The 115,343-nt window shown below is 48.0% G+C and carries 115 protein-coding genes, 3 tRNA genes and 1 pseudogene (2 of these 119 running past the window's edge); 27 read left to right on the forward strand and 92 right to left on the reverse strand.

Annotation, left to right across the window (positions count from 1 at the left end; translation table 11 throughout):
* Both POF51_RS03180 and POF51_RS03185 read left to right on the forward strand, forming a co-directional pair.
* Positions 1–1,701: the 3' portion of a DEAD/DEAH box helicase gene (locus POF51_RS03180; protein ID WP_069845215.1), read on the forward strand. 1,158 nt of this gene lie to the left of the window's left edge; only the last 1,701 of its 2,859 coding nucleotides appear in the window; the start codon falls outside the window, past its left edge; its stop codon occupies positions 1,699–1,701.
* A gap of 7 nt (positions 1,702–1,708) precedes the next feature.
* Positions 1,709–1,846, forward strand: a complete 138-nt coding sequence (locus POF51_RS03185; protein WP_167403193.1) for a hypothetical protein — start codon at positions 1,709–1,711, stop codon at positions 1,844–1,846.
* Positions 1,847–1,873: 27 nt separating this feature from the next.
* Here POF51_RS03185 and POF51_RS03190 read toward each other — a convergent pair whose 3' ends face one another.
* From POF51_RS03190 to POF51_RS03205, 4 genes are all read right to left on the reverse strand, one after another.
* On the reverse strand, positions 1,874–4,156 hold the full coding sequence (locus POF51_RS03190) for an EAL domain-containing protein (protein WP_244521679.1): 2,283 nt from the start codon (positions 4,154–4,156) through the stop codon (positions 1,874–1,876).
* Positions 4,157–4,278: 122 nt separating this feature from the next.
* On the reverse strand, positions 4,279–5,061 hold the full coding sequence (locus tag POF51_RS03195) for a Fe-S oxidoreductase (protein ID WP_069845217.1): 783 nt from the start codon (positions 5,059–5,061) through the stop codon (positions 4,279–4,281).
* 24 nt (positions 5,062–5,085) lie between these two features.
* On the reverse strand, positions 5,086–6,831 hold the full coding sequence (locus POF51_RS03200; protein WP_069845218.1) for an ABC transporter ATP-binding protein: 1,746 nt from the start codon (positions 6,829–6,831) through the stop codon (positions 5,086–5,088).
* Positions 6,832–7,026: 195 nt separating this feature from the next.
* Positions 7,027–8,151 carry a P1 family peptidase gene (locus tag POF51_RS03205; protein WP_170831556.1) on the reverse strand — a complete coding sequence of 375 codons (1,125 nt, stop codon included), beginning with the start codon at positions 8,149–8,151 and terminating at the stop codon, positions 7,027–7,029.
* Between the two features lie 244 nt (positions 8,152–8,395).
* Here POF51_RS03205 and POF51_RS03210 point away from each other — a divergent pair, with 244 nt between their 5' ends.
* Together POF51_RS03210 and POF51_RS03215 are read left to right on the forward strand one after the other, a co-directional pair.
* Positions 8,396–9,625 (forward strand): MFS transporter, encoded by a 1,230-nt coding sequence (locus POF51_RS03210; protein ID WP_271753805.1) that lies wholly within the window; start codon positions 8,396–8,398, stop codon positions 9,623–9,625.
* Between the two features lie 252 nt (positions 9,626–9,877).
* Positions 9,878–10,033, forward strand: a complete 156-nt coding sequence (locus tag POF51_RS03215) for a hypothetical protein (protein WP_170831557.1) — start codon at positions 9,878–9,880, stop codon at positions 10,031–10,033.
* Between the two features lie 140 nt (positions 10,034–10,173).
* On the opposite strand, the gene POF51_RS03220 is transcribed toward POF51_RS03215, so the two are convergent.
* From POF51_RS03220 to POF51_RS03275, 12 genes are all read right to left on the reverse strand, one after another.
* On the reverse strand, positions 10,174–10,383 hold the full coding sequence (locus POF51_RS03220) for a hypothetical protein (protein WP_069845220.1): 210 nt from the start codon (positions 10,381–10,383) through the stop codon (positions 10,174–10,176).
* A gap of 22 nt (positions 10,384–10,405) precedes the next feature.
* Positions 10,406–11,617 (reverse strand): MFS transporter, encoded by a 1,212-nt coding sequence (locus tag POF51_RS03225; RefSeq protein WP_069845221.1) that lies wholly within the window; start codon positions 11,615–11,617, stop codon positions 10,406–10,408.
* Between the two features lie 215 nt (positions 11,618–11,832).
* Positions 11,833–12,459: a LysE family translocator gene (locus POF51_RS03230; RefSeq protein WP_069845222.1), complete on the reverse strand. Its 627-nt coding sequence runs from the start codon at positions 12,457–12,459 to the stop codon at positions 11,833–11,835.
* An 81-nt stretch (positions 12,460–12,540) separates the two neighbouring features.
* Positions 12,541–13,887: a HAMP domain-containing sensor histidine kinase gene (locus tag POF51_RS03235; protein WP_271753810.1), complete on the reverse strand. Its 1,347-nt coding sequence runs from the start codon at positions 13,885–13,887 to the stop codon at positions 12,541–12,543.
* A gap of 7 nt (positions 13,888–13,894) precedes the next feature.
* Positions 13,895–14,584, reverse strand: coding sequence for a response regulator transcription factor (locus tag POF51_RS03240; protein WP_007727348.1), 690 nt, complete (start codon positions 14,582–14,584; stop codon positions 13,895–13,897).
* 11 nt (positions 14,585–14,595) lie between these two features.
* The gene (locus POF51_RS03245) at positions 14,596–15,180 is read right to left on the reverse strand and encodes a TVP38/TMEM64 family protein (RefSeq protein ID WP_069845224.1); all 585 of its coding nucleotides are present in this window, start codon (positions 15,178–15,180) and stop codon (positions 14,596–14,598) included.
* Positions 15,181–15,306: 126 nt separating this feature from the next.
* On the reverse strand, positions 15,307–15,801 hold the full coding sequence (locus POF51_RS03250) for a GyrI-like domain-containing protein (RefSeq protein WP_069845225.1): 495 nt from the start codon (positions 15,799–15,801) through the stop codon (positions 15,307–15,309).
* An 82-nt stretch (positions 15,802–15,883) separates the two neighbouring features.
* The gene (locus POF51_RS03255; RefSeq protein WP_069845226.1) at positions 15,884–16,816 is read right to left on the reverse strand and encodes a helix-turn-helix transcriptional regulator; all 933 of its coding nucleotides are present in this window, start codon (positions 16,814–16,816) and stop codon (positions 15,884–15,886) included.
* 376 nt (positions 16,817–17,192) lie between these two features.
* Positions 17,193–17,402, reverse strand: coding sequence for a hypothetical protein (locus tag POF51_RS03260; protein ID WP_007727355.1), 210 nt, complete (start codon positions 17,400–17,402; stop codon positions 17,193–17,195).
* Between the two features lie 76 nt (positions 17,403–17,478).
* Positions 17,479–18,312, reverse strand: coding sequence for an ethanolamine ammonia-lyase subunit EutC (gene eutC, locus POF51_RS03265; RefSeq protein WP_069845227.1), 834 nt, complete (start codon positions 18,310–18,312; stop codon positions 17,479–17,481).
* A 20-nt stretch (positions 18,313–18,332) separates the two neighbouring features.
* Complete coding sequence (locus POF51_RS03270; RefSeq protein WP_271753819.1) at positions 18,333–19,694, reverse strand: ethanolamine ammonia-lyase subunit EutB; 1,362 nt, start codon at positions 19,692–19,694, stop codon at positions 18,333–18,335.
* A gap of 141 nt (positions 19,695–19,835) precedes the next feature.
* Complete coding sequence (locus POF51_RS03275) at positions 19,836–20,207, reverse strand: response regulator (RefSeq protein WP_069845228.1); 372 nt, start codon at positions 20,205–20,207, stop codon at positions 19,836–19,838.
* A 303-nt stretch (positions 20,208–20,510) separates the two neighbouring features.
* Here POF51_RS03275 and POF51_RS03280 point away from each other — a divergent pair, with 303 nt between their 5' ends.
* Together POF51_RS03280 and POF51_RS03285 are read left to right on the forward strand one after the other, a co-directional pair.
* Complete coding sequence (locus POF51_RS03280; RefSeq protein ID WP_271753821.1) at positions 20,511–21,578, forward strand: bifunctional transcriptional activator/DNA repair enzyme AdaA; 1,068 nt, start codon at positions 20,511–20,513, stop codon at positions 21,576–21,578.
* A gap of 39 nt (positions 21,579–21,617) precedes the next feature.
* Positions 21,618–23,090: an MFS transporter gene (locus POF51_RS03285; RefSeq protein WP_271753823.1), complete on the forward strand. Its 1,473-nt coding sequence runs from the start codon at positions 21,618–21,620 to the stop codon at positions 23,088–23,090.
* 100 nt (positions 23,091–23,190) lie between these two features.
* Here POF51_RS03285 and POF51_RS03290 read toward each other — a convergent pair whose 3' ends face one another.
* A complete protein-coding gene (locus POF51_RS03290) occupies positions 23,191–23,631 on the reverse strand; it encodes an Rrf2 family transcriptional regulator (RefSeq protein WP_012686286.1) in 441 nt (146 codons plus the stop codon).
* A gap of 155 nt (positions 23,632–23,786) precedes the next feature.
* Here POF51_RS03290 and POF51_RS03295 point away from each other — a divergent pair, with 155 nt between their 5' ends.
* Together POF51_RS03295 and POF51_RS03300 are read left to right on the forward strand one after the other, a co-directional pair.
* Positions 23,787–25,076: an acyl-CoA thioesterase/bile acid-CoA:amino acid N-acyltransferase family protein gene (locus POF51_RS03295; protein ID WP_271753836.1), complete on the forward strand. Its 1,290-nt coding sequence runs from the start codon at positions 23,787–23,789 to the stop codon at positions 25,074–25,076.
* A 73-nt stretch (positions 25,077–25,149) separates the two neighbouring features.
* Positions 25,150–25,488: a histidine triad nucleotide-binding protein gene (locus POF51_RS03300; RefSeq protein ID WP_007727375.1), complete on the forward strand. Its 339-nt coding sequence runs from the start codon at positions 25,150–25,152 to the stop codon at positions 25,486–25,488.
* Positions 25,489–25,498: 10 nt separating this feature from the next.
* Here POF51_RS03300 and POF51_RS03305 read toward each other — a convergent pair whose 3' ends face one another.
* Positions 25,499–26,476 carry a YpdA family putative bacillithiol disulfide reductase gene (locus POF51_RS03305; RefSeq protein WP_271753843.1) on the reverse strand — a complete coding sequence of 326 codons (978 nt, stop codon included), beginning with the start codon at positions 26,474–26,476 and terminating at the stop codon, positions 25,499–25,501.
* Positions 26,477–26,622: 146 nt separating this feature from the next.
* Between POF51_RS03305 and POF51_RS03310 the strand changes: the two genes are divergently transcribed.
* Positions 26,623–28,227: a glycosyl hydrolase family 18 protein gene (locus POF51_RS03310; RefSeq protein ID WP_244195690.1), complete on the forward strand. Its 1,605-nt coding sequence runs from the start codon at positions 26,623–26,625 to the stop codon at positions 28,225–28,227.
* 166 nt (positions 28,228–28,393) lie between these two features.
* On the opposite strand, the gene POF51_RS03315 is transcribed toward POF51_RS03310, so the two are convergent.
* Complete coding sequence (locus POF51_RS03315) at positions 28,394–29,425, reverse strand: Cfr family 23S rRNA (adenine(2503)-C(8))-methyltransferase (RefSeq protein ID WP_271753846.1); 1,032 nt, start codon at positions 29,423–29,425, stop codon at positions 28,394–28,396.
* A gap of 862 nt (positions 29,426–30,287) precedes the next feature.
* Here POF51_RS03315 and POF51_RS03320 point away from each other — a divergent pair.
* Positions 30,288–30,842, forward strand: a complete 555-nt coding sequence (locus POF51_RS03320) for a spore coat protein (RefSeq protein WP_069845235.1) — start codon at positions 30,288–30,290, stop codon at positions 30,840–30,842.
* Between the two features lie 105 nt (positions 30,843–30,947).
* On the opposite strand, the gene POF51_RS03325 is transcribed toward POF51_RS03320, so the two are convergent.
* The 4 genes from POF51_RS03325 to POF51_RS03340 all read right to left on the reverse strand — a co-directional run bounded on the left by POF51_RS03325 (position 30,948) and on the right by POF51_RS03340 (position 34,101).
* Positions 30,948–31,106, reverse strand: a complete 159-nt coding sequence (locus POF51_RS03325) for a hypothetical protein (protein ID WP_167403232.1) — start codon at positions 31,104–31,106, stop codon at positions 30,948–30,950.
* Between the two features lie 170 nt (positions 31,107–31,276).
* Positions 31,277–32,239 carry an L-threonine 3-dehydrogenase gene (locus POF51_RS03330; protein WP_069845236.1) on the reverse strand — a complete coding sequence of 321 codons (963 nt, stop codon included), beginning with the start codon at positions 32,237–32,239 and terminating at the stop codon, positions 31,277–31,279.
* Positions 32,236–33,444 carry a glycine C-acetyltransferase gene (locus POF51_RS03335; RefSeq protein ID WP_170831568.1) on the reverse strand — a complete coding sequence of 403 codons (1,209 nt, stop codon included), beginning with the start codon at positions 33,442–33,444 and terminating at the stop codon, positions 32,236–32,238. The genes POF51_RS03330 and POF51_RS03335 overlap by 4 nt, the downstream gene beginning before the upstream one ends.
* Positions 33,445–33,723: 279 nt before the next feature.
* The gene (locus POF51_RS03340) at positions 33,724–34,101 is read right to left on the reverse strand and encodes a (2Fe-2S) ferredoxin domain-containing protein (protein WP_026043057.1); all 378 of its coding nucleotides are present in this window, start codon (positions 34,099–34,101) and stop codon (positions 33,724–33,726) included.
* 146 nt (positions 34,102–34,247) lie between these two features.
* Here POF51_RS03340 and xerS point away from each other — a divergent pair, with 146 nt between their 5' ends.
* Positions 34,248–35,360, forward strand: a complete 1,113-nt coding sequence (xerS, locus tag POF51_RS03345) for a tyrosine recombinase XerS (protein WP_271753850.1) — start codon at positions 34,248–34,250, stop codon at positions 35,358–35,360.
* 79 nt (positions 35,361–35,439) lie between these two features.
* On the opposite strand, the gene POF51_RS03350 is transcribed toward xerS, so the two are convergent.
* The 21 genes from POF51_RS03350 to POF51_RS03450 form a co-directional block, all read right to left on the reverse strand.
* Complete coding sequence (locus POF51_RS03350) at positions 35,440–36,333, reverse strand: manganese catalase family protein (protein WP_012686273.1); 894 nt, start codon at positions 36,331–36,333, stop codon at positions 35,440–35,442.
* A 71-nt stretch (positions 36,334–36,404) separates the two neighbouring features.
* Positions 36,405–36,653, reverse strand: a complete 249-nt coding sequence (locus POF51_RS03355; RefSeq protein ID WP_069845239.1) for a YuzF family protein — start codon at positions 36,651–36,653, stop codon at positions 36,405–36,407.
* A 157-nt stretch (positions 36,654–36,810) separates the two neighbouring features.
* The gene (locus POF51_RS03360; RefSeq protein ID WP_271753855.1) at positions 36,811–37,626 is read right to left on the reverse strand and encodes a transglycosylase domain-containing protein; all 816 of its coding nucleotides are present in this window, start codon (positions 37,624–37,626) and stop codon (positions 36,811–36,813) included.
* Positions 37,627–37,731: 105 nt separating this feature from the next.
* Entirely contained in the window at positions 37,732–39,315 is a 1,584-nt protein-coding gene (locus POF51_RS03365) for an acyl-CoA synthetase (protein ID WP_271753857.1), read from the reverse strand.
* Between the two features lie 136 nt (positions 39,316–39,451).
* The gene (locus POF51_RS03370; RefSeq protein WP_170831569.1) at positions 39,452–40,360 is read right to left on the reverse strand and encodes a branched-chain amino acid ABC transporter permease; all 909 of its coding nucleotides are present in this window, start codon (positions 40,358–40,360) and stop codon (positions 39,452–39,454) included.
* A gap of 97 nt (positions 40,361–40,457) precedes the next feature.
* Complete coding sequence (locus tag POF51_RS03375; protein WP_069845244.1) at positions 40,458–41,318, reverse strand: branched-chain amino acid ABC transporter permease; 861 nt, start codon at positions 41,316–41,318, stop codon at positions 40,458–40,460.
* Between the two features lie 27 nt (positions 41,319–41,345).
* On the reverse strand, positions 41,346–42,047 hold the full coding sequence (locus tag POF51_RS03380; protein WP_069845245.1) for an ABC transporter ATP-binding protein: 702 nt from the start codon (positions 42,045–42,047) through the stop codon (positions 41,346–41,348).
* On the reverse strand, positions 42,031–42,801 hold the full coding sequence (locus POF51_RS03385) for an ABC transporter ATP-binding protein (protein ID WP_069845246.1): 771 nt from the start codon (positions 42,799–42,801) through the stop codon (positions 42,031–42,033). The genes POF51_RS03380 and POF51_RS03385 overlap by 17 nt, the downstream gene beginning before the upstream one ends.
* Positions 42,802–42,813: 12 nt before the next feature.
* On the reverse strand, positions 42,814–43,983 hold the full coding sequence (locus tag POF51_RS03390; RefSeq protein WP_442869502.1) for a substrate-binding domain-containing protein: 1,170 nt from the start codon (positions 43,981–43,983) through the stop codon (positions 42,814–42,816).
* A gap of 67 nt (positions 43,984–44,050) precedes the next feature.
* A complete protein-coding gene (locus POF51_RS03395; RefSeq protein WP_271753862.1) occupies positions 44,051–45,097 on the reverse strand; it encodes a 3-oxoacyl-ACP synthase in 1,047 nt (348 codons plus the stop codon).
* Positions 45,094–45,510 (reverse strand): MaoC family dehydratase, encoded by a 417-nt coding sequence (locus POF51_RS03400; RefSeq protein WP_017248225.1) that lies wholly within the window; start codon positions 45,508–45,510, stop codon positions 45,094–45,096. Before POF51_RS03400 ends, POF51_RS03395 begins: the two co-directional genes overlap by 4 nt.
* Before the next feature lie 10 nt (positions 45,511–45,520).
* Positions 45,521–47,047, reverse strand: a complete 1,527-nt coding sequence (locus tag POF51_RS03405) for an o-succinylbenzoate--CoA ligase (RefSeq protein ID WP_069845248.1) — start codon at positions 47,045–47,047, stop codon at positions 45,521–45,523.
* Positions 47,048–47,080: 33 nt separating this feature from the next.
* Positions 47,081–47,686, reverse strand: coding sequence for a TetR/AcrR family transcriptional regulator (locus POF51_RS03410; RefSeq protein ID WP_017248223.1), 606 nt, complete (start codon positions 47,684–47,686; stop codon positions 47,081–47,083).
* A 312-nt stretch (positions 47,687–47,998) separates the two neighbouring features.
* Positions 47,999–48,895, reverse strand: coding sequence for a C40 family peptidase (locus tag POF51_RS03415; protein WP_069845250.1), 897 nt, complete (start codon positions 48,893–48,895; stop codon positions 47,999–48,001).
* A 301-nt stretch (positions 48,896–49,196) separates the two neighbouring features.
* Positions 49,197–49,823 (reverse strand): fumarylacetoacetate hydrolase family protein, encoded by a 627-nt coding sequence (locus POF51_RS03420; protein WP_069845251.1) that lies wholly within the window; start codon positions 49,821–49,823, stop codon positions 49,197–49,199.
* Between the two features lie 57 nt (positions 49,824–49,880).
* Positions 49,881–50,426 (reverse strand): hypothetical protein, encoded by a 546-nt coding sequence (locus tag POF51_RS03425; RefSeq protein WP_026043053.1) that lies wholly within the window; start codon positions 50,424–50,426, stop codon positions 49,881–49,883.
* A gap of 134 nt (positions 50,427–50,560) precedes the next feature.
* Positions 50,561–51,190: a VanW family protein gene (locus POF51_RS03430; RefSeq protein WP_069845252.1), complete on the reverse strand. Its 630-nt coding sequence runs from the start codon at positions 51,188–51,190 to the stop codon at positions 50,561–50,563.
* A 159-nt stretch (positions 51,191–51,349) separates the two neighbouring features.
* On the reverse strand, positions 51,350–52,396 hold the full coding sequence (locus POF51_RS03435) for an NAD(P)/FAD-dependent oxidoreductase (protein WP_069845253.1): 1,047 nt from the start codon (positions 52,394–52,396) through the stop codon (positions 51,350–51,352).
* Between the two features lie 180 nt (positions 52,397–52,576).
* Positions 52,577–52,663, reverse strand: a tRNA-Leu gene (locus tag POF51_RS03440).
* Positions 52,664–52,670: 7 nt separating this feature from the next.
* Positions 52,671–52,746: transfer RNA gene (locus POF51_RS03445), tRNA-Thr, on the reverse strand.
* 43 nt (positions 52,747–52,789) lie between these two features.
* Positions 52,790–52,866 (reverse strand) — tRNA-Asp (locus POF51_RS03450).
* A 177-nt stretch (positions 52,867–53,043) separates the two neighbouring features.
* Between POF51_RS03450 and POF51_RS03455 the strand changes: the two genes are divergently transcribed.
* On the forward strand, positions 53,044–53,952 hold the full coding sequence (locus tag POF51_RS03455; protein WP_017248217.1) for a C40 family peptidase: 909 nt from the start codon (positions 53,044–53,046) through the stop codon (positions 53,950–53,952).
* 76 nt (positions 53,953–54,028) lie between these two features.
* Here POF51_RS03455 and POF51_RS03460 read toward each other — a convergent pair whose 3' ends face one another.
* From POF51_RS03460 to POF51_RS03545, 18 genes and pseudogenes are all read right to left on the reverse strand, one after another.
* On the reverse strand, positions 54,029–54,271 hold the full coding sequence (locus POF51_RS03460; RefSeq protein ID WP_017248216.1) for a hypothetical protein: 243 nt from the start codon (positions 54,269–54,271) through the stop codon (positions 54,029–54,031).
* 120 nt (positions 54,272–54,391) lie between these two features.
* Positions 54,392–56,179, reverse strand: coding sequence for a M3 family oligoendopeptidase (locus POF51_RS03465; RefSeq protein ID WP_069845254.1), 1,788 nt, complete (start codon positions 56,177–56,179; stop codon positions 54,392–54,394).
* Positions 56,180–56,322: 143 nt separating this feature from the next.
* Positions 56,323–57,540: a M20 family metallopeptidase gene (locus tag POF51_RS03470; protein ID WP_069845255.1), complete on the reverse strand. Its 1,218-nt coding sequence runs from the start codon at positions 57,538–57,540 to the stop codon at positions 56,323–56,325.
* Positions 57,541–57,577: 37 nt separating this feature from the next.
* Entirely contained in the window at positions 57,578–58,540 is a 963-nt protein-coding gene (locus POF51_RS03475) for a P1 family peptidase (RefSeq protein ID WP_069845256.1), read from the reverse strand.
* Positions 58,540–59,097: an ECF transporter S component gene (locus POF51_RS03480; protein ID WP_069845257.1), complete on the reverse strand. Its 558-nt coding sequence runs from the start codon at positions 59,095–59,097 to the stop codon at positions 58,540–58,542. Before POF51_RS03480 ends, POF51_RS03475 begins: the two co-directional genes overlap by 1 nt.
* Before the next feature lie 66 nt (positions 59,098–59,163).
* Positions 59,164–60,000, reverse strand: coding sequence for an energy-coupling factor transporter transmembrane component T family protein (locus POF51_RS03485; protein WP_069845258.1), 837 nt, complete (start codon positions 59,998–60,000; stop codon positions 59,164–59,166).
* Positions 60,001–60,013: 13 nt separating this feature from the next.
* On the reverse strand, positions 60,014–60,874 hold the full coding sequence (locus POF51_RS03490) for an energy-coupling factor transporter ATPase (RefSeq protein ID WP_017248211.1): 861 nt from the start codon (positions 60,872–60,874) through the stop codon (positions 60,014–60,016).
* Entirely contained in the window at positions 60,871–61,740 is an 870-nt protein-coding gene (locus tag POF51_RS03495; protein ID WP_017248210.1) for an energy-coupling factor transporter ATPase, read from the reverse strand. Before POF51_RS03495 ends, POF51_RS03490 begins: the two co-directional genes overlap by 4 nt.
* A 162-nt stretch (positions 61,741–61,902) precedes the next feature.
* Positions 61,903–63,201: a sigma-54 interaction domain-containing protein gene (locus tag POF51_RS03500; protein WP_069845259.1), complete on the reverse strand. Its 1,299-nt coding sequence runs from the start codon at positions 63,199–63,201 to the stop codon at positions 61,903–61,905.
* Positions 63,198–63,440, reverse strand: a complete 243-nt coding sequence (locus POF51_RS03505; RefSeq protein ID WP_069845260.1) for a hypothetical protein — start codon at positions 63,438–63,440, stop codon at positions 63,198–63,200. Before POF51_RS03505 ends, POF51_RS03500 begins: the two co-directional genes overlap by 4 nt.
* Before the next feature lie 24 nt (positions 63,441–63,464).
* A pseudogene (locus POF51_RS03510) lies at positions 63,465–63,801 on the reverse strand (DUF4406 domain-containing protein).
* A gap of 120 nt (positions 63,802–63,921) precedes the next feature.
* Positions 63,922–64,593 carry a GNAT family acetyltransferase gene (locus POF51_RS03515; protein WP_069845261.1) on the reverse strand — a complete coding sequence of 224 codons (672 nt, stop codon included), beginning with the start codon at positions 64,591–64,593 and terminating at the stop codon, positions 63,922–63,924.
* A 41-nt stretch (positions 64,594–64,634) separates the two neighbouring features.
* The gene (locus tag POF51_RS03520) at positions 64,635–65,306 is read right to left on the reverse strand and encodes a GNAT family N-acetyltransferase (RefSeq protein ID WP_069845262.1); all 672 of its coding nucleotides are present in this window, start codon (positions 65,304–65,306) and stop codon (positions 64,635–64,637) included.
* Positions 65,307–65,343: 37 nt separating this feature from the next.
* Positions 65,344–66,201: a carbon-nitrogen hydrolase family protein gene (locus tag POF51_RS03525; protein WP_017248204.1), complete on the reverse strand. Its 858-nt coding sequence runs from the start codon at positions 66,199–66,201 to the stop codon at positions 65,344–65,346.
* A gap of 128 nt (positions 66,202–66,329) precedes the next feature.
* Positions 66,330–67,589 (reverse strand): M20 family metallo-hydrolase, encoded by a 1,260-nt coding sequence (locus tag POF51_RS03530; protein ID WP_069845264.1) that lies wholly within the window; start codon positions 67,587–67,589, stop codon positions 66,330–66,332.
* Positions 67,586–69,208 (reverse strand): amidohydrolase, encoded by a 1,623-nt coding sequence (locus POF51_RS03535; RefSeq protein WP_069845265.1) that lies wholly within the window; start codon positions 69,206–69,208, stop codon positions 67,586–67,588. The genes POF51_RS03530 and POF51_RS03535 overlap by 4 nt, the downstream gene beginning before the upstream one ends.
* A gap of 27 nt (positions 69,209–69,235) precedes the next feature.
* A complete protein-coding gene (locus tag POF51_RS03540; protein ID WP_069845266.1) occupies positions 69,236–70,726 on the reverse strand; it encodes a sodium:solute symporter family protein in 1,491 nt (496 codons plus the stop codon).
* Entirely contained in the window at positions 70,723–70,920 is a 198-nt protein-coding gene (locus POF51_RS03545; protein WP_026043050.1) for a DUF3311 domain-containing protein, read from the reverse strand. The genes POF51_RS03540 and POF51_RS03545 overlap by 4 nt, the downstream gene beginning before the upstream one ends.
* A 153-nt stretch (positions 70,921–71,073) precedes the next feature.
* Here POF51_RS03545 and POF51_RS03550 point away from each other — a divergent pair, with 153 nt between their 5' ends.
* The 3 genes from POF51_RS03550 to POF51_RS03560 are packed head-to-tail and all read left to right on the forward strand — an operon-like array spanning position 71,074 to position 72,946.
* Positions 71,074–72,123, forward strand: a complete 1,050-nt coding sequence (locus POF51_RS03550) for a PucR family transcriptional regulator ligand-binding domain-containing protein (RefSeq protein ID WP_271753887.1) — start codon at positions 71,074–71,076, stop codon at positions 72,121–72,123.
* 15 nt (positions 72,124–72,138) lie between these two features.
* A complete protein-coding gene (locus POF51_RS03555) occupies positions 72,139–72,717 on the forward strand; it encodes a PucR family transcriptional regulator (RefSeq protein WP_271753889.1) in 579 nt (192 codons plus the stop codon).
* Positions 72,718–72,760: 43 nt separating this feature from the next.
* A complete protein-coding gene (locus tag POF51_RS03560; protein WP_069845267.1) occupies positions 72,761–72,946 on the forward strand; it encodes a hypothetical protein in 186 nt (61 codons plus the stop codon).
* A 66-nt stretch (positions 72,947–73,012) separates the two neighbouring features.
* Here the strand turns inward: POF51_RS03560 and POF51_RS03565 are convergent, their stop codons facing one another.
* The 6 genes from POF51_RS03565 to POF51_RS03590 form a co-directional block, all read right to left on the reverse strand.
* Positions 73,013–74,626 (reverse strand): ABC-F family ATP-binding cassette domain-containing protein, encoded by a 1,614-nt coding sequence (locus POF51_RS03565; RefSeq protein WP_069845498.1) that lies wholly within the window; start codon positions 74,624–74,626, stop codon positions 73,013–73,015.
* A gap of 350 nt (positions 74,627–74,976) precedes the next feature.
* Positions 74,977–76,098 (reverse strand): sulfate/molybdate ABC transporter ATP-binding protein, encoded by a 1,122-nt coding sequence (locus POF51_RS03570; RefSeq protein ID WP_017248196.1) that lies wholly within the window; start codon positions 76,096–76,098, stop codon positions 74,977–74,979.
* Entirely contained in the window at positions 76,095–76,961 is an 867-nt protein-coding gene (gene cysW, locus POF51_RS03575; protein ID WP_069845268.1) for a sulfate ABC transporter permease subunit CysW, read from the reverse strand. Before cysW ends, POF51_RS03570 begins: the two co-directional genes overlap by 4 nt.
* Positions 76,962–76,973: 12 nt before the next feature.
* Positions 76,974–77,810 (reverse strand): sulfate ABC transporter permease subunit CysT, encoded by an 837-nt coding sequence (gene cysT, locus POF51_RS03580; protein WP_069845269.1) that lies wholly within the window; start codon positions 77,808–77,810, stop codon positions 76,974–76,976.
* A gap of 30 nt (positions 77,811–77,840) precedes the next feature.
* Complete coding sequence (locus POF51_RS03585) at positions 77,841–78,902, reverse strand: sulfate ABC transporter substrate-binding protein (RefSeq protein WP_069845270.1); 1,062 nt, start codon at positions 78,900–78,902, stop codon at positions 77,841–77,843.
* Positions 78,903–79,129: 227 nt separating this feature from the next.
* Positions 79,130–80,356, reverse strand: a complete 1,227-nt coding sequence (locus POF51_RS03590; RefSeq protein ID WP_069845271.1) for an NAD(P)/FAD-dependent oxidoreductase — start codon at positions 80,354–80,356, stop codon at positions 79,130–79,132.
* A 149-nt stretch (positions 80,357–80,505) separates the two neighbouring features.
* On the opposite strand from POF51_RS03590, the gene POF51_RS03595 reads away from it, so the two are divergent.
* Entirely contained in the window at positions 80,506–80,808 is a 303-nt protein-coding gene (locus POF51_RS03595; protein WP_069845272.1) for a DUF3846 domain-containing protein, read from the forward strand.
* A gap of 91 nt (positions 80,809–80,899) precedes the next feature.
* Here POF51_RS03595 and POF51_RS03600 read toward each other — a convergent pair whose 3' ends face one another.
* Positions 80,900–81,436 (reverse strand): dUTP diphosphatase, encoded by a 537-nt coding sequence (locus POF51_RS03600; protein WP_069845273.1) that lies wholly within the window; start codon positions 81,434–81,436, stop codon positions 80,900–80,902.
* Positions 81,437–81,632: 196 nt separating this feature from the next.
* Between POF51_RS03600 and trhO the strand changes: the two genes are divergently transcribed.
* The 3 genes from trhO (at position 81,633) to POF51_RS03615 (ending at position 84,725) form a co-directional block, all read left to right on the forward strand.
* The gene (trhO, locus tag POF51_RS03605) at positions 81,633–82,577 is read left to right on the forward strand and encodes an oxygen-dependent tRNA uridine(34) hydroxylase TrhO (RefSeq protein WP_069845274.1); all 945 of its coding nucleotides are present in this window, start codon (positions 81,633–81,635) and stop codon (positions 82,575–82,577) included.
* A 162-nt stretch (positions 82,578–82,739) separates the two neighbouring features.
* A complete protein-coding gene (locus POF51_RS03610) occupies positions 82,740–84,191 on the forward strand; it encodes an amidase family protein (RefSeq protein WP_069845275.1) in 1,452 nt (483 codons plus the stop codon).
* Between the two features lie 12 nt (positions 84,192–84,203).
* Positions 84,204–84,725, forward strand: a complete 522-nt coding sequence (locus POF51_RS03615; protein WP_069845276.1) for a hypothetical protein — start codon at positions 84,204–84,206, stop codon at positions 84,723–84,725.
* 29 nt (positions 84,726–84,754) lie between these two features.
* Here the strand turns inward: POF51_RS03615 and POF51_RS03620 are convergent, their stop codons facing one another.
* Positions 84,755–85,204, reverse strand: a complete 450-nt coding sequence (locus tag POF51_RS03620; RefSeq protein WP_017248186.1) for a hypothetical protein — start codon at positions 85,202–85,204, stop codon at positions 84,755–84,757.
* Between the two features lie 239 nt (positions 85,205–85,443).
* On the opposite strand from POF51_RS03620, the gene POF51_RS03625 reads away from it, so the two are divergent.
* Positions 85,444–86,190: a class I SAM-dependent methyltransferase gene (locus POF51_RS03625; RefSeq protein ID WP_069845277.1), complete on the forward strand. Its 747-nt coding sequence runs from the start codon at positions 85,444–85,446 to the stop codon at positions 86,188–86,190.
* 122 nt (positions 86,191–86,312) lie between these two features.
* Here POF51_RS03625 and POF51_RS03630 read toward each other — a convergent pair whose 3' ends face one another.
* On the reverse strand, positions 86,313–87,677 hold the full coding sequence (locus tag POF51_RS03630) for a D-serine ammonia-lyase (protein ID WP_069845278.1): 1,365 nt from the start codon (positions 87,675–87,677) through the stop codon (positions 86,313–86,315).
* Positions 87,678–87,838: 161 nt separating this feature from the next.
* On the opposite strand from POF51_RS03630, the gene POF51_RS03635 reads away from it, so the two are divergent.
* The 3 genes from POF51_RS03635 (at position 87,839) to POF51_RS03645 (ending at position 89,686) form a co-directional block, all read left to right on the forward strand.
* Positions 87,839–88,330: an NUDIX hydrolase gene (locus POF51_RS03635; protein WP_069845279.1), complete on the forward strand. Its 492-nt coding sequence runs from the start codon at positions 87,839–87,841 to the stop codon at positions 88,328–88,330.
* Positions 88,331–88,348: 18 nt separating this feature from the next.
* Complete coding sequence (locus POF51_RS03640; RefSeq protein WP_069845280.1) at positions 88,349–88,801, forward strand: GNAT family N-acetyltransferase; 453 nt, start codon at positions 88,349–88,351, stop codon at positions 88,799–88,801.
* 84 nt (positions 88,802–88,885) lie between these two features.
* A complete protein-coding gene (locus POF51_RS03645; protein WP_069845281.1) occupies positions 88,886–89,686 on the forward strand; it encodes a VOC family protein in 801 nt (266 codons plus the stop codon).
* Positions 89,687–89,748: 62 nt separating this feature from the next.
* Here POF51_RS03645 and POF51_RS03650 read toward each other — a convergent pair whose 3' ends face one another.
* The 3 genes from POF51_RS03650 to POF51_RS03660 are packed head-to-tail and all read right to left on the reverse strand — an operon-like array spanning position 89,749 to position 92,216.
* A complete protein-coding gene (locus POF51_RS03650; protein WP_271753904.1) occupies positions 89,749–90,867 on the reverse strand; it encodes a YheC/YheD family endospore coat-associated protein in 1,119 nt (372 codons plus the stop codon).
* 59 nt (positions 90,868–90,926) lie between these two features.
* Entirely contained in the window at positions 90,927–91,835 is a 909-nt protein-coding gene (locus POF51_RS03655; RefSeq protein ID WP_069845283.1) for an RluA family pseudouridine synthase, read from the reverse strand.
* A gap of 33 nt (positions 91,836–91,868) precedes the next feature.
* Positions 91,869–92,216 (reverse strand): thioredoxin family protein, encoded by a 348-nt coding sequence (locus tag POF51_RS03660; protein ID WP_017248178.1) that lies wholly within the window; start codon positions 92,214–92,216, stop codon positions 91,869–91,871.
* A gap of 150 nt (positions 92,217–92,366) precedes the next feature.
* Between POF51_RS03660 and POF51_RS03665 the strand changes: the two genes are divergently transcribed.
* Positions 92,367–92,585 (forward strand): hypothetical protein, encoded by a 219-nt coding sequence (locus tag POF51_RS03665; RefSeq protein ID WP_017248177.1) that lies wholly within the window; start codon positions 92,367–92,369, stop codon positions 92,583–92,585.
* 31 nt (positions 92,586–92,616) lie between these two features.
* Positions 92,617–93,306 carry a class F sortase gene (locus tag POF51_RS03670; protein ID WP_069845284.1) on the forward strand — a complete coding sequence of 230 codons (690 nt, stop codon included), beginning with the start codon at positions 92,617–92,619 and terminating at the stop codon, positions 93,304–93,306.
* Between the two features lie 28 nt (positions 93,307–93,334).
* On the opposite strand, the gene POF51_RS03675 is transcribed toward POF51_RS03670, so the two are convergent.
* Positions 93,335–94,222 (reverse strand): LysR family transcriptional regulator, encoded by an 888-nt coding sequence (locus POF51_RS03675; protein WP_069845285.1) that lies wholly within the window; start codon positions 94,220–94,222, stop codon positions 93,335–93,337.
* Positions 94,223–94,337: 115 nt separating this feature from the next.
* Between POF51_RS03675 and leuC the strand changes: the two genes are divergently transcribed.
* Both leuC and leuD read left to right on the forward strand, forming a co-directional pair.
* Positions 94,338–95,768, forward strand: coding sequence for a 3-isopropylmalate dehydratase large subunit (leuC, locus tag POF51_RS03680; protein ID WP_069845286.1), 1,431 nt, complete (start codon positions 94,338–94,340; stop codon positions 95,766–95,768).
* Positions 95,765–96,349: a 3-isopropylmalate dehydratase small subunit gene (gene leuD, locus POF51_RS03685; protein ID WP_017248173.1), complete on the forward strand. Its 585-nt coding sequence runs from the start codon at positions 95,765–95,767 to the stop codon at positions 96,347–96,349. Before leuC ends, leuD begins: the two co-directional genes overlap by 4 nt.
* Positions 96,350–96,426: 77 nt before the next feature.
* Here leuD and POF51_RS03690 read toward each other — a convergent pair whose 3' ends face one another.
* From POF51_RS03690 to POF51_RS03770, 17 genes are all read right to left on the reverse strand, one after another.
* Complete coding sequence (locus tag POF51_RS03690) at positions 96,427–96,933, reverse strand: GNAT family N-acetyltransferase (protein WP_069845287.1); 507 nt, start codon at positions 96,931–96,933, stop codon at positions 96,427–96,429.
* Between the two features lie 119 nt (positions 96,934–97,052).
* Complete coding sequence (locus POF51_RS03695) at positions 97,053–98,711, reverse strand: AMP-binding protein (protein ID WP_271753919.1); 1,659 nt, start codon at positions 98,709–98,711, stop codon at positions 97,053–97,055.
* A gap of 80 nt (positions 98,712–98,791) precedes the next feature.
* Complete coding sequence (locus POF51_RS03700; protein WP_069845289.1) at positions 98,792–99,589, reverse strand: phosphotransferase; 798 nt, start codon at positions 99,587–99,589, stop codon at positions 98,792–98,794.
* Between the two features lie 64 nt (positions 99,590–99,653).
* Positions 99,654–100,130: a hypothetical protein gene (locus POF51_RS03705; protein WP_017248169.1), complete on the reverse strand. Its 477-nt coding sequence runs from the start codon at positions 100,128–100,130 to the stop codon at positions 99,654–99,656.
* A 92-nt stretch (positions 100,131–100,222) separates the two neighbouring features.
* Entirely contained in the window at positions 100,223–100,714 is a 492-nt protein-coding gene (locus tag POF51_RS03710) for a YajQ family cyclic di-GMP-binding protein (protein WP_069845290.1), read from the reverse strand.
* 20 nt (positions 100,715–100,734) lie between these two features.
* Complete coding sequence (locus tag POF51_RS03715; RefSeq protein ID WP_069845291.1) at positions 100,735–101,523, reverse strand: SDR family oxidoreductase; 789 nt, start codon at positions 101,521–101,523, stop codon at positions 100,735–100,737.
* A 124-nt stretch (positions 101,524–101,647) separates the two neighbouring features.
* A complete protein-coding gene (locus tag POF51_RS03720; RefSeq protein ID WP_069845292.1) occupies positions 101,648–104,743 on the reverse strand; it encodes an efflux RND transporter permease subunit in 3,096 nt (1,031 codons plus the stop codon).
* A gap of 4 nt (positions 104,744–104,747) precedes the next feature.
* Entirely contained in the window at positions 104,748–105,971 is a 1,224-nt protein-coding gene (locus POF51_RS03725; RefSeq protein WP_069845293.1) for an efflux RND transporter periplasmic adaptor subunit, read from the reverse strand.
* Positions 105,972–106,218: 247 nt separating this feature from the next.
* Positions 106,219–108,078: an oligoendopeptidase F gene (pepF, locus tag POF51_RS03730; RefSeq protein WP_069845294.1), complete on the reverse strand. Its 1,860-nt coding sequence runs from the start codon at positions 108,076–108,078 to the stop codon at positions 106,219–106,221.
* Positions 108,079–108,175: 97 nt separating this feature from the next.
* Positions 108,176–109,462 carry a UDP-glucose dehydrogenase family protein gene (locus tag POF51_RS03735; protein ID WP_106835959.1) on the reverse strand — a complete coding sequence of 429 codons (1,287 nt, stop codon included), beginning with the start codon at positions 109,460–109,462 and terminating at the stop codon, positions 108,176–108,178.
* Positions 109,463–109,474: 12 nt separating this feature from the next.
* A complete protein-coding gene (locus POF51_RS03740) occupies positions 109,475–110,548 on the reverse strand; it encodes a glycosyltransferase (protein ID WP_069845296.1) in 1,074 nt (357 codons plus the stop codon).
* Positions 110,549–110,574: 26 nt separating this feature from the next.
* Positions 110,575–111,525, reverse strand: coding sequence for an NAD-dependent epimerase/dehydratase family protein (locus POF51_RS03745; RefSeq protein WP_069845297.1), 951 nt, complete (start codon positions 111,523–111,525; stop codon positions 110,575–110,577).
* Positions 111,522–112,325 (reverse strand): glycosyltransferase family 2 protein, encoded by an 804-nt coding sequence (locus tag POF51_RS03750; RefSeq protein WP_069845298.1) that lies wholly within the window; start codon positions 112,323–112,325, stop codon positions 111,522–111,524. The genes POF51_RS03745 and POF51_RS03750 overlap by 4 nt, the downstream gene beginning before the upstream one ends.
* A complete protein-coding gene (locus tag POF51_RS03755; RefSeq protein ID WP_069845299.1) occupies positions 112,322–113,368 on the reverse strand; it encodes a glucose-1-phosphate thymidylyltransferase in 1,047 nt (348 codons plus the stop codon). Before POF51_RS03755 ends, POF51_RS03750 begins: the two co-directional genes overlap by 4 nt.
* A gap of 122 nt (positions 113,369–113,490) precedes the next feature.
* Complete coding sequence (locus tag POF51_RS03760) at positions 113,491–114,663, reverse strand: glycosyltransferase family 4 protein (protein ID WP_069845300.1); 1,173 nt, start codon at positions 114,661–114,663, stop codon at positions 113,491–113,493.
* On the reverse strand, positions 114,644–115,066 hold the full coding sequence (locus tag POF51_RS03765) for a hypothetical protein (protein WP_069845301.1): 423 nt from the start codon (positions 115,064–115,066) through the stop codon (positions 114,644–114,646). Before POF51_RS03765 ends, POF51_RS03760 begins: the two co-directional genes overlap by 20 nt.
* Before the next feature lie 105 nt (positions 115,067–115,171).
* Positions 115,172–115,343 carry the 3' portion of a DnaD domain-containing protein gene (locus tag POF51_RS03770; protein WP_069845302.1) on the reverse strand. The gene runs 512 nt beyond the window's last position, so 172 of the gene's 684 nt are visible here — the last part of the coding sequence; its start codon lies beyond the right edge, outside the window; it ends in the stop codon at positions 115,172–115,174.

The raw sequence follows: 115,343 nt of genomic DNA on the forward strand, positions 1-115,343 counted from the left end.
TTCTTGCAGCTACAGGAAGCACTCAAGAAAAACCAAGCGAAAAACGGCATGACCCTGCGTGATGTCATGAGAATGCACCTCGCCCCTACTGTGGAGGTTGAGGAGCTACCCGATGATGAGTTCGATTTCGACACTTCTCTAACGGTTGAAGTTCAGCTAAACCAGCATTTGCGAGAGCTGTTGAATCAATTGCAAGAAACAAAGCGCGTCCCGATCATGGAGCAGCCATCTACTTTTCACGGGACGTTGCGAAATTACCAGCTGGAGGGCAGTTCGTGGTTGTTCTTTTTACGCCGTTTTGGATTGGGAGCTTGTCTGGCCGATGACATGGGATTGGGAAAAACGGTTCAATTTATTACGTATTTGCTTCATGTCAAACAACATGGCCCAGCCAGTACTCCTTCTCTCTTAATCTGCCCGACCTCGGTCATAGGCAACTGGCAAAAAGAGCTGAAGCGCTTCGCCCCCTCTCTTCAAGTAATGATTCACTATGGCAATGATCGCCAAAAGAAGGAGGCGTTTTTGCCAGCGATCAAAGGAGCGGATCTGGTGATTACCTCCTATGCTCTGTCCCATTTGGATGAGCAGGAGCTAGGAATGGTTACATGGGATACGATATGTCTCGACGAGGCGCAAAATATTAAAAACGCTTATACAAAGCAAGCGTCCGCTGTGCGCGATTTGAAAGCATGGCACCGGATTGCTCTCACAGGCACACCAATCGAAAATCGTCTGAGTGAGCTCTGGTCCATTTTTGATTTCTTGAATCCCGGCTACTTGGGAAGTCTCGGGGAATTTACTCAGCGCTTTGTTCACCCCATCGAACGCGACCAAGACCAGCAGCTCATCAATCAAGTGCAACGACTCATTCAGCCTTTCCTGCTCCGTCGTGTGAAAACCGATCCGAACATTCAGCTCGATTTGCCGGACAAGAATGAGAGCAAGGAATATGTACCGCTGACTACCGAGCAAGGCGCACTTTATGAGACAGCGATTCAAGATATGTTTGATCGAATGGAAAAAGCCTCTCCTATGGAGCGGCGCGGTCTGATCCTGACGACACTGACACGTCTCAAACAATTGTGTGACCATCCCGCTCTCATTTTGAAGGAAATCTCAACAACAGATGAAGCCAGTCGCTCACACAAATTGGAAAGGCTGCTGGAATTGGTGGAGGATATTCGCCAAAAGAAAGAGCGTTGCCTGATTTTTACCCAATACATCGAAATGGGCAATTTGCTCCAACGGGTACTGACACGAGAAGGCTATGGACCTGTCTACTTCCTTAATGGGGCCACGAAGAAAGAAAAACGCGATGAGATGATCACTCGATTTCAAGACGCGACACTCCCAGACCATGAACGCGGAGCCATCTTCATTCTTTCCTTGCGTGCGGGCGGAACCGGCTTGAACTTGACGGAAGCCAACCACGTCATTCACGTAGATCGCTGGTGGAATCCTGCCGTAGAAAATCAGGCCACTGACCGTGCTCATCGAATAGGACAGCAGCGCAATGTTCACGTCTACAAATTCATCTCGCTCGGGACGATTGAGGAACGCATTGATGAAATGATGGAGAGAAAGCTATCGTTGAGCCAGCAAATTGTCGGGACGGGCGAAAGCTGGATCACGGAGCTGTCAACGGAGGAGCTGCGGGACTTGTTCACCCTGCGCCATGATTGGCTAGACACGAAAGGATAGGTGGAGAATGGAGCGAGTGCAACAAAACGACAGCAATTCCACTACGCGCCGCCCTACAGAAGAGCCCAAGCTACCCGAGGCATGGCTGCGTTTTTTGGAAGCTGTTCAAGAACAATTTTCCGATAACCAATCAAAGAAAGAATAAGTGCGAAAAACCCAAGGCCTGATCACGTTAAGGATTGAGCCTTGGGTTTGATTTTCTTAGTGGAAAGGAAACCTCCACTGTCGTCCCTTTATTCGGGGTACTCGAAAAATGGATATACCCGTCGTGTGCTTGCATGATTTTATAACAAATCATAAGTCCTAGCCCGGTCCCTTTTTCCTTAGTGCTATAAAAAGGCTCCCCTAATCGTTTTAGCCGTTCTTCCGCCATACCGCAGCCTTGATCAATGATTCTAATCATCACTTGCTCGCTTTCTTTATGCCTAGCCACGATGTGAATCGTCCCGCCATCTTGCATCGACTCAACGGAGTTTGACAGAAGATTCATGAAAAGCTGCTGAATTTGATTCTGATCGCACCAAATCGAGGCCCCTTCCACTTCCTTGACATCCAGCACCAGATGATGTCGCTCTAGCTTTATTTGCACCAATCGTGTAACCTGCCGCAGCAAATTCGCTAGATTTTTAGGTTCGTACGGTTCTGTGCACTCTCTTGATAAAAAGACGTATTCTCGTAGCACACTCTCTAATTGGTGAAATTCAGCCTGCATAATATCAAAATATTCCCGCTTCCATTGATCTCGACGGAGCAATTGTACGAAGCCTTTGATGGAAGTGACCGGGTTTCGTATTTCGTGTGCAACCCCGGCAGCCATTTGCCCAATGACGGATAGCTTGTCTATCTTTTGTAAAAACTCTTCTGTTTGCACGTGCTTCGTGTGATTTCGAATGATAAATATGACTTGGTTCGTCTCATGTTCTTTCTGAATCACCGGGGTGCCTTTTGCCTCCAGCGTGATCTTTTTGCCATTTCTGTCCGGGCAAGTAAATGTAATGAGGCGAGGCTTCTTCTCCACCGTGATCTGACGAATCGTTTGCATAGCAAGCCTGCCCGTTTCCAGTGGCAGTACAGCTAGCAGGTGTCGATTCACTACTTCATCAGGAGCGATCTCCAGAACGGATTGAACGGATGGTGAAATATACGTAATGATCCCCTGACTATTGATGATCACGATAATGTCAGACAAGTTTTCTGCAATCAATCGATATGGCGATTCGCTCACACGTTCTGCTTCTTGTGCTTTTTTCAACTCAGTAATGTCGACACACGAAGCAATTACTTCCTTCACACGACCATCGAAAAAGATCGGACGAAAAGCAGCCAGATAGCGAATCCCGTTGACACTGCCTTCGTAAAACACGTTTTGCTCGCCGCTCCACGCTCGCTCATACGATTCCATTTTGCGTGGAATCTCTTCAACCGGGATCATATTCAGCAAATCTTGTCCAATCACTTGTTCCGGTGTCATTCCCATGCGAAAAAGCATCTCTCCTTCGCACAGCGTATGAATGAACGCATCTCCCTGTTTCCGAAAAGCAAATGTCATTCCTTGTTGCTTGCGAAGAACGTCTCCTCGCTCACGCTGATCCACTTCGTATGTATCAAAAGCTCGGTGTTGTCCACCATTGAGTAGTAGAAATGCACTATTCCTAAACCTTTCCTCACGCTTCAACACACGAGCCAAGTCTTCGGCAGGCATAGGCTCACTAAACCAAAATCCTTGAGCAGAATCACAACCAAGCTGCCAAAGAAAATCCAGTTGCTCTTGCGTCTCTACACCTTCTGCCGTTACTTGCAAGCCCAGACTTCGTGCCATCGCCATGACGGTTTTGATAACAGTCGCCTGCGTGACATCGCTCATGCATTCCTTTACACAGGATTGATCGATTTTTAGCTTGTTCATGGGAAACCGGGATAGATGTTGAATGCTACTATAGCCCTTCCCAAAATCATCCAAGCTGATTCTTACCCCGATCCTTTTTAATTCTGCTAAAATCTCGATGGTACGCTCCCCATCCCTGGTAGAGTCCTCGGTAAATTCCAGCTCCAAATAGTGAGGCTGCAAGTTTGTTTCGTCTAAGATCGTTTGAATGGTGCTACCTAACTGCTCCGATTCCAAGGCATAGGATGACAGATTCACGCATGTCACAAGAGGTGGTAGTCCAGCGTCCTGCCAAGCTTTGTTCTGCTTGCAAGCCGTTCTGATCACCCATTCCTCTACCAAAAGAATCAACCCGCTCTTTTCTGCTAACAAAAATACCCAATCTGGGGGCAGTAGCCCTCTTTGATGATGGTTCCATCTTACCAGAGCTTCTGCTCCGATGATTTTGCCTGTTCTTAGATCGTAGAGTGGTTGATAATACAGGCTAAGCTGTTGATTGACAACCGCTTGATGAAAATCTCGAACGTAGCGATCCAGTTCCTTTTGGTTCATTGTCTGTATACGAACCACGCCTTCCTGGAAATCATTCTGATTTTTCCAACTTTACCCCTGACTCTACTTTATAGGAAGAGGCTAGCACATGTCCATACGTCTACGGTGTATAGAAAAAACCCTCCACAAAGGAGGGTCAGCTACGCGCGAATTCTCATCAGAGCACGCTCTTCTTCTTTTATCCGCGGACAGGTATAGCAATACTTTTGCTCCCCCGTCTTATAGTACAAACAGCATTGATTCTTGATGCGCACTTTCGCTTGGGAATCACGCATATCTTCAATCCAGCGCACACGCACGCGAAATGGATTTTTTTGCAATCCAAAGCTCTCGCCTTCCAGCTGATTACAGAGGACATCGTAATCAGCCTTCACTTGTTGCTTGATGCTATCTTGTTCTACCAACGCCACAAAAGCATCCGTATGGTAATTGAACTTGGTCGGGAACTGTCCCCAGAGCATCGCTTCGGGGTTTCCCGTTACCTTTGCAAGAGTCGTGAGCAAAGGGTGCAGGAAGTCGTGGAAATACGCACGATAGCATTCCTTCAGCCAGATTGCGCGCTCTGCTTCGCTGGAAGGCGCTTCTACGATCTCATACGCCGGGATCACAAAGGCGAATTGCGGATAATCATCCTCGTAAAACAATTCAATCGTCATATTATCCAGCGTCATGGTAAGTGCACGATTCCAGACAGAGATCATATACTGAAGACCGAGAGAAGGGCTCGCGAGCCAACTGCTGATGTAAGTACCAGCAGCAGTCAGCTCATGTGCCTTGATTAGCGGAGCATAGATTTGTACGAGCTCATTCATATGTGTCGGGTCTACCAAATCTCTTGCCTTCATCGAAAATAAGGCATTGGGTCTCGGTTTAGAAGTAAGATCAAACCGTTGTGCTATAAAATCGTCATCCCACTCTTGCATCACGATCTCCCTCTCTATTCATTATCAAGAAAAGACGCTGTTTGACTGATCGAGGTACGTGCCGAACTGTGCTTGATACAGTCTGCTATAGAGGCCTTCACGAGCCAAGAGCTGATCATGACTTCCTTGCTCGGTAATACCTTGTTCCGTTACAACGATGATTCGATCTGCATTTTTAATGGTAGCCAATCTGTGGGCGATCACTAAAGTCGTACGGCCTTTGGACAATTCCTGCAAGGACTGCTGGATCGCCGCCTCCGTTTCGGTATCAAGTGCAGAAGTAGCTTCATCCAAAATCAGGATCGGCGGGTTTTTCAAGAACATGCGCGCAATCGCCAGCCTTTGTTTTTGACCACCGGACAATTTAACTCCCCGTTCACCAATAATCGTCTCCAGACCAGCAGGCTGAGAACGGATAAACTCTTCTAGTTTAGCCAGACGCGCTGCCTCCCAGATCTCTTCCTCTGAGGCGTTTAGTTTTCCATACATGATATTTTCGCGAATCGTCCCTGAAAAGAGGAACACATCTTGCTGAACGATCCCGATTTGGCTGCGCAATGATGCTAACGTGATTTGGCGAATATCCATTCCATCAATGGTGATGCTGCCCCCACCGATCTCATAAAATCTCGGCAAGAGACTGCACAATGTGGTTTTTCCTGCTCCAGAAGGGCCTACAAACGCAATTGTCTCGCCCGCCCGGATGTTCAAATCAATGTTTTGCAAAACAGATGACTCTTGGTCGTAGCTAAATGAAACATTCTTGTAGGAGATATCGCCCTTCAATGATTCTACCTGGATCGCATCTGGAGCATCCGCAATATCCGGTGCTGTGTCCATGATTTCGATGTAGCGCTTAAAGCCTGCAATCCCTTTTGGATAACTCTCGATAATCGCATTAATTTTCTCCAACGGACGGAAAAACACATTTGTTAACAGCAAGAAAGCGACAAATTCACCGTAGGTCAATTCACCTTGAATAACAAACCAGCTGCCGCAAATCAGGACAAACAAATTGACTAACCGCATCAGCACGTAACTGACAGAAATATTTTGGGCCATGATTTTGTAGGACAACAGCTTGGTGATGCGGAAACGCTGATTGTTCTCTGCGAATCTTTTGTTTTCAAATTGCTCGTTGGCAAAAGCTTGTACGACACGCATTCCGCCTACGTTGTCCTCCACACGTGCGTTGAAATCCGCCATGTCACCGTACAGACGATGGAACGCTCCCGTCATTTTACGGTTGAAGTAAACAACGAAGAATATCAAGAGCGGAATCACCAAAAACGTAAGTATCGCCATTTCTTCATTAATATTAAACATCAATAGAAATGCACCGATCAGCGTCATCACGGCGATAAACAAATCTTCCGGACCGTGGTGAGCGACCTCCCCGATCTCCATCAAGTCATTCGTTAGGCGAGATAGCAGATGCCCCGTCTTGGTATTATCGAAAAAGCGGAAAGAGAGCTTTTGAATATGGTCGTACAGCTTCTTCCGCATATCCGTCTCGATATTAATTCCAAGCATATGTCCCCAATACGTGACGACATAGTTCATCCCGGCGTTAAGACCATACAAAGCCAAAAGTCCAATGCACGCCCACACGATCATGTTCCAATCCTTGCTTGGAAGTAATTGATCGACAACCATGTTCACTGCAAGCGGAAATCCCAACTCCAACAAGGCAACGAATACTGCACACGTGAAGTCGAGGATGAATAATCCACGATAAGGCCGATAGTAAGAAAAAAATCTGCGAAGCATTGAAGCAGCAACTCCTCTCTCTCAAGAACAACATCAATCATGTATTTGATTTTGAAAATCATTTTCATTATATATGGATTTGCTTTTTATATCGATGCTTTATTGGAATTTTTTTCTTCGCGGAGCACATTCGCATAAAAAACGGTTCGAAACCCTTTATCCATCAAGGAATAAGAGGCTCGAACCGGAAATCACTCAGCGTAAATCTTGATAAGCAGGTACCCCACCCGCTCCTTTGGCAGAAAGGATCGCATTGACGACGGCTTCCGCCAGCACTTCTACACTTAGCGTCCCGACGAGATTGACCGAAGCATCCACGCCCCCTGTGGCGATGGCAAAAATCGTATCTCCATCACTCATCGTGTGAACCGGATGAATCGTTTTTGCGAGTCCATTATGCGCCATTTGCGCGACTTTATTCGCTTGTACTTTATTCAAATTCGCGTTGCTCGCGACCACTGCGATGGTAGTGTTCGTCCCTGCCGGAACCGGGGGTGTTGCAGCATCGATCATCCAGGACAAGCTATCGCGGATATTGCCATCCTCCCCCCTCGCTCCTGCCAAAATTTCTCCTGTGGAGGGTAACCTCACTTCTCCGACGGCGTTCACCGCTACGATTGCACCTACCACGAGACCATTTGGCAAACGGCGAGAAGCTGTTCCAAGCCCACCCTTCATCGCTCGCTTCATCCCAGCCATTTTTCCAACTGTCGCACCCGTCCCTGCCCCAACATTTCCTTGCTGGACTGGCTGTTTGCTGGCAAGACGAGCAGCCTCGTAGCCCATTTGTTGATCCGGACGGATTTTGGCACTGCCGATCGATAAATCAAAAATAACCGCAGCTGGAACGATGGGAACGACGCCCACCCCAACATTGTAGCCTTGCCCCTGTTCTTCCATATACCGCATGACACCGCTTGCCGCATCCAAGCCATAGGCACTGCCCCCTGTTAAAACGACAGCATTGACCTCCTGGACAGAATTGATCGGATTCAACAAATCCGTTTCTCGTGTCCCAGGTGCAGAACCTCGTACATCAACCCCACACGATGAGCCTTTTTCCAGCACGATCACTGTACAGCCCGTCAAGGCTTCCTCATTTTGGACTTGTCCGACTTTGACGCCAGGAACATCGACAATCGTACCACCCGCAAGCTTTGGCTTCTTTCCTTCGCTCGCTTCCTGTCCCGTGGCAGAGCCTGCTGCCAAAAACGAACCCGGTACAGCTGCAGCGAGACCAAGCATCGCTGTTCTTTGCAGGAACTTTCGCCTGGATACAGCAGGGGCTACTTGTCCCTCATCCTTCCAATCTTTGGCCATGTTCACAACCACCTTTCCTTACGTAATTGGACAGCTCTTCTTAGTTGTTAGAAAATTCAGTCTGTTTCTTTATGATAGCGCTATCGGCCGGAATGCTCAATCCTGCAAAAACGTCAAGATTTCCTCTTATTTCATTTTTGCAATAGTCCGATCATATTTCCGAATTGGTAAGCCTGAAAATGCAGTGCTAGAATGATCAGTAACAATATTCCTGCTTTTTAACTGCAAAGGTTGTGACAGAAAGATGGAATTTTCATGGAAACGTAATTTGATTGTGTTATGGATTGGGGTATTTTTCTGTAGCACCGCCTACTCCATCTCCATCCCTTTCCTGCCCATCTTCCTCCATACTTCACTGGGGGTCAATGAGCATCTGGAAGCCTGGTCCGGCATTTCGTTTGGCATTACGTTTTTAGCAAGTGCACTCATCTCGCCATTTTGGGGCTCTCTTGCGGACAAATATGGACGAAAGCCTATGTTGATTCGCTCTGGATTTAGCCTCGCTTTGTTGTACTTCTTGACCTACTTGATTACGGACCCCTATTTGTTTCTTGTGTTACGGATCTTCCAGGGCTTGCTTGCCGGCTACGTACCTGCCGCCATTGCGTTGGTAGCGACGAATACACCAGAAAAAAACGTCGGGTACGCACTGGGGATTATGGCGACTTCGGGTGCAACAGGAGGAATCATCGGTCCGTTGGTTGGCGGTGTCGTCAGTCATGTGTGGGGAAACGCGGAAGCTTTCATTTTTTCAGGATTTGTCGTGCTCGTAGCAGCGCTGATCGCTACTTTCTTCGTGAAGGAAACGAACTTGAACCGCTCCGGCAGCCGCTCGAGTGTACGCGAAGATTTGCGCGCTGCGATGGCAAACCGCCCGTTGATGTCCATACTAGGTATGAGCTTGATGGTCACGATTTCCGTTATGCTTCTTGAACCTTTATTAACGGTGTATATCATGCAATTGGGCGCTTCGCAGCAAGACGCATCCCTCAGCTCCGGCATCATTTTTGCGGCAGTAGGAATCGCGACAGTCATTGCTGCTCCACAGTGGGGAAAGCTCGGGACAAAGGTCGGCTATTCCAAAATCTTGTTTATCGGCTTAATGGGTGGAGCCATCGGAAATTTACTGCAATTTTTCTTCACCAATCTGTACGGATTTGGCATTTTGCGATTCGCGTACGGACTGTTTTTTGCCGCTGTTTATCCATCGATCAACGCCATGATTGTAAAAGTTACGGAACCAGAATTTCGTGGCAGAGCGTTTAGCCTGAACCAATCCTCGACGCAGCTTGCGACGATGATGGGGCCAATCATTGGCGGATTTCTCGGGGGACTCATCCCGATTCGCTTCGTCTTTATCATCAATGGCATTGCGCTGTTGATTACTGCCATCCTTATTCGATCCAAACGATCACAATTGGCCGGACAGCCGTTGAAGCAGCAGACAACGGAGCGTCAGCTAGCGACGAAGTAACGAGTGTACCACGATCACAAGCAAAAACTCCCTCTCAAGCGTACAGGTGAGCACCTGGCGATGACAGAAGGGAGTTTTTTCACGTGATCCCGCCTTTTCTTCCACGATTGTATTCGTTACAATAGTAGGTATTCAGATGATGAACAGAAGATTCTGACAACCACAAAGTCAAATTACATACGCCATGGAACTACCCGCCTATTCCGATTTGACGAGACCACTCATTTTGTCTGAGGAAAGGGGCATACGTATATGTCGGGGAAAACGGTGATTTTGCTTATTCTGATCATAATTGGGCTGATCTGTGTCAATCTTTTTGTCTCCAACGGTATTATCCGCCTGCTTGCCATCGTAGGAATTTTAGGGATTACCTTTGTTCTGCAGGGGGCTGTGATTCGAAAGAGATGAAGCTGGCGCTTACCAGCGAAGGTGACCTACACCGTCACGCTGGCTTTTTTATGAAAACAGCAACGGGCTCGGTTGAAAAATCAAATCCTAGCCCGTCGCTTCCCCCAACACCAGGACTTTATCTCCCGCTTGCACCTTCCCTACCTCCACCAATGCCTCTGCCAAACCGTTAGTCTGACCAGCGGAAGTAAAGCCGCTTCAGCATACGACAAACCACTTGGCATCGGGGCTACGATATTCGCCGGAACGACAATTTCATCTGCGTATGTCCCTTCACTTTCCAGTTCTGGGCGAAAGAAGACATCATCCCCGATTTGAAAATCCTGCACATTCTTACCGAAAGCCGTCACCGTATCCGCCCTCTTTGAACGATTAACGACGAGTTTTTTCCAGCTTGCTGCTGATCAACGTGAGTAATGCTGCACCTAACACCATCACTCCTCCGACCCATGGCGTATGAATCAGGCCAATGGTATCGACGATGATTCCTCCCACGAAGGCTCCAATCGCAATGCCGAGATTGAAAGCAGCAATGTTAATGGCAGAAGCTACATCAACAGCACTAGGCACGTATTTTTCAGCCAACTGCACAACATATACCTGTAAGCCCGGTACGTTCATAAAAGCCAGGAGGCCCATCAACATTATCGTGAGCGTTCCCACCCATTTAAGAGGAGCGGTAAATGTTAAGATGATCAGAATGATCGCCTGAATGATGAACATCCAGCGCAGCGCTTTTATCGGATTCTTGTCAGCTGCTTTTCCCCCGACCGTATTTCCAATCGCTACCGCAATCCCATACACGAGAAGTATCAGACTGACGGCACTCGCCTGATAACCTGTGATTTCTTCCAGAATCGGACCTAAGAACGTAAAGGTTACAAAGGTACCGCCGTAGCCAAGTGCCGTAATCGCAAAGACAAGCAACAGTGGCAAGTTTGTGATTATTTTCACTTGGTCTTTAATAGAAGCAGGCTTGGCTTTCTTCAAATTGCTTGGTACCAGAATCGCTGTCGAGATAAGGGCAATCACGCCAAGAATGGCAACTCCCCAAAAAGTCGCTCTCCATCCAAACATTTGTCCAATAAACGTTCCCAAAGGTACGCCTGTAACGGTTGCAACAGTCAGACCCGTAAACATCGTTGCAATCGCGCTGGCACGCTTGTTTTCTGGCACCAGATCGGCTGCAATCGTCGAACCGATAGAGAAAAATACCCCATGAGAAAACGCAGTAAAGAAACGGGCAATAATTAATATCGCAAAGCTACTCGACAAGGCTGCCGCACTGTTTCCGACAGCAAAGACAATCATCAAAAGCATGAGCAGCGCTTTGCGTGGAATTCGACTTGTGAGTGCTGTAATAATCGGCGCTCCAATAGCTACGCCTAATGCATATCCAGAAATAAGAAGTCCAGCTAAGGTGATGGTTACTTTCAAATCCTGTGCGACTGTAGACAACAAACCGACGATAACAAATTCAGTAGTCCCGATACCAAATGCGCTGATTGCGAGAGCAAGTAAAGCAAGAGTGGAGTTTTTCGCATCAGCTGTTTGCTGCTTTACGTTGGATGTAATCGTGCTCATCTGAGTTGTATCCTCCCTTAATTTTTCTTGCCATTCACAAAGCAGGGCCCTTACTTATCATGATTGGCGAATATGTTGGATCTGAATGCTATTATGTCTCATGCCTCACTTGATAGGAAGTACGTACTTTCAAGTATCATAGGCACTAAAAAGTACCTTACACCAGTAATCAAGCAATAAAAAAAGCCGGGAAGACTGACTCCCCGACTCATACCTTATCTCTCTTGCAGCGCAACTTTTAATCCTAATACGATGTAAACAGAACCTACGATCTTGCCACTCCAGCGACCCAGCCAGGAAATTCGTTTCACCAGATGCCCCAACGGTCTGATACTGATCGCAATCAACGCAGTGTAAAAGAACCCCAAGATGGCGAAAATCAGTCCCAGGACAAGGAATTGAAGAATGGCTGCTCCACGCTCCGGATGTACGAATTGCGGCAGAAACGCCAGAAAGAACAACGCCGTCTTCGGATTCAGAACTTCTGCGAGGATGGCTTGCCCATACGATTGAAGCGGCGGCAACGGTGTTACTTTTGGCAGCTCTGGGTCAACTGGTCTTTCAAGCATGGCCCGAACTCCTAAATAGACCAAGTAAGCCGCTCCCGCAAATTTTACGAGATTGAATGCCCATGCAGATGTCATCAAAATCGCGGATAAACCAACCGCAGCAAAAATCGTATGAATGAAGTCGCCGGTGGCAATGCCCAGCCCTGCCATAATCCCTGCTTTACGTCCTCCCTGCACGGTACGCGTCGCAGTTAACAGGACAGCGGGTCCCGGAATTAAAAAGAGGCCGATCACAACAGCCAAAAATGCTCCCATGGTAGTCCAATCAAACATGTGCTCTCCCTCTTTGTATCGAATATTCAAATTCTCTTCCTAATCATAAACGATGTGCAGCGAGAACGATACGGTTTAGGCTTACTTTTCGCCTTCTTGAGCTCGTGGTGGAAACAAAATCGTGATGGTCGTTCCCTCACCCACTCTGCTATCCAACGAGATGATGCCCTTGTGTGCCTCCACGATCCCTTTCACAATCGTCAACCCCAATCCTGCTCCACCGCGTTCCCTTGCTCGCGAGCGATCTCCCCGATAAAAACGCTCAAAAACGTACGGGAGGTCCTTTTGATCGATGCCTGTGCCGCTGTCCTTCACTTGCAACCGGACCATCGTACTCGATTTGTCTACTGTGACTACGACTTCTCCACCCGCTGGCGTATGCTTGCAGGCATTCGTCAACAAATTGGCCACAATTTGCGCCAGTCTCTGCCTGTCCCCTTTGATCCAAACAGCGTGATCTCCTTTGAAGTGAAAATTCATTTGTGCACGGGCAAACGCAGCACTCATTGACTCAGTAACTTCTTTGACAACCTCACGTAGTTCTACCTCTTCACTGCGCATTTGCAAGGAACCCGACTCCACCTGAATCACCTGATCTAAATCGCGGACGAGACGGCTCAAACGTAGTACCTCTGACCTTGTGCTTTCGAGATTTTTGGGAGTTGCTTCCCATATGCCGTCGATCATCCCCTCTACTTGCGCCAGCAAGGTGTTCAGTGGTGTTCGCAATTCATGGGCAATATCGGAGGTCAGTCGCTTGCGCAGCTCCTCCTGATGCTCAAGACTTTGGACCAGGTTGTTAAAAGCAGCGACCAATGACGTAACTTCATCCTTGCCACGAGGCTCCGGGACGCGTATAGACAGATTGCCTCGCGCGACTCGTTGCGCTGCCGTACTCACTTGGACGACGGGACGCACCATGGTCCGAGCGAGAGGTATGCTGATGATAATGACCAGGATGAGCAGCACAGCCATCGTCCACAACGTCGTGTTTTTATGCGCCCATTGGAAATGACTTTCCAAGGTCATATACGCACTCCGATCATCGTGGCTAATTACCAGTTGCCCGATCATGACTCCCTTACTGACAAGGGGAATCTTGTCTACACTGTAATTGCTCGTATGGACTCGCGGCTTACCCCATTCGTTTTGCACTTGTTGCTGTTGATCGAGGAGAGTGATATGCAATCCCAAGACCTCAGAAACCGCTTCAAGCTTATGATAGGCTTCCGCTCCCCAGCCTTGACTGTCCTGATACGCCTGGAGTGCGACACGCGATATTTCTTGGTTATGCTGATTTCTCACTTCATTGGCATACATGGAAAAATGAACATCCATTTCCTTTACGGACAACAACGAGGAGAAAAGAACAGCGCATGCGCCGACTGTCATGATCACAAAGGCGAGCTTTACCCAAATATGCTTCATCGTGGCCTCACTTCTTCATGGGATCGTCAAAGCGATATCCCAATCCATACACCGTCTTGATATATTCAGGTTGCTTCGGGTCTACCTCTATCTTTTGGCGAAGATTTTTGATATGCGTATCAATGGTTCGGTCGTATCCTTCGAAATCAAAACCCATGACCTCACGCACGAGCTCCTCCCTGCCCCACGTTCTCCCTGGATAACGGACAAGCGTTGTGAGTAAGCGGTATTCATTTGGCGTAACCTCCAAAGCGACTCCATTTTTCGTGACTCTCTTCTCATTCATCGATATGGTCAAGTCTCCCACCTCGATGAAATCGGAGAGTGTTGAATAATCGCCCGCACGACGCATGACGGCTCGAACACGCGCTACGAGTTCTCTCGGGCTAAAGGGCTTGATTAAATAGTCATCAGCGCCAATCGTAAGCCCGCGAATTCGATCCGCCTCTCCACTTTTCGCCGTTAACATCAAGATCGGGACACGAGACTCTTTGCGAATTTGGACGCAGACCTCTTCCCCGCTCAGATCAGGTAGCATCAGGTCCAAAATGATACAGGTCAATGAAATTGTCGTGGCCATTTCTACTGCTTCCTTGCCTGTTTGAGCGGTCAGAACATGATAGCCTTCCTTTTGCAGATAGGAGGACAATATTTCTAAGATTTGCGGCTCATCATCGACTAGCAAAATGGTAGACATATGAATCCCCCCTACTCCTCTTGTATTTGATCCTTTCCTTTTTTCCAGAAAAGCAAAAAGACGAGAGCACCTGCCAGCAAGGCAAAGAGCAAGCGAAACTTGTTTTCACTAAAAGTAATCAGATCATGACCGACGAATGTTTCAAAAACCATCGACGGCACTTTTCCGATTAAGGTCGCTACTAAAAATTGCACGAAGGTGATATTCGTCAAAGCCGCACCTAAATTGATCACACCGGAAGGCATCATCGGATTCAACCGGAGCAAAACGATGGCAAGACATTTGCGAAAACTCGTCGTTCCATTGATGGCATGTACCCATTTGAACGATTTCAGCTTTTCGCGCCGATCTGCTTTTTTGATCGTGTAGCGGTAAAGAAATAAGGCAATGCAAGCACCAACCACCTCTCCCGTTAAGGAAATCAAGAACCCTCCGTACAAGCCAAACACGACCGCATTCGCACCCGATAAAAAAATGGACGGCAATACACCTGCCACACTAATCACGATGTTCAATACGATACTACCGATAATCCCCAGCATCCCTAAAGAGCGAATCCACTCTGCCAGGGCTTCTACATTCGTTATCCAATCCATCCGTCTGTATGACTCCCCTCTACCACACTCTCTCTAGAGTAATCGAAACTTGTGAAGAAATCATGGAAAAAAGCAAAACAGTCGTAGCCTGATCGACTACGACTGTTTGTATGATTTGCTGCACCATTATTCTTCTGAGATCGCGATGTACAAATCTACTTGCGCGTTGTTGGGATCAGCGCAGCGCACTCCGTCATATCGTTCGAAATCTCCGGTAAATGTCCGCTTGTTCCCCGGTTGATGGGACCACTCCCACACCTTCGCCCACGCTTCCATTACAACCTCTACCATCGGGCCTACGCGCGTCGTAAATACGGCATAGGTAGAAGCCGGTAGAGTCTTGACCGTGAGCTCAGCAGGAAGCTCACCGTTCTTTTCTACAGCGGTTCCTACTAACAAGGCGTACTCGCCTGTCTCGTCACTGTCGTAATCGGAATACACACCCAGAACAACACCCGGCTCTTTTTGATGGGGAGTTTTGAAGGGATGCTCTTCTTGATAATAGCGTTGCCATAGATCCCCAATTTTCGCATTCGGTCCGCATTCCGCCTCATTGGTTGTTCGAATTTGCAAGCCTGCTACACGCATTTCATCCAGTTTGACAATCGTTGGGTTCATCATTAACCACGCTCCTGTAAGAGATTGCTTACATGACTTAGTATAATGACCTTACCTTGACAACTATCTGTCAACGTTTCAACACTCATTCGTAAAGTTTTGTCATTCTTTTTACTGTATCCCTCATTCGTTCCCTCACATGCACAGGCTCATGTACAAACAAGGCATCGCCAAAGCTAAGCAGCATGCCGTTTAACCACTCATCGTCTGTCATCATCGTTCGTACTAGCATCGAGCCATCCTGCATGGTCTCTATCGCTTCTGGCGCAAACATATCCCGTACCCTTACATGTACCCTCGAAGAAAATTGGAGGACAAGTGAAATTCGCTCTGACGTATCCCATTCTTCGAGCCATTCCAGCTTATCTGCTTGTTGATACGGGCGTGGCGAAAACTCCTCTGTAAGCACAGACATGTCTGCAATCCGTGACAAGCGAAACAGACGATCCTCCTGGCGCTGTAAACAATAGCCATACACGTACCACACATACCCTTTGATAATCAGTTTTACAGGCTCAATGGTGCGCTCTGTCGCATCGCCTTGCATTTTCGTATAGGTGATCCGCACACGAAGTCTCTTCTCGATGGCTTCCCTCAGCCTGTTTACTTTTTCTGCGATTGCCGGTGTACTGCCCCACGGATTGAAGTCGTAAACAACGGGATGTGCACTTCCTTGCAGAGAGGATGGTGCGGTGATGAGCAACGCTTTTATTTTTTCCAAAAGCTGTCCGATTTGCTTATCGTCTGTGGAGGAATGAACGCCTTTTAGCGCAGCGATAACCGCAACCAGCTCGTCCAAGGATAAGTATTGCCGATCGATCGTAAAATTCTCCATGATCTCGTAACCGCCGCTTGCCCCAGGGTACGCTACGATCGGAATTCCGGCTGCGTTAATGGTTTCCAAATCCCGATAGACCGTACGCAAGGATACTTCAAAGTGATCGGATAGTTCACGAGCGCTCACACGGCGCTTATTCAACAGCATGATAACAATAGCGAGTAGCCGTTCTACCTTCATGGTTTGCCCCCATTTGGTTTGGGTCAACATTGTGGAGGAGAAGAAAAAGCACAGTTCTCTTCGACTCTGACACGCCAGCAGGGGGATTGACTGTCCGTCTCCACTTCAAAAAGGGGACCGTCGAGCCAAAGCCACCCTACGGGCGGAAGATTCTCGAGGAAGAAGTGTTCGACAAGCATGGTCCCCTTTTTGAAGTTCCGACTGGGTAGGCGTTGTCAAGGTCTACGAGCCCTGTGCTTTTTCTTTTCACCAGCTTTGTTGGTTTATCGATGCATTTTAAAACGTAGAAGATCTTTATGTATCTATGATCATACAAAAAAGGAATCTGCAGCCTAAACTTGCTGCACATTCCCTTTTTGCCTTGCTTCATTCGAAACTATACGCCCATACGTCTGCGTTGATTGTTTGGTTTTTTGGTGAGCTGGCTTTTCATGCTCTGATTTTGCGCCTTTTGATTCAACGGATTATTAGCTTGTGCTTGCGCTTGTTTTTTCTCCGCCATTTTGCGCTTCATCGCCTCTTGCAGGCTGATCTTCCCAGGCTTTTGCTCAGTGGTTTCTTTTTCGTTTTGGTTTGGCTCCGTCATGCGTAGCAACTCCTCATAGAAATTGGTTATCTTCTATGTATTCTAGTGCAAGACAGGAGGAAGCGCCAGTGGGAATCTACCCGTTATTCGCCCGAAGCTGTGATAATTTCACACCGCTCGCCTGGTACTTCAAAATTTCCTCCAAAAGCTCTGCAAGGTACGCACCCGCCTCAATCGGTAGCGTGCCACCCTTATGAATATTAGAAATAACCGTACGATCTGATTCTACCGTATTGGCATCCGGTTTGTAAATCATGTAAGCACTGAGACTTTCTGCCGTTGCAAGTCCCGGTCTTTCCCCGATCAAGGAGATGACGACCTTGCAATTTACGATGGACGCGACCTGATCTTGAATCCAGACGCGACCTTTGTTAATGAATACTGGCTTTCCTACACTGATGTTTCTCAAGGAAAGACCTTGGATTAACGCAGGCAGCAAGTCTGGAATCGTCGCCTCACACGCCGAGGTGCTGAGTCCGTCCGAGATGACGATTTGAACATCTTTTCCTTTATCCCCATTCTGCTCCAGCCAACGAGCGGATTCATCCGATAACATCCGGCCCGAGTCGAGGTTCATTAAATACTCCTCCATGCTCGTCGCTCTTGAATGGAGAACAGGAAGCTGCAAGCTCTCGATCAGTTCCGGACTGATTGTTTTCATGACCGCATCGCGAGCCGCTGCCTGATCTATGCGAAATTGCAGATAGCTACCCGTCTTCATTCGGGTACCCGCTCTACCGATTCCGATACGAGCCGGCGTTCGCTTCATCGCTTGCTCCAATGCTTCTGGATTGTTGGGGTTCTTTACCCCGCATTGCTTTTGCTCAGGAAAATCAATTACGCCCTGCCCTATTTTGGACAGCTCATCGATTACGCGCTGAACCAAGTCGTCCATATTGATCTGTTTCATCTGGCTTACCTCCCCGCTCGTTAGTCAAAAATGGTTAAATCGCCTGCACGCTCTGTCAAACGACCATTTTCCATAATGCCCATTTTTTCCAACCATTTCTCGAATTCCCGGAGAGGTCGCAGTCCCAAGAGCTCGCGGTAGCTGGCGTCATCGTGGTAGCTCGTGTCTTGGTAACTGAGCATGACGTCGTCCCCACCTGGTACGCCCATATAAAAATTCGCCCCTGCCAAGGTCGTCAGCATCCCTGCAATCTCCTGGTCATTCTGATCCGCATACATGTGATTCGTATAAGTCGGAGCGATTCCCATCGGCAAACCATGCAGCTTGCCCATAAACAAGTCCTCCAGATCAGCACGAATCATCTGTCTGCCATCATAAAGTGTTTCTGGTCCGATAAAGCCAGAGACGTTATTGACCATAAACGGCTTCCAGTGACGGCAAAAACCGTACGTACGGGCTTCTAGCGTCTGCATATCGACGCCTTCATGGGAGTCCAGCGACACTTCGGAGCCTTGCCCTGTCTCAAAATACATGACGTTTGGTCCCGACGCTGTGCCTTTTCGAAGCATCAAATCCATTGCCTCATCCAAAATCTCCTTGTTCACGCCAAACGCATCATTCGCTCTTTGTGAACCTGCCAGACTTTGGAACATCAGAGAAATGGGCGCTCCGCCGCGAAGAGCCTGCATCTGTGTCGTGATGTGAGCCAGAACGCAGTTTTGCGTAGGAATTTCCCACTTTTGCATGAAATCATGTGTCATTTTCAAGAGCTTGGTAACGCTTTCAACGGAATCATTATTGGGGTTAATTCCAATAACAGCGTCGCCAGATCCGTATGACAAGCCTTCCTTCATCGAAGCCAAAATGCCATCGGGATCATCGATTGGGTGATTCGGCTGGCAACGGAACGCCAGTCTTCCCGGCTCGCCAATCAGTGTGTTGCAGTACGCTTGATGCTTCATTTTTTGGGAAGCCATGACTAAGTCAATGCTGGACATCAGCTTGGCGGTAGCGGAAATCATCTCGCTTGTGAGTCCACGGCTAATTCTTGTGAGCTCAGGCATTCCTGTGGAAAACGACAAGATGTACTCCCGTAGCTCCCCTACTGTCCAATTTTTAATCTCATTGTAAATGGAGAGATTGATATCATTATAAATGATCCGTGTCACTTCGTCTTTTTCGTACGGAATGACTGGATTTTCATATATATCACGAAGTTGCATTTCACTTAATACGACTTTGGCCGCCATCCGCTCCAGTGCGGAATTGGCTGCTAGTTTACTCATGTGATCGCCAGACTTTTCTTCACTCGCTTTAGCCAATACATCACGAACCGAAGTAAACTGGTAATGCTGTTTACGTACAACGCAAGCCAATTTCATCTCTAGCTTCACTCACTTTCTTTTCAACTTTCCGTAAACTCTATCTCATGGAACGTAAAAAAGCGCTTCGAAACATAAGACGAAATGCTCGCCTTGGTCCAAGCGCCGTTGCTCTTCCTACGATTCACTTTTTTGCGTTCATTATTTGCCCGTAAGCACGAACTCCACTGCCGGTAGCAGTTCTTCCTCCATGACGGGTTTGACCAGATAGGCACATATCCCTTTCGCTTTGGCTTGCATGACCATGTCCTTTTGACTGTAAGCAGTCAAGAGAAGGATAGCCGCGTCCGAATGCTCTCGGATAATCCCAGTCGCTGTCAAACCGTCCATAATTGGCATTTTGACATCCATAATAATGAGATGCGGATTCCACTTTTGCGTCAATCGAACGGCCTCTTTGCCGTTTTTTCCTTCAGCTACGACGTTATATCCCTGCTCTTGCAACATCTCGACCAGGTCCATACGCGTTATGGGGTCGTCGTCTATGATGATGACTCGATAATGCTGACGCAATACTCCACCTCCCGATCACCATTGAACGGACGTGCCAACTGCTCATCATTTCCATACGTAACCGACGCCGTTGTCGGTTTATCGCATATTTCTGAATACGTTTATTATATCTATATTTTCAGGCTAATTCCAGCTTAAATCCTGTCCATGAGCGTCAGAGATGGTATTTCTACGAACTATCCGTTTCTCCTAAAACTTCCCGCCGAGTCTTGTCTTCGCCTAAAAAAATCAATGTACGATTTTCGGCTGCAGTCATTTTTCGTGAGCGATAAAATGAAAACATAATAATCGAGGGGGAAAAGAATGATAACGGCCGAGATGAAGTCCGAGTATTATCAGGCGTTACTGGATAAAAACTCAGAATATGAAGGTGTCTTTTTTGTTGGAGTCAAGACAACTGGCGTATTCTGTCGCCCGACATGTCCAGCTAGAAAACCTAAGTTTATTAATTGTGAGTTTTTTGATCATGCGAAACAAGCACTTCTAGCCTCATTCCGGCCCTGCCAGCGCTGCCGTCCACTTTCACATCCCAATCATGTTTCAGAGCTTGTGCGTCTGCTAGTTAGCGCTGTAGAAGAAAACCCCGAGCAGCGCTGGACGGAAAAAGATTTTCAAAGATTATCCGTGGACGCTGCAACAGCGCGACGCCAATTCAAAAAACGTTTTGGCATGACGTTCGTCGAATATGCAAGGGCGCGACGTATGGGGATTGCACTGAAAGAAATCAGAGAAGGAAAAACAATCATTGATGCCCAACTATCCACCGGATACGAGTCCAGCAGTGGTTTTCGAGACGCATTTTCACGAATTATGGGGGCAGCACCTACTCTTCTTGGAGATCATCATGTCTTAAAGGCATCGTGGCTGGATACGCGACTGGGTCCCATGATAGCTATCGCGGATGAAGCAGCGCTATATCTACTTGAATTCGTAGATCGCCGCGGCTTGGAACGAGAAGTTGAACGTCTTAGACAAAGAACGAAGTCAGCGATTATCCCTGGTTTTACAGCGCCTATTCGTTCAATTGAACGTGAGTTAATGGAGTATTTTGACGGAAAGTTAACAGAATTTGCAACGCCTTTGTTTATGTTCGGATCGCCTTTTCAAAAAAGGGTCTGGGAGCATTTACAAACGATCCCCCCCGGTCAAACTTCATCCTATTCCGAGGTTGCAGCAGCTATTGGGAAACCAAGCGCCTTTCGTGCTGTCGCTCAAGCAAATGGTGCGAATCAGTTAGCGATCGTCATCCCCTGTCACCGTGTCATCAACTCCAATGGTGATTTGGGTGGGTACGGAGGAGGACTTTCACGTAAACGCTGGCTGCTTCATCATGAAAAAGAAACGCCCGCCCCATTTGACTCGGATTCGTGAAAAATCCGGCAAATGGATCCTGGATGAATAAGCAAAGGAGTGTACAAATTGAGACCCATACAGTCGAATAAATGGGCTGTTTTATCTGTGGTCACGCTTGTTTCGTTCATTACTAACTTAGACGCAACGATTGTGGTTATCGGTCTTCCTGCTATCATGGAAGATTTGCGTATTCCGATCAACATTGGTATGTGGACGATTACCGCGTTCTACATCATGAGCACATTATTTTTGCTTCCAGCTGGGCGTTGGTCGGATATGCTCGGAACCAAGCACATTTTTTTATGGGGGCTCACCTTGTTCACGATTTCCACTGCGCTTTGCGGACTTGCAAACTCAAGCGCAACACTGATCGGTGCACGACTCCTTCAGGGAACTGGTGCGGCAATGGCAATGGCATCAGCAACACCAATCCTCATACGGACATTCCCACCCAATCAGCTCGGAATCGCTCTCGGGATTAACAACATATCATGGGTGACTGGATCACTCATCGGTCCGGTGATCGGAGGCGCGCTTATCGATGATTTCGGATGGCGATCCATCTTTTTTGTAGCTGTCCCCACTGGAGTCATTGGTTTGATCTCTGGCCTCCTGGTTCTCAAAAACACGCCCCCAATCGAAAAGGGCAAGACTGACTGGCCGGGGATTTTGACCTTTGGACCAGGTTTAGTCGCTCTGCTTGTCGCACTGTCTGAGGGGCAGTCTTGGGGTTGGACATCGGTACCCACACTTAGCCTCTTTGCAACCGCTCTACTTTTATGGATAGCATTCGTACTCATCGAACTACGTGTTCGAAATCCACTTTTTCCTCTAAGCCTTTTCACCTATCGAAACTATTCGATTGGTCTTGGAATCACGATGAGTTATTGCATTGGTTACTTCGCCGTCACCATTCTCCTGATGCTATATCTGCAAGGGGCACATCGCTTAAGCCCTTTGGAAGCGGGATTGTTATTGATCCCATTATCGATTCCCCAACTCTTCACGGCCCCCTTTGGCGGTAAATTTGCCGACCGTTTTGGCCCCGTGCGTATGATTCTGTTAGGATCATTCCTAATAGGCTTAGCCCTTCTGCTACTTGGACAACTTGGTTCTCAGTTATCGAACATGGCTGTGATTATTCCGCTTCTTATCATATCCGCCGCCACTGGTCTGTCCTGGCCTTCGCTCGCAAAAGCAGTCCTATCTGCTGCTCCGCAAGAGCGCGCTGGCTCCGCTTCAGGTATGTTCTGGACCGTCTATGAAATGTGTCGGGCAATAAGTCAAGCTCTTTCATTGGTAGTTGTACAGCTAAGCGTCAAGTCTTCATCCGTCTTGCCGCTATTTTCCGAAACGGGAACGGGAGAAATCGCTCAATCAAAGAGTGCCTTGATCTATGCAACGAACAACGGTTTCCGATTCTTCGCCATATTCTTCGCTATCGCAATCGTGTTAGGATTTTTTCTCATGAAGCCGCAATCGAAGAAAGATAGCTGGAAGGAGAAGAATATAGTCCGTCAGTCTGGATAAGTTGTGCAAGCTTCCCCACCCGTCAGGTGGCGGGAATCGACACGTTGCTGGCACTCCTTCCTCGCAAAAATGCCCTCGCATACGCAAGGGCATTTTTTTCTTACTGCGCTTTTTCTGTTATTTTTTGACGTAGGTTATCTACGAGCTCGGACATTTTCACTCCGCCCAAAATCTCCTCCATGGCATGCTGCGCACGGGTCAAAATCAACTCTAGCACAAACTGTATATTCGCTCCCACTGGACAATCAGGATTCGGTTGCTCATGGATGTGAAAAAGTTGCCCTTCTTCCACGACATCAACTGCACGGTAAATCTCTAGAAGCGTGATTTGATCCAGTTCCTTGGCGAGAGAAGCGCCGCCAGCTCCGGCACGTACGTTCACGAGCCCAGCCTTCTTCAACAGCCCCAGCACACGTCGGATCACGACCGGATTCGTATTCACACTACCCGCGATCCATTCGGAAGTACAATGCGAATTAGAATCAATGGAAAGCAGTGATAAGATGTGGACCGCAATGGAGAAACGGCTGCTGATTTTCATACGTTGTCACCCTTTCGTTGTAATGATTATAGTTACACCCCATACAAGAAGTCAAGTTAACCATACCGTCACATTTCGTCTCATCGAACTTTTATTCATTCTACTATAATAACTTTGTCAAGTGTTCCCTTAATCTGGAAGGAGTGTTGACTAAAATGATGCTTCCACAAATTGAAGTTACGCCTGCTACAGCCTTAATAGATGTTCCCGTCCACATTACACTTAGCGGGTTTGTCCCGAATCAATTAATCACCCTTCATGCCACTCTGAAAAATGGGTTGCCTGGAGGAGATTTGACTGCATCATCACATGCCATCTTTCAAGCGGACGAAAATGGCTCAGTCGATTTAGTTTCTCAAGCCCCCTTGTTTGGTACTTATGAGGGAATTGATCCGATGGGGCTGTTCTGGTCTATGAATATCCAGACCATGCGTTTCTATCATGTTTACTCTCTGGACGATTTTCAGTTCACCCCACGCTCCACCGAGATAGAATTAACGGCAGAGGTATGCGATAAACCCGTAGCGAAAGCAGTCGTGAAACGTATTTTTGTCTCCCGCGACGTATCGATACAGAAAGTGACAGACCATGGGCTAGTCGGTCTGTATTTTTCAAAACCCCACACAGAGCAAAAACCCGCCATTGTCGTACTAGGTGGTAGCGAAGGCGGAATTGGCTCATGCTCCCAATTTGCTGCTTTGTTCGCCTCTCACGGCTATCCAGCGCTAGCACTCGCTTACTTCCAATGCAATGATCTTCCAGACGATATTCGCCAGATCCCGATCGAATATGTTCAACACGCCATTCATTGGCTACAACAGCAGCCCTCCGTACATCCTGATAAAATTACGTTATTCGGACGTTCCAAAGGAGCAGAATTGGCATTAGTCACAGCATCGATTGATCAAGACGTACATGCTGTTATTGCTTCGAGTCCCAGCTCTACTGTCAATATCGGGACGGATAAGGCATTCGCTGGATCAGACACGTTCTCCCCACAATCCTCTTGGTCGTTTCAAGGTGAGCCACTTCCTTTCGTGCCATGGACAGAGGATCAAACAAAAGTCTCGCAGGAGCGGCTCGACGCACGTCTACGTATCGATCATATCCATGCCGAAGCCTGGGCTGCCTGTGATTGGTTAGAAGATGCCGAAATCCCGGTGGAAAAAATTAATGGCCCGATCCTCTTCCTCTCCTCGGATGACGATCACTGGTGGCCAGCAGCAGAGCAATGCGAGCATATGGTGCAACGGCTGAAGGATCATCAGTTTGCTCATTCAGTGGTGCATTTGCGTTATGCGGATACAGGACACGGAATCCGCTTTCCTTACATACCAACTACCCGCATACAGCTCAATGGTGGTACGCCCAAAAACAACGCCTACGCATCCGAGCACTCTTGGCGTGAGGTTCTTCAGTTTTTAGAGCGGACTTTTCCAGGGTAAAAAACAGGGAAAGCCTACTCGCATGACGAAGTAGGCTTTACGATCTATCATTTTAGAAAGGATGTATTGCCCTATGGACTGCCTATTTTGCAAGATTGTAAACGGAGACATTCCGTCTAAAAAAGTGTATGAGGACGAGCATGTACTGGCTTTTCACGACATTAATCCTGTTGCCCCTGTACATGTCCTGATGATTCCGAAAAAGCATATTCAATCCGTTCTGGCTATCGAGCCTGAGGACAAGGAGCTGATCGGTCACCTTCATCTGTCGCTGCAAAAAGTAGCAGAGACAATGGGCGTGAACGAGGATGGCTTCCGTATCGTCACCAACATTGGCAAACACGGACAACAAACCGTCTTCCATCTGCACTACCACCTCATCGGAGGCAGACAATTGGAGTGGCAGTTCTAATCACTATCAGCTACTGCTCCCTTTGAGAGGCAATGTGGCGGGCGATACCTTCACCGTGAAACCTTCCATTTTCGATAAAAATGGCGTTTGCGTGTTGGCCCGCCGCAATGACTCCCGCTATATAGAGACCTGGGATGTTCGTCGCCATCGTCTCTGGATGATGCGCCGGAATTCCCGTTTCCTCGTCAATCATAACCCCTAACGAATGAAGGAAGGTACGATCCGGACGGTATCCAATCAATGAAAACACATGGTCATTGGCAAGGGTAATGACTTCCTCCCCTGTTTTCACCCTGATAGAACGCTCCTCAATGCTCTCGACTGTTGCACCGAACAGCATGTGGATGCGTCCTTTTTTGATCAGACTCTCAAAAACAGGCCTTGTCCATGCCTTGACCTTGCCGGAGAGCTCCGTTCGGCGGCAAATCACCGTTACTTCTGCTCCTGCCCGCTCCAGCTCCATCGCCGCATCTACGGCAGAGTTGTTACCCCCTACTACCGCTACTTTCAGCCCTGTATACGGATGTGCTTCCTTGTAGAAGGACGAAACCTTCAGCAGCTCCTCGCCTGGTACATCCAGCCTATTTGGATTGTCAAAGTAACCTGTGGCGATTACCAGGTTTTTCGCTTCGTACGTATGTGTGTTGGCGAATCGGTCCGTTGTCGTGACATGAAAGCCAGCTGGCGTCTTCTTCGCTTCCGTCACCGTCTCATATACGTTCACACGCAATTTTTCTCGCGCGGCTACCAGTCGATAGTAATTGAGCGCCTCCTGTCTGGTCGGCTTGTCGTTCGCCGTTGCAAAAGGGACGCCCCCAATCTCCAGTAAATCAGGTGTGCTATGAAAAATCATATAGGTCGGGTAGCGATAAATCGAATGGACAAGCGACCCTTTTTCAATAATGATAGGATCAAGTCCAGCTCGCTTGCAGGCAATTGCCGCTGCCAGTCCACAAGGCCCACCGCCTACAATCAGTACGTCTTCCATTTCTCTCCGCCTCGCTTCATTCTCTCTATTCTTATTCCTTCATCATATCATATCGCATTCCCAACAAAAGAGTTCGGGCACCCCGGCAAGGTTTCTACCAAAATCTGACCAATGAAAGAATGGTTCTCTCTCCTTATACTGGATGTATGATGAAAAAACAAAACCTACATATCTGGTTAGTCTCCTTAGCTTTTTTGGTGTACGGTCTCTCTTTTGCCATAGGAGTCCCTGCATCCACAGCATCGACGAATAATTTAAAAGATATCGCAAACAGCTATGCGAAAGAGCAAATCCGTTCGCTACATGCGGCAGGTGTCATCGCTGGGGATGAAAACGGGTATTTTCACCCAACTCGCCCGGTGACGCGTGCTGAGTTTGTCGCGATGCTCACACGAACGCTCGGTATTAAACCGGTGGTCAGCAACGTCGCAGCCTATTCGGATGTCCCGAAAAACTCTTGGGCATACGGGTATGTACAAGCTGCTTCTGGGCTTAACATCGCGAATGGCATTAGTCCTACTGCTTTTGCTCCGAAGCGGACGATCTCTCGCGAAGAGGCCGCTGCGTTTCTTGTACGTGCACTGGAACAGAGCATTTCGTCTTCTTACCAGTTGCCCGTGAAGGATGCCAATGCGATTTCGAGCTGGGCACGCGCCTCCGTCAGCCACGCCATGCAGAAAAAATGGCTGGTAGGCTACAATGGCTACTTCCGCCCGACTCAAGCACTTTCGAGAGAAGAAACGGCTGTTATTTTATATCGAATTCAGGAGAATCTGAAGAAGCAAAACGTTACAGCAAAACCGCTTGTCTCTCTCGGATGGCAATATGAATCCACGACAGAGGAGTTCATTGCACAAGTCAAGAAAAGCGGAGTCAACACGCTGTCACCGCGTTGGTACTTCCTGCAAAAAGATGGAACGATCAGTGACATCACGGATGCTTCACTCGTCCAGTGGACTCATGCGAATGGCAAGCAAGTGTGGCCGCTATTCGGGAATAAATTCGATCCCGAAGCTACCCACAACATGCTGTCCAATCCCACTAAACGAAAAGCAGCCGTGCAAAAGCTTTCTTCATTCATTGATAAGTACCAGCTAGATGGGATTAACATCGATTTTGAAGGGTTCTCCCCTGCGGATCGCAACAACTTCACCTTGTTTATCCAGGAGCTCGCGACTGCTCTTCACGCAAAAGGTGCTGTCCTATCTGTAGATATTCCGCCAGATGGTGATTCAGACTGGAGCGATCCTTTTGATTTTGCTAAATTAGCAAAGTATGCGGATTATTTGGTAGTAATGGCCTATGAAGAGCATTGGGTAGGCGGGTCAAAAGCAGGCTCCGTGGCATCCTTGCCTTGGTTTACGAAAGTCATTACCGACCTGCTTGACGAGGTTCCGACCCAAAAGCTGATCGTCGGAATGCCTCTTTACACACGCGACTGGTACCAATCGAATGGGTCATTGAAATCGACAGATATCAGCATCCCCGAGTCTTACCAGTTGCTCTCTCAATACAGAGCAAAAACTGTGTGGGACGATAAAGTTGGACAATACCGTTCGACGTATCAAAAGCAAGGCGTCACGCACACGATTTGGCTGGAAGAAAGCCGTTCGATTGGGCTGAAAGCTCAAGCTAGTCTGCAATGGCAAATTGGTGGATTGGCGTACTGGTACATTGGTTCTGAATCAACTGATATGTGGACAGCCATTGCCAATTCGATAACTCTTAAACATGCACGTGAAAAACTGTAAGAATCATGAAAAGAAGCGCCCTCTTCCGGCTACAGCCGTGGCAGAGGCGCTTCTTTTTGTTTAAGCTAGGCAATTCTCACTAAGTCCCGGAAGAGCCCGCGCCTCCAGGATGTTTGGGAGCCTCGACGGCTTCGTCCGGCTTAATAAATTTAGTTTCCGACATCGATTATTTAAAGCGGTATAACTGACCGCATGCTGCGTTAATGTCCGATCCGAATTGAGTTCGGACCGTGATGCTGATACCCTTTGACTTCAAGATCCGAACAAACGCTTTCATCCGATTAGGATCAGATTGCCGATAGCTGTCAGGCGTAACATCGGTCGAATTGAATGGAATCAGGTTAACGTGGTAGAGATGTTCCCCAGGTCCCCTTCCCCTTAACAACTCAGCAACTGCTTCCGCATGCGCCGTCGAGTCGTTGACTCCTCGAAGAAGAATATACGCAATATACACCTTTCTCCCGGTATGCTGGATATGACGATCCAATGCCTTCAGCACGTCATGGACTGGGAATCGGTCGTTGATCGGCATCAGCTCGCTTCTCTGATCGTCAAACGGCGAATGCAGCGAGAAGGTTAGATTGACCTGCGGAAACTCCCGTGTCAGCTTGTCGATCCCCGGCAACAGGCCGATGGTGGAAATCGTAATTCGTCGATGTCCTAAACCAAAGAGATGCGGGTCGGTCAAAATCGTCATTGCATCAAAAATATGCGGGTTGGCAAGCGCCTCCCCCATACCCATGAATGAGACGCTGTCCAAGGCGTGGCCGTTCAAGCGAAAGTGTAGCAATTGGTCGGTAATTTCGTCGGCAGTCAGATTTCGTTTCAGGCCGATGGTACCGGTGGCGCAAAACCTACACCCGAATCCGCAGCCGCACTGCGTGGAAATACAATACGATTTCCACCCCCGCTCATATGTAAGTCGTACGGCCTCCACGCGTTCATCGCCCGCAATGGTAAACAGCACCTTGCTGACCTGGTTCGACGTGAGTTCCTTTACCGGAACGATGCTGCAGACGTTCGGACCAAGTATCCGGGTCAACTCGTCGCGCAAAAATTTGGGCAGTATGGTCATCCGTCCGTATTCGCCGATGTTTTGCTTGAAAATCGCGTCCATAATCTGAGCATACCGATACTCGGGCTGCTTGAAGTCGGACAATATTCGCCGAATCGTTTCATATTTCGAGGATAGTCTCATGTCTTCTCCTTACCGCCGGAGAAAACGTAAAAAAGCAACCGTCAGTTGGCACTTTGACACGTCATTAACCAACTATACAGAAAAAGCGCATACGTTTGCAGGCGGATCGCTACGTGCACCTGTCGATAGATTGGTAAACCTCCGGCAACCGATTTGTTTTTTTGTGAACCGCTTCACCTAACAGGAACCGGTTCACACAATCATCTACAACCTCAATCTCCATCGCTTTCATCCTCCTAGAAATGATTTTCTTTCAGTTCCACAAATGCAAATGAACCCGCTCGCAGAGGCTGTCAGATTCGTTACCTTGATCAATGACATGTCGGTAACCGCCTTTATCAAAATAAAAAAGAGCTACAAGAAAGTTACCTTTCTTGTAGCTCAAAAAAATACGGCAAATCCAGCCCCGTTCAGGGAATGAAAAGGGTATATTTTTTGAGTGAAAAGAATAAGGTAACTTTCTTGCCAATGAAGAACAAAACAAACTCTGCTTCATTCTTCAAAAAGTGGCAAAAAATATTACATTATCCTCTTCAACTCCAATCGTTAATTGTCAGAACGATCTTAACATACCCCGCTTATACATTGCAACATTCTAAAATGAGAACCAAAAACCCGAATTAAAAAGAAAAACCGAGGAAGCAATCCAAGGTCTCACTTTTACGAAAAATTTCTGCTCAGCAACTGCCGTGGAATGGTATCTTTTTTTGATGCCAATACATTGCTTTCCGTGCACGCAGGCTCCAATTCCTATTCAGCTGAATACGTCAGTTAGATTCTTTTTCCTGAATATCCATTACTTCAGAACAAACAATAACAGAGGTTGACAGTCCAAAACCAAACGATAGATCAGGAGGCCATTATGCAACGTTTTGCTGCCCATGAATTTTTGGAAACACAAGAAGCACTCCGCTCCAAACACGCCGCGATTGAAATGCACGGATTACTTGCCGAGATGGCGCAAGACCCTCAATTAACGAGTATTATTAACCGACATCAGCAAATGATCATGACCGCATACCAGCAAGGGATTAGCCTACTGCAGGGAAAAGGATTCAACATAGCGCCAGCCCCTATTCAATTGCGTGTAGCCCAACCGACTGCTGTTGGTCTAAATAACCCACAGATGGCTGCGCCCAACCCGCACCCAACCCGCTTGTCTGATATGACGATTGGTACTTTGATGTTAAACTGGCATAAAGCGGGTTCCGCTATCGGTATGCTGTGGGCGGCAGAGTGTGTGGACCCAGGTATCCGACAATATCATGTAAATGGCGCGAATGCATGCCAGCAAATGGCGTATGAAACTTGGCAATACTTGAATGCAAGAGGCTACTACCAAGCTCCGCAGCTTGCCGATCATACGATGAATACGATGATTAACGCCTACCAGCCTCAACAACAAATGCTCCTGTAAGCCACAAAAACCGTCCTTGTTTGGACGGTTTTCAATTTGTCGAAGCATAGAACCGGGAACGAGAAAAACCTCCCGGATTCTGGAAGGTTTTTTTGTTACCATGTGTCAGCGACCACGAACGGTCTCTGTATTATTTGACCATCCCCAGCTTTCTATTGGTCGCTCCTCATTGTCACTGCCTTTAGTCTCTTGAAAATTTGGGATGACTTGTCCTTCTTCGTCTTGCTTCGAATGGTTGTCCTGCAAGGTTTTTGGTAAATCCATGGTTCTCTCCCTCCATTCCTCTTTCCTTCAAGCATGTTTTGTTACTGTGCCCGTACAACGGGAAAGACATTCAAAAGTCTTTCACACTGCATGTGATTGGAAACAAAAAACTGCCACCTCTCTCGTATCACGTACAAGAAGAAATGGCAGTTTTCTTTTTCACTCTTCGCTTATCCGACCTGCTGGAGCAACTTTCCCCGCAGTTTTGCGAGCATGTCCTCAGTCATTTTGTCCAAGTCGTACTCCGCTTTGAAGCCCCACTCTTGCAAGGCAGCCGTAGCATCAATGGAGTTCGGCCAACTGTCCGCGATCGCCTGACGCACAGGGTCGACTTCATAAGAGAGTGTAAACTCAGGAATGTGTTTACGGATCGCTGCTGCTACATCCTCTGGCTCAATGCTCATCGCAGTCACGTTGAACGCATTGCGGTGAATGAGCTTGGAGGCATCTGCTTCCATCAGGGTAACAATCGCATTCAGCGCATCAGGCATGTACATCATATCCATGTATGTGCCTTTACCGATGTAGGACGTATACGCTCCGTGTTGGATCGCCTTGTAGTAAATGTCTACTGCGTAGTCGGTCGTACCACCACCCGGAGGCGCTACATACGAGATCAGACCTGGGAAGCGTACGCCGCGCGTATCTACCCCGAATTTTTGATAATAGTAATCGCAGAGCAACTCACCGGATACTTTGTTTACGCCATACATGGTGGTAGGGCGTTGAATCGTGTCCTGTGGTGTGTTGTCCTTCGGTGTAGTCGGACCAAATGCACCAATCGAGCTTGGCGTAAAGAATTGGCAGTTCAACTCACGTGCTGCTTCCAGCGCGTTTACCAGCCCACCCATGTTCAGGTTCCATGCCAAGAGAGGCTTTGCTTCAGCTGTTGCAGACAACAGGGCAGCCAAATGCATGATCGTATCCACGCCATGTTTCTTCGCCAGCTCAAACATCCGGTTCCCGTCAGTGACATCAAGAACTTCGAATGGACCCGATTGCACAACAGGATCGTCTTCGTTTTTCCGGATATCTGTGGCGATGACTTGATCCGCTCCGTAAATATCGCGTAATTTCATGATGAGCTCGGAACCAATTTGTCCTAACGCCCCGGTTACCAGAATTTTTTTCATTTCAGGATCCCCATTTCTTTCCCAACTTTTTCGTAGATGCTAAGGGCACGATCCAACATTTCTTTGCTATGTGCCGCTGTTGGCATATTCCGTACACGGCCGGTTCCTTTTGCTACAGTCGGGAACACGATCGCTTTCGCGTATACGCCCTCTTCATACAGTCGCTTGCTGAACTCCTGGGTTTGCTGTTCGTCTCCGATAATGCATGGAGTGATAGGCGTTTCGCTCTCCCCGATATTGAAGCCGAGTTCTTTCAAGCCTTTTTTGAGGTAATGTCCGTTATCCCACAGCTTGTCGTGCAGCTCGGTGCTGTTCATCAAAATATCGATAGCCGCAATGGAAGCAGCCACATCCGCTGGAGTCAGCGCGGTCGAGAACAGGAACGGTCTGCTGCGTACTTTGAGCCAGTCGATCAGCTCTTGGCGTCCCGCTACATAACCGCCGACTACCCCAATTGCTTTGGAAAGCGTACCGATTTGGAAGTCGATTTTATCAGACAGGCCAAAATGCTTAACCGTTCCTGCCCCTTTACCGAGAACACCAGAGCCGTGGGCATCGTCTACATACGTAATCAAGTCATATTGTTCGGCAACCTCTACGATTTCCGGCAGCTTGGCAACATCGCCATCCATCGAAAATACGCCGTCAGTAATGACCATCAGTTTTTTATATTTGCCGGATTCTTTCGCTTCCTTCGCTTTCGCACGCAAGTCATCAATATCGGAGTGGTTCACACGGATAATTTGTGCACGAGACAGGCGGCATCCATCAATAATGGAAGCGTGGTTCAACTCGTCAGAAAGAATCGCATCGTCTTTGTCCATGACAGCAGAGATCGCAGCCATGTTGCAGTTAAAACCAGATTGGTAAGCAATCGCGGCTTCCGTGTGCTTGAAGGCAGCGAGCTTTTCTTCTAGCTTCACGTGCAAGTCCAAGGTACCATTAATGGTACGTACAGCCCCTGCCCCTACACCGTATTTGCTTGCTGCTGCAATCGCAGCGTCCACTAGGCGTTGATCAGTAGCCAAGCCCAGATAGTTATTGGAAGAGAGGTTGATCAGTTCTTTTCCTGCAATCGTAATGACAGGACCGTTCGCGCTTTGCAAAGGGTCAATGACGTTGTACAGTCCCTTGCTCTTCAAATCTGTCAGATTTTCATGTAAAAAATGTTCAAGTGTTTTGCTCGCCAACGAGAATCCCTCCATTATTTCAGCCATCGATTAGTAAGTTCCACAAAAACAATTGTTCACGCTGTATGGACATATCATTTTGATAAAATTCGCATAAAATCAACTCAATATACAGACAGTTTACCACCATTTACTTAAAACGTCCACATCACAAAGACATATTGTTAACGCTTTCAATCATTTTCCTTTCGATATTGTCATCTCTCCTACTTTCTCCTTTTGTCGTAATTCGTAGACTCCTGAAAATGAAAAAACCACTCTCTAGCTTCATGTGAGCAGATCGTGGCCTTTTCCTCATTTTTTTGCCTTTTGTGATTTTAAGATACCAGGCTTGGTGTCTATCGTACGCACAAAACCGTTCGTTTCGAAGCGATGCGTCATCAAAGCCTCTACTGGTCTGCCATTTTGAAAATGCTCTTCCACCAACAGCTGTGCATCTTCTGGCGTCACGTTTTCATACCAGATTCCTTCGGGGTACACGATCATCACGCATGCGTCCTCACAGCGTCCGTTGCAACGCGTGCGGGTTGTATGTACATAGTCATCCAAACCTGCGTTGGTAATCGCCTCGCGTATCGCTACCGTAACCTCTTCGCCACCCTTGCGCATACAGCTTCCGCCATTACAGATCAACACATGATGCTTTGTCTGAGATAAATCCCATGTTGCCACTACGAATCCTCTCCGTTCTTGTCCAACATCCATCCATACTCCCCATCATGACGGTTTCTTGTTCAATTTGCAATTCCCAGAACGTTTGGTTTTTGATAGAATATATGTTCGTATACGATTTACAAAATGATTTTGGTGGTGAAAGCATGTCCGTTACCAAACAGCGCGATGCCTTGCAGCTTTTGCAAACAGTGGGCTCCTACCCATGGTATGTCGAAAAGTTTATTGAGCATAAAAAATCAAAAAAAAATTCACCCTCCACCTTGCTTGGATACCTTCGCGATTTCTCTTTTTTCTTTCGCTGGATGATGACAGAAGGTTTGAGTACCGCGACGGATATGAAGGCCATTCCGTTAAGCGATTTGAATGACCTGAAGAAGGAAACGGTAGAAAGCTACATATTGTACTTGCAGGAGTCGCATTTATATGAGCGATCCGCTTTGCTCTCAAACCCTACCAAAAGCGCAAAGAAAGAATACAGTGACCGCACCATCAGCAGAAAAATATCGAGTCTGAAATCGCTTTTTCATTACTTGTCTGCCCTCGCTGAGGATGAGAATGGGGAATCGTATTTGACGCGGAATGTACTCGCCAAAATCGAGCTGGAGATCACGGAGCTGACTCCCCTCGCACGCGCCCACGCCATTCGGGCAAAAATCCTGATTGACGACGAAATCTATCAGTTCGTCGATTTTGTCTACAACGGGTATCTGGCCCATTGTGATACGGAAAAAAAGAAGCAGTATCACATGCAAAACCGCGACCGGGATACTGCCTTGATCGCGATGATTCTCTCCGGTGGCTTCCGTGTGTCAGAGATCGTCAGTCTCGATCTATCCGACATTATTATGGAAAAAAACCAGTTGAAATTGATCCGCAAAGGAAAGAAAGAGGACGCTCCTTTTTTCAGTGACTGGGGCAAGGAGTACTTAGCGAAATACTTGCAGCTGCGTGACAAATACAATCCCGAACCGCAAGAGGACGCTGTTTTTCTCGCTGTTTCCCCTTCCAATCCGAATGGGCATCGCATTGAAGTGCGGTCTGTTCAAAAGCTGGTCAAAAAGTACGCCAAAGCCTTCGGCATCCCCGATTTGTCTGTCCATAAGCTTCGTCACAGCTTTGCTACACAGTTTCTCCGCTTGAACCCTGACCCCCATCAGCTACAAGCACAACTGGGGCACTCCAAAATCGAAACGACCATGCAGTATGCCCATGTACTAGAAGATGCTCTGGGTAAGGCTGTGAACCGGACGACGTAAGACTGCCTCAACAAGAACAAGTGACCAATCTGCATACCACTGCGGACTGGTCACTTTTTTCATGCTTTTTCCATTCCATCTACATCCCCGCTGACCGTTGCAAGCGTTCCGCGATTTTCATAAAGTCTTCCCGCGATACACCTGGCGCAAATTCTTCTGGCAGTTCATCTAAGTCCGGAACAGGGCCGCCATCCGGGACGCCTTGAATGACCTCTGCTGTTCCACCATCAGGCAACGGGCCGCGCCAAATCATGGCGATATCCTGATAGTCCTGATAGCTGAACGTAAACAACTTGCGATTCAATCCCATCGCGATATACGGGTGAGTGGCATCGAATTGTGTGTTATCCAGATTGGGAACAGGCAGCATTTTCGTCATATCCACACCCGTAGCGATCTCCAAGGCTTTGGCGTACGCTACGATATGGACGCCCCCTCTGACGAGCAAGTAACCGATCATGGCCCGAGCTGTGGGATGATCCGTCATTTCGTACACCCTCATCTTGTGAGTACGCGCTCCGCACTCCAGAAAAAAGTTGTGCAAAAGATCAAGCACCAGATTCCCGCTCGAGAATACGTAATCACCTGTCCATGATTTTCCCATGGAGTCTCCTGGCATCGCGGTTTGCGCGGTCGCAATAAAATGGTACGTATTACGCTTATTTAATCCGTTATTTAGTGGAGTCGTATCAGGGTCCCCCGGACGCGTAATCCCTTTCATGCACAAATTGATTGCGTTGGAGACCAGCTCCACATGCCCGACTTCTTCCGCTGTAATGCTGGCGACTAAATCATAAAAAGGCTTTAGTTTGCTCTTTCCACGAAAGTTGAAGGATTGGAACAAATAATTGTTTAGCGTTGACATCTCACCAAAACGACCGCCCAATAGCTCCTGGACGGCCGCAGCGGCGTTGGCATCTCCATAAGCCGGCTCTGGCAGCTCAATTGCCAACCTGTTGATACGAGTAAACAACCTGCTTCCCTCCCCCCGTTTTGCACCTACCTGTACTGTTTTATGTGGGCGAAGGGTTGTTTCATACCAGTTTAAAACGGCATGACCCAGACGATCTGTTGTATGCGTACAAAAAACGTAGAACCTCCCGTCTGTAGTACCACATGGTCAGGTAGCACATCGACAACGTTTCCACGGACATTTCCCTGGGTTGTTTGAATGGCAACTTCACGCCGTATGACACTTTGCAACGTCTGATACAAATAAGGGTCAATGAAGGAATTCATAGCGGGGGTACTTGACGCTGGTTGTGCTTGTGTCTGAAAAGGATACGAACTCATGACGTTTTTGGACTCCTTCCTGTAGTTCCTCCCTGTATTTTATGCCCAAGGGTTGGGATGGGTGAGTGCACAGGATATTGCTTACCATTCTGCATGCCTGATCGATTCCAAAACAAATATCCCCTGCCATCTAGACAGGGGATTCCATTACATTCGTTTATTTCGCTGCACGTTTGGCAGTAGGAACAACGTAAATCTGCTCGTTCTTTGCCAACTTACTTTCACTTTGATCAATCACGTCCAATTCGTTCATCCGGTTCAATACAACCGCTTGCCTTTGTTTGGCTCGGTCCCAGTTCTTTACCGGAGAGTAACGCTCTGGTCCTTTTGGTAAAGAAGCCAGCATGGCCGCTTCTCCCAGCGTTACCGCTCGATTCCCTGTTTCTGTTGCTTTTTTTCCGAAGTAAAAGGGAACAGCCTCGCCAATCCCGTACTTTCCGTGCCCGAAGTAAATGACGTTGAGGTAGATTTCGAGCAGTTCTTTTTTGCTGTATCGCTGTTCCAATTGCAAAGCGATCGCGATTTCCTTCACTTTTCTGGTCATCGTTTTGTCGTTCGTCAGAAACAGGTTTCGCGCCAACTGCATGGTAATCGTACTTCCCCCCTGCACGTAGGCACCTTCCTTGATATCGACCCAGATCGCTCGGCTCAATCCAACAGGATCTACTCCTGGATGCTGCATAAACCGATGATCCTCGATCGCAACGAACGCCTTCCACACATGGTCAGGCATTTCGTCCAGCTTTACATAGCTGTTGGATTGCTGTACAGCAGCCAGCTTATTTTCATCTATCCATATATTCCCTGTCCACGCAAGCACGATCGGCGCCAAGATAGCTGCCATCACGATCACGAGAAAACTGATACGCAGTCGTTTTTTCCAACGAACACCGAGTTTCTTGATGCTCTTGGGCATGCTCGCGGCTTCATACAAGTCGGTGTTTCTTCCTAATGGGATTGGAAGGTGGTTCATGCTGCTTTCCCCCTTACCTTGCTTCTACTCACATTGTAGGGGATGCGCGCATTTCGTCCCATCGAATCCACTTACAGCAATCTTACAATTTCGTAAGACAAACCATTACGAATGCTGATTTTGCTGTGCCTCGTGCTGCCGCAGCTCGATCCGTCTGATTTTACCGGAGGTTGTTTTCGGCAGTTCCTGTACAAATTCGATTTTACGCGGGTATTTATACGGAGCGGTTAATTGCTTGACATGGTTTTGCAATTCCACGATCAACTCTTCGGATGGCTCATTCCCTTTTTTCAGGATGACAAAGGCTTTTACCACATGACCACGCTCTGGATCTGGACTGGCAACCGCCGCACACTCCGCTACTGCCGCATGCTTCACCAAGGCATCTTCGACCTCAAAGGGACCAATCGTATATCCGCCTGAGATAATAATGTCGTCCGAACGTCCTTCGAACCAGATGTAGCCATCTTCATCCATGCGACCTTGGTCGCCCGTCACGTACCAGTCACCGCGAAACGCTCTGGCAGTTCGCTGTGGATCATCCAGATAGCCTTTGAACAGCGCTACCATATGGCGATCAATGGCAATATCGCCCACTTTGCCTACTGGCAGCTCCGCTCCTTCTTCGTCAATTATGGCGCTCCTCACCACAGGAGATGGCTTGCCCATCGAACCTGGCCTCGGCTCCATGCCGACAAAGGTACCCACCAGCAAAGTATTCTCTGTCTGTCCGTAACCATCTCGCACGGTCAACTGGAATACGCGGCGGAATGTGTCGATCACTTCCCGATTGAGCGGTTCACCGGCCGAACATGCAGAGCGCAAGGCGGACAGCTTGTATTGTTCCAAATCCGTTACTTTTGCCATGATTCTGTACTCGGTTGGCGTCGCACACAAGACAGAAATTGGATATTTTTGCAGAATTGTCAAATAATTCTCAGCAGAAAACTTTCCTTTATAGACAAACGCGGTCGCTCCCAGCCCTAACGTAGAGACAAACGGACTCCAGATCCACTTGGCCCAACCAGGCCCCGCCGTTGCCCAAACCACGTCACCTTCGCGAACGTCCAGCCACTGTGTCGCGGCCACAGCCAAATGCGCAAACGGCCAACCGTGAACGTGCATAACCCCTTTTGGTCCCCCAGTCGTGCCTGACGTATAAGACAGGAAGGCCAGCTCATCCGACTTCGTGTTTACGACCTCAAATTCTGTGTCCTGCCCCTGGAGTAGCCCCTCAAGCGAAATCCAACCTTCTTTCTCTTCGCCCGTCGTGATGTAGTGTTGCAGGGTGGAACAGTTGCCTCTCGTCAGATCAACCTCACTCATTGCTCCCGCGAAGCTGATCACAGCTTTGACTTTTGCATGATTGATCCGGTACTCGATATCTTTGGAACGCAGCATCTCTGACCCTGGTAAAATCACTGCCCCCAGCTTCAGCAGTGCCAAATAGAGGCCATAGGCTAAGGTTCCTCGGGAAACTAGGACGAGTACCCGATCCCCATGCTCGATTCCAATGGACCCTAGACCATTCGCAATTTTATTTGAATATTGGCGCAAATCTTCGTACGTAAGGATATGTTCCTGATCTTGTTCATCCAGCTCCCAAACAGCTCGTCTCTCCGGATGTTTTCTCGCCCATTCGTCCACCTGGGCAGCGAAGTTATAGTTCACTGGAATGTTCAGTTCCATAGCACATCTCCACCTTTTCTTAGATTGATGAATAATAATTCGACATAACTATAATTCTCCCCTTTTTCTTTCGACAAAAATGGGACAAAAAAAGGCCAACCTTTTGTATGGGTTGACCTCCTTTCTTTCATTCCTATCACTCTACTTGCTCCGTGATTGTTGCTGCCTGAACGGAACGCTGTTTTCTTTTTTCCCTCCACTCTTGAAAGCTGCCGACAATTCCGCTCGGGAAGCAGAGCACGACCAAAATATAGAGCAAGCCTAGGAAGATGACCCATCTTTCGAAAATCGGATGAAGCTTCGCCAACTCTGTCAGCCCGTGATGCGCTAACTCCACGATCCCTGATCCCAGAATGGAGCCAAAAAGCGTTCCCAGCCCACCGATCATGCTCATCAAGAGCGCATCCAGCGTCGTTTCAATCGAAAATACTTGGGTGTTCACAAAACGCAGCATGACCGCGTACAAGCCTCCACTAATCGCAGCAACCACTCCTGCGACGATGCTGACGATTACCTTATAATGAAGAATTTGATAGCCTAACGCTTCCGCACGTTGTTCATTTTGACCGATGGCTTTCAATACCTTGCCGAGTGGAGAGTGCGTAAACGCCCGCAAGATGACGAACAGCATGACCATTAGGATCAGGCATACATAGTAAAAGGACAAACGGTCACGAAACAGCTCAGGCACCGGAAAGGTGAAGCCATCCCCTCCCATCGTCAGTGAGCGCCATTTTTCTGCCAATACGAATAGCAGCTGGGAAATCGCCAAGGTCAGCATCGCATAAAAATGACTTTTCAATCGCAACGACAGCATCCCGATCACGTAGCTGAGAATACCGGAGAGCACGATAGCAACGAGTACGCCAAGCAAGAAATAACTGATCGTCGCACCAAAGTTTTTCAAGAATAAAGACACAGAGTACGCACCTATTCCGAAAAACATACAGTGTCCGAATGAGACGATCCCCGTATAGCCGAGCAATAAATCAAAGCTCATCGCAAAAATCGCAAAGATAAAGATTTGGGTAAACATGATGTACATGCTTCGCGAGTCTGAAAGAAACGGCAAAACCGCCAAAGCTAAAAACGCAAAAAGAATAAATCGATGGTTCAACAATCCGGATGTAGTCAACGCATGATCACCCCTTCGCTCCAAACAGGCCGGATGGTTTGATAAGCAGCACTGCCAGCATCAGCAGCATGTTCACTGCCAGTGAAAGCTCTGGAACGAAGTAAGCCATAAACGAGCCAAGCACTCCTACTAAAAGCGCCGCAATCATAGAGCCTTGAACGCTTCCCATCCCACCGACAATGACGACGATGAATGCCAGAATCGCATACTGCATACCCATTTCCGCAAAAATAACCCCTGAATACGGTGCCAGCAGACTTCCTCCGAGTGCGGCCATGCCTGCCCCCAGCAAAAAGACGAAAGTAAACACTTGTTTAATATTGATGCCGAGTGCCTGCACCATTTCCTTATCGATCACACCCGCTCGGACGATCAAGCCTAGTCTGGTTTTGGTTAATAACAGGTGCAACCCGACGTACACAACGATTCCCACTGCGATGACAAACAAGCGATATGTGATCAGTATGATGTCGCCAAGCTCGATGCTCCCTTGCAAATAATCTGGTAATACTGCCCGAATAGGATTGGGGCTCCAAAACACTTTGAGCAATTCACTTATCACGAGCATCCCGCCCAATGTCACGAGCAGTTGCTGAATGTGATCACCGTACACAGGACGGATCAGCACGCGCTCTAACACGAAACCGAGCAGCATCCCGATGACGACAGCACCTACAATGGCCAGAAGAAAGCTATCCGTCAATCCGAAAAGCCATACACCAGCAAAAGCTCCCCAGGCAAACAATCCACCGTGGGCAAAGTTCAACACACTCATTAAGCCAAAGATCAACGTAAGCCCGGAAGCGAGCAAGAAAATGAGTATGCCTGTCGCCAGTCCATTTACCAGCAAATTAATCGCGACATCCATTTCATCCTCCCCATCCCTGTAATACGCTCAGGCAATGCCCAAATATTTTTGTCGCGTATCTGCATCATCCTTCAACTCCTGCATCGCGCCACCGCGGACAATTTTCCCTTCATCCATCAAGTAGTACTGCTCGCCGATCATGCTCGCCATCATAAAGTTTTGCTCGACTAAAAGCACAGTCGTTTTCTGCTTCATCGATTCGATGTGAAACATGAGCTTTTCAACCATGATGGGTGCCAGTCCCTTGCTCGGCTCGTCAATTAACAAGAGTCCGTTGCTGTTCACATAAGCTCGTGCAATCGCCAGCATTTGCTTTTGACCTCCGCTTAAGTGCCCGCTTTTCTTTTTCCAGTAATGACCCAGGTCAGGGAATAGATCCAGCATCCACGCGAGCTTTTCTTTTTGTTCGTCGTCATTTTTTTGCATGGCGAGCCGGAACGTCTCTTCTACCGTAAAATCATGAAAAATCCCTTGATTCTCGGGCACATAGCCAATCCCCTTACGCGCGATGGAATAGGTCGGCAGATGCCCGATTTCTTCTCCTAAATAGCGAATTTGGCCATGACGGATCGGGGCAAGCCCCATGATGGAACGAAGCGTCGTTGTTTTGCCCGCGCCGTTTCGTCCAAACAGGACAGTAATACTGCCTGCTTGCACGGATAGCGAGACTCCCTGCAAGATGTGAAACTGGTCGAGGTACGTTTCAATGTGATCAAGTTGCAGCATCATGCTTATACAACCCTCCCAAGTAGGCAGACTGCACCTGCTCATTTCGCATCATGTCAGTCGGTGTCCCCTCAGCCAATAGCTCTCCATGAAATAGTACGACCATGTGATCGGAGAGTGATTTGACCATGTCCATCTTGTGTTCGATTAGGATGATCGTGCACGAATTGCTTTCCTTAATCGATTCGATCACCTTCAATACAGCTGGGACTTCCTCCAGTGAAATCCCCGCAGTCGGTTCGTCTAGTAAGAGAACATCCGGACGCAGTCCAAGTAGCATGGCCAGCTCCAGCTTTCGTTTCTCCCCATGCGCCAGTAGGCTTGCCAGCACATCCGCCTTTTTCTCCAGCAATACCAGATGCAGCAATCGCTCAACTTCCTCAGCCTGTCGCATCTGATCTGCCTGGGAAATCCACAAACGAAACCGAACTCCCTGTGCGGCTTGCACGGCCAATCGAATATTTTCCCGCACCGTTAGCTTGGGAAATAGGTTTGTCAATTGAAACGACCGTCCAATACCCAATCTCGTTCGTGCTGCTGGGGGCAAGTGCGTAATATCTTGCCCCTTGTACTTGATCGTTCCTTGCGATGGAGTAAGCTGCCCACTTAACAAGTTAAACAATGTCGTCTTTCCGGCTCCATTCGGTCCGATGATCGAAGTAAATCGCTGCTTCGGGATATTTAGCGATACCTTGTTTATGACTGTTTGCTCCCCGAATGCTACGCTTACGTCAACCGTTTCCAACAAGTAACTCATCACACACCTCCTCTACTTCTGGTTCCTGACAGGTGGTGCTGTCTCTTCCATCGTCATCTCCCTAACGAGTACAGGGACCGGATGATCGACTCCATCTTTTTTCTCTAGCTTGATCGCGTACAACGTTTGCAGTGCCTGATGGTCCTCGACCCGGAACTGCATCTGGCCCTTCGGCGTATCAAAGGTCATGCCTTCCATCGCAGTAATCAACTTCTCCGAGTCTGTATCGGCGTTCGTCTTTTTCAGCGCTTCCACAACTGATACGGCTGCCGTCATCCCGCCTGCCGTAAATAAGTCAGGAATCTCGCCGTTAAAACGCTTCTTGTGCTCATCGATGAGCCAATCGTTCATTTTCGTTTTCGGGAGCGAATGGTAATACACCGAGAAGCCTTCCATTCCGATCATGGCCTCCATCGTTTTCAAGGCAGCGATATCAGGTGCTCCCGTAGACACCTTGATGCCTTTTTGCTGAACCTGCATATCTTGAAGCTGTTTCCACGGGGAGTTCGAGCCTGCCCACGTGATGAACACATATTCGGGTTTGGCGCTAATGATTTTTTGGATGTTGGCTGTAAAATCAGTCGTGTTCGTGTCCACGTATTGTTCTTCGATAATAACAGCCCCTAATTTTTCAGCTGCAGTCTTAAAGGCTTCAATCCCTTCTCGACCGTAGGCGTTGTCTTGGGCCATCGTCGCGATCTTCGTTCCTTTGGAAGCAATCGCCGCAGCGCCAGCAACTGCGTCCTGCGAAGAATTTCGACCTGTGCGGAAAATGTATCTGTTCCAGTTTTTCCCGGTGATACTATCTGCTACAGCCGGTTCTACGACCATGATTTTTTTGTACTCTTCTGCCAGCGGAAGGACAGCTAGCGTATCGCCTGAACTCGAGGAGCCTACGAGAAAATCTACCTTGTCGGTTTCCAGGAGCTTCGTCGCTTTTTGGACGGCGACATTCGGCTTCGTCTCTGTATCCTCAACGACAAACTCGATCTTTTTGCCAGCGATCTCTCGCTTGCCCTCTGTTGCATAATCGAGTCCGAGCTCAAAACCTCTTACCGTCTGCTTGCCGTAGCTCTCCAATGGCCCCGTAAGCGAAGCGAGTACGCCTACCTTGATCGTATGACCACCACCAGATGAAGCGCTTTCATTTTGGCTGCAACCAACAACAAGCACGACAGACATCGCTAGTGGGAGCAACATTTTCCAACCTCTTTTTTTCACGCCGGTTCCTCCTCGAAAGTCATAATGTTCATTGCGATTCGGCTAACCATTCCAGCACGGTTGCAGCCCACGTATATCCAGTTCCAGCACTGACAGCTACGACAATATCCCCAGGGGCAAGACGTCCCTCTTGTTGTGCGACATGTAGTCCAATACACGGATCGAGTGCAGACAAATGCCCGTAATGATCGAGATAGACGGCCTGCTCCTCGCTAAGTTGCAAACGTTCCAACAGCTCTAAGAACATCGAACGCTTTGTGTGCAAAGGAAGCAGCAGCTTCAAATCCTGCAAGGAACGATTGCTTTTTGCCAAGGCCTGCTCTACCACATGGGCAAAGTTCGGTATCGAGATGGGATCCAGTCGTTCTTTCATATCGCTCGGATTCGGCACATCGATGTAGTGGAGTCTGTTTTCCACCGTTTCATGACTAGGTTGTAGCCTCGAGCCTCCTGCGGGTACCCTAATATCATCGTGAAAAGAACCATCGGTAATGACACAGCTGTGGAGAATTCTACTCTTTGTAGCACCACGCTTTACGAGAGCCGCTGTCCCCCCATCTGCAAAATTAAACATGAAGCGTGAGCGAGGATTGTCGTAATCGACGATTTGTGATTCTTTACAGCCAGCAACCAGCAAAATGTTTTTAATGGTTGCATCTGCCGTCAACATATCTTTGGCAACCTTTAAGGCGATTGGAAAGCACGAGCTGACGTTCATCATCTCAAAACCGTATGCGTTTGTCGCTTTTAGTTCGTATGTAATCTTCGGTGCGCTGGACCATACATAGTAATCTTTGTGCGGACTGCCGAAGTAAATAATCACGTCAATCTCAGATGGATCGATCACCGAGCCGGTCAGTTGTTGGGCAGCGAGCACAGCGAGGTCTGATGCATGAAGCGTGTCATCTGCGACATGCTTTTGGTATAGACCGAATTTTTCGATAATAACTCGCGTGGGGATTCCGGTCTTTTCAGCCAATCGCTCAGCTGTTTCTACTCCCTCAGGAAAAAATACGGACGTCGCTTCCACTCCGATAGTCTGCTCATGGATCGTATTCGCTTCAAGATGATTCATACTTTCGCTCCTTCCTTCGGTACGAGCATCGTCGCTGTTCCAGTCAGAACTACTTTTCCATGCTGATTCGTGCATTCCGTAAGCAATCGGATCATGCCTCTCTCTTCCTGATACTCTAGCACAGTGGCGGTCGCGGTGATTGTGTCTCCGATCAATACCGGAGCCGTAAACTGAATGGTCTGGTCCTTGTAAATGGAACCGATGCCAGGCAGCTGCATCCCGAGCAATCTGGACAACATGCTCGCCGTCAACAGTCCATGTGAGATACGCTGACCGAATCGCGTGTCTTTTGCGTACTGTTGGTCGATGTGCACCGGATTGTAATCCCCACTCATTCCCGCAAATAGAACGATATCTGTTTCCGTAATCGTTCTGCTAAAAGATGCTTGCTCCCCTATTGCAAATCTCGCCATACGAATCACCTCATTGCGTAATGGAATCGCTCTTCAATCTGGTCAATGCTTGTTTGACGATTTTCCCTGTTGCATTGCGTGGCAGTTCGTTCAGAAACACGAATGACTTCGGGATTTTATACTTCGCCAGTCTTTGCTCACAGTGCGCTTTAATGTATGCTTCCGTGATGACTGCACCTGATTTGGGCACGATAAACGCCTTTGCGACCTCTCCCCATTTTTCATCGGGTACACCGACGACTGCGGCTTCCTGAACGTCATCCAGCTCACCGATGACCTGTTCCAGCTCCAGTGGATAAATGTTCTCCCCGCCTGAGATAATCATGTCTTTGCGCCTTCCTACGATATAGGCGAACCCTTCTTCATCAAAACGTGCCAAATCCCCTGTGTACAGCCACTCATCCCGGATGGTCTTGGCTGTTTCTACTGGTTTGTTCCAGTATTCCTTCATCACATTCGGACCTTTGACGAGCAGTTCTCCGATTTCGCCATGACCCACGTCTTTTCCGTCATCCGAGATCAGACGGACTTCACAAAACATGACGGGCTTACCGATTGAGCCGGCTTTTCTTTTTGCATCTTCCTTCGCAATCATAAACACAGTAGGAGATGTTTCTGTTAGGCCGTATCCTTGTCCAAAAGGGAGGCCTCGCTCCTGAAAATGCTGGATGAGTTCCATGGGGCATGGAGCGCCGCCGTTGTAAAACCAACGGACAGAATCGAATGATGTGGTAGCAAATAAGGGACTTTGACGAATGGCTTCATGGATGGCGGGCACACCCATCACGATGGTGACTTGGTGTGATTCGATTAGTTGAATCGCTTTATCAGGGTCGAACTTCCCGGCGACTATGACGCGTCCGCCAGCAAGCCATGTAGGGAAGGCAAACAGTCCGATTCCCCCGATATGAAAGAGTGGCAATAAGACAATCGAGCAGTCTTCTGAGGTGAGATCAAGCGCGGCTACATTGTGTACAGAGTTCCAAAACATATTTTCTTGGGTGAGTACTGCTCCCTTAGGCTTTCCTGTCGTTCCTGATGTATAGCAAATGATGTATGGGTCATCTCCACTGCCATCATCTGCCTCGGTCCTACTGTGCTGGGATGACTCACTCGGGCCATCCTGGCTCCAAGGGAGTTCTCCCGGTTCCAGCCATATCATGTGCGCAACACTGGCCTTCCCCTTGATCAGCTCAATGGTGGCAGCGAACTCCGGCTGGGCACATAACACGCGGATACCACTATCCTCAAACTGATAGTCTAATTCTGCAGGGGTCAAGCGAATATTAAAGGGGACGGCAATCGCACCGAGTTTGGCGATGGCAAACAGAAGAAGCACATACTCCAAACTGTTTTGGGACAAAATGCCGATCCTGTCCCCCTTTTTGACCTGTAGCTCATGTCGTAAATAGTTGGCAAGACATTGCATCTGCTCATTCATTTGCTGATACGTAAGTGATTGATCGTTGGCAATCACTGCGATCCGCGTCGGAGTGATTCGAGCTCGCTTTTCAATCCAATAAGCAATTCCGTGCATGAACTCTACTCCTTTGCCTATAAAATGAATCGGTTACGGCTTGGCAGCAATCCCTTTCATAATCATCGACATGGCTGTTTCTAGCACCTCTTCCGGTACGTCTTCATTTTCCCAGTAAACCCAACGCATCCCGATGAATTGTCCGATCGACATGAGACAATAAGCCAGCGTCTCATGATCCATCTCTCGAAACGCACCTTCGTTCATGGCGTTCTTCAGACTTCGTACGTACCCCGCTGCCAGTTTGGCGTAATACCAGCGATATAGCTCCTGATCGACGAGCGCAGCCTGTTGAATAATGCTGTACATGTTGCGATGATGTTTGATCCAACGAAAAAAGGCCAGAAATCCTAGGCGCAAATTCTCTTCTTGTGTGGTTGCTCCCATGATTGCTTCTTTGATCGTCGAACGAAGCTCTCTGCTCAACTGCCTGATCAATTCATCATAAATGGCTTTCTTCGACTCGAAATAATTGTAAAACGTTCCTTGGGATACCTGTGCATGCTGTGTGATCAAGACGATAGATGCATCATAATAACCCAGCTCGCCAAACACATGCTCCGCGGCATCCAGTATTTTTTTGCGGGTTTCCTGTCCCTTTTTGGTCAAAACAGGGGTAGGCAGACTATTTTCTGACACCTGAATCACCTCTCAGTTTTTATTATATGTATAATTCAGAATATTACAATATGTATTTTTCGCACTCATTCTAGGGAGACTCGTTTTCACAATAAGAAAAGGGACCATAGTGGCCTTTCCCTTTCACTCGACGCGTCGCGAGTTCAGCCAAGGCGGCTGGCCCTTCTTCTAAGGGAATAACTTTCTCTACTCAGTTGGCAATAATTGACGCGAAACAAAAAAAGTGAAGCAGCGTCTTATTATACAAAAGCACATAAAAAAAGCTCCCGTACGAAAGCACGAGAGCGGAGTAAACACTTTGAAGTTGTATGATTAGATAACACGCTTGATTTTCACTGTGCGCTTCTCCCAGTTCGTTCCATCGTACTTGGAGTAAGTCACACCAGGACTACCGTAAGTGTGCAGGATTTTTCCATTCCCTGCGTAAATAGCCACGTGTGTAATCCGATCAGAAGTACTGTTTACCGATGCCTTCATGAAGATCAGATCACCTTTTTGCAGGTTGCTTTTGGAAACAGATTTCCCAACAGTCGATTGCTGACGGGAATCGCGTGGCAGAGTAATACCCGCTTCCTTGAATACACGTTGGGTAAAGGAAGAGCAGTCGAACGTACTGGTTGTGCTACTGCTTGAACCGTATTTGTACTTCGTGCCCAAATACTTTTCGCCATTTTTAATGACCTGATCGGCAGTTTTGCTTACAGGCTGTTCTGGCTTGCTCGGCGTATTCTCTGAGGAATCAATAACACGACGAGCCCCTACAAATTTGTTACTGTACGCCGAGTATTTTTTTACAACTACCTCGTCTTCCCCTTTCGAAGAATAGACGAATTGATCACTGCCTATGTATATTCCCATAAAAGTCGGGCTTCCGCTTCCGCTAGAGGCGAAGAACACCAAATCTCCTGGCGCCACGCTTTTTTCGGATACTTTACTCCCAGTCTTGTACAGGCTAGAGATTGTGCTCCCAATGGATATCCCTACTTGTTTGTACGCATACGTAGCCAGCTCTGCAGATCCGAATTGCTTCGGTCCCTTTGCTTTGTACTCGTAATCCTTCCCGATCAAAGAAGTAGCAATATTTGCAACCTCTGACTGTTTTGAATCTTGTGTCTTAGCGGCCACTACTCCAACTTGACCACCCATTAACAGGGACGTACTCAGCATGACTGCTACTGTTGACTTCATTACCCAATCTCGTTTCGTCACTTTCTTTTCCTCCTTGTCATGTTGTGGCACCCGTCTTGGGTACATGGACAGAATAGCGCAGGAGGAAACAGGAGGATAAGACCGTAAAATTTTCCAATGATGGAATTGGTAGCATGGGACTAGTCAGAAAACAGGGTGCAAAGTAGGCGGTTGCTACCTCTTAGTTCCATGGAACCATAAAAGTTACAAAACGGTATCAAAGGTGATTTTCGTCGCAAAAAACGGCTATTTTGCTGGCCCGAACCCCAAACAAAAACCATCTTCTGCTTGTTTCTGTCAGAAGATGGTTCTCAATTCATACCTATTTCATTTTCGCCGTAAACTGCCCCCAAGTCTCTTCTCCCCACTTGAGAGTGAGGACATCCCCATCTGTAACAGGTCCTACCCCCGCTGGCGTACCTGTGTAAATGATATCCCCTTGATCCAGTCCTAGATGTTCGGATATATAGGCAATCATGGTTTCCAAATCAAAAATCACATCACGAAGATTACCGCGTTGCACTTGCTCTCCATTTTTCAGCAAGGAGAAATCCGTTTGGTGCAGCTCATGAATACCAGGGAAAGGATGAAAAGACGTCAAAATGGCTGAATTTTTAAACCCTTTTGCCAACAACCATGGATGCCCTGCTTTCTTCAGCTCGCTCTGAACATCCCGCAAAGTAAAGTCGATGCCGAGTGCTATTTTGTCAATCATCTCGTCAAGTGTAACTCCAGCCTCATATGGTCTCGCGATGTGAATCACAAGCTCCGCCTCATAATGAAGCTCTCCACGAGATGCCGGAAGCTCAATGGCCTCGCCATTTGCCATTACAAGCGCATGTGTTGGCTTATCAAAGATCATTGGCTTGGTTGGTACATCGTTCCCCAACTCCGCAGCATGCAATCGATAGTTGCGACCGATACAGTAAATATTTTTGACTGACTCCATTTTGTCCTCTCCTTTGGTGCTATCTCTTTTTTCACTATATCATGGCTGCACGGCGTATTACAGCTTGTCTTGTTCGTCCTCTTCCATGTAGTTTCGATAGCCAGGCCAAAGACGGGCATTCCCTCGTGCTTCTACTTCAATCACGGTATCACAAATGGATTCCAACGCACTTTCCAGATCCATCTCGTGCTCAGAGCACCAGGAAAATTCGTAATGGAAAATCACTTGCTGCTCTGTCACTTCGGAGAGGACAAAGGCAAACTGCTGTTGTTGTTCCACGACATGCTTTCTGGCTTCAACCGTCGCTTCTACCGAGAACAAACCATCCCATTCCGCAACCATATATGTAGAAGTAACATCAATCCACAGAGAGGGAGTATCATTCGTCCGCCGAAAAATAACAGAGTCCTCCCGATAAAATCCGTAGCCAGAGGGCAGCGCACCTGAGAGCTTAAATGGGATTCCTACCGGCAAATCCTGTGGCTTCAATGCATGGACAAGTCTCCCAGGCAAAAGATAGCAACCATCCTGCTGGCGATCTAACCGTTCTCCCATGACGAGAACCTCTTGATTGTGTGAATCACCTGTCATCTGAACGAACATCACGGCACCTCCCTCTAAAAACAGTATGGTCAGGAATGCATGACTCAAAACTAAATTACCATCCATTTTTTTCCTGACAAAATACCGAAAAAAACAGGGTTCATCCATAGGATGCCCCCTTTATTCCTTCTAAACTACGCACGTATGATCGCAATCACAACATGTTCGTCATCGTATGATTTTGCTTTGATTTTCACAGGGAAATCATACAAGTTGGTAAATTTAAAATCCATATAGCCATACGCTACTGTGGCATCTTGACCCACTGGTACGTATCCCACTGATTTGCTGTGGTTATGCCGTTCCACCATGATCATCCCCGCTTCAGCAGCTACATTGTAAAGCGTGCTGGAAACCTGACAAATCCCGCCTCCATAGTCATCGACGAGCTGACCATTCTGAATAACGCCGGCCTTCTGCCAACCATCCTCTGGCAAATTCGAATTTCCCACTGTTTCATTGAAAGAAAACACCTGTTGCGGTTTGATTTTTTCATTATGAATCTTGGCCAATGCTTGCTTGATGTTATGTTTACGCGTATCTGTGCTGTCTTTCATCGATGAGTAATAAAAACCGAGAACCTCCTCTTCCTTGAGGTCCATCTTCTCCACATACTTTTCCTGTAACTTTTCCTGCAACTCGATAGCAGGAGATAACGGATCCACTTGTAACGCCATTGCACGCTCAGGCGCGTAGTTCATGCCCAGCGAGAACACAAGGGCCACTGTCGCCATACTGATCGGCCAATGCCGAACTTTCTTCATTTCTACTTCCTCTCCCACATTTGTTGATCGATTGACTGACGCGAAGCTCCCTATTTATATAGCCTGTCATTGTTATTACACCTTGTCTCTAACAATGTAACGTATGGGAAAAGCGGCAATCAACCTGCAAATGTTGGGCTTTTTGTCCTACATCATGTTCTATTCGTCATCCTCATCGATAACCCCGAGGGCTTTGTTCTTTTCTTTAAAGCGCTGGTTATGGGAAGAAACATACGCCATCTGATCTGCTACTGGGTCTATGTGTAATTTTGCACTGTTTACGGCCACAGCCGCATCGGTGAATGCTCCCGCGATCAGCGTAATCTTGCTGTCAAAGCTCGCAAAATCTCCCGCCGCAAAAATCCCTGGCAGATTCGTTGCCAGACGGGGACTGACAAACACGTTCCACTCATCCATGTCCAAGCCCCACTCTTTAATCCCAGTGAAATCGGCCTTCAATCCGTGATTGACGATGATGGCGTCGACATCGATTTGCTCCGTTTCGTCCGTCTCTAGATGACGTATCGTCACTTTATCGATCGTTTCTTTGTCTGAGCTTTGCAATTGCGTGACCGTATATGGGGTGCGAACGATTGCAGATGACTCTTTCATGCGCTTTACATTCCGCTCATGTCCACCAAATACATCACGGCGATGCACGACAGTTACGGACGCTGCGATTTGCACCAGTTCATTTGCCCAATCGACCGCGGAGTCGCCGCCACCTGAGATGAGGACGTGCTTCCCACGGAATGGCTCCAGTTCCTGCACCGTATAATGAAGATTTGTCACCTCGTAGCGCTCGGCCCCTTCGATCTCCAGTTTTGCCATTTTCAAAATACCTCGGCCCAGAGCCAGTATGATCGTGCGCGTCCAATGCCGTCTCCCCGATTTTGCAACGAGTATGTACGTGCCATCTTCTTGTGGCTCTAGTCCAATAATCGCCTCGCCTAGCACGATGGTGGGATCAAATGTCTTCGCTTGCTCCACCAGATTGGCAACCAGCTTTTCACATAGCTGTGGTGGTACACCGCCTACATCCCAGATCATTTTTTCTGGATAGATCAACATTCGTCCACCGAGCTCTTCTTTCGCTTCAATGAGTTTCGTCTTAAGATCTCGCATCCCGCTATAAAAGGCAGCGTACATCCCCGCAGGGCCACCGCCAATAATGGTTACATCAAACAGCTCCAACTGTTCTCCCACAACTACCCCTCCACTGTCTTTCTTGTTTGTTTATGAATCATCAAACGTGATGATGAAAATGAGATTCATTATCACAATGTGATTGTAATGGAAAATGGAGGAGGATTCAACATTCCAGAAAAAATAAAAAGGCTCGTAATTAGCTTCATCAGCCAATTTACGAACCTGTTGTTTACCATATGGTGCGGTCGAGAGGACTTGAACCTCCACGGTGTTGCCACCACTAGAACCTGAATCTAGCGCGTCTGCCAATTCCGCCACGACCGCATAAAAATGGTGCCGGCAATAGGACTTGAACCCACAACCCCCTGATTACAAGTCAGGTGCTCTACCAATTGAGCTATACCGGCACATTACGAGAAACTATGTAATTCGCACATTCTAAAAATAGAATGGCGGAGCTGACGGGACTCGAACCCGCGACCTCCGGTGTGACAGACCGGCGTGAACTCCAACTTCACCACAGCTCCATGTGATTTTTGTCTCCATCTTGCGGCGACTTCTGTAATATAGCACGATTCTATCTCCAGATGCAATAGTTTTTAAAAAAATAATGAAAGATTAATTTTTTCATAGATTTACCAACGAAAATCCGATAGAATTTTAGCTAGATATGCAGATTTTAGTAGATTGGTGGAGACGATGACATGAAAAAGACTTCGAGGCTACTCACCTTCCTCGCCCTCTTCACTCTGCTGCCTACTGCTGCCCATGCTTCCTCATCGGCATATGTGGTATCAGCAGGTGATACGCTGAGCAAGATCGCTCGTGAACATCAAGTAACGGTGGATCAACTCATTCAATGGAACCAACTGAATGACGATAGATTGTCAATTGGACAAACTCTATCTATTCATGGTGAAAACACTTCTGGCTCCATTGCGACGGACACTCCTTCCGATGTAGCTGTCAATCAGAATGATAACGCTACCACTGAGTCTAAAGAACTAACTGCTGGTGAAAAAGCCCGTGTCACTGGTGACGTGCTGAATGTGCGTAAAAAGCCTTCGACTGACGCAAAAGTGTTAGGCAAGCTAAGTTTCGGTTCCATTGTAGAAGTCGTAGAAACGGGTAATGAATGGACGAAAATCGAATTCGAAGATCGTGAAGCATACGTTGCTACAGAGTTCCTAAGTCCAAACCTCACTTCTACCGTTTCGCTGCCTGCCGAGGTAAATGCAGAAGATCTGGGTCGAATGAAGGAAATTTTTGAGCCATTGCTCAATACACCATACGTCTTAGGCGGAACTACTCCGAATGGCTTTGATTGTAGTGGCTTTACTTCATACGTTTTTGAACAGCTTGGGGTTACACTTCCGCGCACTTCTGAAGATCAATTCCGTGGCGGTCAAGAAGTATCACTGGATCAAGCACAGCCTGGTGACCTCTTGTTCTACGATTCGCTTGGAAAAGGACGCGTGTCCCACGTAGCGATCTATTTGGGTAATGGAGCAATCGTGCATGCGAATGGCGAAGATGTTCGCTATGGCAAAGTCGAATACATGCATAAGCTCTACCCGTTTTATGGAGTGAAGCGATACGCTAACTTCCAGTAAGCTTTCTACACATAAAAGCAAACAAACAGCCCTATCTGCCTTTGCAGCAGTTCGAGGGCTGTTTGTCTTTCTGTGCTTAATGTATTTCGGTATTATGGGCCTGCTGATGTTGTTGCTGCTGCCCTCCGATTTCGATTTTGCCCAATGCTTGTTTCATTTTGTCGAGCTGAAGTTGATAATCACGAACGACTACGGTAAGAACACTGACAGACTCCTTGAAATCCGGCTCGCTGCTTACTCTGTCGATGGCTCTATGTAAATGCAGCATCTTGTTCTCCGTTTCCCGCAATAGGTCGAGTAACTGCAATCCGTTTACCACGTAATCACCTCATCTGTTTTTTCTTACTTTCTCCTTCCGCTCTGTTCCCTATGCGCACAAAAACGCTTTGCAACATGAATAAAAAACGTCCGCTAATGACATAGCGGACGTTCTTCCTATTTAGCTTAGGCGTGCAGACGCGAGCTCTACGAATTTGTCGATATCTTTTGCAACCAAAGAGAGTGAATTCCGCCAGAAATCTACGGAGCGTACATCAACATCCATGATAGCTGCTACATCTGCAACGCTCATTTTGCCCGTAACAGATAAGAGCTTGTCGTACTGCTCAACAAAAGCTTCCCCGCGCTTGAGATACTCTGCGTACAAGCCTTTCGCGAACAGAAGCCCAAAAGCATACGGGAAGTTGTAGAAATTGTAATCCGCGCTATAATAGTGCGGTTTACATACCCACATGTACGGGTGTAGAGCTGCCGGATCCAAACCATCTCCGTAAGCGTCCTTTTGCGCTTGTAGCATCAGTTCGTTCAGAGTGGAAACAGACAAGGCACCTTCAGTTCTGCGCTCAAATACCGCAGTCTCGAACAAGTAACGACTATAAATATCGACGATCACCTGACTTGCTCCGCTGATATCATTTTCCAAAATCGCAAATGCTTCCTCGGAGGTCGCTTGTTCAAGTGCTGCATTGGCAATGATGGTCTCGCACAAAATGGACGCGGTTTCGGCGATTGGCATTGGGTATTCGCTATTCAAGAATGCTTCGTTTACGAGACATTCTCCGTGATAGCCATGACCCAATTCATGTGCCATTGTGCTCACATCGCTGTAGCTGCCTGTGTAGTTCGACATAATTCTGCTCTCCCCTACGATGTGCAGGTTGTAGCAGAATGCCCCTCCACGCTTGCCTTCACGAATCTCAGCATCAATCCACTGATTGTCATAAGCTCGTGCTGCATAGTTGGCGAGCTTTTCGCTAAAGCTACCAAAGTGCTTCACAATGAAGTCGCGCGATTCCTCATACGAGAACCGCATGTCTGCCTCGCCCACTGGCGCAAACAGATCATAAAACGGCAACTGAGCGCTCTCATGGCCGAGTAGCTTCGCCTTTGTACGGAAGTATTGATGGAAGGATGGCAGGCTCTCACGCATCGCCTGAAGCATCGCTTCGAGCGTCTCGCGGTCCATACGGGAGTCTTGCAACGTCTTATCCAGCGGCGATTCATAGCCTCTTAGCTTCGCTACGGTAATAACCTCGCCTTTAATTCCATTCAAGCTGGCAGCAGCAGCTCCATCGATTTTTTTGTAAGCGGCAAGTTCCGCCTCGTAGGCCGTTTTGCGAAGCTGCGGATCTTTTTCGTTCGCCATGTTCCGCACCACTGGCAATGGAAGCTGTTTGTGCTCCCCATCGACTGTAATGTCTACCAGTAAAGTGGAAGTCAGCATTTCATGGAGCTTTGTCCATGCATTTGACCCTGTATTTTTCATTTTTGCTAGGACGATTTCTTCTTTTTCGCTCAGCATGTATTTACTCTTATCTGACATTTCTGTCAACATAAAGCGATGTGTCTCTAACAGCTCCGATTGGTTAATCAACTCGTCCAGGTTGCTCAACGATCCTAGCCATTTTTGGAATTGTACGCCTGGTTCAACCAATTCCACAGCCTGATTCTGTACTTTTTCAATCGCAAGCAGTGCTACTTCATTCTTGGCATCCACGCTGGCAGTCAGCTCTCCGTGGGCGTACAAGCGGAAATGCGTTTGCAAGACGGAGGTCATCATCGTTATGTATGTCTCCATCTTCGCTACTGCATCTTCTGAAGATTGAAAGTTTTGCGCTGCCCAGCTTTTGATCTCTTCTGTTTCACGTACAAACTTCTCCCAATCTTGTTTCCATTCTGGTGCATCAAATGAGGAATACAAGACGTCCAAATTCCAGCGCATATTCATGGGCACGCGCCTCCTTTTCTCTTATGTAACAAGCCTATTGTAAAAAAATTTAGATGGATTCTGCAAGTTTTTGCTAAAAAAACTTCTTTTGCGAGAATAAAAAGACTCTGCCGCTAGCGTAAGCAGAGTTCTTTTGTAAGTGATCAAGCTCGTACTGGCTGCGTCAAAAACGTTAATGCAGACAAGGCAAAAAGCTGGGTGGATTCCACCAATTGGTCAATAGCTACGTACTCATCTGCATGATGAGGGATGTGGCGATCACCTGCGCCTGTCGTCAAAATCGGAATGCCGGCCTTGTGCAGGAAGGTTCCATCTGTCGCACCTGGGACGCCATTATATACGGGCTCTTTTCTTGTGATTTCCCGATAGGCGTTCGCAACGGAAGTCACAACTTCTTCATGCATGTTAGTCAACGTCCAAGGGCGCTCTTCGATTACTTCCAGAGTAGCCTTGAACTTGTCATCCTCTTTGCCTAGTTCCTCTAATATGACACTGATCTCTTTATACAGCTCTTGGTGGTCCTGCCCGGGAACCGTGCGAATATCAAGTGTTGTCATGCATTGATCGGGTACGACGTTGATTTGGGCGTCTCCTTTGACCGGTGCCTGCAAAATCGTCGGAGTGATACTCGGCCACCCCAACATTGGATGCTCTCCCAGACGAGCCATTTCCTTTCGTTCCAGCTCTTCTAACGCCACGATGGCGCGTGCCATCCTTGTGTTCGGATTGATGCCCGTCAGTGGCATAGCTCCATGCGCCATCTTGCCAAACGTACGAAGAATTGCTCGCATGGCTCCTTTTTGCGTGATGCAGAGCTGATTTTCTTCCGGTTCACAGATAATCGCCGCATCGACGTTGTTGGCCCAACCGCGACGAATGAAATCCTTGATCCCGATCATCATGCTCTCCTCATCGCAAGGGATGCATAGGAGGATTTTGCCTGTAAAAGACTGTTTGGATCGTTGGATAGCTTTGACGGCACATATCGCGGCAGCCAGATTTCCTTTTGTGTCACAGGAGCCACGCCCATAGATACGCCCACCAGATATTGTTCCACCAAAAGGGTCGTAGCTCCAAGCATCCCGATCCCCTTCTGTTACGACATCTGTATGGGCTTCGAATAAAAGCGTTTTGCCAGGCTTGCCCGAATCGTAAAAGGCGATGACATTCGGTCTGCCTGGAACAACCTCTTCATAGAAGACCTGCAAACCCATGTTACGAAGATAATCGGCGACAAATAGCGCTACCCGCTCTTCATTCGCTCCTGTCTGATCGGGACGAAATACACTTGGAATTCTAACTAGCTCCTGCGTTAGGCGTACAACTTCCTGCTCGTCAACAAAGGATATCACCTGATTCATCCGCCAATCCTCTCCTCTGCATCCAAATATGTTACACCTATCCCTGGAAGTAACTGCGATAAGATGGCAGTCCCCCTGCTTCCTCTGCGTGCTTAACCGCTTGGATGACGGCTTCTGCCAGCACATCTGCGGACAACGCGCCCACCAAGTCTACACTCGCCTCTACTTCGCCTGTTGCTACAGCAAAGATCGTATCGCCATCGTACATGGTGTGAATCGGACGGATCGTACGGGCAAGCCCGTCATGAGCCATTTGCGCTACTTTGTTTGCTTCTGCTTTGGACAAGTGAGCATTGCTGGCGACTACGGCAATCGTCGTGTTCGTACCTGGAGGGATCGGAGCAAAAGCTTGCTGGCGCAGTATCTCCATGCTATCCCGAATGGTTCCCTGTTCATCTCTCGGCCCGGCTATGATCGTCCCTGACCGCGGATCTGCGACATGACCGACCGCATTCACAGCGACGATTGCACCTATGACGAGTCCATTGGGTAGAATCACGGAAGCTGTGCCTAACCCGCTCTTCATCGCATTCCCAAATCCATTTAGCTTGCCTACTGTCGCACCTGTACCCGCACCGACGTTTCCTTGTGCTACTTTCTCACGGCTTGCTGCCTGTGCTGCCTCATAGCCCATTTGACGATCCGGACGAACCCGATAGTCGCCTACTGCCAGATCGAACAAAACTGCTGCTGGAACGATAGGAACGACGCCATAGCCAACATCCAGTCCGATGCCATGTTCCTCCAAATACTGCATGACACCTGTAGCAGCATCCAAACCGTATGCACTGCCACCCGAAAGGCAAATCGCATGGACGACACTCACCAGATTGACAGGGTCCAAGAGGTCCGTCTCGCGGGTGCCCGGGGCAGAACCCCGGACATCCACGCCGCAGACAGACGGCTTTTCCAGCATAATCACACTGCATCCCGTTAATGTTTCTTCGTTTTGTGCATGCCCGACGAGAACGCCGGGTACGTCAACAATCGTTCCGGTCATTATAAGTCTCCTGAAATTTTTGATTTTTGCCTACCTGCTGACCCTAATTTCTTCCAAGCCGCAACGACAGCCAGTGTAACAATGACCGAAACAATTGCTTCTGGCAAGCCGTTCGTGATTGCAACTGTGGTCGCTACGCCGAGGGTCATGTATCCTCGAATGACGGCCATGCCCAGTACCAGGATCGTGTTTGTCATCGCCCCAATAAAGCCAGCGGCACCAATCGCCAAGTACTGATTGACGTTTTTCAAACCAGCATAGGTCAAGTAAGCAGTCACACCGATGAACAAACGTGGCAGGATGGCTACAAGAGGGTCTTTAAAAAGCGGAACGGTGGCATTTAAGAAAGAAGAGACTCCAAATATAAGGCCAATGATCATACCAACGCCCCAGCCCTCCATTATGCCCCCGATCACAGCCGGGATGTGCATAATAGTGGCATTGCCCGCTGCTGTCGGAACCGGAATGTAGCCGAGACGTGTCACCCCGAGCAAAATCGCTATCGCGCCCAAAACGCCTGCAATGACAATCTTGCGAACGGTCAAGCCTTTTTCCATGCATACTCCTCCTTTTACGAGTTTTATGTGGAATGCCCTACTCGGGCGAATTCCCGCTAGTCTCCATTACCAAGGTATGGCGAGCATGACGGCTGAAATGACAATACTCACGATCAGCGCGACGTAATCTTTGCCTACAGCCTTGTATTGGGTGTATCTGGTCCGTGCAGCACCTGGTGTGTAGCATCTGGCTTCCATTGCCAAAATCAAATCTTCTGCTCTGGAGAGCGCCACATTAAACAGCGGGATGATGATGGGAAACATGTCTTTTGTTCGCTGGATGATCCGCCACCATTCTCCTGTACCGAAATCTGCACCACGGGATGCTTGTGCTTTCATCATTTTTTCCATTTCCATCGCGAAGGTAGGTACAAAGCGCACAGCAATCGTGATGATCAAAGCAAAGGCATGAACCGGAAACTTTACTTTTTCTAATGGCCCCAGCAATCGCTCCATTCCGTGTGTAAGTTCCGTCGTCGAAGTGCTGAGCGTGAGGACACTCGATAAGAAGATTACTTCTACGAAACGTATGGCAGACACGATGACGAGGCGTACACTCTCACTCGTAATCGTGATGAAGCCGTATTTCAAATAAACGGTTCCACCATTGACAACCTCCCCGTAAAATAGTAACTGCATGATCGCCAAAATAATGATAAAGGGGATAGCGGGCTTGATCCCGGATATACCGTAATGTAGGGGGATTTTCGAGATTTGAAACATCCAGATACAAATGGCTAAAGCAAACAGATTACCCACGTATGTATCGCAGATGGCAATCGCTAAGATGAGGATGACGAAAGCACCCAGCTTGAAACGAGGATCGAGACGATGAACGACCGAAGCAGTGGGTAAATATTGACCGATGGTAATATTGCGCGTCAATTCAAATTCTGCTGACATGTGGACCCCCTCCTTAGCGGTTCATCAGTTTCAAAATTTCCATCGCTGTCTCTTCGGGTAAAAAAGCGCTAGCATCGATGCTGTAGCCCTGCTCACGAAGTCTGTATAAAATATCTACCGATTCCGGTGTGCCGATATGATGCTGCCGCAGCAATTCCTGATTGCCAAAAATTTGTCGTGGTGTCCCTTCACAGACTGATTTGCCGTTTGCCATGACGTAGACACGATCAGCAAGCTTGGCGACCTCTTCCATATTGTGTGAGACGAAAATAACCGTTAGCTTTTCTTCCCGATTGAGACGGCGGATGCGCTCCAATAGCTCATGACGAGAGCGCGGGTCCAGCCCTGCTGTTGGCTCGTCAAGTACGAGAACCTTGGGTTGCAAGGAAAGGACGCCAGCCAATGCCACCTTGCGCTTCTGCCCACCACTTAAGGCAAAAGTCGGACGGTCTTTCATCTCCTGAAACGAGAGGCCAACTAAGTCCATCGCCCACTGTACACGTCGCCGCACTTCCTCTAAAGGGAGCCCCATCCGAAAAGGTCCGTAGGCTACGTCATCACCGACCAGTTTTTCGAAAAGTTGATCCTCCGGGTTTTGAAAAACGAGTCCTACTTGTCTACGCAACGTACGAATATCGATCTTGGGTGAAGATACGTCCATTCCATTGATGATGACCGTACCGGATTGCGGGCGAATCAGGCCGTTAAAATGCTGGATTAACGTCGATTTTCCCGATCCTGTATGACCGATAATGGCCAAGCATTCGCCTTCTGCCACCTGGATGCTTACCTGGTCGAGGGCCCGATGTTCGAGAGGCGTTCCGTGCATGTAGACATGAGATAGATTTTCTACGTTTACGATCGGTTGCGTCATGAACCACTCGCCTCCGCTTGTCTGACGTATAAACGATTAACCTCCGCGACAACTTCCTCATTGTGGATGAGATCAGGTGTAAATTCGTGATATTCGGAGTGAACGAGATGAGCAATTCGGCTCGCGTCTGGAACATCCAGATGAAGCTCGCGAAGTCTTTCCTGATGGGAAAATACTTCACGTGGAGTACCCTCCAATACGATCTTGCCGCCCTCCATTACGATGACGCGATCTGCTTCTGCTACCTCTGACATGTGATGGGTCACGGTGACGATCGTCATTCCTTCGCGATGCAGCTTGCGAACGACTGCTAGTATATCCTGTCTACCGTAGCTGTCCAGCATACTCGTCGCTTCGTCCATGACGAGGCATTGTGGCTTCATCGCCAATATCCCCGCAATGGCGATCCGTTGCTTTTGTCCACCAGACAAATGATGAGGCGGTCGATGGCGAAAGGCACTCATTCCTACTGCCTCTAGGGCAAAATCCACTCGTGTTTTCATCTCTTCTGCAGATGTCCCTATGTTCTCCAGTCCGAAGGCCACATCATCCTCTACAATCGTCGCGACAATCTGATTGTCCGGATGCTGAAAAACCATCCCGACACGGCTCCTCACTTCATGAATTCGCTGTTTTTCACGCGTGTTGATTCCGTTAACGATGACATCGCCATCGTTTGGAGTCAAAATTCCATTGAGATGCTTAGACAGCGTTGACTTACCGGACCCATTATGACCGATGATGGCGACATACTCTCCTGGAAACACTTCTAGGGAGACATTTTGCAGAACAGGAATTTGTTGATCTTGGTTAACCTGATAGGCAAACGAGACATTTTCTACACGAATAATCGGTTGTGGTGTCATGCTCTCCCCTCGCCTTTTCGTAAAAGTCGTAAGCGTTGTGTCCTCCATAAATAAGCAACTACCATGCCAAATGAATATGTTTTTAATTTTCTGTAAATTAAACAAGTAACGGAGCCACTCTGTTGCAAACATGCATCGCTGATGTTGCAATTGCATCAATTTCTACAATCTTTCGTAGCGCTTCATTTTTCTCCACAGCGTAGACCGATCCATTCCCAAAATTTTCGCCGCTTCTCCCTTGTTTCCCTTCGTCTCCGCCAAAACCTTTCGGATGACTTCTGCTTCTCTCTCTTCTTGATCTCGGTAAAATTGCCGCTGATACAGCTTCTTGGCAAAAAAAGCAGTGTCCTCCTTGCCAAGCGCGTCATTCTTACAGAGCAAGACCATTCTTTCCACCACGTTGCGCAGTTCTCGTACGTTACCTGGCCAGTCGTATTGTTTGAGAACGCGGAAAACGGCCTCTTCTACTTTCAGATGCCTTTTATTTTCCCGTTCCTTGATCTCTCCAATGATCGATGCCACCAATAGCGGAATATCTTCAATTCGCTCTCGTAAAGCAGGCAGCTCTAACGTCAGCACATTCAATCGGAAGTACAAGTCTGAGCGAAACTGCTTTTCCTCTACCAGTCGTTCCAAATCCCGATTCGTTGCCGCGATAATTCTCACATCGACAGGGACGATGCGCTCCCCGCTGATTCTGCGGACTTTTTTCTCCTGCAAGATACGCAAGAGCAACGCTTGGATCGGGATCGACATCTCTCCGATTTCATCGAGGAACAGCGTGCCTCCGTGTGCCAATTCAAACAGCCCAGGCTTTCCGCCTTTTCGCGCGCCAGTAAAAGCGCCCTCCTCGTATCCGAACAACTCGCTCTCCAATAAATTGCCGGGGAGCGCCGCACAGTTAACCGGGATGAAGGGCCCGGTTGCACGCTGGCTGCTCAAATGAATTCCTTGGGCAAACAACTCCTTGCCAGTTCCAGTCTCCCCCTGAATGAGAACTGTCGCATCTGTCCGTGCAAATGTTTCCGCCCATACCTTCGCTTCGCGGATCGCAGATGATTCTCCCACGATATCCTCCAGGCGGAATTTGGCTTCCAAGCCACTCTCCATGCTCTGCTTGCGAATGCGCATCTCCATTTTTTGAATGTCGGTGATCTCTTTAAAAGTGGACACCGCTCCCACGATTTCACCCTTTACGACAATCGGCAAACGGTTAATGATAATTTGCCGATTCAGGATCGTCGCGATATCCCCTCTCTCTTTTTTTCCCGTTGCTAAAATTCTCAACATATCTGAATTGGGAATATAACGGGTAATTTTTTGTCCCACGATATTGCCTGGCAGACCGAGTATTTCCATCGCGTTTTTATTGACCCCGATAATAATGGACTCCCGATCGACCGCGATGATGCCGTCATGGGAAGCGTCCAGAATCGCCTGCATGTGGATGTCATGGATCATTTGCTTGGCTCTCCTTCCTCGGCATTCTCAAGCATGACTGCTACTTCTGGTGCTGGCCTTCTTGCCCGACGCTTTTTTCGTTTCTTTTTCCGTAAAATGAAAATGGACAGGAGCATCAGCGCGAGGATGGCGAGCTCGATTGGTTGTGCCAGCTTGGCAGAAGTCCAGCCACTCATGCCCAGCAAGTGAAAGATGACGGCTATGTAAAGGAAGATCGATGCTAGATTTTGAGCATTCACCTGTTTCACCTCTGTATTTTCTCGTTAGTGAAAGAATGCGGCAATCACTTTATCGTTGATCCCACTCTTGGAGTAATAATGAACCGGCTTTCCTTGTTCTTTTGCATACGCAATTTCCTTGCTTGTACTGCTTCCAATATAGCCCTCTACATCGATGACAAAAATCTCGTCAGACAAATCGATTTTTCGAAAGTGAATGTCAGTGAGTAGATCTGCTTGCTCCTGTGATATCTCAAAGCCCTCGCTCTGTTCAAAAAAAGCTACGCTCATCACGATGTTTCCTTGGAGAGTCAAATACGTATTCGCCTGCTCAAATTCTTTTTTTGAATTTGGTAGACCCGCATAGCGTGATGATTTTCATTTTGAATCCCTCTTCCTATGGCTTGCATTTTTCGTAATAATCTGACTGGGCTACTACGAAAAACTCCCATGGAGCCGTGAACATAGCTCCACAGGAGAGTTGGTTCTTGTTGTCTTGCGATTAGATAGGAAGCAGTTCCACAGACTCTTTGCTCTCCAAGTCTTTCACCATGTCGAGCCATGCTTGTGGCTTTTGTGGAAGCACGGCGTAATAACGCTTCAAGAACGTGACGATCAGATCCGCTTCGAGGGTTGTTTGCTCTTCGTTTGTCGGCATGAAGCCCAGATCAAGTCCAGATACCGCTTCCCCGTCATTTTGCCAGGACGGATGTACATAGGTAAAGCTCGTACGTTTGTAGCCGAGATGAGAGAGCACTTCACGGCGTACAAATGGGTCCATTGGCTTGATCCCGCCAAAGTTGTGTTCTTCCACACGGTACGGGTCGTAGATTTCTGCAAACATCCCGTACAGCTCCTTGCCGTTTTCAGCAGCCAGAGCGAGTAGGTCCTTTTGACGCTCTCTGGCGAGGAATCGGCCCACTCCGAGACCTTCTTGACCAATGATCGTGAAGTCTGTCATGGCTACGTTCATGTCTGTGTAATAACGGTATTCGGTAGCGCCCACAACTTCTCCTTCGTGTACAGCTACAAATACACGAATACCCGGATCTTCCAGCGGTTCTTTCCACAGATCGTACTCCAATACTTCCTCAGGCGGGAAAACCTCTTGCATCAAACGGTGCATCTTCGCAAACAGCGGATTGTCAATATGTTGAATACGTACGAATTCCATCAGTCATATCCCCTCTCAATCCATTATGTCGGATAAACGCCCTACAGATGCTGCTGAAATGGATTTTTCCATTCCATGAGTGTCGCGTAGTTGCGAGATTCCTCATCTTCCAAATAATTCGCCACGACCTGAACAGGCGTGCGACCGCAGCGCATGAGAAATGTAATCACCGGGTCTCTTACTTCCCCTGTCAGAACAAGCTCCAAATACTGCTCAGGTGTCGATTGGTCTGCATAACGTCCATATCCTGGCATGCGACCTCCGCCGAGCAATCTGCGAAGTCCTTTTTGTACCACCAGCTCATACATCGCTTGCATCATCTGTTGACCCAATCCCAGCTTGCGGAAGCTCGGACGAATGCAAATATCTACGATGTACAGGGTGTCCCCTTGCGGATCGTGATTACGGATATAACCGCTATCCGTGACATCCTCCCACTTATGCTCGGGGTGAGCCGGATCAAACCTCACGAGCAACCCTGTCATCGAACCCGCCAAAACCCCGTCCACTTCTACACAAATGGCACCTTCTGGAAACAGCGTAATATGGTTTGTCAGCTGCTCCTGGTTCCACCATAACTCAGACGGGAACGGCGGGGGAAAGCTCTCCGCCTGGATTTGGATCAATTCGAAGAAGTCTGCATGATTGTAGTTGCGTATGACGGCTTTGCGTGGCTTGTTCCCTTCAAATACATACAGCTCTTTTCTGTACATATTCATCCTCCTGCTGTCCTGATCACGATGGAATGCTTTACTTCCAGTCTGTATACAAATCGGTGCGGCGGTCGCGCCACGTTGTGACGGAGCCTTTTTCCCGCACGTCGTATAGCAATTGGATATCCAGGTCAGCGGTTACCATCATGTCGTGGTTGATTTCCCCTTCAGCAAGAATGCCTCGCGGAGGGAACGGAACATCGTTTGGCGTCAAGATCGCCGCTTGTCCAAAGTTCGCTCGCATGAAATCAACTGTCGGTAGCGAGCCTACGGTTCCAGTCAGTACGACATACACCTGGTTTTCAATCGTCCGGGCATGACTGGTATAACGTACGCGGTGGAATGCGTGGCGATCATCCGTGCAAGATGGGCAGAAAATGACGTCTGCGCCCCGTGCTTTGGCGATGCGCACCCACTCAGGGAACTCGATGTCGTAGCAAATAATCATCGCGACTTTCCCTTTGTCGGTCTCAAAGATTTGCAACGAGTCGCCAGCCCCCATGTTCCAGCCTTTTACTTCCCATGGCGTGATATGGATTTTTTTCTGCTGGCCTACACGTCCATCCGGGTAAAACAGAAAAGCCGTATTGTAAAGCTTGCCGTTTTCTTCGATGATGTGCGTTCCACCAATCAGATACATCTCGTATTTGGCAGCGAGGGAACGAAACAGCTCGACATATCGGTCCGTAAATGATGGCAATGCCGTAATCGGCAGCGCATTGCCCTGCTCGTCTCCAATCGACATGAGTTGAGTCGTAAACAGCTCCGGGAAAAGGAGAAATTCTGTGTCGTACTCTTGTGCGTTTTTCACGTAGTGCTCAACTTGATTGGCGAAGTCTTCAAAGCTATGTATGGTATGCAGATGATACTGCACAGCGGAAACACGCATTTTCATGCCATTCTTCCTTCCTCAAACGTGATAAGAATCTCTAAGAATAAAATATATCAAAAACAGTCTGTAAAGTCTCGTCATTGGCTGTATGAAAAAAGTCGCCTATCCACTTAGACGGGCGACTCTCTCTCTTATTGGTTGGTGCTCATCCGCAAAACGGTTTTGTAGAGCAGCTCTGTTCCCAGTGCCACGTCTTCATAGGCTGCATATTCTTGCGGATTATGACTGATACCGTCCTTGCAGCGGACAAAAATCATCCCGTAATCACAAACGTAGGAGAGTGCCAAAGCGTCATGGAAAGGACCACTCATCAGCTCGCGCACAGAGGCACCGAGCTTACTGCTCTCCTCGTGCATGATTGCCTTAATCCAATCGGCACAGTAACGCGGGTCACTATTCGTATCTTCCGTAATGGTATATTGCAATCCACCTTCTACAGCGGCTAGCTCAATCGCCTCGCGCAACGCTTGTTCGCGCTCATCGCGGCGCTTCAAATCGATATCCCGTAAATCAATCGAAAAACGCACCCGCTCTGGAATGATGTTGCGCGAATCCGGGAAAACCTCCAAGTGACCGACTGTACCGACTGTTGGCGCTTGTGGATCGAGCTTTGCCAGCTCGTTCACAGCCAAAATTACTTTTGCTGCTCCGACAAGTGCATCCTTTCTCATCGGCATCGGTACAGAACCAGCGTGCCCGGCAAAGCCAGTCAGCTCGACCGTCCACCACAAAGGCCCTGATATCGCAGACACGATTCCAATCGCTTCTTTCGCATCATCGAGAATCGGCCCCTGCTCAATATGCAGCTCCAGATAAGCACCGATGCTGTCTTTTGGATAAATAGACGCTTCCAGACGATCAGGGTCGCATCCAAAATCAATCAGTGCTTGCCTGCGTGTGATCCCGTTTTTATCCGTCCGCTCCAAGTCCGTCGGGTCCAGCATGCCGAGAATGCCTTTGGAACCAAACAGTCCTTTTTGAAATCGGCATCCTTCTTCGTCACAAAACGCAACGACTTCAATAGGCTGTGCAGGCATGAGCCCTTGTTCATTCAACGTCTGGACAACCTCCAGCCCGCCCAATACCCCGATCACACCATCGTACTGACCGCCGTACGGCTGCGAATCGATATGTGAGCCAATCATCAAGATCGGAGCTTGATCATCCTTCCCCGTCATCCGACCAATCAAATTGCCGAAGTCATCGATCCGCGTCTGAAGACCGGCTTCTTCCATCCAGCTACGCACCAGCTCTACGCCTGCCCGATCTTCAGCAGACAAAGCGAGTCGACATACACCCGTTTCGCCTATTTTCCCGATTTGCGCCAATTGCTCGATTCGTTTTTGCAGTCGTTCTTCATTGATCGCTAGCTTTCTCGCTTTTACGTTCATGCTTGTAAAACCTCCTCATCTTGGCGTTGATAGACGAACTCCCCATCGATCATCGTTTTGTCTACGCGCAGCTCTTTGATACGATCTGCCCGCGTTGCCAAAATATCGCCGTCCAGCACCACGAGATCAGCCAGCTTCCCGACTTCAATACTCCCTTTGATCCCCTCCTCAAAACTGGCGTACGCTCCGTTCCAAGTAAACATGCGAATCGCCTCCATGATGCTGACCCTTTGATTTGTCCCCACATCCTGACCTGTTTTACTCACTCGATTAACGGCAGTATGAATCCCAATCAGCGGGTTGAAATCAGTCACGGGACTATCTGACGCTCCTGCCGCAACGATCCCCGCGTCGAACTGATCCCTCGCCGGAAACATATGTCGGACACGCTCTCCGATGTTGGTCACATATGAATCACCATAATCGTAGATAAAAGCAGGATTCGGGATGGGTACGACGCCTAGCCGAGCCATTCTTGCCAGCAGATCAGGCGCAGATACACCAGCATGTTCAATTCGATGTCGGTGGTTCTCGCGCGGATGCGCTTCTAGTGCTGTTTCAAAGCATGTCAGCAGCATGTCAATCGCTCGATCTCCCTGGGCATGAGCGGTAATTTGAAAACCTTTTGCATGTGCCTCTCCCAAAATGGTATTCAACTCGTCCTGTTCATAGTAGAGAATTCCATAATCATCTGGTCGGCTGGTGAACGGTTCACGCATGGCCATCGTGGGCGCAATGCTTGCCCCATCTGTAAAAACTTTCGCGGGTCCGATACGGAACCGAGCATTCCCCGTACCCGTTACCATCCCTGCATCGACCATCTTTCGGACAAAATCATCGGATTGATTCAGCGCACAAACCATTGCGTAGATGCGAACTTTCACGTCACCTTTCTGTACCGCTTTTTGCATCGCCCGATAGTTCTCTGGACCGTATCCTCCCGCATCGTGGATGCTCGTAATCCCCGCAGCAACAAAGTCTTTCGAAGCTAATCGCAAACCTTCGATATACTCTACTTCTGTAAAAGCCGCTTTTTCAAATAGGTTCATATGTGCCGTTTCGATGAGGAATCCCGTTAGCTCACCATCTGCATCACGATCAATACGTCCACCTTGGGGATCGGCTGTCTCTCTGTCGTAACCCGCTAAGGCAAGCGCTCTGCTGTTTACGACAGAGTGATGAGCGCACGTCCTCATGACAAAAACAGGATGCGTTGTCGTCACTTCATTCAGCTCGGCGATTGTCGGATAGCGTTGCTCGATCATCAGATTTTCATCGAAACCACATGCTCTCACCCATTCTCCTGCTGGTGTTTTTGCCGCTTGTTCTTTCAGTGCGGTGAGCAGACCATCAATCGACCTGATCCCTCTCGCTTTGCAATCGACTCCCAGTTTGTTCGTACCGTAAATCGTAATATGCAGATGGGCATCGATGAAGCCGGGCAATAGACTCCTCCCTTGCAAATCAATGACGTTTGTATGTGATTGAATCAACTGTTTCACATCTTCACTAGACCCGACAGCAAGAATGCGATTCCCTCTGACTGCCACTGCTTCTGCCACCCGATTCTCATGATCTACCGTGATCACCTGTCCATTGAGAAAAACCATATCTGCCATATAACTGCCCCCTTTAGGAAATGAGTATTAAAGAGTGGGTGTCCCTTCTGTGTTTGCCGCATGACGATTGAGTGCAAAAAGATTCTTCGTCAAAAACGTCACAGTAAACATCACGACGAGATTGACTAGCAATGCCACGACACCAATGTTCAAGTCTTTGACAACGGCTGGCCAATTCGGGAACATAGTCGCTATCGTCACTTGGAAAATCGTCACATACGCAACGGTTGACACCCCACATAAAATCCCGGCAAACGCACCGTATTTATTTACCCACGGCTTGGCAGGAAGACTAAAAAGCAATGCCGGGAATAACTGTGTGACCAAGCTGTAGCCCATTAATAACAGCGTTACGAGCGTATCTCCCCCACTCATTGCAAAATACAGCGAGATCAACGAGATGACAGGCACTAACCATTTGGCAATCCGGGCGATTTGTGCGTCAGATGTGTGCGGAGCCATGACTTTGTACACATTTTTCGCCAAGAGCGTTGCCCCTGTCATCAATAGCATGGAGCCTGGTACGAGCGCAGTTAACAAGCCTGCTGCTCCAATGATCCCGACTACCCACGGATCGAATGTTTGCAACGACAGACGGAGCAAGGACAAATCACCGTCCGCCCCTTTTAATCCGGGCACTTGCAGAATCGCCGTAAAGCCGACAAAGAACACAAACAACAGCATCAAGGTATAGAGCGGCAGCATGATCGTATTTTTGCGGAACACATTTGCATTTTTCGCTGAAAACACGGAACCGAACGTATGCGGCCACATGTAAAATCCGAACACCGTGACCAGCACCGTTGAAATATACCAGGAAATACTTAATCCCTCCTCAGGGAACGTCAAGAAACCAGGATTGGAAGCTTGTACGGCTTCAAACATCGGTTGGATACCCCCGTAATAATGAAACGGAAGGTAAAGCCCGAGGAAAACGACGACAAAGAAAATCATGATGTCCTTGATCGCAGCCGTCCAAGCCGAACCGTGAATTCCTGAGATCATGACGTAAATGGTCACAGCAATGACTCCGATCCATATCGCAGCAGCAGGTGAAATCGAGCCATAGGATGCTTCCGACACGATGATCCCCAAGCCTTTGAATTGGAGGACGAGATACGGAATAATCGCAATGACTCCGACCGCTGCGACCAAAATGCCGAGTATCGGACTATTGTATTTGCTTACAAAAAAATCAGATTGGGAGACGAGCTTGTGCTCTTTGGCATACCGCCAAATAGGCGGCAAGAGCCAGTAGGAAATGACATAGGCGAGGGAAATGTAAGAGAGAACGTAATAAGAAGGTGCCCCTTTGGAGTACGCCCAACCACTGCCTCCCAAAAAGGTGAATGTCGTATAAATCTCGCCTGCTACCAGCAAGAAAATAAAGATCGAACCGAATCCTCTACCGCCAACGGTCCATTGTTCCATATTCATGTCTTTCCCTCGTTGCGCTCGAATACCGGAGTAGAAGGACAGCAATAAAAAGGCAAAAATAATGATCAAGGCAATATTCATTGGCCGTCCTCCTTTGTAGCAGGGTCGATTTTGTTGAGGAATGCCATAATGACGGAAGTTAAGACAACCCAGAGAACGATCCAAAATAGGACAAACGGCATGCCTAATACGTAAGGCTCTACCCGATTCACAAACGGAATTCCTCCTAGCATCCCAATGAACGGCAGTACTCCTAGCCAATCCCTCGCTTTCATACGACTCCCCCCAGTTTGCTCGATTTGTCCCATTGCCTGTACACATCCTGGACATGTACATTAGTATTATCTAAAAATTCAATTATTTCCTTTGTTCACATGACTAGAAAATGGAACGGTGTTTTGTACAAGTAGCTAAAAGATGATGAAAGCATGGTGAGCGTAATGATTACTGTCCGTGAGCTCATACTAGTTGGTGGCTTTGATGAATCGTCAGTGCTTGCAGGCGCGGACTCTTTAGAGAATGAACTGCTGGGCGTCACCTCGTTTGATTCTCCCGATGGCCACAGGTGGCTGCGTGCTGGTGAATTCGTTCTGACGACAGGCTTTCCATTTCTCTCTCAGCAAAAAACATGTACGAAACGGCTGATAACACTCATCGATGAGCTAGTCACCATCGGCACCCCCGGGCTTGCCATCAAATTAGGTCGGTACATCGAGGACCTTCCTGAAGCCGTTCTCTCCCACGCTACGAAAAAGGCATTTCCTATCCTGTCCTTTCCGATGAATAAAGCTTGGTCGGATGTCATCGTGCCAGTCGTTCAATACATCAATGACAAACAGCGCATCGAGCTAGACAGAACCCATGCCATTTATGAACGGTTTCATCACTATTTAACGGGAGGAGCTCCGATTTCTACTTTGACAGATTTACTGTCCGATACCCTTGATGCTCCTGTATCCATCCATGTCCCCCAGCATAAATGGAAATGGGATTCCTCGCTTGGTTCGTTCCCAGGCGATGATTCATTGGACAAGCTATACGGTCAACGCGCCCCAATTCGACTAACGCAAGAGCCTCTTAGCAGACAAAAAGAAGGCATCCATGTCCGGTGGCTTCTCCACGACCAAATCGTGCAGGGAACCATCATCATTGGACAGCGGGAGCGTGATCTTTACGCGTGGGAAAAAGTCGCCATCGAGCAAACTGCTGCCCTCTTGTCACTTGAAATGCAGCGACAACGAGCCATCCAGGAAACATTCCAGCGTTTTCGCAATGATTTTTTGCAACAACTCGTCAGTGGCCAGATCGTCTCACATGAAATGCTCATGCGAAAGGCGGATGAAGTTGGCTGGGAGTTGTCCGATCACTATATCGCGATGATCGTAAGCTCCTCCCCTCATGACAAAACCGGCATGGAACTTTGGCAAGAAAACCATCATCTTTTGAACGCGTTGCACAGCTTTTTTTCCTCAAATTAGGCGATTCTGTATGGTTTGGATCAGGAAAATCGTGTCCTCTTGCTCGTGCCTATGCCTATTCATGCCCCCACTGAACCGCTCTCGCAATGGCTGCAGGAACAGTGCTTGAATACGGTCACCAAGCAATTGGATCAGCCCGTCTTTGCAGGAATTGGGCGATATCATCCTGAGCGAGAAGGCATCGTTTGTAGTTATCGGGAAGCGCTGATCAGCTTGCGAACTGCTCTCCATTCTACACCCCCAGCCAACGTCTCTTCTCTTCACGTCAAAAGCTACCACGACTTAGGACTTGAGCGAATCATGTATGCAGACGATCCAGCGACAGAAGCCCAAACGTTTGCAGAAGAATGTCTGGGCAAAATTCAAAGCTATGATCGAGAAAAGAACGGACAGCTCTTGCAAACCTTGCAAGTGTTTTTGCAAGCAGATGGGAATTACGCGGAAGCCGCGCGTCGTTTGTATGTCCATAAAAATACAATCAAATACCGGATCCAGCTCATCCGAGAGTGGACTGGATTGAATGCGGAAAACGGGCACGATCAAATGCTTCTGCGCATCGCCATAACTGCACATGTCATTGGGCATCGCCTTTAATCTTGGTATAATGAATGGGAAAGCCAGGTAGGAGGAACAACAGATGAATGAATGGTTGAATAAACCCGTGAAGACGATACAGAGACCAAAGAAACGAGGCACGGTAGAATACATAGATGACCAGTATATCGTGGTGTTCTTTACTTCCCCCCGAAAAGAGCGCGTCATTTTCTCGAGCAAGGAAGCCTTCCTTACTAAAATCGAGTTCGTGGAAAACCCCGTAACATGAGAAAAAGCCCCTGACTTCTGCACGATTTGTGCGAAGCCAAGGGCTTTTTATATGTGCGTAGGCAGCTTACGCGTAATGCTCATCACGCAGGCGTTTGATTTCATCGCTCTCCAGGTACTCGTCATATGTCATCATTTTATCAATGACACCCTTCGGCGTGAACTCAATGACCCGGTTCGCAATGGTTTGAACGAACTGGTGGTCATGAGATACGAACAGAAGTGTACCGTCGAACTCAATCAAGCCGTTATTCAATGCAGTAATGGATTCCAAATCCAAGTGGTTCGTCGGTTCGTCCATGATCAGTACGTTGGCACTCGCCAGCATCATCTTGGACAGCATGCAACGAACTTTTTCTCCCCCGGACAATACGTTTGACTTTTTCAGCGCTTCATCTCCAGAGAACAGCATGCGACCGAGGAATCCACGAATGAATGTCTCGTCTTGATCTTTGGAGTATTGGCGCAGCCAGTCAACCAGGCTCAAATCGGAGCTAAAGTACTCCGCATTGTCTTTTGGGAAGTACGCTTGGGAAGTCGTAACGCCCCATTCGAAAGAACCGCTATCAGGCTGAACTTCGCCCATCAAAATTTGGAAGAAGGTTGTTTTCGCCAGCTCATTTGGTCCGACAAAAGCAACTTTGTCCCCTTTGTTGATGGTGAGGTGAAGGTTTTCAAACAGTTTTTCGCCTTCAATCGTCTTGCTCAAGCCTTCGATGGCTACGAGGTTTTTACCCGCTTCACGCTCTGGCTTGAAGTTGATGAACGGATACTTACGGCTGGAAGGACGAATGTCTTCCAACGTAATTTTCTCCAACAGCTTTTTACGCGAAGTCGCCTGCTTGGACTTGGAAGCATTCGCAGAGAAACGCGCAATAAACTCTTGCAGTTCCTTCATTTTTTCTTCTTTCTTCTTATTCTGGTCACGAACCATTTTCAGTGCCAATTGGCTGGATTCGTACCAGAAGTCGTAGTTACCCACGTACATTTGGATTTTGCCAAAGTCAATATCCGCAATGTGCGTACACACCTTGTTCAGGAAGTGACGGTCATGGGATACAACGATGACGGTGTTTTCATAATCCGCCAGGAAGTTTTCCAACCAACGAATCGACTCGATGTCCAAGTGGTTCGTAGGCTCATCGAGGAGCAGGATGTGTGGATTGCCAAACAGGGCTTGCGCCAACAGAACACGAACCTTCTCCGTACTAGAGAGGTCTTTCATCTGCTTGTCGTGCAAGTCAGTCGGGATACCCAGACCGATCAGCAAGCTAGCTGCATCTGCTTCGGCCATCCAGCCGTTCAGCTCTTCGAATTCTCCCTCCAATTGGGACGCGCGATTGCCGTCTTCCTCAGAGAAATCTTCTTTCATGTAGAGAGCGGTCTTCTCTTCCATGATCTCGAACAGGCGCTTGTGGCCCATAATTACCGTTTTCAACACTTCGTACTCGTCGAATTCAAAGTGGTTCTGCTTTAATACAGCGATACGCTCGCCCGGTGTCACCGAAACGTGACCACTCGTCGGATCGATCTCTCCGGAGAGGATCTTCACGAAGGTAGACTTCCCTGCACCGTTCGCACCGATGAGGCCGTAACAGTTACCTGGGGTAAACTTAATGGATACATCTTCAAACAGTGCGCGCTTACCGTAGCGCAGCGTCACGTTCTGAGTGCTTATCATCGTCACAATACCTGCCTTTTTTGAATCGTTCAAACACTTATCTTACCAGAGATGACCTCATTTTGCAAAAGGTAAACGATTTCGCGCACAGCAAAAAACACTTGATTCATGAAAATCCTTTTCACAGGGAAAACTACCATGGCAATCCAAAGGGGAAGGAGGCAGAGAAATGTCCAAGCAAAACGGTGTAAAAAATGAGATGGGAAAGAAAGAAAACCCTTCGCAAACTCGTAGATCGAACACAATTAGCAAAGAACAGACACGCTCCAAGCAACGTGGCGAGTAGAGAGTGCCTCCAGCAAAAACCGGCCTGCGGCAAATGCAGACCGGTTTATTTGCAATCAATCGGATCAAACACTGGCCTGCAACGGAACGAGGGAAGGGCGATGTGTCTGTAGAGGCTGTGAATCCACATAGATCGATACATTGTGCAACGTCACATACACAATGCTCTCCTCCTCTACGTTCAACTCCATAAAACGCTGCCTGCTCATCTCTGCCTCAAAAACCTCATCCGTGTCCAAACGTTTCAGGTCCAGACGAACGATCGGACCCAAGAGCGAAATATGGTTAATTTCGGCCTGAACAGATCTGGCAGACTTCCCCTCTGGCGGTCGCAACGATATCTCTACATCATGTGGTCGCATGTATCCAACAGCGGGAGCCTCCACCGCTTTATCCTTCCAATCTGTCTCGAACTCTGCTTCGCCGAGCTTGATTTTGCCATTTTGGATTCGTCCGTGAAACAAATTGACCCGCCCCAGAAAGCTGTACACAAACGGATTCGCCGGATGGTGATAAATTTCTTCGGGCGATCCTACCTGCTCCACTCGCCCTTCATTCATCACAACTACCTGATCCGCCAATTCCATCGCCTCCTCCTGATCGTGCGTGACGAACAGAATCGTCAGCCCGAGCTTTCCGTGCAGATGACGGAGCCAGCGACGCAGCTCCTGTCTCACTTTCGTATCCAAAGCGCCAAACGGTTCATCCAGCAGCAAAAATTTTGGTTCCACTGCCAATGCCCTCGCCAATGCGACACGTTGGCGCTGACCACCGGATAGCTGTGAGGGATAGCGATGTGCGAGACCTTCTAGCTGAACGAGCTTTAACAGCGAATGAACCTTTTCACTGATTTCCTCCTTGCTCGGTCGTGTTTTGCGGGAGCGAACGGACAACCCAAACGCAATGTTGTCAAAAATGTTCATATGCCGAAACAAGGCGTAATGCTGAAAAACAAATCCAACCTGCCGCTCGCGCACGTCGCGGTTCGTATTATCCTCTCCGTGAAAGAGGATGCTTCCCTCCTGCGGTTGCTCCAGTCCAGCGATGAGACGCAAAAGCGTCGTCTTTCCCGATCCGGAAGGCCCGAGAAGTGCTACGAGTTCGCCTTCCGGGATATGCAGATTCACATTTTTCAGTGCCGTAAAGCTTTTATATGACTTCGTAATGTTCACTACCTCGATACTCATCCGGCTCTCTCTCCTGTCACGTCGTAGTGTTGTTCCTCATCCAGCTTTGCCTGCCGCTCGGTTTTCCACTCGATCAAGCTTTTCAGAATAAGCGTCACCAAGGCTAAGGCAGCAAGCAAGGTGGCTACCGCAAAGGCAGCAGCGAATTGATATTCGTTGTAGAGAATCTCCACATGCAACGGGAGCGTATTGGTCATGCCACGGATATGACCGGAAACGACGGATACTGCCCCGAATTCACCCATGGCGCGGGCATTACACAAAATGACCCCGTACAGGAGTCCCCATTTTACGTTTGGCAGCGTGACGCGTAAAAATGTTTTCCAGCCGCTTGCTCCGAGCGAGACTGCTGCTTCCTCCTCGTCTCTTCCCTGTGCTTCCATGACCGGAATCAGTTCACGAGCGACGAACGGGAAGGTAACAAAGGTCGTCGCCAGCACGATACCGGGAACTGCGAAAATAATTTTGAAATCCCATGCCGCAAGCAAGGGCGCCGCCACACCTTGACTCCCAAACAAGAGGACAAAGATAAGGCCCGCAATGACTGGAGACACAGCAAATGGCAAGTCAATCAACGTAAGCAACACATTTTTACCCGGGAACGAAAACTTGGCAATTGCCCATGCTGCAGCGATCCCGAACGTCACATTCAGCGGTACACTAATGACAGCGACAAGCAAGGTGAGCTTGACAGCGGATAACGTTTCCTCCTCTGTAATGGACGCCACGAACACCTCCGCCCCTTGCCGAAACGCTTCTGTAAAAACAGCTACTAGCGGTAGGATCAAAAACAAGCTGAGGAAGAGCAAGGCCACGATAATCAGTGTCCATCGGATATAGGCCGGCTCCGTCAAATGCCTCATACGTGATACCTCCTAACGGGCCGCATCGAATTTATTGATTTTCCATTGCAAGTAGTTGATGATCAACAGCATGACAAAGGAAATCACTAGCATGACCGTTGCAATTGCCGTAGCGCCTGCATAATCAAACTGTTCCAGCTTGGTCATAATCAAGAGGGGCACAATTTCTGTTTTCAACGGCATGTTCCCGGAGATGAAAACAACGGAGCCATACTCACCCAGTGCTCTAGCAAAGGCGAGCGCAAAACCCGTAATGATCGCCGGTAACAGATGCGGCAAAACCACCCGCCAAAATATGTTCCATCGAGTAGCTCCCAACGTAGCCGCCGCTTCCTCCATTTGCAAATCCCAATCCTGCAACACAGGCTGGACCGTTCTGACGACAAAAGGAAGACCGATGAATGTCAGTGCAACCCATATACCGATGGGAGTGTACGCTACCTTGATCCCCCACTCCGCCAGGTACTGTCCGATCCAGCCATTTTCAGCGTAAATAGAAGTCAGGGCAATCCCGCCTACCGCGGTAGGTAAAGCAAATGGTAGATCAACTATGCCGTCAATGATCCGCTTCCCCGCAAACTGATAGCGTACCAACACCCATGCTACCAAGACACCGAACACCGCATTGAGACAAGCCGCGAAAAGAGAAGTCATAATACTCACACGAATGGAGGCAAGGACCCTCGTATCCATAATCGTCCCTATGAATTGCTCCCAACTCATCGCCGAAGCCTTTAAAAACAAGACAGACAGAGGGATCAGCACCAGAAGACTCAGGTAGATGATTGTATAGCCCATGGTCATGCCAAAGCCTGGCAAAAACCCTCTGTTGCGGAATGATTTTCTCATGAAGGTAACTCCTCTGAGGAAAGTGTACGTCTATGGTTTATAAAGTTGATCGAAGACGCCTTGATCTGCAAAATGAGTCTTTTGTGCTTTCGTCCAACCACCAAATAACTCATCGATGGTAAACAATTGGATGTCAGGGAATGCCGGTGTATGTGCTTGGAGCACTTCCTGCGAACGAGGGCGGTAGTAATGCTTGGCTGCGAGCTCTTGGCCTTTTTTGGTATACAGGAACTGGAGGTATGCTTCTGCTACTTCTTTTGTCTTGTGCTTGTCAGCGTATTTGTCAACGATGGTTACAGGTGGTTCAGCCAAAATGCTCAAGGACGGATTCACAATCTCAAACTTGTCTTTCCCTAGTTCATTGACAGCGAGATACGCTTCGTTTTCCCACGCAATTAGCACATCTCCAATGCCACGCTCGACAAACGTAGTGGTCGAACCACGTGCCCCAGAATCGAGGACGGGTACATTTTTAAACAATTGTGCAACGAATTCTTGTGCCTTCGCTTCATCCCCGCCATTTGTCTTCAAGGCATAACCCCAGGCAGCCAAGTAATTCCATCTGGCTCCCCCAGACGTTTTCGGATTCGGTGTAATCACGGATATACCAGGCTTGATCAAATCATCCCAATCTTTGATTTGCTTCGGATTGCCTTTGCGCACGAGAAACACAATCGTGGAGGTGTAAGGCGAGCTGTTGTCCGAGAGCTTCTTTTGCCAATCGGCAGGAATCAGACCGCGTTCGGCAATCGCGTCAATATCATAAGCGAGGGCAAGGGTGACTACATCTGCTTCCAAACCATCGATGACGGAGCGGGATTGCTTGCCTGAACCGCCATGTGATTGCTTGATCGTCACGGTTTGACCAGTCTTTTGTTGCCACTCTGAGGCAAACTCCTTGTTGATATCTTGGTAAAACTCTCGCGTCGGATCGTAGGAAACATTGAGCAGCTCTACCGTAGAGTTGCTGCCCGCAGCTCCATTACCTGTTTCTGCTGGTGCAGCAGCCGAGCAGCCTGCCATAGCAGCTGCCATAGCAACAATTCCTACGCGTTGCAGGATCGTCTGGACCTTGCCTTTCGTGGTTTTCATACAGCTCACCTTCACTCCTCTTCTAATCTATAGTATTTTACTCGGAATACTCTGTTATTGAAAATTATACCTGCCTTTTTACTCCTGTCAACGATATTTCCATCTACCCTATGCTAGGCAGGTAGGCCACGTTCAAATGTTACTTGCCCATCCAACAAATTTGGGCCCGCCCATTCTGACATTTTCAAAAAAATAAGCCTTCCCGTTGAATGGGAAAGCTTTTTCTATCAGACTGTGACACTGGCATATTTTATCCGGTCAAAAGCAAAAAGATCGGCGTCCGAATGACTTCCTTTGGTAATCAGATCACTAATAATTTGCGCGCCGATAGTCGAATAGACGGTTCCGTTCCCACCGTAGCCTAGTGTGAACAAGCAATGCGGATAGCCTTCCTGCTCCCCAAAAAGCGGGAGTCCGTCATGGGTATCGACAAAAGTCGCTCCCCAATAATATTCGGCTCGCATTGGAATCTCTGGAAATAACTCTTGAATTTTTGCGAGCAAATGATCCCGCTTTTTCAGACTGGAAGCCTCCTTCTTTTGTAAGTCGTTCAACGGCTCATCCAGTCCTCCGACAATGATTCTCCCTTCCGAACAAGTACGGATATACAAATAGGGACGGGCTGTTTCCCAGATTAAACATGCATGCGGCCAACCCGTAAGCGCTTCGACTTGATTGGTCACGATGGAAAACGAGCTGGAAATCACAGCGTTGGCATTGCGCTTCATGGATTGTGCTTCGTAGCCAGTGGCAAACACGGCACGCCTGCACTTGATTGTGTGCCCATTATTGGTATAGACCAAAAGCCCTCCGTCTTGCACTTTTTGATGCACGACTTCCGTGTTTTCGTATACCCGCATCCCTTTTTTCACAGATTGGGCGATCACACCGTTGGCAAATTTGTACGGATTGAGCTCCGCATCTCCCTTGGAATAAATAGCCCCTGCCCTCGAAAAAGAGAATCGCTTCTCTATATCCGGTCGCTCCAAATAGGTGACTGGAAAGCCAAACTTCCTCAATAACTGGTACTCTGTCCGCAAGCTCTCCGCATCAGCTGGTTCACTGGCATAATACAAGCTGTCACGTCTTATGTAATCTGGAGATTGATCTAGCTGCCCAGAGATGTTTTCCAATTCATCAACAGCCTGCCGCGTCAGTTCGTAAAAACGAACTCCTTTTTGTTCACCGAACGAATGGATACAGGCTGTTAACGTTTTATCGTTGCATATTTGCAACAAACCGGTGTTAGCGCTGCTGCTGCCCCCACTCACCCGCCGTTTATCCACGAGGATGACATCCACATCATGCTGCTTCAAATAATAGGAAACGAGTGCTCCTGCCTCACCGCCACCAATGATCAGAACGTCACACTTCACGTCCTCGGTCAGAGCGGGATATAGGGGTGGCGCTGGCAATGTTTCTGGCCAATACAGTTTTCCGGTCACGAATATCATCAGCAAGTCCCCTCAGGCTGAAAGTATCAATACGGACGTTACTTCAATTCTCAACCATAGGATAACCAACACGCCAACAGGCATCCGCTCCCCTATCGCACAATTCATTGGTGATGCGTTATGATGGGTGTTAGAAGGAGTGATTGCGCTTGACTACGGTATACGTAAAGCTTCCGCATGAAAATGCAGTTGTTCGAGAAATCGCTGGGACGGATGGACTACAGGATCTGGTGGATGGTGATTATGAGGTAGTGGAAGATGATCATCTAGAGGGTATCTCTCTCGTTGTGAATGAAGATGCCCGCGGGGTACAAGCGAACAATTTCCCCATCACATCAGATGGTTTTTTAGACTGGGTCTATGGACCTTGCGTATTCGTCAAAGCAAATGGACGTTCGCTGACAGCTGACGATCTTACGAGAATCGACCAGTTTTTATCCGCCAAAGGATGAGGATTTGATCAAAACAATGACCCCTGACGTATCAGCTTAAGTCCATTTACACGGCTGATGATCAGGGGTCTTGTATTTTTACTCGATAGAACTAGCTCTTGATACCGCTGCTGCCGAAGCCGCCCGCTCCTCTTTCTGTCTCATCCAGCTCATCGACTACTTCGAACTGTGCGACGGGAACGATTGCAATGACGCCCTGTGCAATCCGGTCCCCTTTTTTGATCAAGTAGCTATGTGCATCGACTTCTTGTTCAACGGTTACTTCGTTTTCGCTAGCGCCCAGACATACCTTGCCACTTTTTCCGGATGCGATTCGAATGTTATCGATCAGGACACATACTTCACCGCGATAGCCTGCATCAACAGTCCCTGGTGCATTGGACAAGCGCAGCTTTGTTTTTGCACTGATCCCGGAGCGAGGGCGCACTTGCAATTCAAATCCTTCTGGAAGCGCGAACGCCAAGCCAGTTGGAACTTTTGCAGATTGGCCAGGGGCAATCAATGTATCCTCTACCGCGACCAGATCAAAGCCCGCGTCCATTGCTCTCGCGTACGCTGGGATCACGGCGTCTTGGTGGAGCTTTTTAATTTTCACCTGTTTAACCAGGCGCTCATTTGTCATGTTCATGTAATGGTCTCTCCTCTATAGCGTTTCAGCTGATTACCATTCATAGTGTACAGGATGCGTCCACTTCCAGCAAGAAGCACCGATTTTCATAAAAACCTCACAAATCCCTTTCTTTTTCAGCGCTTATAACAATGGAATGTGATATAATCACCGTTGCATCTAAAATCACAATTGAAAAGAAAGGTGGAATTGTACCTTGCAAGTACAAAAACCATATCGCATTTTGTTGTATTACAAGTATACTCCTATTGAAAATTATGAGGAGTACGCAGCCGAGCACTTGCAATTTTGCAAGGATAACGGGCTGAAAGGGCGGATTATCGTAGCTCCGGAGGGCATTAATGGAACCGTATCCGGCACGATTGAACAAACCGACGCCTACATGGAATATGTGCGAAAAGATCCACGTTTTAGTGATATGTGGTTTAAAATAGATGAGTCGGAAGAGCATGCATTCAAAAAAATGTTTGTGCGCCCGAAACAGGAGCTCGTAACCTGGCGTTTGGAGGAAGATGTTAATCCGAATGAACTAGTCGGCACCTATCTGAACCCAAAAGAATGGCACGAAATGATGCAGGAAGAAGACGTCGTGATCCTTGACGGTCGCAACTATTACGAATACGATTTGGGACATTTCCGTGGTGCGATTCGCCCAGAAGTGGATTCATCCAGAGAGTTCCCTGAGTGGATTCGTGAAAACATGAGCCAGTTCAAGGATAAAAAAGTCCTCACCTACTGCACAGGCGGTATTCGTTGCGAAAAGCTGACAGGTGTCTTGCTGCAACAAGGTTTTGAAAATGTTTACCACCTTGAGGGCGGAATTGTCACGTATGGAAAAGATCCAGAAGTCCAAGGGCGTCTGTGGGATGGAAAATGCTACGTATTTGACGAGCGTATCTCTGTTCCGATCAACCATACCGAAGAAGACGTTGTGATTGGACGCTGTCACTACTGCGGTACTGTGGAAGACCGCTATCTCAACTGCGCCAACCCATTCTGCAACAAGCAGCACTTCTGCTGCCCAGAATGTGAGACAAAATTCAAGCGTTCTTGCTCCGACGAATGCCGCGAGCACCCTCGCAACCGTTATGTAGAAGCAGAAGAAAAAGCAAAGCTAGCAGCTGCTGGATCAAACGCTTAAACAGCATACACGACCGAACAAGCTGATTCTTACGTAGAGTCAGCTTGTTTTTTTATAGGCAAAAGGCTCACCCTTCTCTCCCTCCCTTTTCCATCCCTTCTCCCTTTTGCCTGAATTTGGTACTATAATAAAAATCAAATCATTCGAAAAAGGGGATAAATCATGTCATTGATTCATCAAACAAGCATTCTCGAATGGCAAGCTGCAATGACAGCTGGAACCACGACTTCGCGGGAACTGACTCTCGCCTTTTTACAGCGGATTGCCACCTACAACAAACAAGGCATCCGAATCAATGCCATTTGTGAACTGAATCCAGATGCACTGGCGATCGCAGAATCTCTGGATCGGGAACGAGCGGTGTCAGGCAGTCGCGGGCCGCTTCACGGAATCCCTGTACTGATCAAGGATAACATTGCGACATCTGACAAGATGCACACGACGGCTGGAGCTCTAGCTTTGGCTGATTCGTTTGCCTCAGCAGACGCATTTGTTGTGACTAGGCTCCGAGAGGCGGGCGCCGTCCTTTTAGGGAAAACCAATCTGACGGAATGGGCTAACTTTGTCTCCAATAACATGCCAGATGGCTACAGCTCGCGTGGTGGACAAGTGTTGAACCCATATGGGCCTGGTGTACTCGATGTCGGCGGGTCTAGCTCGGGTTCAGCTGCTGGTATTGCCGCAGGTTTTGCCGTTGTGGCAGTCGGTACTGAGACTTCCGGGTCGATTCTCCACCCAGCCGAACAGAATTCACTCGTGGGAATCAAACCTACTGTTGGCTTAATCAGCCGTTCCGGTATCATCCCGATTTCCCATAGCCAAGACACAGCCGGACCGATAGCGAGAACCGTGACAGATGCAGCTATTTTGCTTGGTGCGCTTACTGGTATAGATGCAAATGATCCGGTGACTGGAAAAAGCGAGGGGCTAGCACATACTGATTACCTCTCCTACCTCCATGCAGATGGATTACGGGGTGCACGTATCGGCGTTGTGCGCTCCAGGTTTTTGGCTGAGTGTGAAAACGAAGAAATCGCTTTGTATGAAGCAGCTATTGAAAAGCTCAAGGAGGCTGGCGCAACAGTCATAGATCCGGTATCCATTCCGACAGAAAATGCCGAGTGGGACAGACATGTTCTCGTGCATGAATTCAAGGTTGGGGTAAATGCGTACTTAAAAACCTTACCAGCCTCCTCCCCGATCCGCTCCTTACAGGATGTTATTGCTTTTAATCGGGCACATGAGGAACAAGCCCTGCTTTACGGGCAAGAGCTGCTGGAGGAATCCGAGCAAACAAGTGGTACACTGACAGAGCCGGAGTATCTGGCTAATCGCCTATTCGATTTGGAAATGTCACAGAAACAAGGTCTTGATGCTGTTATGAAGGAGCACGAACTCGATGCCCTCTTGTACCCCGGCAGTACGGGTTATGCTATCCCTGCCAAAGCTGGTTACCCTTCGATTACGGTACCAGCTGGATATACTTCCGCGGGCAAGCCATTTGGCATCATGCTGACCGGATTAGCATTCCAGGAACCTACTCTTCTTCGCCTGGCCTACGCTTACGAGCAAGCAACTCGACTGCGTGTAGCTCCGAATATGACAAAAGCGTAAAGGAAGCACAGAATGAACCGATATTACGGACTTTTTATTGGCACAGCAATCCCTTTCAAACACCTGAAGAAAATCATTCGCAAATTCAACTATGCTTACTATGGCAAAGCCAGTCCTGAACGAAAGCAGCACTTTATCGAAATTATTCCAGAATTCCACATCAGCCACTCTCATGATCCATACCATTGGCTAGAGTGTATCATGGTGGAACCAGCGTTTTTGAACAGATTTTTAGAAATCATAAACAACCTAGATTTCACTTTCATCCTTTGCCAATATCGGCACGGTCATTTTCAAACGATAATGAATGAAAGCGAGTATAGCGTTACTAGCTTTCGCTCCTTGGAAGATGTCGTGTATTTAGTATTAGAAGATGAAGATGATACCGATAGGAGATTCGCTAAAAAACTGCTCACGCTCCCACTCGAAAAACAATTCGCCTCAGCCCCCGGAATCAAAACGAGCGAAGATTATCAGCATCTGCTAGATACATGGGTAAAGGAAGTACTCGCTTATCCAGCAAAAAACGCATGAGGCCTTTTGGCCCATGCGTTTTTCAATCTCTACATCGTTTTGCTTTCTTGCTCCGCTTTACCGAGTCGATCCTGGAACAGCTTGCTCAATTGACCGATATTTACTTCCCATTCCTCATCCTTGTAATAAACAGTCGCTTTGGATTCGCCTTTTTTGCCTACGATACGAATACTCGTTGTCTTCACTTCATAGGTGCCATCTTCCTTAAAGGAAATATCGGCATCCTTAAGCTCTTTGTCCAAGACGGGTGTAATTGTCTTATCGACGACTTCCTGTGTAGCTACGGCTGCTTGACGTCCCATTTGGATCACTTCTTCAGGACTGAATTGGAAAAACAACACGAGCACAACACCAATAATAGCAGCCAGCGAAATAATTCGAATGATACTTCGCACCACCCATTGGGCAGCCATGATAATGATTATGATACCTAGCGCAATCGGCCAGTAATCTTTGATCAGTTGAAGTATTTGGTCCACGTTTATCCCTCCTTCGATTTCAGTCTCGCCAAAAAATATCGAAACCTAATCTTCTTACAGAAAAAAACCGTCTCAACAAAGCGGACGGAATCGCAAAAAATGGGTTGTCTCTCACTAATTCTCGTAAAAAAAGCAAACTCCTGCTCTCATTTTCAATCGTTTTAAACGAATAATTGACATCTTATTCATCTTTTATCCATAATAGGAATCCGAGAAAAAATGGAAACGGGTGAAAAGGGATGAAACAAAATCTGTATGATCAACTGGATTTTTATCAGGACTATCAAAAGCTCCGTCTGTCCGGTCAATCGGAGAATGATTTGATCGAACAGCCTGCCTTTCGGGGTTGTCTCCCCTCCCTAAAAGGATTGCGTGTACTCGACCTCGGATGTGGTGGCGGACAGTTTGCCAAGTACTGTGTGGAGCAAGGAGCACAAGAAGTGATCGGTGTTGATCTTTCCCACAACATGTTAGAGTATGCCCGTACGAATAACAGTCATGAGAACATTCAATATCTACAAAGCTCCCTGGAGGACATTGAGCTTGCTGATCATGACTACGATGTCATTACGAGCTCTCTCGTCATGGACTATGTTCGTGACTATGAGCTCGTGATCAACAAAGTAAGCCGCGCCTTGCGCAACGGAGGACATTTCGTTTACTCTACACTCCATCCGCATATTACTGCTCGCAAAAAGGTCGAGGGCTGGGTACGCGACGAAGAAGGACAGAAGCATTTCTGGCCCTTGGACAACTACCTGGAAGATGGAGAACGTGAAATGCAAATGATGAACGGCAGAAAGGCCCTTTTTTACCACCGCTCCATGTCCACTGCCGTCAATACGCTCATCCAAGCGGGGCTTACCCTGCAAGAGATCATCGAGCCCACCTGCACGCCAGAAGGACTCCGCTTGCAGCCGCATCAGATTTCCGAAGTAAGAAGACCGACATTTATTATTTTCAAGACACAAAAGACTTTGAAATGAATGAACAAAAGCCCGGAGGAGTAATCCGGGCTTTCATCTCGATGATATCGATAACGCTAACAAGAGCTTCATGAAATTAGTTTACATAACAAACATTATGTAGCAAAGACATTAAGGTTTTCTTATTTGATTCCATTTTCATCCAGACCTTTCGCATAGTACTCATCCTGGATATGCTCCGGCACCATACTCCCACCCGTCGCCCATACGATGTGAGTCGCCTTTTTCATTTTTTCTGTTAGACCTTGCTTCGCCAAATAGTGACGCCCTGTCTCCTGCTGAAACAATCTAGCAGGTCCTGGCATGCCAGCCAATGCAGACGGCTCCAATCGAATGGATTCGTGATCGCGCAAGGCACGTAACAAAGCGTATAGCTCCTCGTCGTCCACTGTAAACACGCCACTCAATAGGTCCTCCATCATTTTTCCTACCAATCGGGAAGGTCGACCAACTGCCAGACCATCCGCCTCTGTCTTGTTGTCTATCCCGAAATCTTGAACGGAGACCTTGTCATGCAGACCTGTCATTAACCCTAGCAGCATGCAGGGAGAATGAGTTGGTTCCGCAAAAAAGCAATGAACATGATCACCATAAATGAGCTTTAACCCGTACGCTACACCACCAGGACCACCACCAACTCCACACGGAAGGTAGACGAACAGCGGATGATCACGATCTACTTTTATTTGTTGTTCCTCTAGTTGCCTTTTCAATCGTTTTGCTGCTACTGCATAGCCGAGGAATAATCGCTTGGAGTTCTCATCATCGATGAAATAGCAGTTCGGATCGGCTTCTGCCTGCTTCCTGCCCTCTTCCACCGCTTTTCCGTAATCCGATGCGTACTCCACAACCTGGACTCCTTTTGCCCGCAGCAATTCCTTTTTCCATGCTTTGGCGTCCGCTGACATGTGTACGGTGACTTGAAAACCAAGCTTCGCACTGATAATCCCGATGCTCAAACCGAGATTTCCTGTCGAGCCTACCGCAATGGAATAACGGGAAAACAGTTCCCGCAGCGCATCCGAAGCCAAAATGGCATAATCATTGTCCGGTTGCAGCATCTGATGCTTTTGGGCCAATTCTTCTGCATGTGCCAGCACCTCGTAGATGCCGCCACGCGCTTTGATGGAACCAGCAATAGGCAAATGGCTGTCGCATTTTAACCAGAGATTCCCCTGTATATCCGACGCAAAGCGAGACTCTAGGTGCTTTTTCATCTCTTTTATCGGTACGAGTGGGGACTCGATCAGTCCACCAGCTTCTCTCGTCTCGGGAAAAGCCACTTGAATGAACGAGCCAAAGCGTCGCAAGCGTTCTTCTGCATCCTGGACTTCCTCTGGTGTAACAGCGAGAGTTGCTTTTGCGATCTCATCATATCTAGGGTTCGTCCAGAAAACTTCATCCGTCTCCATCATGTTAGCAAGAAGCGGATATTTCTTTTTCCACTCCTCCATTGTTAGTCCTTCCACCTTTTCATTGTTTCCCATCTTGAACGAGCCCCCTATTCTTCCTTCCACTCATCTTTGTTATTATATCGAAATAGTACGAAACTTCTTTTGGAAAACCAAATAAAAATTACTGATGAATCCACTCATTTGATACAATGGTCGTTAAAGAAGTTGACTGTAACAAAAAGGAAAGTGATAACATGTATCGCTATACCATATGCTTTCTCAAACATAGAAATGGAATCCTCATGCTGAATCGCAACAAATCACCGTTGATGGGGCTATGGAATGGCGTAGGCGGTAAACTAGAGCACGGAGAGACTCCAATGGACAGTGTTCTTCGCGAGGTTCGGGAAGAGACGGGCATTTTGCTAGAAACCGCTTGCTACAAAGGAATTGTCTCTTGGCTCGTCGATGGAATGGAAACGGGTGGTATGTATGCATTTCTCGCTCATCTTCCAGAAGACTACGAGCGCTCTCAAACCCCACAGGTAGTGGATGAAGGCATACTTGACTGGAAAGAGCTAGCGTGGATCTTGGACCCCGACAATGCTGGCGTCCCAGAAAACCTTCCCATGTTTTTACCATACATGTTGGAAGAAGCTGACCCTTGTCAGCATTCCTTTACGTACGAAAATAACCAGGTTGTCAACTATGAAACAGCTCCATTGCCAAAGCCGGTAACAACTTGAATCGGAGGAGAAACACAGATGGAAATTCGCAAGCTTGCCGCACAGGAACAACCACCAATGGATTTACTCTTATTGGCTGACCCCTCTGTCAGATTGGTGAAAGATTATTTACAAAGAGGTCAATGCTATGTCACTGTTCTGGAGGATAGCATCGTAGGGGTCTACGTCTTGATTCCAACCAGACCGGATACGATTGAACTCGTGAATGTTGCCGTCGATGAGGCCTATCAAGGCAAGGGCATTGGCAAAAAGCTCGTTCTTCATTCCATTGAAGTAGCCAAATCTCTCGGTTATAAGACGATCGAGGTCGGAACAGGGAATTCTAGCGTGGGTCAGCTCGCCCTTTATCAAAAGTGTGGCTTTCGGATGAATTGGATCGATCGAGACTTTTTCTTGCGGCATTATGAGGAAGAGATTTACGAAAACGGGATTCAAGTGGTAGATATGGTTCGCCTCTCTCAAGATATTTGAGAAGATTGTCTAGAAACAGTGTGAACCAGATGAGTATACATAATTTATATTATGTTATCTTTTTATAGGAAAAGGTGATGCCAGGTGATCACGCATTTTTCTAAGTTAACCTTAAAAACTGTGTCCATCCAAGGGGTACACCAGGTTTACGCAGACCGTCTCGGCTTTCCGATTTCATCTCGATCAGACAAACAGATTACGTTTCAAGTCACACCCGATTTTCGTTTAACCTTTGAAGAAGTGTATGAACCGATCTCCCCCGCCCATATTGCTTTTCAAGTGCCTTATTCCCTATTTCATGAATCAGCGAAAAAGATCAAAGAATCTGGTCTTTTGCTTGTTCGATGGGAGGATGGGCATGACATTGATCAAGAAAAAGGACGGATGAACCTGTATTTCCGGGATGGAGACGGGAATCTTCTTGAGATTATTGCCCACGAGTATGTGTCAGAAGAGGTCGTCCTGCCATCCACTCCCCTACACATTCTATATTTACGAGAAGTGGGCTGTCCTGTGGAAAGTGTGCCTGTTTTTACGCAATGGCTAAAATCGAATATAAGCATGAAAACCTATGAGGATGGCGAAATTTTTAACTTTGTCATCGGGGGTACGGCACATATTGTAGCCACATGGAAAAATAGACCTTGGATTCCCATCGCCATGAAAGCGTTACCACCAAAAATGCACGTCACTTTTGGAACACCTGACCAAGCGTTTCTGCAAAAAGTGCGGAGACGCTTTGAAAAAAGTAATGTCCTCTTCCATTCGGATGCTCATGAGCTTACGTTCGTCCGGGAAGGATACTCGTTTTCTGTTATCCATACACCCGATTACGCCCCCGACATCCCTAGTAAATTGCAATTACCGCTTTCTATCTCCACCTAACAAATACAGCGGCAGACGAGGACTTCAGACGTTGTCCTGACTGCCGCTGTTCTGCTTCCACACTATCCTCTGGCGACCTTTCTCTTCAAAAGTGGCTCGCGACCTTCGCGTCCTTGTGTTTTTGCAAGGTAGATGGCGTATTCAAGCGGGCGAGTAATGGCATTCTTGTACTGCCCCGTTGCCCCCATCTCCCGGAAAATTTCCCGAGCTGGTTTGGGATTCACTTCGATCAGCCAAGCGCGACCATCCACATCGATGCCAATATCCAGTCCAAATTCAACCATCCGTCCAAAATGATCCTCGAGTGTTTCCGCTGTTTGAAAAGCGAGCTGTTCGCAATCATGTACGATCTGTGCAGTGCGCTCCTCCCCAAACTTCGGTCGGAGAAATACCGAAACAGGGATAGCTTTTCCCCCGCCATGCAGATTAGAGGTGGCACTGCGTTCTGGACCCACGCGAATTCCATGACCTGTAATGCTCCATTCTCCCTGCCCATTCTTTTGAATCAATAGGCGCATGTCTACTGCACGCGAAGGAACCAGTTGCAAACGAAGTCCTTGCTGAACGATGTATTTCTCCTGTCTCGTCCATCGATCTACCCATCTCTGGGCAGCGGCTTTGTCTCTTACTACTGTGGATACTTTCGCCCTTTGCTTGTTCCGTCCGAGCAGTCGAAGTTCATCGCCACGCTTTTCAATGGACAAGATGTTTCGTCCTCCTGTTCCATTCAGTGGCTTTACGTAGAGCAATGGATGCTTGCCTAGCATGTTGACTAGGCTTTGTCGGTTGTAGAGGTGTGTCTCCGGAAGCCAGCGATGCATTCTGGGGTCCCGATGCAGCACCTCATGTACACGCCATTTGTTTGCCAAGCGATTGTTTGCGTACAAAAAATTACTCGTCCGCCGAAAGGCCACATAGTTCTTAAACGCTTGTGACGGTGTATAGCGGTATCGGTCGAAAACAGCGTCTGGACGGTCAAATATCCTTGCTTGCCAACCGCCATTACTCCCCGGGACATACCCTCTCACCTGCTTCCCGGCCCCAAGCACATCGTTTGGTGAAAACAAGAAAACGGTACAGCCTAGTTCTTGTCCAGCCTTGAGTAGTCGACGAAAATAGGTTGGCTCTGCAAAGCGTTTGCCTTCCCGCCAAGTCAAGATGCCGATTATGGGTCGTTTCAAAAGACCACCCTCTCTCGTTTCCTCCTTGGCAGTTTATTCAGTCCGTAGTCAAATGGCGATTATCTCAGCTTCTTTTCCAAGTGAAACAGATCGAGTGGCAACGGAGCCGTGACTTCGATGACTTCTCCCCCGAATGGATGCACAAATTTGAGCACTGCTGCGTGCAGCGCTTGTCGCTTAATGAGTTCGCGCTTGCCACCATACAGTTCATCCCCTAAAAGCGGGTGCCCAATATGACTGAAGTGAACGCGAATTTGATGGGTTCTCCCTGTCTCCAATTGACATTCTACTTTCGTAGCTGTTTGAAAGCGTTCCTTCACCTGATAATGGGTAATCGCTGGATCGCCGTGAGGTGTAACCCTTCTGCGCGTCCCATGATTCCGGTCTTTTCCAATGGGCTCATTGATTTTCCCGCGCTCTTTGGACATTTGTCCCGAAACATACGCGACATAGGTACGCTTGATTGTGCGCTCACGTAGCATTTCATCTAATAGTGCAGAGGCCCACGCATGCTTCGCGTACAGAACGACGCCTGACGTATCCTGATCCAGCCGATGGACATGACGGACTTTTGCTTCCAAACCTGTACGGAAAAAGTGCCCCGACACGAGATGATCCAACGTCACATGATGATATCGTTCGGTTGGATGTAACAGAAGGCCAACCGGCTTATTCACGATGAGCAAATGATCATCCTCGTACAAGATCTCGGGAACTTCACTAGCCGGATCAAGCCCCAATGGCTCAGGCTTGCACATCCGCAGGCGAATTTCCTGACCTGCTTTTCCTGCAACATGCTGAGCAACAGGTGCGCCATCCAGTAGGATTTCTTTGTATTGGAATAAAAGATGGACCTGCTTGCGAGGCAGCTTCCACTCTTCGCGCAGCAGGTTCCCAATCGGGATAGCATCGTCTTTGTCTCGTAAATGAGCAACGAGCCATTCCCCTTCTTTTTTCATGAATAACATTTCTGTCTATCTCCCTGTTCTATGTTGATGCAATTACGCTTGCTCGAGTCCTTTACTGACTTGAATAGCACGGTCCAGGAAATGCTCGATCTCCTCACGACTTTTTCCGAGCTTGCTAACAAAGCGAACCAGTTCTTTTCCATTATGGAACGCAATAAAGCTCGGAATTCCGAAGACATCGTACTTTTGGGACAAGTCCGGGAGCGTGTCACGGTTGACTTCAATCATGTCCAGCTGTTCTTTGTATTTTTCTTCCACGGCAGGCATAAATGGATCAATGCGATGGCAATCTGGGCACCAATCCGTGAAGAATTTGACGATGACTGGCTTGGTTGCTGCGATTACTTGCTCGAACTCAGCTTCTGTCTTAATTTCTCTCATGTTATCTTCCTCCCAGAATGATTTGGAAATAGTGTACCACAGGCACGGGCTGTTTGGGACGTTTAGGAGAAACAATTGCCAGCACTAACAAATCAACAAAGGGAAACCCTATCTGTTGTAACCCCAAAAATTTTAAGGTAGGTGCTACTCATGAAGAAATTCGCTGCTTTGTTGATGGTTGCATGCTTGGTAACTACTGCAATTCCTGTATCTGCTGCAACACATGACGGTCACAAAAAACACCACAAGGTACAAACAAAAGCGCATCATATGAAGACCAAAGCTCACCATATGAAAACCAAAGCACATAAAGGCAAAGTGCATATCAAGGCTTTGCCGAAAACGGGTATGGGTGGGGCTAGCAATTAAAGGGGGATCTTCCCCCTTTTCTTTGCGACCTATGAAAAAACTGCTCGGGTCCCTTCTATTCATTAGTTTGGTTACAATCGGTTGCGGCCATACAGCTAAACAACCTGTCGAAGCTCCCAAAATCGTAAATACCATGCAAAAACCAGCAGGGCCCATCCATATCAAACAAACGGTTACCGTTTATGGTCCTTCGCTGCCACCTCAACCGACGTTCCTTCCTGCCCCTCCTCTTCCAGACGGAATCATGCCGACACTTCTACATATTCCAAAACTGAACCTGCAAGCTCGTGTAGAACCGGTCGGCGTTTTACCGAATGGGCAAATGGGCGTCCCAAAGGCTTTTGATCGCGTGGGTATTTTGGCGCCATGGACGAAGCCCGGGATGAAGGGAAATGCAGTGATCGCCGGTCATTTTGATCATTATACGGGTCCAGCTGTTTTTTACCATCTGAAAAAACTAAAGCCCGGCGACAAAATCACGGTGCGTGAAGCAAAAGGAAGAACGCTAACCTTTCAGGTTCGCAGAGTAGAAAGCTTCCAGACAGCCGAAGCCCCCATCGATCAGATTTTTGGGAATGCAGAGAGCTCACATCTGAATTTGATTACCTGCTCCGGCAAATTTAACAAGAAAACACAGGAGCATGCTCGTAGGCTCGTCGTCTTTTCCGAACTTGTTCAAGATACAATGCCGCAAGATGAAAAACCCAGTGTTCGCAAATGATTGCGGCGACTGGGTTTCTTGTTTGCCTTTATATTTTGCCACCCTGCTCGATGAGACATTGAACAAATGCCTCTGCCGGACGAGACAAGGGCTTGTCTTTTCGATATGCCACCACAAGAGTCCGAGATGGCTTGGTTTTTATGCGCACATAAGTTGGTGGTTCAATTGTTCCAGGTGCGAGCGTAATCATTTTCGGCGCAAACGACAACCCCATACCTGCTGCAACAAGTGACTGAGCTGTCTGGATGTTCGAGCTCTCAAACACGATTCGCGGTCGGAATCCCGCCTGCTCACAGAGCCGGAGCGAAATCGTGCGGAAGCCTTGTCCTTCTTTTAACAGGATAAAAGGCTGATCAGCTACCTCTGCGAGATCGACTTCTTTTCGTTTCGCGAGCGGATGATTGGCCGGTACCGCTAAAAAGATTTCTTCATTGATCGCGGGGATGATTTCCAGAGACGGATCACTGATAGGCATCGTTAGTAGGCTTACATCAATTTTCCCCCGCACAAGTAGCTGCTCCAAATGACTCGACGTTTCCTCCATCAATTGCAGCTCGACACCGGGAAATTGCTTTGTAAACGTAGGCAACACCCTTGGCAGTACGTACGCCCCTGTAATCGGTAGACTTCCTACTAGCAATTTGCCGCTTTCTCCTATGGCATAAGCTCGCATTTCCCTCTCTAGGCCCTCTGACATGTCGACGAGCGTTTGCGCCACCTGTATGAAGCGCTGGCCCGCATCAGTCAGTTCTACATGCTGCGGCAAGCGATGGAACAAGCTGACACCGAGTATTTTCTCCAGCTTCGCAATTTGCTGGCTCAACGAAGGTTGGGCCAAATGTAATCGATTGGCTGCCCGAGAAAAACTGCGTTCTTCCGCAACAGCGAGTACATAACGAATTTGTCGTAACTCCATATAGACCTCCCGATAGGCAAAAACTATCCTTCTTATAATTATTATATCTTTGAACTATTCTCTTTGCCATGTTACAACCTTGTTAAGAGTTTTTTGATCGAAGGAGGAAAACATGATGACAGCCCGTACGATGTTTGAAAAGATTTGGGACAATCACGTTATTCACGAAGAGGCAGGCAAGCCGAGCCTTTTGTATATCGACCTGCACCTGGTTCACGAGGTGACTTCGCCGCAAGCTTTTGAAGGACTCCGCTTGGCTGGCCGCAAAGTCCGCCGTCCAGAGCTTACCTTCGCAACCATGGACCACAACGTACCGACTGCTGACCGTTTCAATGTCAAAGACCCGATTTCTCGTCAACAAATGGAAACCTTGACGGCGAACTGTGAGGAATTCGGGATTACACTCGCGGATCTGAACAGCCCAGATCAAGGGATCGTCCACGTCATTGGTCCTGAGCTCGGGCTCACGCATCCAGGCAAAACAATCGTCTGCGGTGACAGCCACACCTCCACTCACGGAGCATTCGGTGCCCTCGCCTTCGGTATTGGTACCAGTGAAGTGGAGCATGTACTCGCAACGCAATGCTTGCAGCAATCCAAACCAAAAACGATGGAAGTACGCGTAAATGGCGACCTGCCATTCGGTGTCAGTGCAAAAGATTTAATTTTGGCGATTATCGCAAAATACGGAACTGATTTTGCAACTGGTTACGTCGTAGAATACACAGGCGCTGCGATCCGCAACCTAACCATGGAAGAACGCATGACTGTGTGCAACATGACGATTGAGGGTGGCGCTCGTGCTGGCTTAATCGCTCCTGACCAGACTACTTTTAACTACTTGAAAGGCAAGCGCTACGTTCCACAAGGGGAAGACTTCCTTTCAGCTGTCGAGGCTTGGAAAGAGCTATGCACGGACGAAGGCGCTGCGTTTGATGCCTGTGTAGAAATCGAGGCAGCCGAGATCGCACCGCAAGTTACCTGGGGAACGAGCCCTGGTATGGGTACGAACATTACAAACACCGTTCCAAACCCTGAGTCATTCGAGACAGTCGCACAGCGCAAAGCGGCACAAGATGCTCTGGCGTACATGGACCTTGCACCTGGCACTCCTATGAGCGAAATCAAAATCGATCGCGTGTTTATCGGCTCCTGTACAAACGGTCGGATCGAGGACTTGCGCAAAGCAGCCGAGGTGGCAAAAGGACGCAAGGTCTCCCCTTCCGTACACGCGATGGTCGTTCCTGGCTCTCAGGCAGTTAAACAGCTCGCTGAGCAAGAAGGCTTGCACCTCATTTTCCAAGAAGCTGGCTTTGACTGGCGCGAATCTGGTTGTTCCATGTGTCTGGCGATGAATCCAGATATCCTTTCCGAGGGTGAGCGTTGTGCTTCTACCTCTAACCGGAACTTCGAAGGACGTCAAGGACGCGGCGGAAGAACGCATCTGGTTAGCCCGGAAATGGCAGCAGCAGCAGCTATCGCAGGCCACTTCGTCGACGTACGTGAATGGAAAAGCGAGAACGCTAGCAAGGAGGTATTCCAATGAATCCATTTGTCATCCACACCGGAGCGGTAGCCCCACTCGATCGTGTAAACGTAGATACCGACGCAATTATCCCTAAGCAGTTCTTGAAGCGCATTGAGCGTAGCGGTTTTGGTCAATTCCTGTTCTACGAATGGCGCTTTACTGTCGATGGTGCGCCAATCGATACGTTCATTCTGAATACGCCTGCGTACAAGGAGTCTACGGTCCTTCTTGCCCGCAACAATTTTGGCTGCGGCTCCTCTCGTGAGCATGCCCCATGGGCTCTCCTTGATTATGGCTTCCGCTGTGTGATTGCTCCATCCTTTGCGGACATTTTTTACAACAACTGCTTCAAAAACGGCATCCTGCCGATCAAGTTAAGTGAAGAGCAAGTCGATGAGCTGTTCAATCGTGCTCAAAACAAGCCGAACTACCAGCTGACCATCGATCTGCAAGAACAAGTCGTACGTGACAGTGAAGGTCTCTCCTATCCGTTCGAGGTAGACTCCTATCGTCGTTACTGCCTGCTGAATGGTCTCGACGATATTGGAATCACGTTGCAGTATGAAGATAAGATCACTGCATACGAAGCAAGTCGTTAATTTACCATCCATAGCGTAGCGCATAGAAAAAGCGAAGGCATCCACTATTGTGTCCCTTCGCTTTTTCTATGTTTGTCCTATAAATGAATATACATGTGGTTCTCATCAAAGTATTGATCGCCGATTTTCAGTGCCCGCTTCTCTAAACCGTATGGGAGAAAACCCATTTTTTCATAGAGATGAATGGCACCCGGATTGGTCGTGACGACAGCGAGCTGTACCGTATCAATATCTCCCCGCTTCTTCAAATACGCGAGCTCAGTCTGCATGAGTGCTTGCGCGACACCCTTCCCCCGATACGCTTCACGCACGTACATGGAGACGATAGATGCTTTGTGTCTTGCTTTCATCCCTCGGTGGCGGAAAAAACCAATGATGCCAGCCAGATGTCCTTCCACAAAAGCTCCAAAATAGCCGCTATCCCCCGCCTCTCCTTGCGAAAGTCTTCTCAGCCACTCTTCCCCAGGCATTTGAATTTCCTCTTCATAGGTAGAGCCGAATGCATCTGGATCAGTTTGCAGCCCTTCCAGTCTAATTTTAATTAGCTCATCTGCATCATCTGGTGCCAAAAAGCGAACTTCCATTCTAAGCTGCACCTCTCCTATTTTTAATTTCCACTTATCTTAGTCAAGAGTTGCTAGAAAGTAAAGAACTATCTAAAAAAAATAGACCAGGAGCATCTCCCTGGCCTATGAACCTCTTCCTATGCAGTTCCAGACTGATTGGCGTTACTTTGCCCAAACAGCTCCAGTGCTTGCTCCCGCAGCTTGAACTTTTGAATTTTACCGGAAGCGGTCATCGGATATTCGTCTACAAACTGTATGTAGCGAGGGATTTTGTAATGAGCGATCTTCCCTTCGCAATAGTCCCGTACCTCATCCTCCGTCAACGTTTCGTGAGGCTTTACCCGAATGCACGCCAATACCTGCTCGCCGTATTTAGCATCAGGTACACCTACAATCTGGACATCCAACACTTTTGGATGTGTATAGAGGAATTCTTCCACTTCACGAGGATAAATATTTTCCCCTCCGCGAATGATCATGTCTTTAAGCCTGCCAGTAATCCGATAGTAGCCTTCTTCATCGACGGTTGCCAAGTCTCCGGTATGTAGCCAGCCTTCCTGATCGATCGCTTTCACTGTCTCCTCAGGCATGTTGTAATAGCCTTTCATGACCAAATATCCTCGGGTGCACAGCTCGCCTTGTACACCTAGTGGCAAAATGTCACCTGTCGCCGGATCGATGATTTTTGCTTCTACCTCTGCATGGAGACGACCGACAGTGGATACTTTTCGCTCGAGGGAATCCTCTGGCACAGTCTGTGTGATGACGGGAGAAGCTTCTGTTTGTCCGTACGCAATCGTAATGTCACGGATTCCCATTTGATCGACAACCTTCTTCATAACCTCAATCGGGCATAAAGAACCGGCCATGATGCCTGTTCGCAGCGAGCTCAGGTCACGCTCAGCAAAAGTCGAATGGTTCAGCTCGGCAATAAACATGGTGGGTACACCGTACAGTGCTGTGCAGCGTTCAGCCTCTACAACCGCAAGTACCACACCGGGATCAAAGGCGATGACAGGAACCATCGTCGCACCAGTTGCTACACATGCCAAGGTCCCCATCACACAGCCAAAGCAGTGGAAAAACGGAACAGGAATGCACACCTTATCCTCTAACCCGAGCCGCTGACATTCCGCTACCTTGACGGCATTGTTGACGATATTGACATGCGATAGCATGACTCCCTTTGGAAAACCAGTCGTCCCGGATGTGTACTGCATATTGATGACATCATCAGGGGAGAGCGTCGCCTGACGCGCGATCCGCTCTTCTTCCGTGACCAATACAGCACGTTCGAGTAAATCACTCCACAAAAACATTCCGGGTTGTCGCTCATTCCCTAGATAGATCACATTTTTTAAATGCGGAAACCTTTTAGATTGTAGCGCTCCTGGATCACATGTCTGTAACTCTGGGCAAATCTCTTGAATCATGGAGAGATAATTCGCATCGCGATAAGAATCCATTAAGAGAAGCGTCGTCGACTCGGATTGACGCAACAAATATTCTAGTTCATGTACCCGGTAGCTCGTATTGACCGTTACCAGTACACCGCCCATTTTCGCCGTGGCAAACTGGGAAATCACCCATTCTGGCACATTGGTTGCCCAAATCGCGATATTGTCCCCTTTTTGAATGCCAAGAGACATAAATCCCCGCGCTGCCTGATTGCATATCGCTTGAAATTCCCCAAACGTATAACGGAGCCCTCGTTCGTGATAAACCAGCGCTTCCTTTTCCTGATATTTACTGGTTGTGTCGTCTAACATATTGCCGATTGTGGTCATATGAATCATACAAGCACCCCCCAAAACATTCAGACTATTCTGTAGGATTCTTCTTTTACGCCACAATCCCTTCTTTTTCCATTATCGTCCTATACCCATTCGTTCTTGTGTTCTTTGATAAAGGCAATGTCCTCTTGATAGTGAAGAATATGACCTTCTTCGACCATCTTTTGAAAAGCAGCATCGCCTTCACTGGCTTTTCTGGCAATGGTTTTGCATAGTCCTTCTAAGCGAAGCAAGACCATTTCTAGCGTACCTTCCTTCATTTCCATCCCGTACGATTCAAAAAACATGGCCACTCGCTGTTTTCGCTGATTGGCATGCAGCAGTGATTGATAATGGATTTTTTCTCCGGATTCCGTTAAAGAAAATCTACTCAAAGGCACGCAGGTATAGAGCGTATAGGCGATATCCCAAAGTCTTGGACCCGGAGCCGCTAAATCAAAATCGATAATGCCAATCGGTACTTCTTGATGGAAAATGATATTGTACATAGCAAAGTCGTTATGACAGATGATCTCACACGGGCCAGGAGTGTGATCCAACGAATGCCACTGATCATCGAAAGGAAAATCACTCACAGAATCATGATAAAGCCGAAGCATTTTCGCAATTTCTTGTAACGCTTCGTTTGCATGCATATATTCCTTCCAAGGATAATGACCTGCCTCTCCTTCAATAAAGGACAGGATTTCTCTCCCCTTTTCATCCATGCCTAAAAATTTCGGCGCATTCGGATAGCCTTTTCTTTCCAAGTGCTTCAATAAATCATGGATGTTCTTGCTTCCTGGCTTTACTTCCCTTCTAACTGTATGGCCAGAACGGTAAACGTTCGTGACGTTTCCGCCCGCTAATAATTCTTCTTTCGACGATGACGATTTTGACATTGCATGAACGCTCCTTTCTTTTGACGAAAAAAGAAAGCGTCCCTGTTGTGGAACGCCATCTACTTTACTGCACAACGATTTTTTTCGTAACCTCTACCTTGTATGGCAGGTGGTTGCTGTAGTTGAGCTCTACCCGAATTTCATGCTCTCCCTTGGGCAACTTTTTCAGTAAAAATTCTGGTTGATAAATCATCCCTTTTGGCTCGCCATTCAGGTATAAATGTGCGTGCCCCTCACCAAAGACTGGTGCCTCTGCCAATTCTCCATTGTCCTGAACAAACGTGAAGTTCTCTGTAAGCAAGGATACTTCTGCCGTCGTCCCATCCATCTTGACCTCCATATTCAGCGCTGGCTTTTCTGACCCTGCTGGCTGGTTCATGGGTGCCGTCGCTGTAACAGAAGTAGTTGGATCTGACGGTCGATAAGAGTCAGAGACGCTCAGAGGGTCTTTGACCAAAAGTACGATTCCCGCCACTAGTACTACAAGAAAAACGATTCCACCCAAAATGAGATTGCGCATACTGATAATAAAGACCTTCATGTCTCTACTCTCCCTTTCGCAAGTGCTTGTCACTTATTTGTACATGCATATGCGAGAGTGAAGAGAGTTAGAAGCAAAAACTTTTCTAGTAGTTAACGATAGTTAATAAATTGTACTTCCAATGGCAGATCAGCCTTGCGAATCGCGTTGATGATTTGCTGTAATTCATCTTTGCTTTTTCCCGTCACGCGAATCTGATCGTCTTGAATCTGTGTTTTTACTTTGACCCCTGTATCTTTGATGATGCTGTTGATCTTTTTCGCATTGTCTTTGTCGATCCCCTGCACTAGCTTGACACGCTGACGGACAGTACCACCCGCTGCCGGTTCAATTTTGCCGTAGTCGAGGTTTTTGATCGGGACATCCCGTTTGACAAGCTTCCCAAGTAAAATGTCTTTTACCTGACTGAGCTTGAAGTCGTCATCGGAGACGAGAACGAGCTCTTCCTTTTCCAAGGAGATGCTGCTCTTGCTCCCTTTGAAGTCAAAGCGATTTTCTATTTCTTTTAATGCGGTCTGAATCGCATTGTTCACTTCGGACAACTCTACTTTGGACACGATATCAAATGAGCTCTCTTTACTCAAAGAAATTCTCCTCTCTTTTATTAGATCGCACGGATCAAGCCACCATCGACGAGGAAGGATTGACCTGTCACGTAGCTGTTTGCTGACGAAGCCAAGAACGTCACCATGCGAGCAAACTCGTCAGGCTGACCGTATCTGCCCAATGGGATTTGCTTCTCCCAATTTTCTCTTACTTCATCTGCACTGATGCTCTTCGCCTCTGCGGTAAGCCCATCCAATTGTGCCACACGATCCGTCGCAATTCTGCCAGGCCCGATGGTATTAATCAGAATCCCATCTGGTCCAAGTTCTGAAGAAAGCGTCTTGGATAGGCCCAATACCCCTGTACGAAACGTATTGGACAAGAGCAAATTCTCAATCGGCTGTTTAAAGGACGAAGACGCGAAGTTGATGATTCTTCCAAATTGGTTCGCTCGCATATGCGGCAAAACAGCACGAATGGCCCGTACATAGCTGAGCAAATTTAGCTGGAAGGCTTGCATCCACTGTTCGTCGGTGAGCTGATCGAATCTGCCTGTCGCTGGCCCGCCTGAATTGTTGATTAAAATATCGACGCTGCCAAAATGCTTGACCGTTGCTTCGACAACTCGCTTTATGTCTTCTTCCTTTGTCACATCCACTGTTACGGCTAGAGGTGATTTTCCAGTAGCCTGTTCGATCTCAGCACGAACGATTTCCAGAGCAGCTTCATCTCTACCACATATCGTGACATTCGCTCCTTCTTGGGCGAGGCACTGCGCTGTTGCCTTCCCCAATCCTTTTGATGAGGCGAGTACTAGAGCCGTTTTTCCTTGCAAATATAGATCCATGTGCATGCTCCTTTCATGGTTCACTTTTGTATGTATCTTGATCTCTTTATTCTACAGAACTTTCAGACGAAGGAAAAGCAAAAGAGAAGGGGTACAGCACATACTCCCCTTCTCTTGCGAATCGCTATACCTCTGTCGGAGGTACGTTCTTATCTTTATTTTGTTTTGCTTCTCGTTTCGCTTCGCGCTTCGCCTGGCGAGCCTCTTTGCGCTCCTGTCTTCTTGCCTTCGCCCCCTCAAACAGGGAGTACAGAACTGGAACGAGCACCAATGTCACGATTGTGTGGAAAATCAAGCCGGAGATAACGGCTGTTGCGAGTGGAGCTTCCAAATCAGAGCCTTCCGCCATTGCAAGACCCATCGGTAGCATCCCGAGAATCGCCGTCAACTTCGTCATGATAACGGGACGAATACGTTCTTTCGTTCCTTGGATAATCGCCTCTGCGGTTTCCATTCCACGTTTACGCAGCAGGTTGATCCTGTCGATCAAGAGGATCGCATTGGATACGACGATACCGACAAGCATGATAATCCCGATCATCGCCATTTCACCGAATGTCCGCTGCGTAAGGACGAATCCAAGCACAACACCGACCAAGGCCATTGGAATCGTCAGCATGATGATAAACGGTTGGGACATCCGCCCGAACTGGGCAACCATAATGACGTAAATCAGAGCCAGAACCCCCAAGAATACGAAGATCCCCTGGTTTATATTCGTGCTTTGCTCTTTTAGCTTACCGGCAATTTCCACCTTATATCCTGCTGGTACAATCACGTTTGGCAATTTCTCATTAATCTCACGGCCTACTGGGCCTAAATCACTTCCCAGCATCTCAGCAGAAACCGACACGATACGTTCGCCTTCTTTACGCTCAATCGTGATCGGAGACTTACTGTACTCCATATCTACCAGATCTGCCAAAGGCACTGCTGCCCCGTCTTTCGATGTCACCATAATCGTTTTGAGCTGATCCGGGTGCTTCAGCCAGTTATCCGGCATCTTGGCAACGATGTTTACTTCGATTCCATCTTGTGTGATGGACGTAATTGGTTGGCTGCCAATTAACACGCTCAGTTGTTGCAAAAGGGAACGGTGATCTACATTCAGTCTGGTAAGCGCTTCTTGTTTTGGCAGCAACGTAACTTTTTCTTTTCCTTCTTTAAAATCGTTGCGAATGTTGGTGAGCCCGTTGATCGTGCCAAGCATCGCTTCCAGATCGGTTGCGATCTTCCGCATGACTTCCATGTCATCCCCGTAAACATCCAGTTGGATCGGGCCGCTTCCCCCTTGTTGTCCGAAAGACATGGAGACGGAATCGATTCCTGGGGTCGCATTCAGGCGCTTGTTAATATCCTCATTCAAAGCGTCCTTTTCACGTGTTCTCTCCGTCTTCGGAATTAAGGAAATGAACAATGTTGCTTCTTCCTTGGAAGTGAAGAAGAATACATCCTTGATTTCCGGGATCTCCCGCATAGATGTTTCCGCGGTGATGGCTGCTTTTTGGGCTGTTTCCAACGTAGTACCGATTGGCATTTTCATAGTGACAAAGACGATATTTTCATTTGGGTTAATTCCTTGACCCATTTTCATAAAAGGTGTGAGGAAAGCAGAACCAACCAGCAATGCTACTGCGAGTAAAATTGTTTTCATTCGATGTCTAATCGCTACATGTAAAATACCGCTGAATACACGAATGATAAAGTGTTCCTTGCCTTCTCCTTCTAGTGAAACGTGCTTATCCTTCTGCAAGAAGCGATTGGAAAACACGGGAACGAAGAAGAAAGCAGCGATCGTCGATGCAATAATGGCAGCGGATACCGTAAAGGCGATTGTGGCTAAAACCGGTTTCAGCCAATCTTCAAAATCGGCAAAGACAAGTGGCAAAAAGACGATGATGATCGTGAGCTGCGAGGTGAACACAGGTGTCAAAACTTCTCTCGTTCCTTTAATAATTGCCTGCTTCAGCTCTTCGCCCTTTTCCCGGTAGTGATAGATACTTTCCAATACGACGATGGCGGCATCGACGATCAAGCCGACTGACAAGCTAAGTGACAGCAAGCTGATCATATCGATGTTGTAGCCTGCGAGTTTCATCGCGATGAACGTCATCAACGCAGAGAGCGGCAGCGTCGTAGCGATAACGAGTGTGACCCTCCAGTTGCGAAGGAAGACGAACAAGATGATGATCGCAAGCGCCCCACCAATCATGACATCCCGGCTGAGGTTGCTCACGGCATGCTCGACAAAGGAAGCTCCTTCGAACATGACTTTGATGTTGTATTTGCCGTTTGCTTCTGTGTTAATTTTGCGAACGACTTCTTCTACATTCTTTTGTGTCGTGATCAAGTCATAACCGTCTGCCCGCGTCACGCTGAGTTGAATAAACACAGAACCGTTTGTCAGGGCGACGAAGTCTTTTACTTTTCCACGCAAATCTTCAATTTGTGCCAGTTGATTCAGAGAAACGGTTCCTCTCGGTGTATCAATTGGCAGAGCCTCTATTTCCTGTGGAGTCTGATAAGTATTGTCAATCATGACAACCGTATCAAATCCCGTGTTCTCCAGTGTACCAATCCCTTGCTTCCAGTTTGTATCCTGAAGCTGTGAAATGATAGCCGCTGGCGTTGTTTGATAGGCATTCAATCGCTGTGGCAAAAAGGAAATGGTAATTTTATTCTCGAAGCTTTTCTCTTCTACGATTACTTCCTTGACGCCCTCGACTTCTTCAATGCGATCCTTGATTGAGGTTTTTGCCAAACTCAGCATGGTCTTTGGCTCTGCTCCCACGACGGCAAAATCAATCATTTGATCGCTACCCATATTACTCTGGAAGATATCTACAGAGTCAACGGCTTTCGGAAAACCGTTTCGGAGACGGTTAACGGCATTTTGTACATCTTGCTTAACCTGCTCGCCTTTGCCTTCATTTGCAGAAACATTGATTCTGACAAAACCTGCACTTGTTGAAGAAGAGTATTTTTTAATATCATTAATCGATTTTAGTTCTTGCTCTACTTTCTTCGTTACTTTTTCTTCCATCTCTTCTGGTGGCAGTGCACCACCGGAAATTCTTACGTTAATATCAGGGAAGTTCGTCTTTGGAACGAGTTCGATATTAAAGCTGAATAAGGACCCCAAGCCTGCAATGACGAGCAAAAATGTAAACAAGTAGACGATTAGCTGTCTTTTCAGCAAAAAGAGAATCATCTTGTTCATGCAACTATTCTCCCTTCGCCTCTACTTTTTGCCCTTCGACGTAGAATGTAATTCCACTGCGCAGGAGCTGGTCGCCTTCTTTCACTCCAGATACGATTTCGATGGAGTCTCCGACCAATTGACCGGTCTTCACTGGTTTTTTTACTGTCAGTCCATTCTCTACTGCCATCACGTAATGGTCGGTTTGACTCACGCCGACACTTTCCAGCGGCACGAGGAAGCCATTCACTTGGCGCGGCACCTCAATTGTTGCGGCCATTCCTCCACGCCAGTAACCATCTGCATTCGGAATCGTGATCTCGACGCGGTACTTCCCTGTATCCTTGTTCACAACTGGAGAGATAAATGCAATGGTTCCTTCACTTTTCTTACCATCGTCCGCCAAAGCCTGCACCTTTGTTTTCTCACGGAATTGGCCGATCAATTCATTGGAGACATCCAAGGTTACTTTAACTTCAGACAAGTCGACAATACGAATAATTTCTTGACTTGGAGAAGCCTGCTCTCCGATTTGCAGCTTTACATCCACGACTGTTCCTGCGAATGGCGCCTGAATTTTCGCATCATCCAAGCTCTTCTTCGCACGGTCTACACCGCCGGCAGCGGCTTTAATCGATGCATTGGCGACCATGACATCTTCTGGTTCCGCTCCTTTTTGCAGCTCATTCAGAGACAGCTGAGCGTCACGCAGGGTAATCTCTGCTTGCGTAACAGCCCGTTTACTTGCATTTATTTCGTTTTGCGAAATGGCTCCGCCAGCAAACAGCTTCTCACTTGTTGCGAGGTCCTGCTTTGCTTTATCCAAACTGTCTTGCGCACTTTTTACCTGCAAACGCTTCTGCTCAAGTGCTTCTGCTGTCGCGCCCTTTAACGTCTTGATTTTCCGCGCTGCTGCTTCCTCTACTTGCCCCTGTGCTGCTGCAATTTCTTTTTGGGTGTAACGCGTATCCAATGTGGCCAATAACTGACCTTGCGCGATTTTTGCTCCTTTGGTCGCGGAGATCGCTGAGATCGTTCCGCCTGTACCAAACGACAGTACCGCTTCCCGCTTAGCTTCCACCATCCCTGTGACCGCGAGCATCACTGGCTTTGTTGCTTTTTGTACCTTTACAACCTCTACTACCTTCGCCTTTGCCTCTGTCTGCTGCGGTGCCTCTGGTGCTGGTGCTGAACAACCTGCTGCGACCAACATTACCGAAGCCAGAATAATCGATGCCCGTTTTTTCACAAGAATTCCTCCAAATTTTCACAATCATTCCTCATGGCGTAATTGTGCCAGTTTTTACCTCTGCTGCAAAACAGTCAGCGGGTGGAAATTCATATCCGCCCCGAGACGGAGACCAGCACCTCCCAGCGCATAAATAAATACGCAAGAAAACTGGGAAAGTTACCTTTTATTGGACGATTTTATAGAAAAATTTACAAAAAAAGCAGCCAAGTCATAGACTTGAACTGCCTTTTGGATTTGATCCATGTTATTGTTCGATCAGTTGTTCCAGTTCTTCGAGCAATTCCTTGAATACACTTAATGCTTCTGCAATCGGTGTTGGCGAAGTCATGTCTACGCCTGCGCCCTTAAGCAGATTGAGCGGATAATCTGAGCTACCGCCCTTGAGGAACTGCAAATAACGATCCACGGCTGGCTGGCCTTCCTCCAATATCTGCTTGGAAAGAGACGTCGCGGCAGAGAAGCCAGTCGCGTACTTATACACATAGAAGCCTCGATAGAAATGAGGAATCCGCGCCCATTCCAAATCTACCTCGCTGTCTACGACCATATCCGGGCCGTGATAGGCAACATTGAGCTCACGATAAATGGTACTGAGAGATTCCGATGTCAGCGGCTCTCCCTGCTCTTCTTTTGCGTGCACAATTTTCTCAAACTCAGCAAACATGGTTTGACGGAATACCGTTCCACGGAACTGCTCCAGGTAATGATTAATCAAGTACATGCGCTGTTTCTTGTCAGTCGTCGTCTCGAGCAAATGATTCATCAGAAGTGCTTCGTTCAATGTGGAAGCCACTTCTGCTACGAAAATCTTGTAATCGGCATACGTGTAAGGCTGTGCGTGATTGGAATAGTAGCTATGCAAGGCATGCCCCATCTCATGCGCCAACGTAAACATGTTGTTGACATTGTCATGGTAGTTCATGAGCACAAATGGATGTGAGGTAAAGGCGCCCCATGAATAGGCTCCGCTTGTCTTCCCTTCGTTTTCATGCACATCGATCCAACCGTTGGAAAAACCTTCTTCCAAAATGCGACCGTACTCCTCACCCAGAGGATGAAGGGCTTCTTTAATCGTTGAGACAGCCTGATCATACGGGATTTTCATGTCCGTCTCAGGTACGATTGGCACGTACAAATCGTACATGTGCAATTCATCTACGCCCAATAATTTTTTGCGCAAAGCAATGTATCTGTGCATGAGCGGAAGATGCTCATGGATCGTTGCAATCAGGTTATCGTAAACAGGGAGCTCCACATTATCGGCAAACAAGGCTGCGTACAGGGCAGACGGATATTTTCTCGTCCGTGCGTAGAAAACATCCCCTTTGATGGCAGATGTCAACGAAGCTGCGATTGTATTGCGGAACTTGCCATACGTGCTGTACAACGCCTCGAATGCTTCTTTGCGCACGCGTCGATCTTTGCTTTCCATGAACTGCGTATAGCGTCCCTTGGTCAGCTCGACTTCTTCGCCATTTTCATCCGTGATCATCGGAAATTTCATGTCAGCGTTGTTGAGCATCCCAAAAATTTTGGAAGGAGAAGACACAAGTTCGCTCATATTTGCCAGCAATGCTTCTTCCTCGGCAGACAGCGTATGTGGCTTGAAGCGAGTTATCTCTTCCAACAAAATGCGGTAGTGCTCAAGACCTTCTACTTCTTTGATCCACGTTTGCAAGTCTTCCGTGGAAATCGCCAAAATCTCTGGCTGTATGTACGAAATGGAACCATATACTTGCGTGCTGAGGCTGGTCGCCCTGTCAGTCAGCCCTTGATACTTGCTGTTCGCATTGTCTTCGTCTCGACGCATACGTGCATAGACGTACACTTGATCAAGCGTCTTCAATAATTCATCTTGCAGAGTCAACACGGCCAGCAAATGTTTTCCGGAAGTAGCTAGAGAGCCTTTCATTGCTGCGATTTTTTCTGTGAGCTGTTTTACTTTTTGTACGTCCGCTTCCCAATCATTATCAGTGGGATACATGTCCTCAAGACGCCATTTGTATTCAGCGGGGACGTCACTGCGTTTCGGCAGTGTTTTGCTTTTATTCACCGTGATCACTCCCTCGTTATTTATGTAAGATGAAATGGTCAAATCATCCATATGTGTATCCTATCGCATTATGCCTACAGGTTCAAATCAATCAGGCGCTTTCACGTTTTCCACAGAAAAAAAGCCGAGCTTTCCCGTGATGGAAAAGTCAGCTTCTCCCTACTCCAATATAGTGAAAGCCTGCTTCCTTTACCTCCTGGTTCGGCCAGGCATTTCGTCCGTCTACCAAGAGCGGCTGCACCATGCTTTGATGAACCTGTTTCCAATCCAGTTGGACACACTGTTCCCATTCTGTGACCAATAGAGCGGCGTGTGCTCCCTCGCATGCTTCTGCCGCGGATTGCGTGTACGTGATCTGTGGAAACTGCTTGCTGACACCAGGTGCTCCAATCGGATCGAACGCCTTCACGGAAGCGCCTTTTTGCAGAAGTGATTCTATCAATTTGAGCGAAGGCGCTTCGCGGATGTCATCCGTATCCGGTTTAAACGTCAACCCCAAAACGGCAATTTGTTTGCCTTTCAGATCAGGGAGTTGCAAGCATAACTGCTCCAAAAACCAGCCAGGTTGTGTAGCATTCACCTCTCGCACTTTATCCAAAATGCTTAAGTGAATATTGTGCTCTGCTGCGAGCTGCAATAACGCAATCGTATCCTTCGGAAAACAGGAACCGCCATAGCCTACTCCTGCCCGTAAAAATTGCGGACCGATTCGGCTGTCCAGTCCCATTCCTCGCGCGATCGTCACAATATCCGTCCCGAGCGCGGTACTCAACCGTGCTAGCTCATTCATGAAGGAGATTCGGGTTGCCAAAAATGCATTCGAAGCGTATTTGATCAGCTCCGCGTTTGCTCTGGTGGTGATTACTCGCGGTGCCTTCACGCCATTGTACAGCTCCTCCATGCGAGCCGCTGCCTGAGGACTATCTACACCAATGACGATTCGCGAAGGCTCCAATGCGTCCAATAATGCACTCCCTTCCCGTAAAAACTCCGGGTTGGATGCAACAGATACACCTTGACAGCCAGCCAGCATCCCCGCTACTTTTTCGCCAGTTCCGACTGGTACGGTACTCTTGATTACCACGATGCGTTCTTGCGGCGCGAGCGAATGGACCTTTTCCATGTCAGAAACAGCCCCAAGTAAATACGTTAAATCGGCTGTGCCGTCTGCTGCTTCAGGTGTCCCCACACAAATGAAAAAAATCTCTGCGTCCTTCGCCTCTGTGAGATCCGTATAAAAAGCTAGCGCGCCATCATCCAATACTTTTTTCAATGCCTCTTCTAAGCCTGGCTCGTAAATCGGCGAGATCCCTTGCCGCAATTTTTCTACTTTGGACGCAACGAGGTCAATACCGATCACCTGATGACCGTTTATGGCAAGGGAGACAGCAGTCGTCAAACCTACGTAGCCGGTCCCAATAACTGCAACTTTCATTCCTTCACCTCATCATTTTTTCGACACACGTAAATAGAGCTCTTCTAGCCTCATCCGTTGCTTATGGATATCGTGGTTTTTTTCTACTTTCAGTCGAGCCTCCGTCGTGACCTGTGCCCACTCGTGACTATCTGTTAGTACACGATTTATCATTTTCCCGAGTGCAGTCGGTGATTTCTCCGGAACCAGATATCCGGTCACTTTGTTTTCGACCAGCTCCGGAATCCCCGCGTGATAGGTGGAAATGACAGGGCGTCCGCTAGCCATCGCTTCCATGATGACATTAGGAATCCCCTCTTGGTTGCCATTTCTCGCTGTCTTACATGCGATGATGAACAAATGGCACTTAGCCAGTTCACGCTGGACTTCACGATGTGGCAGAGCTCCTTTGAGTACGACTTGTGTGCCTAACCTGTTTTTCTTGATCAGTCGTTTGAGCTTCTTTTTTTCTTCTCCATCGCCGACGATGATTAGCTTCGCCTTGGGATGTTTTTTTTGCACGTGGGTAAACGCCTTGATTAACGTATCCATACCCTTTTTTTCAGTCAGTCTCCCTACGCTTAGCAATCGGTACTCCCCATTCTCCACAGGCTGTGGCGGCAGCATGGGAAATTTGCGTAAATCAATTCCTGAGCGGATAAGGGTAATTTTGGATGGGGGACAGCCCAGATGAATCAATCTCTTTCTCATGTGATTGCTCACGACTGTAAACGCATGGCCCTTTCGAAAGAGACGCGTGAGGGACCTTCTGTACAATGGATTTTCTTTGACGCGCTTGGTGGCATCAAAACCGTGAAAGGAAGTGATCAGAGGGAGCTTGCTTTTTTGTGCATGAGGAAGTAATTCTAATCCAGCAGGACCAAAACGGGCATGCAGGCACTTAATTTTTTTTCGTCGCAGCCAAGTGGAGAGGCCGGCCATATGCTTGCGCACATAGACCGGCGAATAAGGAAATTGTTTTCGGTTAAAGGCTCGCTGTCGGGTTAACACCACGGGTTTGACCACTTGATGTCCAAGCAATTGCTCGTAAATGAACGTTTCACTCTTGGGAAGAAACTTTCTGCGATAAACGAGGACCCGATGCATGCAACTGGCCTCCTTGATGACGGGTATTACCCCTTCGATTGCGAACGAATCTCTGCTAATTGATGGCTAAGGCCCTCTTCTAGCGTCACTTTTGGCTTGTATCCCAAGCGTTGTTGGGCAAATTGGATATCCGCACAGGTTCGTAAGGAGTCACCTGCCGGCCCATTTTGATACGTAATGCGAGGGGTCAGATTCATTAACGTACCCATGATGGATAGCACATCGATGAGCTTGATTTCCCGATCGCCACCCACATTAAAAATGTCACCGGGAACAGCATGCTGTGCAGCGAGCAGATTCGCCTCTACCGCGTCTGTCACATACGTAAAGTCTCGTGATTGCTGGCCATCCCCATAGATGACGACCTGCTCGCCTTTCATCATTTGACGAAAGAAACGATGAAAAGCCATATCGGGACGTTGTCTGGGACCGTATACCGTAAAGTAGCGCAGCATGGTAACCGGGAGTCCATAAGCTTTTACATAAACGGAGCAGATTTGCTCCATCGCTTCCTTGGTCACACCATATGGGGAAACTGGGCGAAGAGGCGCATTTTCATTGGTTACTGTCCCTTGCATCGTCCCGTAAACCGAGGAAGAGGACGAAACCACGATGACAGGTGGCTTCGGTCTTTGCAAGCAAGCCTCCAGCAATTCTTGTGTAGCCAAAATATTATGGCTAACATAATCAGAAAAAGACTTTCCCCAACTGTTTCTCACGCCCGGCAAGGCAGCGAGATGGAAAACAGCATCGACATTCTCAAGCCAAATGTCCCAGCGCCCAGTCTGAAGCGTTGTAGAGTGGAAGGTGAAGGCAGGATGTTTTCCTATTTCGGCCAGATTACGCAGTTTCGCAGCAACATCGTAGTTATCGATAAACCCGTCTATCCCGATGACTGTCACGCCATCGTTCAACAAGCGCTGTGTCAAATGAGACCCAATAAAACCTGCACAGCCGGTGACAAGAGCTTTCTTCATCGCCTCCGACGCCTCACTTTCTTCAGCCTTTTAATGACTAAATAACCTTCCTTGTAACCATAGATGGCCTTGTACTTCTTACCCCACCTTTTCAGATAAAATTTGAATGTTTTTTTTCGCAAATAATTACGGCGGAACTTCATCTTGCTGTCTGTGAGCTGACCTTTATGCTTCGTCCGGTTGTACAGGATCTGGTTGATGTATCTCACCCGATACTTTTCAATTAATCGCAAAATGATTCGCCGGTCCTCCATAATCCTTCCCTCGTATCGATCCGAGGTATCCCAACCACCCACTTTGTGCAGGGCTTCTACACGATAGCAACGTGGAGAAACCATCCAGCGATTGTACTTCAGAAACTGGTATTTGTTATGAAATGTCTTATGCTTCACCTTAATCGTTTTGGTATACTTTCCGCTCCTAACTTTCCAGATGTTCATGTTGCCATAGAAGAGAGCTGTGCTTTTCTTGCTTTTGTGAATGTACTTTTTGAGCACTGACAGCGTTCGTTTCGGTAACCAGTCATCGGAGTCGAGTTGTACGAGATAAGGGGTATCCACCATGGACAATGCCTGATTCATGACTTTGCCGATTCCAGAATTTTGTTCCATTCGATGATACATAATGTTTGGGTGGTACATATATTTTTCAATTTTACTTCTGGTGTGATCGGTGGACGCATCGTCAATGATCAACAGCTTCCAATCTTTTGAGGTTTGATTCAAGACGCTGTTGATGGCTTTGCGAATAAACTTGGCGCGATTGTATGTCGGAATAACTACAGTAAAGGTCGGATTCATACGTCCTCCCTCTTGAAAGCCGGAATGCAAATGGACGATTTGTCGCTTACAATGAAGACTCCTGTACTGTTAGAAGATTGACCCGTCAACATCGATGAGCGGCCGAAAACGCTGTTTGTTATTTTCCAAGCGATTTCTTGCAGCGAGCTGTTTTCCAGCAAGATACTATTTTCGATATACGAGCAATTTCTCAAGCTTACGCCATTTTGGATCGAGACGTACGGTCCGATTTGACAATTTTCAATCACACAATCATCACCGATTAGTACCGGACCCGTAATCTTCGAATTTTTCACTATGGTTCCTTTGCCAATTTGATGTTGATTGCCTAGCTCCCTCGTAAGCATCCACTGGTTGGCCTCCAGCCAGCGATCGATGGTTCCCACATCCGAATACTTTCCGTTGGTGACGGAGTGAGCCAACTTGAATCCGCGATTAATCATCGATTGAATCGCATCCGTTATTTCTAGTTCGCCTCGGGGAGATGGCTGCAGGGTAGCAATCGACTCAAAAATAGGTGGCGTAAACAGGTATGCACCAATCACTGCCAGGTTGCTCTTTGGCTGACGTGGCTTTTCCTCTACAGAGATTAGTCGTCCTTTTTGTACTTCTGCGATCCCATAGTCCTGTGGTCTCTCCACTTTACTTAGCATCACGACACCGTCAGATTTTCCCTTCGTAAACGCTTTTGTAAGTCCGTGAAGCGAATCCATCAATAAATTATCACCTAGTAGCAAGATAAACGGTTCGTCTTGTAAAAACGGTTGCGCTAGCTGGACAGCATGGGCAATTCCCAGTCGTACCTCCTGCCTGATAAACGTAATGGTAGCCCCGAATTGACTACCATCGCCCACCATGGGAGGAATCTGTGATTGAGAAGGATGTATCACGATGCCAATGTCCTGAATGCCCACTTCACGCAGTTTGCGAATGCAATAGTGTAAGACCGGGTGATTGGCCACAGGGAGGAGGGTTTTCGGTTGCGAATAGGAAAAGGGGTGCAGTCGCGACCCACGTCCAGCACACAAGATTAACCCTTTCACAAGTATCACTCCCCAGTTGTGCTCTGCGATACTTATAAGGTATGCGTATCTGGATAGCTGGACAGGGCAGACGTCCACATTGGCGCAAGAAAAGGCAACCACCTACATCCTTTCCGTTCGAATTAACCAGTTTTTAAAAGCGGTTGTTTCTCTTCACTTCGCGTTGGAACAACTGTTTCAAACAAGTTCAGATAGCCTTGCGCTGTCGCGTACCAAGAAAAAAACTTGGCTCGTTGCAGGGCCTGTTTGCCCATTTCATTCCGGACAGCAGGTGAACTCCACAACAGTTCCCAGACAGCAGGCAATCCTTTTTCCCAATCTTTTGGCGGAATGATAAAGCCACTTTTCTCGTGGGCAACGACTTCACGAATACCACCACGTGGAGTGGAAATGACGGGCTTTCCGGAAGCCATTGCCTCTAAATTGACACGGCAAAACGCTTCTTTCCAAACGGATGGTGTCGCCACGACATCCCCAATTTGATAGTAAAGCGGCATTTTTGCGGATGGTACGAAATTGACGAAACGTACCTTTTTACCCAAAGGCTTCGCAAGTCGCTTGAGCTCTCGAACATACGGGTTCAGGCGATTACTGCCGTATCCCGTACCGCCCACAATGACGAGTTTGGCTTTCGGGTCTTGTTTGCTCACCTGGCGAAAGGCTTTGATCAGCACATGCACCCCTTTTCCGCGCATGAGTCTGCCGGCATAAAACAAGACGCGATCATCTGGCTTCAATCCGAGTTCTTGGCGCATTTTTTTGACCGCTATCTTTGCAACCTGATAAGGAGTGACATCGACTCCGAGGTGAACCGCATGAATTTTATTAGCAGGAATCTTGCACGTCCGAATAAAATGTTGACGTAAAAATTCACTGTTCGTAATAAAACCTGTTGCCAGTCGAACGGCACGCCGCATATTTTCCTTGCTGATGATCGGCTGTGACCCATACACGTGAGAGTGCATATTCACAAAGACCGGGATCTTGGGAAAATGGCGTTTTAATGTAAGAACATAGATCGGTCTGTTTTCCACGAGGATGACATCTGGCTTGTTTTTTTTGATATGGTTAATAATCCGGCGCAAATAAGGCTTTGGCCCTTTATACGGGACGCGAATAAACTGCCGGTTTTCTTCCACGGATGAGGTTGGATAGGTCGCACATTGACGCGTGTAGATCTTCACGTTATGCATGGGCTCGATCATCTTTGTAACCTCGTCAATATCGTGTTCGACCGAGCTTCCTTTGACCGGTGGTACAGAAAAGGGACCCGGACTAATAATTGCGATGTTCATTTCGCTCGATCTCCCACTCCTTTTTCAGTGAAAGAACTACTTGATACAGGTACTGCAATTGTTTAGTATGGTTCCCTTCAAGCTTCTCCCATCTTTCTTCCCACGAAGCCAGTGCCTCTTTCAGCTCCATCACTTCTTGTTCAAGCTTGTGAACCTGTTCCACGACTACCTCGTCGGTCTCTCTCATAATAATTTCGAAGGTAGGCTCCAAGACCAGTTCCTTCGGCTGCTCTACTGTTGTTTTTACAACCAACTCTTGAACGTTTTCCGTTACTTCCTCTTCCTGTTTTTCATTGGCTTTTACGATTGAAATACGTTGAACTGCCTCATCTACGACATAACTTCCTGAAAACACACCTGGCGTTACCCAATGAGACAGATCCCATTTTTTTCGTTTTTCCACAAGTCATCGCCTCCTGAAGCTTGCATCTACGTAATATGTTATGACAGACAAGGAAAATGGGTACGTGTACGGTGACATAGAAAAAACCGCTTGATTTGGATGAAATCAAAGCGGTTGCCCGTGGTCTCTCATATTTGCTTGTCTACGGAAGTTCAAGCTGTAAAGACGTGCTTGTTCTACGGTTGTAATCTGCTGCTTTTGCCATTCGAGCAAGATCCTGTCAATATAGCGGATGTGGAGTTTGCCGACCGTTGCAGCCTCACGCAAAGCGGTCAAT

Source organism: Brevibacillus sp. AG (assembly GCF_028369215.1).
Taxonomy (GTDB): domain Bacteria; phylum Bacillota; class Bacilli; order Brevibacillales; family Brevibacillaceae; genus Brevibacillus; species Brevibacillus porteri.

Bases quoted from the DNA above. Each gene is read 5' to 3' on its own strand.
- POF51_RS03185 (WP_167403193.1), top strand. From the start codon at position 1,709: ATGGAGCGAGTGCAACAAAACGACAGCAATTCCACTACGCGCCGCCCT.
- POF51_RS03195 (WP_069845217.1), bottom strand. From the start codon at position 5,061: ATGCAAGAGTGGGATGACGATTTTATAGCACAACGGTTTGATCTTACT.
- POF51_RS03200 (WP_069845218.1), bottom strand. From the start codon at position 6,831: ATGCTTCGCAGATTTTTTTCTTACTATCGGCCTTATCGTGGATTATTC.
- POF51_RS03205 (WP_170831556.1), bottom strand. From the start codon at position 8,151: ATGGCCAAAGATTGGAAGGATGAGGGACAAGTAGCCCCTGCTGTATCC.
- POF51_RS03210 (WP_271753805.1), top strand. From the start codon at position 8,396: ATGGAATTTTCATGGAAACGTAATTTGATTGTGTTATGGATTGGGGTA.
- POF51_RS03215 (WP_170831557.1), top strand. From the start codon at position 9,878: ATGTCGGGGAAAACGGTGATTTTGCTTATTCTGATCATAATTGGGCTG.
- POF51_RS03225 (WP_069845221.1), bottom strand. From the start codon at position 11,617: ATGAGCACGATTACATCCAACGTAAAGCAGCAAACAGCTGATGCGAAA.
- POF51_RS03230 (WP_069845222.1), bottom strand. From the start codon at position 12,459: ATGTTTGATTGGACTACCATGGGAGCATTTTTGGCTGTTGTGATCGGC.
- POF51_RS03235 (WP_271753810.1), bottom strand. From the start codon at position 13,887: ATGAAGCATATTTGGGTAAAGCTCGCCTTTGTGATCATGACAGTCGGC.
- POF51_RS03240 (WP_007727348.1), bottom strand. From the start codon at position 14,584: ATGTCTACCATTTTGCTAGTCGATGATGAGCCGCAAATCTTAGAAATA.
- POF51_RS03245 (WP_069845224.1), bottom strand. From the start codon at position 15,180: ATGGATTGGATAACGAATGTAGAAGCCCTGGCAGAGTGGATTCGCTCT.
- POF51_RS03250 (WP_069845225.1), bottom strand. From the start codon at position 15,801: ATGATGAACCCAACGATTGTCAAACTGGATGAAATGCGTGTAGCAGGC.
- POF51_RS03255 (WP_069845226.1), bottom strand. From the start codon at position 16,816: ATGAAGGTAGAACGGCTACTCGCTATTGTTATCATGCTGTTGAATAAG.
- POF51_RS03260 (WP_007727355.1), bottom strand. From the start codon at position 17,402: ATGACGGAGCCAAACCAAAACGAAAAAGAAACCACTGAGCAAAAGCCT.
- eutC (WP_069845227.1), bottom strand. From the start codon at position 18,312: ATGAAACAGATCAATATGGACGACTTGGTTCAGCGCGTAATCGATGAG.
- POF51_RS03270 (WP_271753819.1), bottom strand. From the start codon at position 19,694: ATGAAATTGGCTTGCGTTGTACGTAAACAGCATTACCAGTTTACTTCG.
- POF51_RS03280 (WP_271753821.1), top strand. From the start codon at position 20,511: ATGATAACGGCCGAGATGAAGTCCGAGTATTATCAGGCGTTACTGGAT.
- POF51_RS03290 (WP_012686286.1), bottom strand. From the start codon at position 23,631: ATGAAAATCAGCAGCCGTTTCTCCATTGCGGTCCACATCTTATCACTG.
- POF51_RS03295 (WP_271753836.1), top strand. From the start codon at position 23,787: ATGATGCTTCCACAAATTGAAGTTACGCCTGCTACAGCCTTAATAGAT.
- POF51_RS03300 (WP_007727375.1), top strand. From the start codon at position 25,150: ATGGACTGCCTATTTTGCAAGATTGTAAACGGAGACATTCCGTCTAAA.
- POF51_RS03305 (WP_271753843.1), bottom strand. From the start codon at position 26,476: ATGGAAGACGTACTGATTGTAGGCGGTGGGCCTTGTGGACTGGCAGCG.
- POF51_RS03310 (WP_244195690.1), top strand. From the start codon at position 26,623: ATGATGAAAAAACAAAACCTACATATCTGGTTAGTCTCCTTAGCTTTT.
- POF51_RS03315 (WP_271753846.1), bottom strand. From the start codon at position 29,425: ATGAGACTATCCTCGAAATATGAAACGATTCGGCGAATATTGTCCGAC.
- POF51_RS03320 (WP_069845235.1), top strand. From the start codon at position 30,288: ATGCAACGTTTTGCTGCCCATGAATTTTTGGAAACACAAGAAGCACTC.
- POF51_RS03325 (WP_167403232.1), bottom strand. From the start codon at position 31,106: ATGGATTTACCAAAAACCTTGCAGGACAACCATTCGAAGCAAGACGAA.
- POF51_RS03330 (WP_069845236.1), bottom strand. From the start codon at position 32,239: ATGAAAAAAATTCTGGTAACCGGGGCGTTAGGACAAATTGGTTCCGAG.
- POF51_RS03335 (WP_170831568.1), bottom strand. From the start codon at position 33,444: ATGGAGGGATTCTCGTTGGCGAGCAAAACACTTGAACATTTTTTACAT.
- xerS (WP_271753850.1), top strand. From the start codon at position 34,248: ATGTCCGTTACCAAACAGCGCGATGCCTTGCAGCTTTTGCAAACAGTG.
- POF51_RS03355 (WP_069845239.1), bottom strand. From the start codon at position 36,653: ATGAGTTCGTATCCTTTTCAGACACAAGCACAACCAGCGTCAAGTACC.
- POF51_RS03360 (WP_271753855.1), bottom strand. From the start codon at position 37,626: ATGAACCACCTTCCAATCCCATTAGGAAGAAACACCGACTTGTATGAA.
- POF51_RS03365 (WP_271753857.1), bottom strand. From the start codon at position 39,315: ATGGAACTGAACATTCCAGTGAACTATAACTTCGCTGCCCAGGTGGAC.
- POF51_RS03370 (WP_170831569.1), bottom strand. From the start codon at position 40,360: ATGTACATCATGTTTACCCAAATCTTTATCTTTGCGATTTTTGCGATG.
- POF51_RS03375 (WP_069845244.1), bottom strand. From the start codon at position 41,318: ATGGATGTCGCGATTAATTTGCTGGTAAATGGACTGGCGACAGGCATA.
- POF51_RS03380 (WP_069845245.1), bottom strand. From the start codon at position 42,047: ATGATGCTGCAACTTGATCACATTGAAACGTACCTCGACCAGTTTCAC.
- POF51_RS03385 (WP_069845246.1), bottom strand. From the start codon at position 42,801: ATGAGTTACTTGTTGGAAACGGTTGACGTAAGCGTAGCATTCGGGGAG.
- POF51_RS03390 (WP_442869502.1), bottom strand. From the start codon at position 43,983: ATGTCTGTCGTGCTTGTTGTTGGTTGCAGCCAAAATGAAAGCGCTTCA.
- POF51_RS03395 (WP_271753862.1), bottom strand. From the start codon at position 45,097: ATGAATCATCTTGAAGCGAATACGATCCATGAGCAGACTATCGGAGTG.
- POF51_RS03400 (WP_017248225.1), bottom strand. From the start codon at position 45,510: ATGGCGAGATTTGCAATAGGGGAGCAAGCATCTTTTAGCAGAACGATT.
- POF51_RS03405 (WP_069845248.1), bottom strand. From the start codon at position 47,047: ATGCACGGAATTGCTTATTGGATTGAAAAGCGAGCTCGAATCACTCCG.
- POF51_RS03420 (WP_069845251.1), bottom strand. From the start codon at position 49,823: ATGGAGTCAGTCAAAAATATTTACTGTATCGGTCGCAACTATCGATTG.
- POF51_RS03425 (WP_026043053.1), bottom strand. From the start codon at position 50,426: ATGTTCGTTCAGATGACAGGTGATTCACACAATCAAGAGGTTCTCGTC.
- POF51_RS03430 (WP_069845252.1), bottom strand. From the start codon at position 51,190: ATGAAGAAAGTTCGGCATTGGCCGATCAGTATGGCGACAGTGGCCCTT.
- POF51_RS03455 (WP_017248217.1), top strand. From the start codon at position 53,044: ATGAAAAAGACTTCGAGGCTACTCACCTTCCTCGCCCTCTTCACTCTG.
- POF51_RS03465 (WP_069845254.1), bottom strand. From the start codon at position 56,179: ATGAATATGCGCTGGAATTTGGACGTCTTGTATTCCTCATTTGATGCA.
- POF51_RS03470 (WP_069845255.1), bottom strand. From the start codon at position 57,540: ATGAATCAGGTGATATCCTTTGTTGACGAGCAGGAAGTTGTACGCCTA.
- POF51_RS03475 (WP_069845256.1), bottom strand. From the start codon at position 58,540: ATGACCGGAACGATTGTTGACGTACCCGGCGTTCTCGTCGGGCATGCA.
- POF51_RS03480 (WP_069845257.1), bottom strand. From the start codon at position 59,097: ATGGAAAAAGGCTTGACCGTTCGCAAGATTGTCATTGCAGGCGTTTTG.
- POF51_RS03485 (WP_069845258.1), bottom strand. From the start codon at position 60,000: ATGTCAGCAGAATTTGAATTGACGCGCAATATTACCATCGGTCAATAT.
- POF51_RS03490 (WP_017248211.1), bottom strand. From the start codon at position 60,874: ATGACGCAACCGATCGTAAACGTAGAAAATCTATCTCATGTCTACATG.
- POF51_RS03495 (WP_017248210.1), bottom strand. From the start codon at position 61,740: ATGACACCACAACCGATTATTCGTGTAGAAAATGTCTCGTTTGCCTAT.
- POF51_RS03500 (WP_069845259.1), bottom strand. From the start codon at position 63,201: ATGATCCATGACATCCACATGCAGGCGATTCTGGACGCTTCCCATGAC.
- POF51_RS03515 (WP_069845261.1), bottom strand. From the start codon at position 64,593: ATGGAATTCGTACGTATTCAACATATTGACAATCCGCTGTTTGCGAAG.
- POF51_RS03520 (WP_069845262.1), bottom strand. From the start codon at position 65,306: ATGTACAGAAAAGAGCTGTATGTATTTGAAGGGAACAAGCCACGCAAA.
- POF51_RS03525 (WP_017248204.1), bottom strand. From the start codon at position 66,201: ATGAAAATGCGTGTTTCCGCTGTGCAGTATCATCTGCATACCATACAT.
- POF51_RS03530 (WP_069845264.1), bottom strand. From the start codon at position 67,589: ATGAACGTAAAAGCGAGAAAGCTAGCGATCAATGAAGAACGACTGCAA.
- POF51_RS03535 (WP_069845265.1), bottom strand. From the start codon at position 69,208: ATGGCAGATATGGTTTTTCTCAATGGACAGGTGATCACGGTAGATCAT.
- POF51_RS03540 (WP_069845266.1), bottom strand. From the start codon at position 70,726: ATGAATATTGCCTTGATCATTATTTTTGCCTTTTTATTGCTGTCCTTC.
- POF51_RS03545 (WP_026043050.1), bottom strand. From the start codon at position 70,920: ATGAAAGCGAGGGATTGGCTAGGAGTACTGCCGTTCATTGGGATGCTA.
- POF51_RS03550 (WP_271753887.1), top strand. From the start codon at position 71,074: ATGGTGAGCGTAATGATTACTGTCCGTGAGCTCATACTAGTTGGTGGC.
- POF51_RS03560 (WP_069845267.1), top strand. From the start codon at position 72,761: ATGAATGAATGGTTGAATAAACCCGTGAAGACGATACAGAGACCAAAG.
- POF51_RS03565 (WP_069845498.1), bottom strand. From the start codon at position 74,626: ATGATAAGCACTCAGAACGTGACGCTGCGCTACGGTAAGCGCGCACTG.
- POF51_RS03570 (WP_017248196.1), bottom strand. From the start codon at position 76,098: ATGAGTATCGAGGTAGTGAACATTACGAAGTCATATAAAAGCTTTACG.
- cysW (WP_069845268.1), bottom strand. From the start codon at position 76,961: ATGAGGCATTTGACGGAGCCGGCCTATATCCGATGGACACTGATTATC.
- cysT (WP_069845269.1), bottom strand. From the start codon at position 77,810: ATGAGAAAATCATTCCGCAACAGAGGGTTTTTGCCAGGCTTTGGCATG.
- POF51_RS03585 (WP_069845270.1), bottom strand. From the start codon at position 78,902: ATGAAAACCACGAAAGGCAAGGTCCAGACGATCCTGCAACGCGTAGGA.
- POF51_RS03590 (WP_069845271.1), bottom strand. From the start codon at position 80,356: ATGATATTCGTGACCGGAAAACTGTATTGGCCAGAAACATTGCCAGCG.
- POF51_RS03600 (WP_069845273.1), bottom strand. From the start codon at position 81,436: ATGAACATGACAAATGAGCGCCTGGTTAAACAGGTGAAAATTAAAAAG.
- POF51_RS03610 (WP_069845275.1), top strand. From the start codon at position 82,740: ATGTCATTGATTCATCAAACAAGCATTCTCGAATGGCAAGCTGCAATG.
- POF51_RS03615 (WP_069845276.1), top strand. From the start codon at position 84,204: ATGAACCGATATTACGGACTTTTTATTGGCACAGCAATCCCTTTCAAA.
- POF51_RS03625 (WP_069845277.1), top strand. From the start codon at position 85,444: ATGAAACAAAATCTGTATGATCAACTGGATTTTTATCAGGACTATCAA.
- POF51_RS03630 (WP_069845278.1), bottom strand. From the start codon at position 87,677: ATGGGAAACAATGAAAAGGTGGAAGGACTAACAATGGAGGAGTGGAAA.
- POF51_RS03635 (WP_069845279.1), top strand. From the start codon at position 87,839: ATGTATCGCTATACCATATGCTTTCTCAAACATAGAAATGGAATCCTC.
- POF51_RS03640 (WP_069845280.1), top strand. From the start codon at position 88,349: ATGGAAATTCGCAAGCTTGCCGCACAGGAACAACCACCAATGGATTTA.
- POF51_RS03655 (WP_069845283.1), bottom strand. From the start codon at position 91,835: ATGTTATTCATGAAAAAAGAAGGGGAATGGCTCGTTGCTCATTTACGA.
- POF51_RS03660 (WP_017248178.1), bottom strand. From the start codon at position 92,216: ATGAGAGAAATTAAGACAGAAGCTGAGTTCGAGCAAGTAATCGCAGCA.
- POF51_RS03665 (WP_017248177.1), top strand. From the start codon at position 92,367: ATGAAGAAATTCGCTGCTTTGTTGATGGTTGCATGCTTGGTAACTACT.
- POF51_RS03670 (WP_069845284.1), top strand. From the start codon at position 92,617: ATGAAAAAACTGCTCGGGTCCCTTCTATTCATTAGTTTGGTTACAATC.
- POF51_RS03675 (WP_069845285.1), bottom strand. From the start codon at position 94,222: ATGGAGTTACGACAAATTCGTTATGTACTCGCTGTTGCGGAAGAACGC.
- leuC (WP_069845286.1), top strand. From the start codon at position 94,338: ATGACAGCCCGTACGATGTTTGAAAAGATTTGGGACAATCACGTTATT.
- leuD (WP_017248173.1), top strand. From the start codon at position 95,765: ATGAATCCATTTGTCATCCACACCGGAGCGGTAGCCCCACTCGATCGT.
- POF51_RS03690 (WP_069845287.1), bottom strand. From the start codon at position 96,933: ATGGAAGTTCGCTTTTTGGCACCAGATGATGCAGATGAGCTAATTAAA.
- POF51_RS03695 (WP_271753919.1), bottom strand. From the start codon at position 98,711: ATGATTCATATGACCACAATCGGCAATATGTTAGACGACACAACCAGT.
- POF51_RS03700 (WP_069845289.1), bottom strand. From the start codon at position 99,589: ATGTCAAAATCGTCATCGTCGAAAGAAGAATTATTAGCGGGCGGAAAC.
- POF51_RS03705 (WP_017248169.1), bottom strand. From the start codon at position 100,130: ATGAAGGTCTTTATTATCAGTATGCGCAATCTCATTTTGGGTGGAATC.
- POF51_RS03715 (WP_069845291.1), bottom strand. From the start codon at position 101,523: ATGGATCTATATTTGCAAGGAAAAACGGCTCTAGTACTCGCCTCATCA.
- POF51_RS03720 (WP_069845292.1), bottom strand. From the start codon at position 104,743: ATGAACAAGATGATTCTCTTTTTGCTGAAAAGACAGCTAATCGTCTAC.
- pepF (WP_069845294.1), bottom strand. From the start codon at position 108,078: ATGGATGATTTGACCATTTCATCTTACATAAATAACGAGGGAGTGATC.
- POF51_RS03735 (WP_106835959.1), bottom strand. From the start codon at position 109,462: ATGAAAGTTGCAGTTATTGGGACCGGCTACGTAGGTTTGACGACTGCT.
- POF51_RS03740 (WP_069845296.1), bottom strand. From the start codon at position 110,548: ATGCATCGGGTCCTCGTTTATCGCAGAAAGTTTCTTCCCAAGAGTGAA.
- POF51_RS03745 (WP_069845297.1), bottom strand. From the start codon at position 111,525: ATGAAGAAAGCTCTTGTCACCGGCTGTGCAGGTTTTATTGGGTCTCAT.
- POF51_RS03750 (WP_069845298.1), bottom strand. From the start codon at position 112,325: ATGAATCCGACCTTTACTGTAGTTATTCCGACATACAATCGCGCCAAG.
- POF51_RS03760 (WP_069845300.1), bottom strand. From the start codon at position 114,663: ATGAACATCGCAATTATTAGTCCGGGTCCCTTTTCTGTACCACCGGTC.